Below are 115343 nucleotides of genomic sequence, written 5' to 3'. Positions count from 1 at the left end.
AGAGAGATACATGGACATACAGCAAAAGTGTTATAATGGCTATCCCTATGGCGCCACCAACTATGTTGCCGAAACTCCATACCAGGGCATTTGATCGTGTTGAGAATTTCTGTGGAATTGTCTGTGCAACATAGCCAAGAAGCACAGGAAAGCTTGTAAATGCAAATACTGCATATAGCAAGTATATAACTGTCACCAGATATACATTATCGGTTATTAGCATCAAACCAAAAAATACCGTGGATGCAACGGTTGTGACTGCAATGGTAAATTTGCCACCGTATCTTCTCACAACCCTTCCGAAATATGGCTGCCCGAATACGGCTCCAAGGAAACTGATTGTAACTATATCTCCCATGATTATCTTTGAGTGGAATACGTTATCAAAATAATCCGGGGTAAATGTCACAGTTCCTGTAAGGAAAAATGCCCTTATGAAAACTATTGCAGTAAGTATGTAGAGAAATCTGCTATATTTCGCATACTCAGCCCGGGATGCCTTATCCTCAACCGTATTTCTGCGGTGTTTTTCCCTGTCTACCTTTATATATTTGCTTCTTTTAAAGAAACTCAGGCCTCCGAAAATAATAAATGCAGCTATGAAGGTATAAATGGCGATGATAGCAAGGCCCCGGAAATCACCGAAAAACAGCATGGAATAAACAAGAACAGATGGGATAAGTGCCCTGCCCAGGCTCCCGAAGGACCCGTTAATACCCATTGCAGTGGATGACTCTTTTTTTCCGTATGTAAACGCCAGTATTGATGCTCCAATGGGATGATAGAATGCCTGGCCTGCCCCCAGAACAACAGAAGCAACAAGTATTATGTAATTTGCATCGGCCCTATACAGGAATACCGTTCCAAATAATATTGCTGAAACAGCCTCCATAAATATACCGGCGAAAATAAGCAGCCCGTCACGGTCTATCCTGTCAGCCAGCTTCCCTATGGATGGTCCAAGCAGTCCCGAAAGCAGATTGTAAATTATGGCCATGACCCCAAGAAACGCTATGCTTACATGTGGTATAACCTTGTAATACGCTATCAGGGTTGGAAAAAGTAAAAAGTTGCCATCATTTGCAAAATGACCTAATGATGTATATACTAAAGATTTTCTGGTATCCTTCATTTTAAGTTAAGTGGAAAAACGTATATATATTTTTACTAAATCATTTACTGCTTAATTATTTAAAAGAAATCCTCTATATTCTTTCTTGCCGGTTTCTCCTGAAAAGAGTCGGTAATTTTACTCTGCGGGTTTTTGAATACCGTTACCTCCTTGTCCAGGCTTTCCAGCACCCTGTTGAGGGTCTCCTGAAGCCGTTTAGAATAATATGCATAGTCCGGGGTATACTGAAATTCCTGTCCATCTATGAATGGCTCCACACCCTGTGGTGTTTTGCCAGCATCCGTCACTATCCACGAAACCTTCATGCCTGGAATGAACGTTTCTCCCCTGTCAATAAGCTTCTTTGCAGCATTTACGTTGGCCATTGAATCTGCATTCTTATACTGCGAAAAATTCTTTACACTTCTTGATATTACCAGCTTGCTGGTATCAATCTTCCCATCTTTAACCTCCTGTATAAGATCCTCGGCATATTTTTTGGCCCCTTCCACGTCCCTTGACAGTATTAGATCAAATACCTTTGAGAGGGCCTCGCTCTGAAGGTCAAAGGAATCTGTCCTCCTTGTTTCGTATCCCCTTACAAGGATTTCACCTGATGATGAAGGTGGATAAACAATCTTTCCAGCATATCTTTTCTTGGCACCATGGGAGAATAACGGATCCATTATTTTTTCAAATTCAAGGACAAGCTTTTCCCTATCTGATATTTCCTGGCTCAGTTTGTTTCCATACTCTATGGCTTCTTCCAGGGTTTTCTTTCCAGATTCTATGAATATTGAATCTGTATCCCCGTAAATCACTTTATTCCCAGTTTTTTCGAGATCGTCTATAATTGATGTGATTGTATTTCTGGCGAAAGCAGTAATGGCGCTGCTTATTTCCCTGTTTGTGAACCTGTAGAAGGATGTTCCCAGCACTCCGTAAAAGGTATTCATCAGAACCTTTATTGCGGCCTGAAGCCCGTCAAGATATTCATAGTTGGCCTTATCCGTTTTCATCTGCCTCTTGACCTCGTCACGCTTCTTCATTAGCTGCTCCAGAAGGTCTGGTATCAGCCCCTTCTTTACATCGGCCGAGAGGAACCTGGCACCATTTGGGGCAACAATGGTTCCATCACTGCTGAGGGTTGTGAAGCAAATGTTGTACTTTATAATCATGGAAGGATACATGCTTTTAAAATCCAGCACAACAATCATATCGAATAGCCCAGGATCCATGGTATGGACGTAGCCCCCAGCGTATGTATCATTGGAGAATTTTGATGAGCTCATTGGGACCCCTATATTTTCACGGTCCGCCCGCCTTATTAGGAGAGAATCCACATATGTGCTTGTTCCACCGTTTGTAACATCATCCAGGGGAAGCATGGAAACTGTTGACAGGTATAAATTCCTGTCAAGTATCCTTATTTGCCTGTATATCAGGAGGGCAAGCCTTGCATCCTTGATGCAGTATTTAATTACATCATCAGGCCTCTGTGCCCATTCATTTTCTATATCGAGCCTGTTTACATTTTCCTTTCCCTCATTTAGAAGCAGATGTGAAACATAATTGAGAGTCTCATGCTTGGGGTGCAGAACCTTTCTCACCTCCCACCATGTGTCATCTATTACCCTTCCATGAAGCCTCCAGTACTGGTCCATTATCCTTCTTGGGGGAATAAAATCCCTTCCAATTCTGAACTGGATTCTATTAAACTTCATCCTCTCCTCCAGAAGTGGCATATCATAGCCGTCTATATTGTACCCGGTAATCAAATCAGGGTCCTCCTGCTGTACAAGTTTATTGAATTTTTCAAGGATTTCAGGCTCCTTCCCGGTAAGTGCACCTTCTGTTATATTTCCTTTGAAATATATGGAATATCCTATTACAAAAATTTCTCTGGTTGATATGGAATTCTCAATATCAAAGGAGAATATCTTCAGCTGAGGGTTGAAATCATCTGTTTTTTTAACTTCCTTGATTTTAACAACCAGGTCTGTTGTGTAATTGCCCTTTTCTGAATCTGCAGATTCCCCCTCTATTTCTACTGTGGAGCCGAGATCAAAATCGTATATGAATCTGTGGTGAAACGGTATATCAGCTGCAAGTGCCTGGCAAGAGCATATTTTTCTTAGTTCTGGAACCTTCCACGGGGATTTAATGTATATGCGCTTCACCCTGACGTTTTTACCATCAAGAAATAGATTTTTATCTTCCATTCTTATAAACTCAGGGTTATGCTCTATAGTTTTAATGCAATCATCGTCAGGTTCAACATAATCGAAATATGGTTTGAACCCATAATAAAGGGCAGTTATTGATTCACCTTCCTCTGTGCGCCCATAAAGTTCCACTGTTACATCACTCTGCCTGTACGAGGCTGCAACAATTCTCATTTTAATTTTCATTTATGTATAGTATTTTAAATCAATATATATTTTTGTCCTATTTTTAACATAATCAGGACAACGATAATGGCATAATATAATGTCCTAATAAACGTATTTAAAAACAGTAATACAGACTATATAGGGTCTTCATCCGTCCTGGACAAATCCTTTATGCGGTTGATACCGTCCAGATCATTCATTATATTGTACACTGTTTCAGGGACGTCTGGCTTCCAGTCCCCCCCATTAAGTATTTTTTGCCTGATTTTTGTGCCCGACCATGATGCCCTATTCATCATGGGCATGGAAAGGACTTCGTAATTCTTTTCATAGAAGAGGCGGCGTACCAGGGGATTATTGGTATAAACCCTGTGAAATGGAGGTGTCAGTGATTCGACATGTGCAACCCACATGGGATTTGAGTTAACATCCTCTATTGGAACAATATAATAATTTGATATGCCGCTATTCTCAAGGGTATTGAGTATCATGAGATAACGCTCACCGGCGGTAAATGGATTCATTATTGTGTGCGAGAGCTGTGCACTGCCTATGCCTATAACCACATAATCATTATGCTCCAGTATATGTTTTATTATGGCCAGATGCCCGTTATGAAACGGCTGGAATCTACCTATGATAAAAGCCTTCATTTAACCTGAATCGGGATTCTATAAATAAATCTTTATGATTATACTGATATTGCATATGGCCATTCCATTACCCTCGATTAATGCCCCGGCTTCCCTGGAAATTCCCGGATCTGGAGGCATAATTTTTTTCCGGCATTTTTATTTCGTGGAAGACTATCTGTACAAACTTCATGCCGGCCCGAATTTCAATTGGCTCGCCGAAATTGTAGAAGGCCATTGTAAGATTTCCGGAGAATCCAGCATCCACAAAGCCAAAAGAGGAGAATATGCCGTGTCTGGAGTATCTGGATTTTATATAAAGGGAGGCCACTATGTTATCTGGCATATTCAAAAGTTCCATGCTGGAAATAAAGAATAACTTATTTTTCTCTACGGTTTCATTTGTATGATCACCAACGCGCAGATCGTAACCATTAGGTGTGAGGCAATCAGGTTCATAATTTTCTGAGATCAGTTTTCCCTGCATAATTAGGGATGATATTTCCACGTCATTCAGCATGTATGTGTATATTGAATCTATTAATTATTTTTCTCATAAGTGGATACAGTAAAAGTGCCAGAATAAAGGATATATAATAGCTTATATCAACACCGCCCAGGTATAATTTTGATATAACGCCCTCATAAATTATTCCCGGGTCCATGAATGGTATGGAAATTGCCAGGGCCATAAAGTATGAAAATATTCCTGAAACATTGAATCCCGGTATGGATTTGAAATTGAATGCATTATTTTTATTCACTATGAAAAAATCGGCAATCATTATTCCGAGCCACGGAGTTATCCAGTAGTCAAGCAGGAACAGGAAATCCTCATAAAATGAATAAAATCTGGTATAGAGTATTATGGATAGCACTGTTGCTATAATAATCCCTGTGGCAACAGTGTATATCCTTCTTAGATTCAGGCCTGTGCTTTTCAGTGATATTGAATTTGAGTAGAGGTTTATGGCATCCGCAGCTATTCCTCCCAGGAAGATCGCAGATAGCCCTATAACCCCGTAAGACCCAAGGACAGAGCTGAGATCGCCTGCCGGGTTTCCAGATGGATTCAGGGACATTATTGCCACTAAAAGTCCCGCAATTTCAGCCCATACAGTAGCCAGAAGCCCACCACTGAAGGTATATATAAACGAGTTCCTGGTTTTGTTGTAACGGGAATAATCAGCAGCATAGGGGCCCCATGACATAAGATACGAAAATGACGTTGCAAGTGTTATTCCAAATGCTACACCGAAACCATAATACATGGGTTTATATGCATAAAGTTCGCCTGCATGGAAAGTGGCATTGGCTACTATAAAGATAAACAGAATTCCCAGCACAAGTGACATTGTTTTTTCAAAATACGAAATGGCCTTTCTTCCCGAATTAGATATCAGGAATATTACAACCGCCATGGCAAGTATTGAAATTTCATAATAGGGTATATGGAAAGCCAGTGAAAAGGCAAATGATGCAAGTATAAGATTAACTGTAAGCCAGCCCAGTGTATTTAGCCACTGAAGTCCTGTCATGAATATGCCAAAATGCTTCCCGAAGGCACGCCTCCCCAGTATCATCTGGGGAAGCCCTGTAAGCGTGCCTGTTTTTGACATAAACCCTACCAGGAGAGACCCCATTATACTGCCGAGGATCATTGAAAATAGGGCCATCTGGATGCTAAGGCCAAGCAGTACCGGTATAAACCCGATGGCAAAATCCCCTACAGTCAGGTTGGAGGCAAACCATATGGTAAAAAGTTCTGAAGAATTATTTTTCCGCATGTCATATGGGACAGGATCGAATTCCCCGTATGCATATTGAGGATTTACACCGTCCTTCTTCTCAAAATGCATAGCGAGATATGCAAAATTATATAATTAGTTTTTCTAATGTCCAGTAATCTAAAATCAAGATGGAAATTTAATTCAATACATTTAAATTCTATTTTTTATAATGATTTACAATGAACGACATCTCCAAAAAAATTGAGGCTATACTTTATTCATCACGGGAGCCATTGAAGGCATCAGAAATTTCAGAGTATCTTGGCATCAGTACTGCAGAGTTCAGCAGGGCAATAAAGGAGATATCAAGAAACTATGAGGACATAAATAGCTCCCTGAAGGTTGGGCAGTTCGGAAACAGTTATAAGATTAAATTGAGTGAGAATATGGTTCCAGTTGTGGAACCTTTTATAGAGAAGGAATTCTCAGAGAAACAGCTTGCTATGCTTTCCTATATTTTCAAGATGAATGGTGAGGCAATATCAGGAGACCTCAGGGAAAATTTCGGATATGACTATAAGGAGGACCTTGAAAAATTGAAGAAGGGTGGTATGGTATCATCAAGGAAATACAGGAATACACATAAATATAAGGTTACAACAGAGTTTCACCGTAAATTTAATATTAACAAGAGGACATTACGTGCAGAGGAACAATGAACGTTTTACTTGTAGGCAGTGGAGGCAGGGAAGATGCGATTGCAAGGAAAATCAGGGAAACTGATACGCTATATTCTGTAGTTACCAATGACAATCCATCAATATTGAGGCTATCGAAAGATGTTATGGAATACAGTGCAGATTCATATAAGATAGTTGATTTTGCCAAAAAAAATAAAATTGACATTGCATTTATTGGACCTGACGGGGTCCTGGAAACGGACCTTGTTGACAGGCTTCTGGAGAATCATATACCGGTGGCATCTCCGACACAGAAGGCCGCAATGATTGAAACTTCCAAGGAGTACATGCGTGGCCTTATGAAAAAATACAGGATAAAAGGGGATATTGAAAACACACTGATAAAGAGCAGGGAAGATCTTGAAAAATTCTTCAAGGAAAATGATGGTGAATATGCAATTAAACCAATAGGGCTCACAGGTGGAAAGGGTGTAAAGGTCATGGGGCTCCAGATAAATGGAGCTGCTGAGGCAATAGCATACGGATCAGAAATCCTTGAAAGGGATGGAAAGGTGTTGCTGGAAAAGAGGGAGATCGGTGAGGAGTTCTCAATTCAGGCATTCACAGATGGGACACATATTGCTTTTATGCCGGTTGTACAGGATTATAAAAGGCTTTATGAGGATGATCTTGGCCCTAATACAGGAGGCATGGGATCTATCTCAGATAAGAATTTCATCCTTCCATTCATTACCATAGATACCGTTAACGAGGCTAGGGAAATTCTGAAAAAAATTGTGAATTCAATGAAGGAGGATGGCAATCCATTTAAGGGCGTTATATACGGTCAGTTCATGGATACGGATCACGGGGTAAAGGTTATTGAGGTCAATTCAAGGTTTGCAGATCCGGAGGGCATAAATGTCCTTACGATCCTGAAATCAAATCTTGTAGATATTTTTCTGGATATTTACAGCGAAACCCTCAAGGACAATATTAAGTTTATGAGTAAAGCCACCGTTCTGAAATATATTGTGCCTCCTGGATATGGAATAAAACCTGCCGAGTCGGAAATTACAATTAAGGACAATATAGAATCTGATAATTTCAGGCTGTACTATTCTTCTGTTTCCGGAACAATGAACAGGGTAAAAACTTCTAAATCCCGGGCTCTGGCCCTTATAGGAATTGGTGATAGCATTTATGAAGCTTCTGATATAGTGGAGGAAAAATTGCAGTATATATCCGGTGATTATTATATCCGGCACGACATAGGGACTGAACAGATGCTGAAGAGAAAAATTAAAGGTTAATGGTTCCAAATACCCTTGGAACTATATTATTGCTGGCAACAACAACCCTGTTTTTTACCACAGGGATTTTTTTATCAAGGAGAATATGATCATTTTCAAACTTCCCCCTCTGGAATCTCATTATATCCGATACGAAAACCTCGAAGTTATCTCCCAGATTCAGTTTTAGGCTTTTCTGGGGAAGTACATTCCCCTTTATTTCCCCTGCATATTTGAAAGATTTATCAGACAGAAACATGCCGCGCTCCATGTCTGTGGGCTCTATATTTTTAAGGGCGAGCCCAACTCTGGACCCTGCAGGCGCAGTCTCAACGTCCTCGTCATTCATCTGTATTGACCTTACCTCAACCTCCCTATCCAGATCTGATAGTATGAGCTTCTGATGCCTTGACACGCTGCCAGAAAGAACAAAACCCAGTGCCACTGTGCCTACTCCCTTTACCTTGAAGAAATGATCTATAACAGTAAGATTATCCTTATCACTGCGGCTTATTTTCACCTTTTTTATTTCGTCTATAAGCTCCATTGGTTTTCCCTGGAAAAATTTGAACCCTTTCAGGGATGTGTTTTCCAGGATTTTCCTCACTGCTGGCTGCTGTTCTTCTGTAGCTATTATAAATCCTGTAGTTTTCCCCATTAGGTCAAGTGCAACTATAACTTCGCCGAGATCACGGTTTATTGCAGTTACCTTTATTATTGCCATATCGGAAGGGTATATAGAGTCCGTTAGGGATGAGATTTTCTCTGGGTACTTAACCGGCTCGATAAATGTCATTATGGTATCACCGTCCTTTCTATGGTATAACTGTATATCGCTATTGGTTCCAACCTTGGCAATCTCCTTTATGTAATCGGAGGCATTGTAGCAAAAGATGCTGTATGATTCCATAGCATAGTTATGCATTAAAGCTTAAAAAGATTTAACTCTTAAGCGAGAAGCCACTTCCATTATCTATGGGAGAATGTCACCAGCTTAAAAACAAATTTATAAAAATATTTATATAGAATTCATGAATTTCAATCCCTGAGACCAGCGCTATCAAGTATTATATTCTTGATCAGCACTGCCATTTCATCAGAATCCGATGGTGTTTTTGCACGGGCGTATTTTATTCCATGATCTGATAAAAAGTCCCTGTATTTTACGTCCAGGTCGTAGAGGATTTCCAGGTGCTCATAAAGGAATCCAACAGGCGATACCAGGATGCTGTCCACATTATCCTTCCTGAACTGATCCAGCAGGTCATAAATTGATGGCTGGATCCATTTCCCATAGGGGCCCTGGCTATAGAACGCAGTGTAGTACTTATTTATACCAAGTATTCTGGAAATGTCCTTTGCATTTCTTTCAAGAGAACTGACATAATCACTTTCATCATCAATCAAAGGGAGGCTGTGGGCTGTAAACAGGAAGTTGTCATATTCATACATATACCTGCTTATTTCAGATGCCCACATACAGGCGAGTATGTTTCTATCCAGTCCATTAATGAATTTTAATTTTACATTTTTCCCGTTCAATCCTTTTTGCAGCGGAATTTCATAAGATTTTTTAATGTTGTTTGACTTAAATGCAAAAAGTGGAAGTGCTATAATTTCCTCGTAATCCGGATCAAGGGATGAGACAACCTCTTCTATACCGGGATGCCAGTGCTTGTATGCGTCCACAATATCAAAATCTCCGTATTTGGCCAGGAGCCTCCCTACCTTCTTCATCAGATTTTTTATAATCTGATTTGAGGGGGATTGACCATTTACCATCTCATATTTTTTTATGTTCTCATCCATAATTTTTTCCGGTACGGGCTTTCCCTCAAAAATTCCGGACAGGTATGCCGGCACATCTTCTATCCTCTCAGGGCTGCCATAACTGAGCAGTATTACCTTTTTCATTACTGCATATTTTTTCCACAGATTTATTATTTTCTTAAAAATAATTATAAAGGTTAATGAAAATTGTGATCATGTACTGTTTCAACGATTTCCTTAAGCGTGTTTGGTGATGTTTCAGGAAGCACACCATGCCCCAGGTTGAACACATAGTTGTTTATTCCTGCGGCCTGTTTCAGAATTGATTTTGTTTCCTCTATAGCTGGTCCTTTACCGTACTGAGCAACATAGGGGTCAAGGTTACCCTGGATTCCAATCTCCGGCCTGAGTATTTTTCCTGCACGGTCTATGCTGATTCTCCAGTCAAGACTTATAACATCTGGTTTAATGCCATTGAACTGTTCAATCATGCCTGAATTTCCTGTTGAGAAGTATATAAGGGGTATTTTGCCCTTTATTTCACCCACGATTTCCATTATGTCCTTTTTCAGATATTTCTCAAACATATAGGGAGAAAGCGATCCCAGCCATGAATCGAAAATTTGTACTGCATCCACACCGGCACTGATCTGCATTTTCAAATAGGTTATGATCATATTTTTAATCATATTCTTGATGACTGTAAAAGCACTGTCGTTGAGCATAATTTTTTTGGTATATATGAGGTTATTATCCGACGTGCCGGACAGAAGATAGGACAGCACTGTTATGATCCCCCCGGAAAACCCTATTATAGGTGTCTCAGGGTGTTTTTGCTTGAACAGCCTTATGGCGTCCATTGTCCTGTATTGAAGTGCATTGCTATCAAATTCATGGATACCGTTCATCTCGGGATTATTTCTGTAACCATTCTGGATCACCGGACCATTTGCATTGAAATCTATGCTGTATCCCATTGCCTCCAGTGGAAGTATTATATCTGCAAATATAATTGCCGCATCAACATTCAGTGCGTTTACCGGGAGATAGGTTATTTTTTCCGTAATAGCAGGGTCCATGCACATCTGCCTTATATTATAGTTTTTTCTGATTTCCTGATATTCAGGCATGTACCGCCCTGCCTGGCGCATAAACCACACAGGTATCCTCTCATGCTGGTCTCCGCGCAGCGCCGCAATAAAATTATTCATGGCTTTACCCGCCTTATTGTCCTTGGATACGGGATTGTTTCCCTTATATTGGAAAGCCCGCATATCCACATAACAAGCCTGTCAAGACCCAGACCAAAGCCGCTATGGGGTATGCTTCCATATCTTCTTAGGTCAACGTACCAGTAATAATCTTCCGGGCTGAGCCCATTTTTCTTGATCCTGTCAAGGAGCTCTTCCAGGTCATAAATTCTTTCACCGCCACCAAGTACCTCACCGTAGCCCTCAGGGGCGAGCAGATCATGGCAGAGTATCTCCCCGGGGCTTTCTGGATCAGGCCTGTGGTAAAAAGTCTTTAATGATTCCGGGTAGTCTGTAACAAATATTGGATTGTCGAAATGTACCATTATTCCATATTCTTCATCTGCACCCAGATCATCGCCATATTTCAGGTTCATGCCAAATTCTCTGGCCTTTTCTATCAGGTCCCTGTACCTTATTCTCTGAAAAGGCACTTTTATGTTTTCCAGTTTGGCCGGGTCCCTGTTGATTATTTTAAGATCATCCATGTTATTTTTCAGCACCGCATCAATGATGAATTTGATCATCTTTTCCTCATCCTCCATCATATCCTCATTGTTATACCACGCGGCCTCGCCCTCTGCGTGCCAGTATTCTGTGAGGTGCCTTCTTGTCCTGGATTTTTCCGCCCTGAAACTGGGGGCTATTGTAAAAACCTTTTCCAGGCTGAATATCATGGTTTCAAGATAAAACTGTGAGCTCTGTGTCAGGTTAACCTTCTCACCGAAGTAATCCACATTGAAAAGCGATGCACCGCCCTCGGTCGCTGTGGAAACAAACATGGGGGCCTGGACCTGATAGTACCCATTCCCGTAAAAGTAATCTGTAAAAGCCTTGAACACCGTTGACCTTATTTTCAACACAGCGGTAAATTCCCGGCTCCTTAGCCATAGATGCCTGTTGTCCAGTAGAAATTCCTCGCCCAGATCCCTGGCTATGGGAAAATTTTCATTCCTTTCGTAAATTTTGTATGTATTTATTGAAAGCTCATAACCTGTAACTGCCCTGGGATCCTTTCTTAATGTCCCAGATAGCTCCAGGCTACTTTCTACCGTAAGAGATGACAGGTCTTTCATGGCCTCCGGGCTCAGATCATCTGAGGATGCCACACACTGTACAATATCTGTTGAATCCCGCAGGACGATAAAGGTGATCCTGCCAGAGCTCCTAATTCTGTATACCCAGCCCCTTATGGAGACTTCCTTGCCAGTAAAATTATCTGATAATATGTCCCTGATTTTTTCCATTAGGGGTGAATAGGAATTATGCATATATTTTTTAGGTTTCTAAAATACATAAATATTTATAATATTATTAAATTCTTTATCAGTATTTTAGAGGAGAATTAATATGTACATATTGCTTGAAGATGAATACGTAATCAGGGTTCCGCCTGAACTGTTAAATGATGATTATTCCGAGGCCGTTATTGAGGCATCAAAATCAATTCTGGAGGGGAAACTGGTAGACATACTGGAAGGTGAAAAGAGCCTGGGGAAAGCATATATAGTTTCAGTAAGCAACATTGAAATGAAGGGGGAAGGCACTATAGTTCATGGAGATGGTGGGGTCTACCAGCCAATTCATTATACTGCCCTTGCATATTTTCCCAGGATGCAGGAGGTTGTTGATGGAATCGTAGAGGGAATTCAGAAATTTGGCGCATTTATAAGATTCGGGCCATTTGAGGGCTTGCTGCACATCAGCCAGATCATGGATGATTCCATAAATGTTGATATGGATAATCAAAGAATAGTAGGAAAGGATACAAAGATGGAACTTAAAGTCGGAGATAAGATCAGGGTTAGAATAGTTGCATTGAACCTTGCATCTGCATCACTCTCTGATAGCAAAATAGGATTTACGGCTAAGCAGCCGGGTCTTGGAAAGCCTGAGTGGGCACAAAAACAGGACATAAATAATTGAGGGATAAGATGGCGAAAGTATATAAGGCCTGCAGGATATGCAAAAGATTGACAACAGAGGATGTCTGCCCCGTCCATGGTGAGGAAAGAACAAAACCTGACTGGTTCGGATTTTTGATAATAAATGACGTAAACTCACAGATAGCCCAGAAGGCAGATATAAGGGAACCAGGTATATATGCCATTAAAGTTAGATCGTGACATTACAGTAGGGGATAATGCACGGAATACCATAAAGAGTTTCAAATATTCTTTATGTAATTTAGACGATATAAGGCTTCTTGCAATGCATAATAAAATTGTATCTGTGGGTGATGTTACAACAGAAAATCTTCTAAAGGCAGGAATAGGGATTAAGCTTCAGGTTGTTGACCTTGTAACAAAGAGGGATGAGAGGCATTTTGAGCATGTAAAGGGTTCCTGTGAGGTGGTGAATCCACCCGGAACAATATCACTCCAGTTGATGAATGCCATAGCAAGTTTTATGGAAGGAGATGGAAGTGGGAGAATCGAGGTTAGGGGAGAGGAAGACCTGGCGGTAATACCAATAATCTTTTATGCAGATAATAATACAGTAATAGTTTATGGTGTACCTGATACAGGTATGGCATTCATAAAAGTTAATGAGGATATAAAAAAGGAAATTGAAAATATGATAATGGAGATGTATAGAAATGAGCAATGAAAAAATGATAAAAAATTTCAGCGTCGATTCCGAAAGGGATAACAAGCTGCTGTTCAGGAAGGAGATAAAATATACTCTGGATTTCAAATCTGGAAAAACTGTAAGCAGAAAGGAAATAAAGGATCTTTTTGTGGATTATTATAAGGCCAAGGAAGATGTAATAATAGTGGACAGGAATATACAGGAGACGGGAAAGGATTCACTTAAGGGCTATGTTAAAATATATGATACCAAGGAGCATGCTATGTTATATGAGCCAGATTATGAACTCATAAGGAATGGATTAAAGGAAAAGGAGAGTAAATAATGGAAAAGAGAGAATTGTACGCAGTTGAAGAAGGAAAGATAGTAAGAAAAAGAAGAACATGCCCCAGATGCGGTGCAGGTGTTTATCTTGCAGAGCACTCAGACCGCTATACATGTGGAAAGTGTGGCTATACTGAATTCAAAAAGAAAAAATAATTTTTATAAATTATAAATAAGCCCGGTTGTTTCCCCGGCCTGTTTTTCTATTGCATTTATTCTACGCCTTATCAATTCAGATGTTTCTTTATCTTCTGATTTCAGGCTTAGAAGGCTTACAAGCATGGTTAATTCATAATCAAGTATCATGCTAAGGTTTCTGAGATATTCAGCCTTTCCCTCTGGCACCTTCTTTCTCTCTGCAGCCACAAAGCAATCCATATGTACCGGCCCTTCCTTGGTGAAGGTAAATTTCTCACCTGTCTTTATTATTTTGTTGCATACATAACATCCGTATTCCATGATACCCTATGAATTTGCAGATGTTAAATTTATCGCTGCTCGTAAATTTACATACCATTTATTTATTGATCTTCCTTACCATTAATTTCAGGCCACTGCGCCCTGTTACCACAACCCTGTCAAATTTTTCGATATCTTCCTCCCCTATATTTACAACCTCCCATGAAACACCGTCGATGGTAATGAACCCGCTGCCGTTTTTACTGATTTTATTGCTGGCAACTCCTATGGAATTTGTCATTGATTCTGAACCGGTATAATGCCTCCCACGCTGAGATGAAATAATTTTATAAAGATAATAAACGGTAAATGTGATTATTACGATAAATGCCACAATGGCCAAAATTACCGCGAATATAAGGCTGCCAGGTACTGCACTGGCATAGTCCACTGGAGCATAAGTTATAATGCTGTATATCATAGATTAATATACCATACTTTATTAAAAGAATTTCTATTAGTTATTTAAAGATGCAACCAACTATTTAATAAATATTATAATGGGAATTACTGGTACATGTTTTTCGGTGCGGCACCTGCATCCAGAACTTCTGATATAAGTTTCTCGGCATCCTCGCTACCCAGGCCTAATGAAGACATCAAATAATTCTTTATATCCTCCCTGGATTTTCCAGCTTTTGCCATTTCCTTTATCATCATGCCTGTTCTTTCTATTATGCCTGCGTTGAATTCGTCCTCAAGATTTAATGCCCTTACCATGAGGTAAAAAGCTGCAAGAATGGTGTTAAGGCCGGTATTAAGAACATCCCTGGTAAATGTAGCTGCATCAAAATCTTCCCTTGCCACAACCTCCTCATTTATTCCATCAAGCATGAATTTTACAAGTTCCACCCTTGCGTTAAGCAGGAGCAGTGTTCTATAGATCTTCAATCTGGGTTCATTTTCAATTGTTGCTGTTTCCATGCCGGTTCTCACTATGAGGTTTATTGCACCCTTGTCACTGTCAACATAGAGAAATATATCAAAGGGAATTTTTTCATTCTGGAGCACCGTATAATCCCCGGCCTTGGATATAGTCCATTTTAGGTCTATAAGCGTTTTTGCATTATCGTTTCCTGAACTAAGCCATTTAACAATTTCGTCTGAAGTAACCATAAACTTATAACGCGGGAAAGTATTTTAAATGTTTCATTATAAGGTAAATATTCAGAATGCATATTATTTTCTTTTTTTTATAATACCATCATAGTGCCTTGTACCTTTTTAAAGAAACCTCATATATCTCTCCCATGGAACCAAGAGAGTTCAGTATTTCATCCACCCTCTCCCGGGGAATTCCTGCATTGGAGCATGAAATTACAATATCATCGTATTTGCATCCCGGTCCGCTATCATTATTTTTTATATAATCAAGAATGAATGCCTCAACGTTTACTGTTTCACCGGATGTGGGTTTTTCATCTTCCAGTGTGGCCTGTCCGGCCTCTCCACTGTAACCTGTCTGGGTTTCTATAGGTATCGGTGAGTCAAAGTTTATTGATGACAGGGCATTCATATAGGAGGTGAAATCATAGTCGTGGTAATTTTCCCTTGCCCGTATAGCGTCATCTGCCTCATCCCTGGAGTATCCCAGGCCCACAAGTGTATCGGCAGTAGCGTTCTCGTCCTTCAATGCCTCTGTGATGCCCAGAAGTTTTCTCCTGGTAACATATGACGTTCTTATCCCCCAGAAATACCTTTCCGTGTCTGATATCTTTTTTATCAGCTCAGGATTGATTGAAAAGTAGAATATGCCATCGTCTGTTTTAAATGAACTTACCTTTCCCATTACAACAACGGTATCGTTTACATTATATTTATCAAGCTCCTCTGCCATTTCACTGCTGAAACCTGTCTTGAACCCGGTTAGATAGAAAGATCCCAGATAATCCGCAACGGTTACCTTTACCATCCGGTCATCTGAGCTTTTATATGTTATGATTCCTGCAAGCAGGATTCTCTTCAGCTTTGTGCCCAGTGGAGTTATTACATATGGCCTCTTTTCCTCACCCTCAAGCCTGCTAGAATCTTTAAGTTCACGTGAAAATACCCAGTATGAAGTTTCTCTTTTTGTATACGCCATTTAAATCACCTATTGACTGACCTTTATATCTTTTTCTATGTCTTCCCTGGTTATAGCATTTATGGCATTAACCCTCAGTGACAGGTCATCATCATTTTTAATAAAATCTGCATTGACACGGACTGCATGCCCGTATAGCCTGTCCTCAAGCATCCTGTAGATATCTCCAGCAACTCTGGGAAGATCCTCCTCCTTTATTCCGAGAAATGGCATTACTGCCTTTTTCCCGGCTATGCACTGTATATACCTTGTTCCGTCATCTAGGGTGAAATATGAAAATATGTCCAGTTTTGTTGGCTTATCTGGATGATCAGGGCAGACCCCGGTACTTAATGGCTTATTGCACTCACTGCAGCGTTTTATTATTCCGCTTTTTGTGCCCAGTGTTATTATGAATCCCAGTATTGTTATGCCCCCTGCAGGATTGTCAACCTCAAATAATTTATAATATCTTTCAAAATCCATGTCCTCATTTTCAGGATAAACCTCCGTCTTGTCCCCTATTGAGACTTCGAGCTGTTTGTTGAATTCAGAGACACGTGCACCTACGATCCTGTAAATTTTGCCGTTTTCCAGCGGCTGCCCGAAGGATGAAATTCTGACACGGGAGGTATCATCCTCTATAAATCCATTATATATTGTAAATGTATTTCCAGCCTTGCTGTATTCCTTGCCCGTCATGTTACTTATCTTTCCTGTTACGGTAACAAAGGGATTTTTCAGGGAAAGATCCATTAATTTTGTCTCTTTGTATGTCCTTTTTACCTCAATATCCTCCCCGGGCTTAAGCAGTATCTCTGTCTTAGAATCAAAATATAACCTTATCCTCTCATTGTAAACCCTGGATCTTGCATATCTTATCTGTACAACATCTCCGGCCTTAATAGGTGCCGGGAACTCCCATGCAGTATACGGAAGCACCCCCGTCTCGTCCCCCACAAGGCCATAATAATAAACGGTTTCACCACGGGATGTTGTTGTTTCCCTTTTAGACAGTGAAAGTATTTTAACTCTGAGTTCTAAATTGGGGGTTTCTCCATGTATTTCATCTAATTTCATTATTTCGCATCTCTTGAGTTTATTTAAGAGTTTTCAAATGGGTCGGGCCATTTTAGTATGAGGTTTCTTGCGGCAGCAATTTCGTCTATCCGCCCCACAGATGTATTTACAGGAGATGACTTCAGCGTGTCCTCAGGTACCTCCAGAGCTTTCTCCATTACGTCTATATAGTAATCCATATCCTTCTTGGTTACGGATTCTGTGGGCTCAATCATCATGGCCTCCTTCACTATAAGTGGAAAGTACGTTGTTGGAGAATGTATACCGTAATCCAGTATAAACTTGGATATGTCAAGGGCCCTCCTGCCGGTTCTGGCTGTGGATAATACGAACTCGTGTTTTTTCAGTGTTTTATATGGGATCTCGAAAGATGCTGACAGTTTCCTTGCCATATAATTTGAATTCATTACCGCCCTTCTTGCATTTAGGCTGAGATTATTCCCATTTTTCAGGGCGTATGCATATGCCCTCAAGACCACCCCATATGATCCATTGTACGATGATACCTTCCCAATGCTGTTTTTTAGGCCATAATAAAGTGAATATTTGCCGTTTTCCATTACAACAACGGGAACCGGGAGATATTCCTTCAGATAGGCTTTCACTGCCACTGGACCGGCACCCGGACCGCCGCCTCCATGTGGGGTTGCAAAGGTTTTGTGCAAATTGAAGTGCACAATGTCGAAACCCATTATACCCGGTGTTGTTATACCAAGAATGGCATTGAAATTTGCCCCGTCATAGTAGAGCAGGGAACCATTTTTATGTATTATGTCTGCGATTTCAACTATCTGATCATCAAAAATTCCCAGGGTGTTGGGATTGGTTATCATAAAAGCTGCAGTTCTGGGTGTCACAGCGGCCTTAAGGGCATCAATATCCACAAGGCCCTTTGAATTGGAGGGGACCTCAACCACCTTGAAGCCTGCCATTGCCGCTGAGGCAGGATTTGTGCCATGTGCAGAGTCGGGTATTATAATTTCATCTCTCTTATCAAGCTCACCCTTAACCTCAAAAAATTTTCTGACTATTAATATGCCTGTAAATTCCCCATGTGCTCCGGCCGAAGGCTGAAGGGATGCGAAATCCATTCCAGAAATTTTAACAAGCAGCTGCTGTAGCCTGTACATAACCTCGAGGGTTCCCTGAATCCTCGATTCAGATTCCAGTGGATGCACATTCTGAAATTGCGGAAAGGAAGCAACATAATCTGCATATTTCGGATTGAATTTCATTGTGCAGGAACCAAGTGGGTACATACCAAGGTCTACAGAGTAGTTCATTTCAGATAGCCTGGTAAAATGCCTTGATACGTCAACACTTCTTACATTGGGCAGTTCAAGCTTTTTTCTCTTTATTGAAACAGGGTATGTGTCTTCCACATCCTCCATATAAAAATCGTTTCCTGTGTTGAACGAATTCAAAAAATCCTCATCATAATGTGCCTGTTTATACATCTTATTCACCTATTATCCCGGCAAGCCTTTCTATGCTCTCATCCGCCGTTTTCTCCGTAACCGAAAAGAATGCTGAGTTTTTATAACCCTGGTAATCTGAAAGGTCAGAGAGCCTTATGCCTCCAGATATATTATTGGCAGCCAGTTTTTCCTGCCTGTCGAAATAGAACAGATTATCAGAAAAATTGATCCCGTTAAATACAGGTGCCACTCCGGCATGGCTCAGGGCGCTTTTCATCCTTTTGCTCTTATTCATGGTAATAAGGGCTATCTTTTTCAGTCCATCAGATCCCATTATGGAAAGGTATGCAAGTGATGCCACTGCCAGAAGTGCCTGATTGGAGCATATGTTACTCATTGCCTTTGAACGCCTTATATGCTGTTCCCTTGCCTGGAGTGTCATAACAAATGCCTTTCTTCCGGCATTATCGTTTGAAAGGCCTATGAGCCTTCCGGGCGACCGGTGAACATATTCCTTCTTGAACGAGAATAGCCCCAGAAGAGGGCCGCCGTAATTCATATGAATCCCGAGCTGCTGCCCCTCGGCAACTGCAATATCGGTTCCATACCCACCAGGTGGTATGATAAGTCCCAGGGAAACGGGGTCATAATATGTTATCAACAGCGCATCTTTCTTGATTTCACTGACATGAAATGAATTTTCGTCTATGAGCCCAAAAAAATTCGGATTTGCAACCACTATGGATGAGGTACGGTCTGATATTTTTGATTTTAGGTCTTCCATGTCTATTAACCCATCATTTCCGAATTTATATTTGATTATTCTCAAATTCAGGCCAATAACATAATTCTCTATAATGCTTAACTGGCTCCTGTAGATGTTCTCCGGAACAAGCACCTCGTTTCTGCCATTTATCCTGTATGCCATTCTGACTGCCTCAGCAAGGGATGTGAATCCATCATACATGGAAGAGTTCGTAACATCCATTTCCGTGAGGTCAGAAATAATGCTCTGGTATTCAAATAGGGAATGCAGTATACCCTGAGAAATTTCTGGCTGATATGGGGTGTAAGATGTAAGAAATTCATTTCTGCCTATTATTTCATCAACCAGGGGTGGAATGAATCTATCATATATTCCATTTCCCAGGAAATTCATTTCTGGGGGTATGTTTTTTCCTGCAGTTTTTGAGATTGAATTAATTAAAGAAAGTTCATCCATTGGAGATCCAAGGTCCATTGACACCCTTAACCTGCCTGGTATATCGGCAAAAAGATCTTCATCGCTACTGATATTAAGATATTGAAGTATTTCATCAGTTTCAGTCATGTTGACTACCATTATTAAAGAATATTTAACATTTTAGTGCTTCTGGATTGGCTGTTGCTTATTCAGTGCAAATAACATGGCATCCTGAAATAGAAACTTTATCCAAATTTCAAGAGGTTATTATAAACAAGCATGGATGTTGAATAACCTATTTCTGTCAATCTACCGGCATAATTATACTTTCTAGTCTTATTTAAGACAAAAATACTCAGGGTATCTGTAGAGGTTCCAGGAGACAGCATCCCGGTCCTGATATCTCTTATTTCCATATCGTTCAATGCCTGTGCCTTTGACTCTATGCATGTCTGATACAGATTCATTGCGCCGGAATCGGTAAGTGGATAATCAGTGACAATGCATATATTTATTGTACCGGGTTTGCCTGATTTATTGCCTATGGAAAGTGCATTATCAAATCCTGCCGTTATAAAAGCATCAACGGAATAACTGTCAACATATATATCACTTCTTCTGAGATTATGTATATCTGCTGAGGTCATGTTCACGGTTAATTCAGTGCTTAAATTGTTTTTTATAAGAAATGACTTTATGTATTCATTTACATCAGAATTATAGTTATTTTCCACATGCATGTTTACATAGCCGTAAGATATTCCAGTACCTCCCTGGTAAGGGGCAGAACTGTATTTTCTGGCCCTTTGAGGAAATTCTATGCAGTAATATCTGTCATAAATGCTGAATTTTGCCCTCATTGCATATTCCTTATTATATCTGGAATATTTTATTTCTTGTAAAGTATACTTTAGTATAATTAAATAAACTTTATAAATAGTAATTAAATCTACCTGCACGGATAAACATATCAAATTACTTGGAATTGTAATCGTTGCGATCATAGTGGTCGCATCAGGCATTTATGTTGCAGATGTTTACGGGTACCATCCTGCAGTAAAAAAAGGCGTGGAACTGACGGTAAATTCAAATGTAAGTGGCCTGCATTTCAATAAAATTGTGTCGCTTGACCCCAGTGTAACAGCAACCCTCTACGCAATAGGCGCGATTAAAGATGTTAAAGGAGTATATGCATACCCTGGATTGTGGCCTGGCTCCAATATCACAGAGAATATAACGGCAGTGTCAGCGTATCCCAGCATGGATGTAGAGGAGATACTCAATTTAAGTCCACAGGCTGTAATATCATTTTCGGATTACAAACAATCGCAGATCAATGAATTACTGAATGCAGGAATAGATTACATATTTCTGTCATCAGGTGCAAATACAACATTTAACGTTATTGAAAAGCAGGATACATTTCTGGGAGAAATAACCGGGAACTTACATAATGCAACACTTCTGAATAACTGGATCGCCACTTCTCTGACAGACTTTAAAAATGTAAATGTTAAAAATGAAACGGCAATGTATGCTATGTGCATTTACGATGGTAAAACCTATACAGCAGGGAACAACACATTTATATCCTCCATGATGAAGTATTCACACCTTATAAATATTGCAAATGGATCCAGTTTTTACCAGATATCAAATGAAATCATTGCAAGTAAAAATATTTCCACACTGATACTGGGCCCATCATTTAATAAGACAGATCTAAAGTATACACCTTATAATAAAACCTATGCAGTTGCCCATAATAAGTACTATAAAGCTTTCAGCTATAACATATTTGCAGAGCCGAACTTCAGGGATATTTATGCAATCCAGTGGATGATTTCAAGTGCATTTAACAAGAATGTAACAATACCACAATTTCCATTTAACCTGAAGGCGAGTCCAGAGCCTGGGGCGGTGGTTAACATTGAAAATAATTCAGGGTAAAATTTACTTTTATTTCATGGTATCGATACTTGCACTTTTAGCATCTTTTATTATCTCACTTGATATCGGCCCAGTAAAAATACCTATTATGGATGTAATTAAATCTGTGCTTGCCCAGTTTGGCATCTATGGACATGTTAAATTATCGGATTATATCATTGTTACCCAGCTACGGGAGCCTGAAACTATAGGTGCCGCTGCTGTTGGAGCATCGCTGGGGGTAGGAGGTGCAGTGATACAGAGCATATTCAGGAACCCCATTTCTGAGCCATACATTACAGGGGTATCCAGCGGTGCAACCCTTGGAGCGGTGCTTGCTATTGTTTTCGGGCTGACTATTTTCGGGATACTTACACTTCCCCTGCTTGCTTTTATATTTGCCATTATTGTGGTTGGGCTTGTTTATGCCATTTCAATCAGAAATGGCAGGGCACCTCCACTGGTACTGCTACTTTCAGGCATAGCAATATCCTTATTTGTTTCATCATTTGTTGCGCTTCTTCTTTATTCGAGGCCAAAATACATAAATTCACTGTTTTTCTGGTTACTGGGTTCCCTGTCAGGTATATCATGGGCTGATGATTATATTGTGGCTCCCCTGGTAATTTTTACCTCAGTAGCCCTATTTTTTATGTACAGGCAGTTAAACGCATTGCAGCTGGGAGATGTATATGCCAGATCGGCCGGAATTAATGTGGAGAAATCGAAACTTGTCTCCATGGGATTAACCACTGTTTCTGTTGCAGCCTGTGTATCAATATCTGGACTCATAGGCTTTGTAGGGCTTATATTTCCGCATGTTTCAAGGATGATCTATGGAGGTTCAAATAAATATGTAATACCATCCTCAGCGATCCTTGGTGCGACGTTTTTAATCATTGCCAATGATATAGCACATATGATAATAATCGGTGAGGTAATCCCCGTTGGAATAATAACTGGAATAATTGGAGTTCCGTTTTTTATGCTTTTAATGACAAGAATTTCTAAGAGGGGGTACTACAATGCTTGAACTCAGGAACATATCGTTCAAGAGAGGAAATTTGAATATAGGACCCATAAATTTTTCCCTACATCCAGGTGAGATCCTGACAATATGCGGCAAGAATGGTTCTGGAAAAACGTCAACGCTGCTGGCCCTTAACAGGGAGATAAAACCAGAGTCTGGAGAAATAGCAATAAATGGCAGGTGCCTGAAACGTCTCAAATCCCTGGAAATTTCAAGGTATACAGGTTACGTACAGCAGGAACTTCCAGAGCCATTGGGATTAAATGTTAGGGACATCATGGAAATAAACGGTTTCACAAGAAAATATGATTATCATGATCTGTATAATTCTATGGAAATGTGTGGTGTTGAAACCTTCATAGACCGTGATTATTCTACCCTGAGCGGCGGAGAAAAAAGGATGGTTATGATTTCTGCAGTCATATATCAGAATCCAGAATATATCATGCTGGATGAACCATCGTCTTTTCTTGATATTGATAAAATTAATCTGCTAATAAAGATACTTAAAGATTTAAGAAGCGAAGGGAAGGGCATACTGCTGGTCCTACATGACATAAACCTCGCATATAACATTTCTGATTCTATTATCCTTATGAAAGATGGCAAAATTATATCTTCCGGAACAAGGGATGCTGCAGTAACTATAAAAAATCTGGAAGCAGCATATGACGCGAAATTTGATAGTTATATGTCTCCAGAAGGTATCAGATTTTACCCCCTTGAGTTCAGGGAAACAGTTAAGGATATTGGAAATCTCTAAGTTTAATATAATTTACCAGTTTTCCGCCATCTGTAGTTTCTCATTCCAGGATATGAGATAACTGGCATTTTTTCCAGCCATTTTTATTTATAATAGTTTTCCATGTTAAAGTCATGATACCTAAGACTATGTCCACACAGCATCCCGACAATGCAAAGATGCCTTCATGGGCCAGTGGCAGGAGTATAATTTCAAACGAGGATGAAATAGAAGAGGCGTATATTGCATACAAGTACCTAGGAATACAGGAGGTTATGTGGGATGCTGAGGGCAAGGATGTTGACACGCATGTTATAAGAAAATTATTTTCGAAAGACAGAGAATTCTTTGATAAAAATGTTCTCGGGAGGGATATTTTCCTGACATACAGGGTTCCGAATCCACTCATTGAGGGGGCGGAAAGAAAAATACTGAACGAAACCCTCAGCAGCATACCTCTGAATTATGATGTGGCCAGGAGGGTGTACGAACGGGATATTGCACCTGTATTCGAGGTTATACTCCCATTCACCACAGATTACAGGAGTATGCTAAATGTGGTGAAATTCTATGAAAAAGGTATTGTGGATTCCGAGAATATTAAACTTTACGATGATGTGCGTGTTCAGGACATTACCGGAAAAGTAATGCCTGAGAAAATAAATCTGATACCCCTCATAGAAGACAGGGATTCTATATTTAACATTGAGTCTATAATTGGAAAATACAGTGAAATCATAAAACCCCATTATATGAGGGTCTTTATAGCAAGGTCAGATCCTGCCATGAACTATGGGATGATACCTGCAACATTGCTTTCAAAATATGCTGTATCTGGAATGTACAGAATTTCTGAGAAAACAGGAATGGAACTTTATCCAATTATCGGGGCAGGTTCCTCACCATTCAGAGGCAACCTGGGCCCTGACAACATTAAGAGGGCCCTGTCTGAATATGATTCATATTATACATTCTCTGTGCAGTCGGCCTTCAGGTATGACTATAGCGAAGTATCAGTTAAGGAGGCTGTTTCCATGATCAATGCCCATAAGCCTGTTATTCCTAATTTATTTGATAGGGATCAGGAAATAATTATAAAACATATAATAGACCTGTATTCTTCAAGATTTCAGAAAATAATAGAGGGAATATCAAAACCAATTAATGATATTACAACCTACCTCCCGAAAAGGAGAACAAGGAAATTACATACAGGGCTTTTCGGGTATTCACGAAGCACAGGAAGTGCCAGGCTCCCAAGGGCCATTGCATTTGTCGGCGCACTTTATTCATTGGGAATACCGCCGGAGATACTGGGAGCATCAGTGCTCGCGGGGTTGCCTGAGGAATACCACGCATTGCTGGACCAGAACTACAAAAATATGTATTTTGACCTACGCTCGAGCTCCAGATATTTCAATTATGAATCACTGAAATACCTAACAGATATCTGGGGCATTGACTCTGATATAATAAAAATGATAAGGGAGGACATCAGGTATATAGAAAGCAATGTAGGAGTATCCACAGACAGTTCATACAGTGTGGAAAAACATAACATATTTTCCACGTTGTTGCTTCTTGCATTCAAAAACAAAAAATTCGATGAGGTCGGGAGATATGCTTATGAAATGGCACTTCTTAGAAAATTTGTGGGATGAGGGATAAGCAGGATAATGGTGCCATACACCAGCATATGTCTCCTTTCACTATTAAGGAAATATATACTTTAACGGAATTATTTCTTATTCCGCCAATGATAGAGTTTTCATGTAGATGGGCTATCCAGATATGCTAATATTAAGTGGTGATTATAGGCACACATACACTGAAAACCCCGGGGAATATATAAATAAATTAAGCGGATATATAACAATGGTAAGGTATCCTAGAGTCGCGGTTGGTGGGATTATCCTGAAGGATAATAAAATTCTTTTGACACTAAGGCGTGATGAACCTGACAGATATAAGTGGGCAATACCTGGTGGGAAACTTGAATTAAACGAAACGCTTGAAGATGGATTGAAACGGGAGATAAATGAGGAACTTTCACTGGATGTTGAGGTAAGGGATCTGGCCGGGATATCAGAGATTATTACAGAATATTTTCATTACATAATACTTGACTATATTTGCATCCCGGTGAATGGGGATATCAAACCTGGATCAGATGCACTTAAAGCTGCCTATTTTGATATGCAGGACCTGGGAGATTCTGTCAATAAAAGTACAAGGGAATTCATTTCCAAAATGATTAATTCTGTAAAACCCATACATATAATAGAAAAAAGATGTTGAATAATATGTATAAAAATATTTTGGATTGTTTTTAGAAAGCTTTTTTGGCACTGTTAAGAGTTTCAGCTATGCCCTTCTCCTGCTCGGAAAATGCACATAACATTGCTTCTATGTCATCGTGGCCCTCTGCCTTTGCAGCATTGGCTACGTTTGTGTACTCAGAAACGTGCTGTTCTGTTTCTTCCTTTGCCATATCCGAGATCATTCTCTGCATACCGACCCTGTTAAGAGTTTCAGCTATGCCCTTCTCCTGCTCGGAAAATGCACATAACATTGCTTCTATGTCATCGTGGCCCTCTGCCTTTGCAGCATTGGCTACGTTTGTGTACTCAGAAACGTGCTGTTCTGTTTCTTCCTTTGCCATGCCATTTACCAGACCGTTTATGCCTTCGTATTTTACAAGGGTTGCGAAAATTGCATTGAAATGCCCAAGCTCAACATTTGCCTTGTCCTTTAATTCCTTTGCTGTTTTGTAGTCCCCCATCTTCTCGAAATAACTGGCTGCTGCATTCAGTCTCATATGGTCTTCTGCATTGGCTGTCAAGAGATCTTTAAGACCAGCTTCTGTCTTTTCACCTAACACTGACATTTTAATCAATTTAACAATGATTAAATGTATAAATAGTTATCTTTCATACCTATGAGTTAATTATAACTGTTTACGGGAATAGCCATACTGGAGATGCGAAATTAGTTTTAAATGCTAGCATAGCATAACATGTTATGAATATAATTTCAACCATAGGCAAACTGCATGGAAAAACTGCTGGGTATTCCTATGAGGACTTTATCAGGTACATTATGAAGAATAATCCCAAAAACCTGATAGTTACATATACCTCGGAGAAAAATTTTGTTAATAACAGAGAAGATTATATTGAAATACAGATGCTACAGGAGAAATTCAACGTGCATTTCCCAAAAATAGATTATCAGAAATATTATGGACTCTCTGAGAAATATGCTTTAAAGTCACAGAACGCCGAGGATATTACCAAAAAGAACATTACTGACATAATTGAGACGGTTATAGATTCATATTTAACAGGATACTGGAAGAACCCCGAAACTGTAAATTCTGAAATCACCGATAGCATCTTCAAGGTTAAGAATAAATTTATAGAATCCGTCAACCATAACTACATTGAAAAATACTGGAATCCCTTGCATATGGAAATATACCGGTACATTGAAAAAGAAAAAAATAGTTTTGATACCGTTATTACTGATGTTGAAAGTGCATTTTTCTACAGGGAAAAGAATTTATAGTCCATTACTGGACAATTCTGTCTATAAAGCTTCCCTTTAAAAGCACCCTTGCCTTGCTCACAGATTTTGGTATATTTACGGTCTTTACCATTATTATAGCGTTAACATATCTGTCAAACATATCATTGTCAATGTTTTTGAATGTCAGGGTATCTATATTTTTGAAGATTATCTTTCTTCCAATTTCCTGCAGGTCATCTCCGGTTATCTCAAGTTCTTTAATATTTTCTATATACTGGGATGAGCCTTCTTTCATGCCCTTTACAAATCCATCAGACAGGCGCTTTGCGTTCTCTACAGTGCCCATAAATGACCTGTATGCTTCATCTGTAACCTGGCCTATGGTTTTTCCAGTTTCAGTTGATACCTTCTGTATCCTTTTATACAGGTCAGCGCTCACGCCCTTTATTGATATTGTCTTTCTTACTATCTTTTCGTCTTCTGGTGTGGTTTCATTTTCATTATTCTCGTTTGCCATAAAGATATATTATAAACCAGTATATAAGATTACTGGTTTACCATATTTCTAAAGTTTACCTATAATATCCATTATTTTATCTCCTGGCTTGATCCCGAGCCTGGCGGCGTTATCCGTACAGGAATTTACCTGGCTATTCAGAACATCGTTGATATCATTTACCCCGGTTACGCGTACTGCTGTATCCCCAAGCGAGTTGGCGGCATCTATATTCAGATATCCACACATAATATAACCGACCTCTCCCTTGATAACTATCATGGGTGCCTTCCTGCCGAGCTTTTCATTTATATACTGGTATTTCTTATTCCCAATTTCTACTTCCTGGTTTATCATAACAATACATAACGAAAGAATATAATTAATTTATCAAAAATAATATATTATCAATAAATACAGATATATGGCATCCAATATAAGAATTACCTTTCTTGGGACTGGAGGATCAATGCCAAAGCCCGGAAGGGCCCTGCCTGCGGTGGCAGTTCAGGTGGATGATATGCTGAATCTCTTCGACTGCGGGGAGGGTACACAGAAACAGTTTATGAAAAGTGGTATATCATTTATGTCATTAAAAAATATATTTATATCCCATTTCCATGCAGATCACTTTCTTGGATTGCCGGGGCTGCTTAATTCCCTTGCGTTTTTAGGGCGTACGGAAGACCTTAATATATTTGGCCCTCCTGGTGCTCCCACATTTATCAGAAATGCTATGAACCTGGGTTATAGCAGAATAACCTATAACATAAATGTATACACAGTCACTCCTGGAATGGTGTATGACTTCGGAAAATTTACCATAAAAAGCATGACCAATGACCACACTGTGCCATCAGTAACATACTCACTTCAGGAAAAAGATCTGGTAAAGATAGACAGGCAGAAGGTGGACGAGGCCGGGTTCCCGGTTTACCGGCTTGAGGAGCTGCGCAATGAGGGAAGTGTAACAATAGCCGGCAAAAAATATGAATTAAGGGATATGGCAGAGGGCATAAAGCGCGGAAGAAAGATTGTATATACCGGTGACACAAGACCGGTGAGGGACATGCCGGAATTTGCCAGATATGCAGATGTGCTCATACATGACACAACAATGGATTCGTCCATGGAGCCAACAGTGAACGAATATGGCCATACCTCTTCAAAGCAGGCTGCGGAAATAGCACTTAAGGCATCAGTAAAAAAATTATTTTTATTCCATTATAGCTCAAGGTATAACGACCTGAACGTTCTCCTGGAAGATGCGAGGTCGGTTTTTCCTGAATCATTCCTGAGCCACGAGCTTCTCGCCTATGACGTTAACAAGCCAGAAGAAATAATTAAAATGGAATAATTATGCACCGTATTTTTCGGCCCTGTCAGAGTAGGACATGATAATGGGCATAATGTCGTTGCTGCTGATTTTATAGTAACCTGTGGAGACACTGAGCTCATCAAAACACCTGACATTATCATTTAGAATTCCATGTGTTGAAAACATTATAGGGACTGGGTCACCTGTATGGTCTCCATAGGAGCAGGGCGTGCTGTGGTCTCCTGTAACCACTACCAGTGTATCATTGAGCCTGCCCAGCAGTGGGTCTATGACAGAATCTACCTGTTCTATCACGTATTTTTTTAACTCAGGCTTTTTGTCATGGCCTGCAATATCGGTGCCTTTTATATTTACCAGCACAAAATCATATTCACCAAGGGCATCAACTGCAGCAGAAATTATGTTTTTGTAGTTTGTATCTATTCTTCCGTTCATACCATCAACTTTTATGTTGGTAAATCCTGCCAGCCCTGCTATACCCCTTATCAGGGGTGTACCTGATATGCACGCCGCCTTCATCCCGTATTTTTCTTTAAATGGAGGAATTTCCGGTATTCTGCCAGCGCCCCTGAGCATGATTTCATTAGCCGGCATCTTACCCTGTGAGACAAGTTTTCTGTTGAATTCATGTTCCTCCAGTATTTTTCTTGATCTTGACAGAAATTTATTGATTACATCTGCCGTGAACTGTGCATCCGGTTCAAGGGCCCTGGCAAATTCTGGTGGAGAATTTATAGAGTGCGGATCGGTTTCTGACACCTTATCCGACAGGTTTTTTCCCCTCATGACCACTGCTGCTCTATGTTCCACTCCTGATTTTACTATGAATTTCACACCATCTATCTCGGTTTCAAGGTCTGAGGAGAGAGTGTCTGTATCGTGAACCCGCCCTGCACGGCGATCCACAACTTTCCCATCACTGACTGTTGCATAGTTCGCCCTGAATGCAATATCTCCCGGCCTCAGTTCAATTCCCAGGCCCAGTGCCTCAAACGGGCCCCTTCCCGTATAATATTTTAACGGATCGTATCCCAGTATGGAAAGGTGGGACGTATCAGACCCGGCCCTAATTCCTGTTGATACCGGCGACATCAGTCCCGTGGCCCCACAGGATGCAAGCTTATTCAAATTTGGCCTTACAGCAGCCTGGAGCGCTGTTTTGTCTCCAAGTTCCACATTTGGCCTATCCCCAAGGCCGTCCATTATCAAAAGAATGACATTTTTCATATATTGTTATTATGAAATGCTTTTAAATTTTGCTGAAATCAAAATGCTCGAAATGCCAGTGGGTGTTCTGTTTTTTTCTTTTACCCATTATTAGATATTCTGAATAAAAATGGCCACCGACATTTAAATTTTTCACATATTCCATTATCCCATTTAGCCTTGTACCGTCAACATTTTTCCTTATAAGGGTAATATGGGGAACGAATATCCCCCTATCCATGGCATTCAGATCCAGCGATCTAACAAGCATGGAATGGAATGCCACCATTTCCGGGGATGGTATAACGCTGAGATATACAATATAGGATTTTTTACCATTTTTTTCCTTCTGGAAATAACCGGCACCGCCTATGTCAAAGTAGAAAGGAGAAGTACTTTTACATATCATTTCCACGGCATTGATATCCAGGGATTCTGGATTTCTGAGATATGCCATGGTTATGTGCACCCCCTTGCAGCTCAGTGACCCTGTATACCCATAAAGGGCCTCCAGATTCTTTTTTATCCTCGTTATCCTGTTGCGGATGTTTATTGGTGGCTTTAATATAAGGGTGTACTGCATTTCACTTAAAACTTGCGGATAATGTCCCCAGGGAATCTATGCTAACATCCACCCTGTCGCCATTTCCCAGCCATCTTTGCTTTTCCTCTGGCATTCCCATTATAACCCCTGCTGGGGTGCCTGTTGAAATGCAGTCCCCCGGCCTCAATGTAATATATTTTGATATGTAGCTGATAAGAGTATTCACCGGGAATATCATTAGTTCTGTGTTAGAATTCTGCCTAAGATCCCCGTTGACCCTTGTCTGTATATTAAGTTTCTGCGGGTCATTGATCTCATCTATGGATATATATGGTCCGTTTGGGTAAAAGTTATCGAAGCTTTTCCCAAGATAAAACTGTGTGGTCTTATACTGCATAAGCCTTGAACTTACATCGTTTCCAGCAAAGTATCCAAGTACATAATCCAGGGCCTCCCTTTCCGGGACATTTCTTGCCTTCTTTCCAATCATTACACAGAGCTCGCCCTCATAATCAACCTTCAATCCACTTCCGGTCTCTACTGTAGCCCCGCTACCGGCAAAAGTATTATTAGATTTGGTAAAAACTACCGGTGTTTCTGGTACTTTCCCGCCCTCATGCTCTGAAACATGGCTTTTATAATTAAGACCTATGCACATAAGTGTTGATTCCCTATCTATTATTGATTCAAATGAAAAGTCATAATCCTTAAAATCATCTATACCATTAATTTTTTTGAAGTCCTCACCGGAGAGAGAGGAAATCCTGGTTGTTTTTATGCCATAGTCATCAAGAAGAGCCAGCATTCCATTTTTATACAGTGCCAGATGCCTCTGCCCGTTTATATTAACTGCAGTTAGTTTCATGTTGATTAATATGAAAATTATATAAAAATCTATGTCCCTTCCTCATAGCTGTTTAGGTATTTCAACTGATCCTCTGTATAGCTGTCTATTTTGAAATTCATTGATTCAAGTGCAATTCTCGCCACTTCATTATCAATTTCATCAGGGACCGGGTATACCTTGTTTGATAGATTTTGCCTGTGCTTTACTATGTATTCTGCTGTAAGAGCCTGAAGTGCAAAGCTCAGATCCATAATTTCAACCGGATGGCCCTGGCCTGCGGCGAGGTTTAAAAGCCTTCCATCAGAGATAAGATCCACTGTATTTCCATTTTCAAGCCTGTACTCTGTTACAAGGTTCCTTACCTGGACCTTACCTGTATTCCTCTTCTCCAGTGAGGTGTAGTCAATCTCATTATTGAAATGCCCAACATTTCCCATTATTATTCCCTTTTTGGCAACAAGCATATCATCATAGCTAACTACATTCTTCATACCTGTGGCTGTAAATAGAAGATCAGCATCCCGGATAGCGTTATTCATGCGGTCAACGTTGAAACCATCCATGACTGCCTCTATTGCCTTTACAGGGTCAACCTCGGTGACTGTTACCCTTGCACCCATTCCCTTCAGCCGCATTGCAACTCCCTTTCCTACATAGCCATAGCCTGCTACAAGGGCATTTTTTCCTGCTATCAGTATGTTTGTTGCATTCATAAATCCGTCCAGGGCACTCTGTCCAGAACCGTATCTATTGTCAAAGAAATGTTTCATCTGTGCATCATTTACATCGAACATTGGAAATTTCAGGGCTCCTGCCTTTTCCATTGCCTTGAGCCTAACAACTCCGGTTGTGGTCTCCTCATTGCCACCCATTACTTTCCTTACAAGATCAGGGTCAGATGCGACCAGATTTGTTAGGTCTCCTCCATCATCTATTATGATATCCGGCGCAACCTCAACAGTTTTCTTAATATTGTCATAATACTCTGTTTCTGTTTCACCCTTTCTTGCGTATACCATATAGTCATAATCCTTTCTGAGTGATTCAACAACACTGTCATCGGAGCTCAGGGGGTTGCATGAGGCAAGCCTTACCTCCGCACCTCCCTCTGAGAGTAGAAGTGCAAATATGCCTGTTTTAGCCTCAACGTGCAATGCCATGGCTATTCTTATACCCTTAAATGGCTTTTCCCTCAAAAAACGTTCCCTTATATTTGCAGACACTGGCATATGGTCCCTTGCCCATTTTAATCTTAAAAACCCATTGCTTTCCATCATAATCATATGTATATACTTTTGATGCTTAAAAGAATTCCCCTGCCACATTCCTCCACAGTATATTCCAGTTTTTTGTCCACGGCTGGAAAGAGCGATTTGCCTGACAGGATAAGCCCTGGATTGACATATACAAAAAACTGGTCGAATAAATTAGAATCCAGGAATTCGTTTATAACCTGCATACCGCCCTCCACAAGTACAGATTTTATTCCGAATGAGTATAATTTTTCCATTATGCCTTTTATCCCTGTATCATTTACAGTAACGGTCTGGGCATTCTTTATGTGTTTATTTTTCCTGGAAACTATATAGGTTTTCACACCCCCATCAAATATTTTATACTTATCAGATAACTTGAATTCCCCGTCAAGGATTATTCTGCATCTGGAATAACGGAGAACAGGGTCATCCACAATAACAGTATTGGCACCAATGAGCACGGCGTCCACAGATTTCCGCAGCAAAAATACCCTTTCCATATCATCTGGGTCAGAGATGGTATAGCGCCCACTTTCTGATGATATTTTCCCGTTCAAAGACATGGCAACGTTTATTGTTATCCTTGGAAGCATATAGGTTAATAATGTTCTAATATAACAATTTTGAGATACTACTAAAAAATAAGTATTTATAACTGCTGGCAATATAGAAAAAAAGTAACAGTACCAGAATAATCCAATGGAGGTGAGTTTATGAGGGTCAGCGGTCATGTATATTTCAATGGAAGGTTAAGGCAAGGGACTATTGATCTCTCCGGAGATCCGGAGTTCAAAGAAGGTATTGCAAATGATGGGCTTTATGGAACCATTATGCCAATGCCTGTGAATGCCCATACACATATAGGCGATTCATTCATTTGTGATGAGCCTTCAGGCTCGCTGCCTGATATAGTGGGCCCCGGGGGGCTAAAACATAGAATGCTCGAGCATGCTAGTGAGGATTCTATTATCAGGGGAATCAGGAGTTCAAACAGTTTTATGCGGGAAAATGGCACGGTTTCATATATTGATTTCAGGGAGGGCGGACTGAAGGGGGTTAAACTTATCAGGAAGTCTAAACCGTGGCATATACGCCCCGTCATTCTTGGCAGGCCATTCGGCAACGATTCCCTTGAGTGGATACTGGATTCTTCTGATGGAATTGCACTGAGCTCTATTTCAGATATAGATTATGAGGAGGCAATGAAGGCATCTGTAGAAACCAGAAAAAAGGGAAAGATATTCGCTCTTCATTTCAGCGAGAATAGGAGAGAGGATATTGAAAGAATTCTGGATCTTAAGCCATCTTTCCTGGTACACGGTATAGCGGCAGATGATAGAGACCTTACTTTGCTTGGGAAATTAGGGATTCCTGTAGCAATAACCCCAAGATCTAATATTTTTTATGGAAAACGGCCAGACTATGGAAGATATATGAAATATGGCATTGAAATGATGATAGGCACAGATAATGTGTTTATAACGGAGCCGGATATCTTCAGCGAGATGGATTTTCTTTACAGGTATCAGCGCTTCAGCACGTACATTAACCCATCTGACATACTTAAGTTTGCAATAGACAACCCCAGAAAATTCCTGCAAAAAAATGGGGTGGATACAGGTGGGGCATATCTATTCTTTAAAAATCAGCTGCTCAATGAATACCAGATCGTAACAAAAAAACATTATTTTAGATCCTCTATTATACGTATTTCTGAGTAGATACTAAAATATTAAATATATTGGGACAATTCCCATCTATGTACTCAGATGCAATAACAGCATTCAGGAACAGAAATCCTGTGCTAATATTCGATGCAGATACCCGTGAGGGTGAGACAGATATAGTAATACCATCGCAGTTCATTACTCCAGATATTATACGTATAATGAGGAAAGATGCAGGTGGCCTCATATGCACAACTGTAAAGCAGGCAGATGCAGAAAAAATAGGACTTCCCTATATTGAGGACCTTTTCAGGAAATGCCTGGATATGGACAAATCCATACTGAATGCAGAGGATATGAAATATGATAAGGACAGCACATTTTCAATTACAATAAATTCAAGGGATACATTCACAGGGATATCAGACAATGATAGGTCTCTAACAGTACAGCATTTTGCCGGTTTCCTTAAAGACTTGAAAGTGGAGAAGATATCTCCGGATAGTTTTGGGTCAGTTTTCAGAACTCCGGGGCACATACATCTTTTAATAGCAAGGGATGGGTATTTCTCAAGAAGGCGTGGGCATACAGAATTGAGTACATACCTTGTCGAACAGGCAGGCCTGATCCCCTCAGCCACAATAGTAGAAATGCTGGATGATAATGGGAAATCAATGACAAGGGATAAGACAGAAAATTATGCCAGAAAACATGGATACGGTTTTGCCACAGGTGAGGAAATAATCAGTGAATGGAGTGAGAACCATTGAAGAAAATAGGAATAGTGGATACGACCTTTGCCAGATACGATATGGCAGGTTCTGCAATAGACGAGCTGTACGCCTATGGTACAGGCTTCGTTGTGGAAAGGTACACTGTTCCCGGTATAAAAGATATTCCTGTAGCCTGTAAAATTCTGTTTGAAGATTACCAGTGCGACCTGGTAATGGCATTTGGAATGCCTGGTCCTATGCCTGTTGACAAAATGTCTGCCCAGATTGCATCCACAGGCATCATGGAGGTACAGCTGCAGGAGAAGATGCATATAATAGAGGTTTTCGTCCATGAGGATGAGGCAAAGAATGATGCAGAGCTTGCATGGCTCTGCGACAGGAGGGCAAGGGAACATGCATTGAACGCATATAACCTGCTATTTGACAGGGATAGGCTCACAAGGAATGCCGGTATGGGTTTGAGACAGGGTTTTGAGGATAAGGGACCTGCCACGGAGGGTGGATCTGGTTCACATAAACATTAGGTGATAATATGGAAAAGATAAGAGTTGGAATAGTTGTTGCGGAATTTAACTTTGATATAACAGAGATGATGATGGAAAGGGCAGTAGATCATGCGAAATTCCTCGGAGTCGAGGTATCCAAGATTTTCAGGGTGCCTGGCACATTTGATATGCCACTGGCCATAAAAAAGCTGCTCAAGATGGACAGTATAGATGGTGTTGTTACCCTTGGAGCAGTGATCAGGGGAGAAACTGACCACCACAGGGTTATTATGGATAACGCTGCCAGGAAGATAACTGATCTGTCACTGGAATATGAAAAACCTGTTGCACTGGGCATTTCCGGGTCCGGGGAATCCAGGCTGCAGGCTGAGGCCAGAATCGATATGGCAAAGGATGCCATGGAGAGCTGTGTCAAAATGATAAGGGAAATTAATTCCCTGTAAATTTGACCACAATAAATATATTTTTGGCATACAATTAAAAAAAATTAAATGCTTTTGTTTAATTACCTATGAAATGGGCACGTGGCCTAGCATGGATAGGGCAACAGCCTCCTAAGCTGTAAATCAGGGGTCCAAATCCCCTCGTGCCCGCTTATGATTCCATTCTTGGTGCCAGAAGAAACCTTCCTTTTATTCTTTCAGGTGAATCAGTACCAAGATTAAACTCAATTGTAAGGGGATAATCGCTCTTAAATGAAAGCTTTATCTCTTCACTGGGCGATATTGATCTCATGAATTTCAGAAGGTATTCCAGTGGATAGGATGATTTTATGGTCTCATGGCACTGGATTTCTTTCAGCATATCCTTCTGTAATATCATTTCACTTTCATCTGCATCTGACATTGACCTGGCAGAAAAGTTATCAGGGGTCATTGTGAGCCTTATTGCGTCAGAAACGTCCTCTGCTGCCCTGAGCCCCTTTTCGAATTCCCCCTTGATCATTACCACATAATCCTCTGCGACAATCTGGGGGACTCTTGGGGTTGTAATCTGGTTGTTGTCCAGCAGTGATATACTCTTTATTATATTCCCTATTTCAAATTTCAATTTTTCCCTGTCCTTAACAATTACCATGGAATCGTTGCTTGAGGCAAGCTTTAAAATGCTTTTTACCTTCTCAAGGTCAAGTGATATTTCCTCCTCAGCTTCCACATCATATTCCGCAAAAACGTTTTTTGGTATTTCAAGAGAAACCATGGCAACATGTGCGGGATCAACAGCATTGACAGTTATGCCAGAGGGGGTTATCTTGAACTTTGACTCAGTAACCACAGTGTTTAGCATTTCTACTACGTCTTTTAGATTTTTCACAGAAATATTCATTCTTGTCATATAGTCATGACATAGATAGGTATATTATAAACATTCTTTTCAAAAAAATAAATACAAAAAATTAATTTAAGAGTCCTCTTGCCTTCATGGCGTCTACGACTCTCTGTATGGCTATTATGTATGCTGCTGTCCTTGGGTCGGTCTTGTATTTTTCATGTACATCCAGTACATCCTTGGTTGCGGCAGTCATTTTCTGGTCAAGCCTGCTGTATACATCGTCCTCTGTCCAGTAATCACCGGTTATGTTCTGTACCCATTCAAAGTATGATACTGTAACTCCCCCTGCATTTGACAGGAAATCTGGCAGTAGGAGAATATCTTTCTTGAAGAATATCTCATCAGCCTCAGGAGTTGATGGCCCGTTTGCAAGCTCCAGCACTATTTTTGCCTTTACCTTTGATGCATTTTCACCTGTAAGCTGATCCTCTATTGCGGAAGGAATAAGTACGTCAACATCAGATTCCAGAAGCTCCTCGTTTGTTATATTCTTAGACCCGGGGAAGTTTTCCACCGTTCCTGTCTTTTCCTTGTGCTCAAGAAGTTCCTTGTAATCTATTCCGCTTTCCTTGTATATTCCTCCACTGGAATCTGAAACTGCAACAACCTTTCCGTGGAACATCTCATTCACGAACTTAACAGCGAACTGCCCGGCGTTTCCGAATCCCTGTATGGCATACTTTGCCTTTGACAGATCGATTCCCTTGTATTTTGCCCCCTCTCTCAGAACGTACATTCCGCCTTTTGCTGTGGCATCCCCTCTTCCAAGGGATCCGCCAACTGTAAGTGGCTTTCCTGTTATGACGCCTGGAGCAGAATGCCTGACTATCTTCTCATATTCATCCATCATCCATCCCATTATCTGGGGGGTTGTGTAGACATCAGGAGCAGGAACATCAATCTCTGGACCTATAAAGTCAGCAATTGCGTCTATGTATCCCCTGCTCAATTTTTCAAGTTCATTCTTGCTCATTTTCTTCGGATCGCATATAATTCCACCCTTAGCACCGCCGAATGGAAGTCCCAGAAGTGCTGTTTTCCATGTCATCCAAGCAGAAAGAGCCTTTACCTCTGACAGGTTTTCTTTTATATAATATCTTATTCCGCCCTTCATTGGCCCCCTTGCATTATTATAGTGTACCCTGAATCCGGTGAATACCTTTGTTTCGCCGTTATCCATCTTTACAGGTATACTTACCTGGAGAATCTCCTTGGGAGAACTCAGCACATCTACAGTTGCACTGTCTAGCTTCATTACCTTCGCAGCCTTGTTTAGCTGGGCCAGCGCTATATCAAACGGATCTAAATCTTCCATATAAACACCGGGTTGAAATCACGAAGGAGTAGTTTAAGGTTTGCTTTGACACCTATTGTATGACAATTGATAACGCGTATCCAGCAATAACTTAGATTTTTATAGAGTGTTAACATTATAAATAATATATGGAGGATGAAGAAATAAAAAAAATGCTTGTTATGGATCATGAAATGCTTATGGTACTGAAACACTTTGAACTTGCCAAGCTTGATTATGCCAAAAATATAAAAATTTATACCAGCATACCGCAGGATAAGGTTCAGATATACATAGAGAGGCTCTATGCAATGGGGCTCATAGAAAAGTATTCAGGTTCATCTGTAAAAAGGACAGAGGCAAAATTGAAAAAGACAAATGAGGTTCATAAACACCATACATATTACCATATTGCAAATAAGGGACATTATATACTGCGGGATATGACAGAGAGGGAGTACATAAAATATGTTGATATCCCATGCCTCAGGCTTATCCTCCTGAAAAGGGAAAGGAAGGATAATGCAGAAAAATGCCAGAAGCTCTATGAGATGGGTATTATGGATAAAAATTATGAGCCAACGGAAATGGGATTGAAAGTACTTGACCTAGCCAGAAGAAGACAGATAAAGATATAAATAACCATATTCCTGTGAGAAATACCGGATATTGTAATTTACATTGCCATAGGAACGTTTATAAATATTTTTAACATAACCGTTTTGATTTGGAAAGGTTTACCATATAAAGCCTGCAGTTCAGCATTGCTGGCTGATTATGGAATTACTTAAAATATGGCTTAGAAAACACTCCCAGAAGAAATTAAAAAAGCGAGCGTAGTGTAGCCTGGTATCACAGTGGCTTCCCAAGCCACTAACCCGGGTCCAAATCCCGGCACTCGCATATCTTTATTATTGACATTTAATAGAATTGTTTCCATAAATATCCTTTTATATTTCATAATATTTTGAAGATGTGATAACAGACGGCTCCAGATCAGTGTATTTTGACAGGCGTTTTGATATAAAAAATTCCATGTCTAGGGGGCTACCAATGCTCCTTATACCCCCAATCCTGCTTGCAGTGGTACTGTATCTGCATAACTTCTACTTTCTTGAATATGTGCATGTGGTGTCTGGATCTATGTGGACTGGAATGGACCTTGTCATGGGCCTCTTTTTTTCATATGTAATGAAAGGCCTGAACAATGCTGAAAAAACAAATATTTCCATGAGGCTTACCCCTACAATGCTTTTCTTCATGCCTTCAATTTCCTCTGTAACCATAACTGCGGTAATATATCTCGCCATATCCATGCACATACCATTTTCATCCCCATATATAATTGCCGCACTGGTTATAGCCTTCGCACTTCTGATCCAAGGGATAGGAATATTTCTGCCCAATGAGCTGAGAGTTTATAATGAAATACTCCATGGAGCCAGAGATAAGGACAAAATTGTGAGACTTACAATGTTTAATCTCAGATTATCCCTAAGCCAGGTCATTCTGCAGATAGCCATAATAGCGCTGATGGCGCATTTCGCAACGGGGGCACCGCTATGAATTCTCTGCAGCGGGAGTCAACTACAGGTTTGATATCAGTTATAGTTCTGGCAATAGTGTTCTCTATAGGAATAATTACACCAGGAATTCTTGTACTGGATTATGTGCATGTATTATATGGCGCATTATGGACTGGCACAGACGTTTTTCTGGGCGCAATATTCTTCATAGTGATCAACAGTTTAGATAACAATATTAAGGCAGATATAGCCAGGAGGCTGATACCTATGACCCTCTATTTTATTCCGGCACTATCTATATTTACTGTTTCATCAGGAATTACACTGGCAATACGTGAAAAAATAATTTCATTTGATCCGCTATTTATTGGCATTTTTTCCATAGCTGCATTATTGCTCATACTCACAATTTTCTTCATTTTACCCATGTCTTTAAAAATTTACCGGGAACAGTTTTCAGAAAACTTAAACAGGGAGACTGTATCAAAAAACCTGATGAATATTTCAAGGGTTGCCACAGTTCAACTGATATTACAGGTTGCGATAATAAGCCTGATGGCATATATAGTAGTTTATGCTTAGATTTCTATACATATAATTTTATGCCTGTATTAAGATGCATAAATACTAAAACATGGTTTGGCTAGATTATGATTATACATTAAATTGTTAGGATTTGTATTTAAGTATAATGCCGGGGTCGGGGATTGAACCCGAGGCCTTCGGATATCTCAGCTGTTGGCTTATGAGTCCGACGCTCTTCCAACTGAGCCACCCCGGCATGTAAAATATTAGTTTGGAACTGCCTCAACAGGCTCCTGTGTGTTTGCTTCTGGTGCCTCGCGCTGTCCAATTTCAGTCTTCCTGATTTCAATCTTTCTTATGGGATAGACATCCTTAAGGGCATTCACAAGGTCTCCATATACATCGTCACCGATTATATAATTTGCAAAAGGTCCCAGTTCCATTTCTGAGGCTTTTTCATTAACGAAATTAACTACAGAGGATCTGATCTCAGATCTTTTGGTCCCGGTAAGTTTCTGATCAGCAACAAGGACAAGCTTGACTGCAATGTTGAAGAAATCCTTGGTTTTTACATCGGTAACAATATCCATCCTTTCCCTTCTTCTTCTTACCATTCTCCTAATTGTATCATCACTGACCTCATGACCGATGAACCTGGTTGTGCACCTCTTGCCCTCGCAGTTATCCACTTTAAAGAGAACCATCGAACTTGCCTTTTTGAAATTCCCTGTAAATGTTGAAACTGGAACTGCAATGGTCCTGCCAATCATGTACTTTGGGTCAGAGCTAGGACTAAGACCGATTTCCTTTTCCCCGAAATAGGATGGTGCAACTATTGTGTACCAAGATTTCTCCTTCCATTTATCCTTTGTAGTTGATCTTCTTCTATCTGCCATTAAATCCCTCTTATTAATTGAGCTTAACTTATTAGTGAAATACATTATTGCTTATAAATTTATAAGGTTATTGTTTCCAGCACCTTTTAAGTGTTATTTCATTGCATGAATGGCTTAAGGAATGCCTGATATAAAAATCAACTAAGATTTAAATTGTGTGCAGGTTAATGTGGTAGTTTAGAAAATATTTCAGAGATAGGAGATCAGTTCCTTTATCTCTTTATGTTATGCCCTATCAACTGCAGATGTCATACAGTGGGCACCGCCATATCCCCCAGTTATTTCACTGAGATCTATTTTTATTACATCCACACCACTTTCACGGATCTCCTTACTATCCGGAAACATTTTACCTTTTCTCATCTGTATGTCCTTAATTATTCTATCCCTGGTTGAACTATCAAAGACATTCTCAGCAAGAAGCTTGTCTATGACTCTTGAGGAATCTATGGCAATTATCTTTCCATCCGAAACAGTAAGGAAATTGGATGAATATGAAAGCTGCTCGCTTATGCCCAGATCTATGAAATTATATCCCTCATCTTTCATGAATTGATACAGGGTTGTTTTAGAGTCCTCTGAGTATGTATTCCCAGAATTACGAACGTATACTGTTGCCTCGGCAGATTTCGCCAGCTCAACAGATGTAATCACAGTTCCTGCAGCAGGTATATTGAAATATGTATCCAGATGCATATTTACCATGATGTCATGGCCATCCATAAAATTATATATCGGGTTTGAAATAATTACTATCCTGTCAAAGTTAAAGATTCCCGAATTCATTGCCTCTTCTGCTCCTGCCTCGTCCGTTCTATTCCCCTTTCCTATGAGGCAGAAATCTCCTGCAGGGATAAAATCACCACCCTCAAAGAAGCCATTCTTTATGCTTTTGATCTTTGCACCCAGGATTTCCCGGAATACAAATGAGGTTATATCAGTTTCCTTTCTCCTCTGCTGCATTTTCATATTACCTATGAGAACACCGGAGGATACTGCCTGTTGATCTCTCATAAAGTAAAGGTTGGCAAGCGGCAAATTTGAATATACCCTTGGATACTGAATTCCTGAAACATACTCTTTTAAATCAATGGATGGCTCCATTATCAGGGCCTGAAATAGGGACAGTGAATCAACGTACCCTATGTTTTTTTCCATATCCTTCCTGGCATTTTCCATGGATTCGCTGGTTCCGTAAAAATTCACAAGTGAAAGAATCTTTTCCTCCAGTTTCCTCCTGAACGAGGAATTCCTTTCTGCCTCATTAACAATTAAATCCTCCAGTATGTCCACATGCACACCGTTTTCCTCCAGCACCTGCTGAAGATTTTCATGCTCTCGTTTGGCAATGGAGTAATTGAACGGCCTTTCAAACAGAAATGGCTTTGGGGCCAGCATGGCATATGTGATTTCCGTTCCCGGCCTGTGCATAATAACCCTGTTCAATCTACCCCACTCAGACTTTATTTCCATGCCTGAGTATTGCAATGGATTTAAAATGCTTTTCACAGAGGGTAAAATTTATCCTCATACCTGTAGAGATCAATTTCCTTCCCGCTGAATTCTTTTCTAAAGGTCATAATATCAAAGGTTCTGGAATTCATTAGCTGTGATTCCCCATCATGGCTGGACAGTACAATGAATTTTTCCCTGTCTGGTTCCTTAGAAATTACACGGTAAGACCCCCTAAAAAACTCCTTGGAACTTATAGTTAGTGTGTTGCCATTTCCGGTATCTATAACATCCATAGTATTGGACCTGATAGTTTTAACCATGAGATATGCCCCCCCGTAAATAACTGACCCCGGCACAAGGTCAAGTATTCTTATTAAATGCGTGTACCTGAAAAGATCCTTGCTATCCTTTCTCCCGGCAAGGGATTTGGTAATTTTCATGTTGCAGAAGTAATCAAGCTCCATCAATTTGTCTATTTTAATGGCATCCTCCTTTTTCCCAAGATAGATATCCAGCCCTTCTTTCAGTGTGTCGATCCTTGATATAAAAGAATTTGGGTCATTTTTATTGAGTCCCTTCATGAATTTCACTATTGCATCTCTGGCATCCTCCAGAATTTTCCCGTATTCCGTTGTATATGTCCTCAGCTGTATTACTGATTCGTAATATGATCCCGTTACCTTATTACATACAGGGCAGCTTTCCTTTGAAATTTTTAAAGGCACATATACTTCCTTTTCTACCTCGCCGAGATTTTTATCATTAATTATAAGATCCAGTGAAACCCCATTTTCATCTATATTATAACTTTCAACCCTGGCAATCTTATCGTTTTTATCAAATTTGATATGAGATTCTGCAGCCCTTATCACATAACGGTCTGCATCATCGTAATGCCATGATTTATTCACCCTGACCGCACCGCATTTCGGGCATACGGTCATGTCCATATTTTCGGCTTTGAGCTGGATTTTATCTGAAAGGCAGCTTCGGCAGATGCCTGATTTATACGCCTCATTTTTGCCGCAAATAATACATTTCATAACTCTAAGCATTGCAAAAGGCTATTTAACATTTGATTAAACCCTTTAGATCAGAGAGGCTCTTTACTATAAAGCATTTATTTGTGTCGCATACAGATATTTCATTGCTATTTGACCCGATGAAATAATAATTATATGGATAGTGGCTTCCCAGGTACTCCAGAACCTCACCTGATCCAGTTTCAACCTTATAAAATTCAATCATATTGAAGAGATTTGAGATGGTATAGGAAAAGAACATGGGCTGTCTTTCCATATCAGGGGCTATTGATCCTATGGACTTATCCAGCACCTCCTCTAAATTACCGTCCAGATAGTTCAGTACTGCAAGGTTTCCGATTTCAAATGAAAATCCTGAGGGTATGGCGTTATCGTATGTTTCCTTCAGTCTTACAAGTAGGTCACTGCCTGCAGAGTAAAAACCACCATTTGCACTGTCATAAAAGCTCCTGATCAGTTTTTCGTGAAGCTCCCTGGCATAATTCAGGTATATATCATTCTGTGATGCTTCGTAAAGTGAAAGCAGGCCTGATACCATATAGGAATAGTCATCAAACATGCCCTCAACTGCTGCTGACCCGTTCCTGAAGGAGTGCATTAGTTTTCCATTACAGTACATGTCATTCATTATAAAATCCGCTGAATCCTCTGCGGTGGCAAGCATATCCTTATCCTGGAAAACCATGGATGCCAGCGATAGTGCCTTTATCACGAGTCCATTGATATCTGCAAGAATTTTATCATCAACTAGGGGTTTTTTCCTCAAATTCCGTATTTGCTTCAGTTTATCAAGTTCGCTCCTGTATAATCTGGCCGGATTGCCCTTTACATCACGGTTCATGAATAGAATGTTCCTGCCTGACTGCCTTGAATTGTTATCATAAAAATTTCCCTCCGGAAGTATGTTGAAATCGTAAAGAAAGTCCTTACTGGTGTTATACTTTAATTCAGAATAAGTCCATGTATAAAATTTCCCTTCCTGGTTTTCTGAATCAGCATCCACCGCGGTATAAAATCCCCTAGAGAACATATTGTCTTTCAGAAATTTGTATATTTCATAAACTGCATCCCTGTAGAAGTCGTTATGTGTTATATCGTAAGCATAGGAATACGCCATGATAGCCATGGCCTGATCATAGGTCATCTTCTCAAAATGGGGTATCCTGAAAAACGGATCAGTTGAGTATCTGTGGAATCCACCGCCTATATGGTCATACATACCACCTAAATACATATTTTTCAGGGTGGTTTCCACCATTTCCATGGCGGTTCCGTCACCTGTCTTCTTATGGTAATTCATGAGGAAGATGAGATGCTGGAATGATGGAAATTTTGGGGCACTGCCGAATCCGCCGTATTCCCTATCATAATTCCTCTTAAGGGATTCATAGGCAGAATCTATGTATTTGCTATAATCAATTTTTTGTGTCCCACTGTTACTGTTTTCTATGTTTTTCAGCCTGGATATGGCTTCATCCCCATTCTTAACAAGTTCATCCCGTTTATTCTTCCACAGGTAGGATATATTATCGCACAGGTCCATCATACCTATCATATTATTTCTGGAAATCTTAGGTATGTATGTAAATGCAAAAACTGGCTTTCTATCAGGAGTCAGAACAAGATTCAGAGGCCAGCCTCCGGTCCCTGTCATGACCTGGCTGAATGTCATATAGAGGTTATCTATATCAGGCCTTTCCTCCCTGTCAACCTTTATGCACACAAAGGTATCGTTCATTTTTTCTGCCACACTTTTATCCATAAAGCTTTCCTGCTCCATAACATGGCACCAGTGGCAGCTGGAATAACCTATGCTGAGGAATACTGGTTTATCCTGATCCCTGGCAATATTGAATGCCTCATCTGACCATGGATACCAGTTTACAGGGTTATTTGAATGTTCCAGTAAATACGGACTGTTTTCATTTGCAAGTTTGTTCATAATATGCTATGGCATTTTTATATACAAATATATTGTAATAGCCAGATTCAAATTCAATAAAATTATAAACCACAAAATAATATAATCTCAATGAAGTATGTCGTACTTATAAGGCACGGGGAAAGCTACACAAACAGAAATGGTATACTTTCCAGTGAACTTAACAGGTACAGACTTACTGAAGAGGGGATAGAGCAGGCGAGGTTTACAGGTGAGCAGCTTAAGGGATTAAAATTTGATGGAATTATAACCAGCCCCGTGCTTAGGGCAGTTGAAACTGCAAACATTATAAATCAATACCTGAATTTAGAAATAAAAACTGATGAAAGGGCAATAGAATCTGATTTTGGAGAATACAATGGAAAGAGGATAGTTGACATACCGGATAAGTCACGGGATGAACTTGGCATGGAATCATTTGAATCACAGCAGAAAAGAATGGTGGACCTTATAAATTCATTTAAAGGGAATTATATAGTAGTAAGCCATGCCTTCCCAATAAAATGCGCCATTTCATACTATCTTGACCTCTGTGAGGAGGAGAGCTTCGGAATAGACATAAGGCATGCGTCCATGTCTATTATCAATTCTGAAACTGGAAAAATATTATCAGTTGGGTCCTTGCTTCTATCCAGAAGAATAAAAAGCTTATTCAGTGATTAACTTAATTTAACTGGTTTCCCGTGAGGGCATGTCTGTGGCTGTCCCAGGCTTTTAAATAATTTCTGCACTGATGAGTCATCCATTAAATAGTCAATTTTTTCTATTTGCTCACATGCCTTATCTGAATTTACCCCACTTCTGGTCAGTATGAGTTCAAGGGTCCTGTGTGCCATAATAATTTCACTGTAAATAGAATTGCCGTAGGGTGTCAGGGAAATCACACCGTTGGTTTTGCTTATTATATTTTTGGACTCGAGCCTCTTTACAAGCTCAAATGCTGTGGGAGCTTTGATTTTTAATATATCTGCTATATTGAATAGCCTTATAGGAAAACCAGAATTTTCATGCAGTGCCACAATGCAGTCCCGCTCTTTCCTGGTAATATTATATTCCATGATATTAGTATAATACTAAAATATTTAAACTTAATTGATGCCATTGACCATCTAGTGATGTCATTCTCCGGCCAGGAAGGCGGGCTTCACGCTTCCCTGATAAATAATAGGGTTCCTATAGATAATTAAGAAAGTGGCCCTGTGTTTCTATAACCACATATTGTTATCATCTAAATTGTCTATGAATTCCCTGCTTATTCCTTTCTGGACAAGATAGTACTTATTCGGTATTATTTCCATCTCAACTGCATTGTCTATTATTGTTTTTAGGGGTACATATCTCATGCCCTTGTATGAGAAGTTTCCAAATATCCACGGAGGTATGTCAAAGTAGTTTGGGATATTATGCGGTACGGCCTTTCCCAGAACTTTATCCAGTATGGATGCTATCTTTTCATTGTAGTACCACTTTTTGAAAAATAAATTATTGCTCGCACGGGGTTCATAGATATTCCATGTGATTCCGTATCTTGTTTCCCTTCCCGTAAATACAGCATTTCCGCCAAAATCATCTATAACAGTCTTGGGCGGGTCTTCCTCTATGCCAGTAACAGCATTTATTACCTTAATGTGTGGATTTGCCTTTATTTTGATATAATTGCTTATTAATGATTCCAGCTCATTGACCTGCGTGGATGAGAGATCGTAATCATTTTCCAGCTGGATGGATAGATCTACGTAATATTCAACAACCGATTCCTCTGGAGGGTTATTTATCAGTTTCAGATAGTAAAAATAACGTTCACCATTCATACTGCACCACGATATAATAAATCAATGACAATATTTAACACTATCGTTCAATATGCGCTAAAACAACATTTTTAAACCTGATAGGTAGGTATGTATTGCTGGAATACTATAACCTTCGAATGGTTCCATATTAGAATCCTAATATTTCTTTCAATTTAAATACAGGTAAGTTATTATCAAGAAATGAAAATAGGCGTTATTGATAATGGCGGCCAGTGGACACACAGAGAATGGCGTGTAATCAGGTCTCTGGATGTGGATTCAGAGATATACCCGAATACCGTTGATAATCATGAGCTCGATAACCTGGATGGCCTGGTGCTTTCCGGTGGACCTGCCAGCATAGAATCGGAGATTGGAAAACTTGGTTATATTAAAGAGTACATAGAATCACATAATTACCCTATTTTAGGCATATGTGCAGGTGCACAGTTTATAGCACTAGATTCTGGGGGCAGGGTGGAAAAGGCCGTGCATCCTGAGTATGGAAAAAAGAAAGTGACGTTTACCAGGAGTGAGTCAATTTTCGAGAAAATACCTGAGCATATTAACGTCTGGGAAAGCCATAATGATGAGATAAAGGTCCTGCCAGAAGAATATATACTGTGTGCATCTTCAGATACATGCAGGGTCCAGGCATTCTATCATAAAAGCAAGGATATATTTGCAGTGCAATTTCATCCAGAGGTAAACAATACAGAATACGGAACAGAAATTTTCAGAAACTTCATAAGTGTCTGTAAAAAATAATAAGGTGGAAGTCTATGCTTATTTTGAAGTCAGATACATTAACAGGGATACTGGACGATAAAAATCTAATAGCATATTTTGGGAATGATAAGATACATCTGCCCAGAAATGCCTGTATAGAGCCCGGAGATACTGTTAAAATAAAAAACAGGGAGTTTATAGCAGTAAATCCAGACCCTGCATTTTTCAGTGAGATATCTGGCCGAAACACCCAGGTTATACTTCCATTTGATGCGTCTTACATCATTTATGCTGCCGGGATATCTCCGGGGAAGAGGGTCCTGGAGGCAGGGGTAGGAACCGGATCACTCAGTTATGGAATTCTTAAGGCAGTGGGAATAGAAGGAAGTCTCACAAGCATGGATATCAGTGAAAGTAACATAGCGCTGGCCAGGGAGAAAGTGGCAGGCTTTATTCCTGTTGAAAACTGGGAAACGCATGCAGGAGATATCAGAACAGCTGCCCTGGATGGAAAATTTGATGTGGCCATACTGGACATTCCAGATCCGTGGAATGCCGTAGAAAATGTGAGGAAGTATATGAAGCCAGGATCTTTTCTTGTAACATATTCTCCCAACTTCAACCAGGCGGAGAAAAATGTAGTTGCAATGAAAAATTACAGATTTCAGGTACTGGAAACGGTAGAACTCATAAAGAGGAATATCATAGTCAGGGAAAATGCAACAAGGCCGGATAATAATATAATTGACCACACTGCATTTATAACATTTGCAATAAGAAAATCAGGAATTTAACAACAGGGTAGGTAGTCATTCTGGTTCTTCTATTCCCAGTGTCTTGCTTATTTCCTTATAACGGTTCCTTATAGTTACCTCTGTTACCCCTGATACCCTGGCAACATCCTTCTGTGTTCTTGCCTTCCCATTTTTCATAGCTGCTATATATATTGCTGCTGCAGCAATTCCAGTGGGGCCCTTCCCTGTAGATATACCATTTTCTCCTGCAAGCCTTATAATATGTTCGCTGTCCATTATTACCTGTTTATCCAGTTCCAGTTTATTGCAGAACTGCGATATATATGAATAGGGGGTTGTGGGTTTTATATTAAGGGCCAGTTCTTTTGCCAGATGCCTGTATGCCTTTCCTATCTTTTTTTTATTGACGTCAGAAACACGGGCAATTTCATCCAGGGTTCTGGGAATATTAATCATTCTACATGATGCGTAAATTGCCGCGCATACAATGCTTTCTATGCTTCTTCCCCTTATAAGATTCTTTTCTACCGCCTTTCTGTAAATAAGGGCAGCATTTTCCTTTATGTCCTTCGGAATTCCCAGCTTTGCACCATCTTCATTCAAAACCTGCAATGCCAGTGCCAGGTTTCTCTCGACCGCATTGCTTACCCGGATTCTCTGGTGCCATTTTCTGACCCTATAAATCTGAGACCTGTTTTTATGGGGTATGCGTTTTCCATAATAATCTTTATTCGACCAGGATATTTCTGTTACCAGCCCCTTATCATGGCTCAAAAAACTCATGGGTGATCCAGTCCTGGCCCTTTTTTCATCCTGCTCAGAATCAAAAGAACGCCATTCGGGGCCCTGGTCTATTAGGGAATCTTCAATAACTATGCCACAGTCAAAACATGTTAATTCTCCTCTGTCATAATCCTTAACCAGATGAGTGGAGTTACATTCTGGACATTTTTTTATTTCATCTGTTTCCATAAGCACACCCAAATATTAAATAGATATTACCATAAGTATTAAAGCTTTATTATATTTGGGAGCTAAAAACAGGGCTAAAATTTTATCAGTAAACTGTATAACAGTTAAGCAAAACAAGCAATATACATGTTTATGCACGAATATTTTAATATGATAACAGGTAGTTTTAATAATATTACGGTAAGTTTATATACTCTTATTGCATTTACTAATAGATATGAAAAGTGAGTGCACCATAATACATACTTTCAATAATGAGATATTATTGAAGGCTGATAATTGCATCGGACTTCATAATAAACTGGTTAATGAACATGACGCAGTTATCGGAAAAATTACAAAAGTACTGGGACCTACCAGGGATCCGTATGCACTTGCATACATATCCGGGAAAGATAGCAATATCCAGAAAATATATATAAAATGCTAAGGTGATAAAAATGGCAAATGAAAAGAAAAAAAATATTTACGAAATAGATAAATGCCCGGAATGTGGTTCTTCACAGCTTGTTAGAGATTATGAGCGTGGAGAGCTTGTATGCTCAAACTGCGGTTTGGTCATTGATGACAGTTACATTGATGAGGGACCTGAATGGAGAGCCTTTGACTCAGAACAGAGTGAAAGCAGGGCAAGGACAGGTTCACCGATGACATATACAATACACGATAAGGGTTTGTCTACAGATATATCATGGAAAAATAAGGATTCATATGGAAAATCTATACCCACCAGGAACAGGGCCCAGCTGTACAGGCTAAGGAAGTGGCAGAAAAGAATTAAGGTTTCAAATGCCGCAGAACGTAACCTTTCACAGGCATTGCAGGAATTAGAAAGAATGGCATCCAATCTGAGCATACCAAACGATGTGAGGGAAACATCTGCAGTCATATATAGAAAGGCAGTAAAGCAGAACATGATCCGTGGAAGATCCATAGAAGGAGTTGTTGCAGGATCAATATATGCTGCATGCAGAATAACTAATGTGCCCAGGACCCTTGATGAAATCGCATCTGTAACTAGAGTGAAAAAGAAAGAAATCGGCAGAACTTACAGAATAATGGCAAGGTATCTGAAATTGAATATACTTCCATCAAAACCTGATGACTATGTCAACAGGTTCTGTTCAAAACTGAGGCTTTCAATGGAGGCCAGAAAGAGAGCAGAGGAAATCCTGAAAATGGCAATAGATAACGACCTTACATCTGGAAAGGGACCAACAGGGGTAGCTGCTGCAGCAATTTACATAGCCTCATTGATTACAGGAGAGAGGAGAACACAGAGGGCAATTGCAGAGGTAGCCGGGGTAACAGAGGTAACCATAAGGAACAGATACAAGGAATTGACTGAAAAACTCAACCTCACAATTGAGGAATAAATTTATAATTCCTCTATTTTTTTAAAGGTTTCATAATCTCTTACTATATCATCAATGAGATTGTATATAGATGAAATTTTTGCATTTTTGATTTCAATAATTATTTTATTGTCGTTGCATTCCATAGAGATGTCCTGATTATTGTCCTGTATTAGTGAATTATATAATTCATTGCAGTGTTCTTCGTCTATTGTTATGCATATTTCCATAAAATGGTATGATATGATATATTATGATATTTCTGTTTCATGCTGATACTGAGGGGAATGCCCTGTTATAAAAATTACAATGCTAAAATTTTTATGCAGTCCTGTGATACTGAATTTATAAGCTCTAAAATCAATAACAATTGAGCTTTGTATGACATTATACATGCTATACATAAAAAAGCGGAGGTTACCGAGTCAGGCTAAAGGTGACAGACTCAAAATCTGTTCCCAAAGGGGTTCGCCGGTTCAAATCCGACCCTCCGCATTTGATAATACAAACATTTTATGGTTTTCTATAGAGAAATCAAAATCTAATATTCTTGATAGTGTACCAGTAGATTTGAAATTTATCCAATTTTGTTAGAATTATTAATACCGGATTGGCATAAAAATTAATAGTATCCCGAACCCTTAAAATAATAGTTTTTAAGGTGGGTATTATGAAGAATATCCACCTTTACTTCCTTAACGTTTCAATTATCTTCTGATACTGTTCCTCAGTTATTTCTCCTTTTGCCAGTCTTTCTTTTGCAATGTTTTCTGCATTATTGGACCACATACCATGTCTTTCCATGTAAGTGCCCCTTACATTCGCCAGTAAGAAACGCACAAATATTATAACGAATATAATGGTTATTATTGCCATTACAGGCATCATAATAGCTATGCCTATGCGTGCATACATATTAGCTGGCATATTGAACGGGGGGTAAGGACCATTATAGTAATTCCTGCCGAAAAGCACAGCCATCACGACTGAAATAGTTGCCATAACAGCAACAAGCGCCACCAGTATCCAGACCATATTCCAAATTTTCTTTTCCATACTCTATATATTCGGGAATAGCTTTTAAACTCTATCTGAAACCAGTTTCATGGAACTATTTGAAATAGGTTTCAGGAAGAATTATTTCATTTGTTACACCTTTTCTTTGTTTTAATATTACTCCTTTGTTTTCCAGGGATGTAATGGCTCTTGAGGCTGATGCCTTGGATATTCCTGAAGAGGAAACAATCGTGCTCTGAAGCATTACATTACCGTGCTTCATGAGGAGATCAATAATGCCAAGTTCTGTCTGGGAAAAAAATTCTGTTGTTAGTATCTCTTTTCCAGGGGGGTTATCGTCAATTTTCTTGGGGCCAGGTGATGGTACCATTATGATTTTTCCATTATTATGATCTGCAAACAACGGATATGTATGGATAATACCGCGGAGGGAAACTCCAAGAATGCCGATATTGATTGATACAACAATGAAAATTAGGTAATAATAATATAAATTCAAACGGTATCCAAGAAGAACAACGGTTGTCATTATGGTAATTGAAATCATTATTATAATAACTGAAAGGAAAATTGAGATAACATAAAAAACTACCGATTTCACAATTGAGTTTTCGTTTGCCTTTTTTGAGTTTTCTCCATTAGTATGCTCCTTACTTTTCATGCAATATAAACCTCTACCTTTAAATAAGCTTTTAATACCATACCACACATGCCAAAGCTACCTGTTTCAGGCACTATGTATCAACCCTGTTTATGATTTGCCAGATTTGCGCCTGAAATACATTATTTTAAACTTAATCAATTTAGGTTATATAATTTTACATATAAATAGTATAGGATAAAATTTTTGATTTAGGGCCAGGGAATTTCTTGGATGAATCATACAGTATAGTTCATTTAATCAAAATATATTTATCATAAATTAACCTCCATTATCATGTCTGATCTATCAGAACTTCAGCGAATAGCCAAAGAGTTTATTGATAAAAGGGACTGGCGACAGTTTCATACTATAAAGGATCTTGCAATGAACTGTTCAATAGAGTCAAATGAACTAATGGAGATACTACTGTGGAGGGACCAAAATTTTGAGAAATCTATCCTGGAGGGTAATGATAAAAAGTCGCTTACAATGATAAAAAATGAGGTTTCTGATATTTTATTCTCCTGCCTTGCAATAGCAGATCATTTAAATTTTAACCTTGAAGACGCCTATATGGAGAAAATGAAGGAACTTGATGTGAGATACAATCCAGATAAGGTTAGAGGAAAACTTACAAAGATACCATCGCCGGATAATTCTAATAAACAGTAGCTTATTATATTAACAGTTTATTTTTTAGATATAAATCATAGAATCTTGTACCACGGTTCATCAAATCCTCTGGGGTGCCTTCCTCCAGTATGCTTCCATGATCTATGTAATAAATATAGTCCGAATTTACAATAGTTTCCAGATGGTGTGCTATGATTATTATTGTTTTACCATCCATAAACCGGAAGATTGCATTCTGAATGATGCCCTCATTTTTCAGATCGAGCTGTGAGGTGGCCTCATCCATTATTATGATCTGTGGATTATTTACAGCTGCCCGAAGTATTGATACTGCCTGCCTCTGGCCCTCTGATAGATTTGTACCCCTTTCACCGACCTCATAATCCAATCCCAGCGGCCCAAGAATTGCTGCGAGTCCCAGTTCTTCCATCTTCGCATTTATTGTGTGTTCAGGGATGTCAGGGCTAGCAAACCTCACATTTTCCAGTATGCTGCCCTCAAATAGAAACGGGTCCTGCAGTATGACCCCGAAGAGCTTCCTGTATTCCAGCGTATTGAAGTTATTTATATCAACACCGTCCATGGTTATGCAGCCGGAAGTGGGCTTATAAAAGTTCAGAATAAGGCCTGACAGGGTCGTTTTTCCAGCCCCAGTTTTTCCGATTATGGCTATTTTCTCCCCCTTTCTGATATCCATGGAGATATTGTTGATTATTCTCTCCCTATCATATGCGAACGAGACATTTTCAAAAGAAATTTTGTTTTTGAACACAGGGAGTTTATTTCCTCCGGTATTGTAATCAACATCCTCGTCTATTATTTTGTATATTCTTTCAATAGCAATTGATGAGGACTGATAGGAATTATAAAACTGGGATAACTGGACTATGGGGTTGAAGAAACTCTGGACATAAACTATAAATGAAACCAGTATTCCTATACTGATTACCCTTCCGAAAACCTCCGATCCACCCTCGTAAAGGACTATCATTATTCCCAGTCCCTCTATAACCTGGACAATACTGGAAAATATGGATGTCAACCTTACAGCCCTGACATTTGCATCGTAATTCCTGGAATTTACCGATTCGAAATTGTTATTAAACACATCCTCTGTACCAGAACTTTTTATGGCCTTGATTCCGTTTATTGATTCGCCCACATTTCCCGTAAGTTCTGCTATACGCCTTCTTACATTTATATAGTTAAATTTTATTTTCTTATTCATCAGCAGTATCGTTGCCAGTAGCATGGGAATTATGATAACTGCATAAAGTGTTAGAACCGGATCAAGGTAGACCATTATTATAATGGATGCTATAATTCCGGCTATTCCAGCAACAACCTGTGGAAGCTGGAATGTAAGGAAGTCAGAGAGGGTTTCCGCATCATTTGTGATCCTGCTTATTATCTGTCCAGCATTTTTGCCTGAGTAATATTTAAGTGGCACATACTGGAGTTTTTTGAAAGCCCGGTTTCTCAGATTTTTAATAACCTCCTGGGAGGTGTTCATCATATACTTTGTCCTCCTGTTTTCTGCAGCATAATTTGCCAGGTATATGGCAAGGTATCCCGCTGCCAGGAATATGAGTATTCTGAATTTCAGTGCTATGATTGAGTCTGTTGCTATTCCTATAAGGTACGGGCCGATCATGGCTATAAGGGATGAAGCAAGTATTGATCCAACAATTATGCTGGAATTCCGCCGGTATGAGAGCACCTCCCTGATCAGCCTTATAAAATATTTATTCAATGTTATCACCCCGGAATCTTCCGGAAAACAGGTCAGAGAAGTAACCGTTTTTATGGATTAAATCAGAAATCTCTCCCTCCTCCCTCAGCCTTCCATTTTCAAGGACAAATGCACGGTCAGCAAGCATCACAGATGAGAGCTTGTGGCTGATTACTATGGTGGTTTTTCCTGTTATAAATTCCCTTATTGTACTGAGGAAATGTGTTTCGGTATCCGCATCAAGATTGGACGTTGAATCATCGAATATTATTATTTCCGGATTTCTTACAATAATTCTGGCTATAGCAATTCTCTGCTTCTGCCCCCCTGAAAGGGTGATTCCCCTTTCTCCCACAGCAGTTTCATATCCCAATGGAAGGCTTTCAATGAAGTCATCCAGCATGGAAAGCCTTGCCGCCCTTTTTACCTCACTGTCAGGGTACTCATTTCCCATGGTTATGTTATATCTGATTGTCCCGGAGAACAGTATGGCATCCTGGGAAACTATGCCTATCTTCTCCCTGATAATTTTATCGTCAACCTCCTTTAACTCGTTTCCATCCAGGTAGGCATGGCCCGTATAATTCTTGTAAAGCCCGGAAATTATATTTACCAGTGTGGTTTTGCCTGCGCCGGTTTCCCCAACTATGGCGACGCGGTCTCCCCTTTTTATTTCCATATTTATGTCTGAAAGTATGGTTGTTTTGCCCGAACTGTATGATAGATTCTCCAGCTTTATATTTCCCTTGATTTCAGGGACAAGATTTCCGTGCGTCTCAAAACCATCACTGTTTATGGAATTTATTCTATCCAGGCTTGCCATACCATTTTCATAGAATGATATATATCTTCCATAAAATCTTACAGGCCTGAGCACAAGTGTAAATATATTTACCGCAGCTATGACGCTTCCAACAGAGATTACGGAGTCTATGCTTTCAATGCCGCCGTATATGAGGACAAAGCCAATTGCCAGGCTCAAAAGCAGTGTCAGGAGTGGATTGTATAGTGACCTGACACCTGCTATTCCACGGTAATCCTGAAAATATGAATCAGTAGAATCGTTGAATTTGTCTATTTCCTCCTGCTCTGCAGTAAAACTCCTTACTACCCTGTTTCCTATAATATTCTGATTTATTATGCTATTCATTTTTCCATATTTATTTCTGAGAGACCTCCAGAATGTTCTCTGTTTTCTCTGCATTACCACAGTAAAGTAAATTATGGGTGCTATCACTATAAAGAATATTATCGTAAATCCGTAATAAAGCCGTGTTAACTCTATTCCAGCTATGACTATAAGGAATGTCACGCTGAACAGGTTTGAAAGAGACATATTTACAAGCCTCCTCAGGGTTTCTATATCCATTGTAAATTTAGATAGTATATTGCCGGTGGAATTGCTATTGAAATACTCATAATTTTTTGACAGTAGTTTATGGAATTCATTCTTTCTAAGGTTGTACACAAATTTCTGACTGGCCTTGTTGGACAGGTAATCAATCAGAAAGTCGAACACGGAGGATGCCACTGTTACAGAAAATATAAGAAGGGCAAAGTGGAGTATTATTGCATAATTCCTTGATACAAGCTCGTTAACTGAATCTCCTATATATAAAGGAACAAGAAGCCTCAGATAGGCATAGGCAAGCGATGAGGCTATTACCACCACTATGAGATGCCACACACCCCTTATATTTCTGAATATTATTGAATATCTGTTCACAGTAAGTAAACATTGTTTATGTTTATTTTTATTTTTTGTATTTTTCACCGGGAATAAAAGATCCTGGGCTTAATGAATTTGCCACATCAGAATAACCCTCAGGAGCCGCAGATTTTTAATAAATAAACTTATATAATTACATTAAATTAAGGTATTATATGACAATTTATCAGGGTAAAAGCACAAAGAAGTTTACTGGTGGGAAATTAAGGAGAAACCACTCAAAAAGAAGATACGAGCTTGGAAGGGAACCATCATTCACAAAGATCGGGGAAACAGAACGCAGGGCGCTAAGAACCATGGGAGGCAACAGAAAGCTGCTTTTGCTAAAGGAACAGTATGCAAATATATACAATCCAGAGGACAAAACAACCAAGAAGCTTAAAATCCTTACAGTGAAGGAAAATAATGCTGATCCTCATTATGTGCAGAGAAATATAATGAACCGTGGCACCATAATATCAACAGATGAAGGCAATGCAAGAATTACATCAAGGCCAGGCCAGGATGGAATTATTAATGCAGTACTGTTGAAATGATAGTTTTATACTCACAGTATTTCAATTCTGGAATTTCCAGAAGACTCGGCAGAAAAATAAGCAGGGAAAGGGCTAAAAACTATTCTGATGGAAAACTTGAGCAGATATTGAAATCCATGAATGTAAAATATGAGGTAAGGGATGCCCATTATTCCAGAATACCCTATGAAGATTCCAAAATGTTTATTGTGGATGGAGATATAAAAAAATCTACACTCATAAAAATTGTAGAAGAAAAATTGCAGTAGCTCCAGGTTATTTTATTTACTCCCATTTCAGGAGAAGTGGGTTGCACAACTCATTCTCGTACAAATTTTGATTCAATGTGAACGTTGAAATATATTTCTCTGGAATAGAAAGACTGCCCAGCGGATAAATGGTGCGGTAAAGCAAGAGAATAGTCTACAGGGAATGGCTTTAAGGCTTTGGTTTACAATGGGTATAATGGACATGTTAACTATGCGACCTATGTTTGCCCGAGTATTTCTTTTTATATTCATAGTATTGCATTGGGTGTTTAATTTTCGGGCATAGTGGGTCGTTACCCATGAAACATAAATGGTTTGATTTCAATGTGGCGCACTTCGGTGGAGAATACTCCGTACCAGAAATTATTCCGGTAATATGGTTTACCTGATAAGTGGTCAAATCTTCTTTGAAGTCCGGAACAGTTCTAAAAAGGGATATCATATCCTCATTCGTCATGCCTGCATTGTGAAGGAAGCTAACAAGTGTAAATCTGGCTAGATGTGCGAGATTTTCTCCGTCTCTCATCTGTGTAATATATGTTTTAATACAGGGAGGAAACATTGTAAAATCCACATCCCCCAGTGATATTGTGCTTTTTGCCTTGATTTCTAGGAATTCGTTTTTTATTTGATCCAGCTGGTCTATGTATTTCCTGAATATATTCTGTGAATCACCTGCGGACATTGCACCGTATATGCCCATTATTTTTACCACAAAGTCCTCCCTAAGGAGATGTATAAACTGTTCCTTTGTAACATTTATGGTACCATTTTTCAATTTCTGGTAGATGAGCCTGTATTTATAACCGGATAATTTTCTATTATTCTTGATAAAGAAATCAAATGGTATTATGAAGCTGTTGCCTTCTACAACTGCATCTATGCCGGCACTATCACAGTAGAAAATAATGTTTTCATTATCTTCCCTTGAAATCCTGTGCAGTTCTTTTTCGAAAACGTCCCTCTGTGTTATCACAAATCTGGATGTTAGCCCGTTTTCATTTATGTAGCGAAGCATCCACATAACTATGGCAAATGCCTTCTTGCCAAGGGTAATGCTATATGCTTCTTCCTCACTGTATTTTCTTATGAGCCCATTCAAATAATCTAGAGCCTCCCTTACGGATCTCCTGTCATCCAGATCCAGTGAATTTACAGTATCGTCTATTTTACGGGAATTTTCTATAAATTTAAAATCAACAAAAAAATTAGAGGTTATCATTTCTACAGTTCCAGAAGGTCTCTGGTTGCAGTGGTTATTTCCTCATGGCCATTCTTTTTGATTATTATGTCGTCCTCTATCCTAACACCGCCAAATCCTGGGATATATATCCCTGGCTCATCTGTAACAACCATGTTTGGCTTCAGAATGAAATCTAAAGTAGGAGAGAGGGCGGGATGGTCATGAACGTCAAGGCCTACTCCGTGCCCCAGCCCATGTATGAACCGCCCCGGATACTTGCTGTCTATGATGTCACGGGCTATTTTATCTATATCCTTGCCGTTAGCCATGGCGGTAAGGGCTTTCTTGCTCTCTGCCTGTGCAAGCCTAACTGTTTCATATATATCTCTCTGCTTTTCATCTGCCCTCCCAAACACCACGGTTCTTGTTGTATCGGAGCAGTAACGGTTGTACAGGGCTCCGTAATCCATTAATACAAAGTCATTTTTCTTGAGTTTTGCATTTCCAGGGGAGTAATGTGGTATGGCAGAATTTTTTCCGAAGGCAACAATTGTTTTGAATGATTCTCCTGATGCCCCATTTTTCATCATGGCATAAACTATATTGGCAGCAAGTTCCGATTCTGTCATGCCTTCACGGAGTGTTTTTGTAAAATCTTCAAATGAATCACTGGCAATTTTAGCAGCCTCCCTTATATCCTTTAATTCACTTTCTTCTTTTATTTTCCTGGCCTCATCTATAGACTGGGAGACATCAATGAATTCCTTGTCAGGTATCAGTTTCATCAGCTGTTTATAGAGGTCAAGTGTGAGTGCCGAATAATTAAGGCCAACATTTACATCGTTTTTGAAAGTATTTTTTACTATTTCATCCCTGTCCTTTGCATTTTTATAAACAATGACATCAAGGCCCGTCTCCCTGGCAGCTTCCTCCTCAAGGGCAGATGTGATAATAGTTACCTTTTCAGGCTTAACATGAAGAAGTGAACCCTCAAATATACCTGATTTTGCTCCTGTAAGATAAAAAAAGGTCTTGTCTATCTGGTTTTCCCCTCCATTCATAACCAGTATGGAATCAACATTTCTAACATAGTCAAATATTCTCCTTTCTTTCATTATTACTTATTTAGACTGTTAATATAACTATTTCGCTCTGAAGCGGAATATATTTTAATCCACCGGCAATAACCTTCCATGTATGACCAGGTATTTTCTGGAAGATTCCTTTACAGGGGTTCATTTCAGGAACTTGATATCGGCGTTAATAATGGGATTATTGCAGGAATTAAAAAACATATAGCAGGGGAAAGGAAAATCCTGAAACATGCAGTAATGCCTGCAGGCACCGATACACATGTACATTTCAGGGACCCGGGAGAAACAGACAAGGAGGATTTTGCAACAGGGACAATATCCGCAGTATATGGTGGAACCTCAACGATTTTCGACATGCCCAATAACAGGGTAAAGATAGATAATTATTCAGCATACAGTGATAAACTCGAAATTGTGAGGAGAAAGGCTTTCTGTGATTTCGGCCTATATTCAATGTTTACCGGAAACAATGCACAGATTATTTCAAAGGAGTCCTCCGGGATCAAAATTTACATGGGAGAAACAACCAATGCATCAGGCACGTCCAGTTTCAGTGAATCGGGCATTGAATCTGTAAATGCAATGAATATACCGGTAGTTTTTCATGCAGAGGATGGAAAATGCCTTGGAAGCCACAATGGAATGGCCAGGAACCTAAAAGAATACTCTGCTATAAGGCCTGAGGAATGTGAGAATGTGGCAGTAAAAAACGCTACAGCTATGGGCTTCAATAAGGGCGTAATTACACATATGACACATTTTATTGATACACCGTATACAAAGGAGGTTACCCCGCACCACCTTCTCCTGAATTATGATATGCCCCTGGGCTCATATGGAAAGGTAAACCCACCACTGAGATCCCCTGAAACACAGATGGACCTGTTGCATAATTATGCTGTCGGAAGTTTTGCCGTGGTTTCATCTGACCATGCACCACATGTTCAGGGTGACAAGGGCGAATTTGAATTTGCCAGATCTGGCATTATAGGAGTTGAAACCAGGGTTCCACTTATACTGGCACTGGTTCAGAAAAAAATTGTCCCATTTGAGATATTTTATAAAACCTGCATACTGAATCCCGCAAGGATGTTCAACCTGAAAAAGGGAGAAATAGATACAGGGAACTACGCTGACTTTATTTCCGTTGATTTCTCTTCCATGGAAAGAATAAATGATTACAGGCTGCACTCTAAAAATCCCGGTTCACCATTTAATGGATTTGATGCAATTTTTCCTGATAATGTGATAATCAGGGGCGAATCAGTTATAGAGAACAGGGAACTGGTAAATGATAGGACCGGAAAGTATGTAAATGACCTTTAAACTTCTAGGATAAACCGAATTGATTCATTACGTCCTTTATTTCATAGCCATATGATTTTTTTGAGACATAATCGCTCATGGACTTTATAGAATCGGTGGCGTTAAATGGACAGGCCTTGTGTACAGGCAGCTGGAACATTGCGTTATCGTTGTCTGAATCGCCAACAACAAGGATTTCATCCCATTCTATATTGAGCATTTTCCTTATCATTTCAACTGCATAGCCCTTGTTCTGATTTCTATTCATTATATGCCATGTAAATTTACTGTTAACTATTTCCAGATCCCATCTAGCAGCCTCACTGCTAACAAGAGATTCATCCTCCGGATTCATGGAAAATGCAGCTGAGGTCTCCCTCCACTGGTTTGTAAAATATGGCACAGCTGAGGATTTCTTTGAAATATATTCAAGAAATCTGAATGGCCTGGATTTATCGAAAAATTTCTCAATAGTGCTATTATAATACATAATGCCACCATTTTCCCCGAAGACAGGGCCGTTTATCCCGAGAAAGGTTCTCAACCCGTACATTACAGGGATTACATTACCGCTTATCAGGGAAAATTTGAGTCCTTTCTTAATTCCATTTGCGATACAGGAAACAGCCTCAGGGTTCAGTACCCTGTTCTGGTCAGTTATTGTTCCGTCCACGTCCAGGACCGTAATTTTAATCATAATTGGCAATATTTATAATGCTAATAAATATTTATAGGAAATGAAAGATAGAATGCTGATAAACATTTCACTGGAAAGAATCAACACCTTATTTTCAGAGGCAATGAAAACTGATAATATTGAACTCTCCAGGCGCTATATAAAAATTATGGAAAAAATAGGAATGAGAATGAACATAACAGTTGATAAAAATATAAAAAGAATGTACTGCAAGATTTGCAAAACCCCGTATAGAAATATATCTGTAAAGGTGAAAAATAAAATGGTCTTGATCCACTGCCCCTACTGCGGCAATATAAGGAGGATACCTTTAGATAAAGAGGAGAAATAAATTAATCCATTGTTTCAAGTTCAAAATAAACGTTAAAACCCTGAAGCGTTGCCTGAATTTTATCTGCGAACCATATGGCATCGTCTGCTGTTGCTGAATCAGGCCAGTTATATACCATATCCTGTTCTCCTTTTATTAGGGAAAATCCCAGCGACCTTAATCTACCTACTACTTCACTGGGTTTTGTACCCTCGCTATTAAATATCACCTTAAGGAATGTTTTCATATTACCGTAATCCCGCAACCTATAATTATTTTTCCTTGGAAGTTACCTCATTTCCAATCTTTGATGGCCACCAGTTATACTTATTCATTACAGCCATAATTACAGGAACGAAGAACATCCAGCTCACGAATGTATCTATTAAGACGCCAAGTGCAAGGCCAACCCCTATCTCCTCTATAATGCCCAGTCCACTGAAGTAGAGGGCACCAAATGTTGCAAAGAGCAGTGAACCAAGGGTGATTATTACCCCACCATTTTCTATTATAGAATTTTTTATGGCATCATCGTTCTTCATCCCCTTCATGATGTTTTCCTGGACCTTTGTAATCATGAATATATCATAATCCAGGCCAACAGCCAGCAGTGTAATGAAGACAAACAGTGGCAGGAATATTATTACAGGCAGATGCAGAATATAGTAGAATATTATATATGTGATTGAGAGGGCCATCATGACAGCGGCCATAACCATGAGTATCAGCCTTACAGGGGTAAGTGCCGATGCGAGCTGTATGAGCAGTATTATGAAAATTGTTATTCCAAGAAGTGGAACCATGTTATCAAAGGAATGTGATGTAAAGGAATATGCATTGTTAAGGTATTCTGTTGTGCCGCCCACGTATGCCTTGTAATCTGAAGGCCCGGCCACATTAGACACAATGGATGGCATCTTATTAACAAAATTTGCTGATGGGTTGCTCCATGCCACATTGGAAAGATAAACCACTATTTCCACAGATCTATTATTATTATGTCCTATATATGTGGCAGTCTGGCTTTTGTATTCATTGCCATAAAGCGGTGATTGCAGGTCTGTGTAATTTACCCTTTTTTCATATGGATAGCCAGGGCCAGAAATACTGTGAACGTATGGAGAATCAACAAGATTGTCCTCCATGGCAAGTGTCTGATTATATTCTGTACTGTTAAACTGCAGGGCACCGGTACTGTTTGTATACATGATAGGGGATGTGAAATTAACCATAACATATGCTGGATCGAATAAATCATAATGCAGTGAGCTGTTTATTACAGTTGTTGCCTGGACACCACTGCTTGCAGGTATAAGCTCGAAAACATCCATGTTTGTTGGCGTTGTTGAATATATGAAGAGTGCACCAAGGGCCACTATAAGAAGGATAACTATTATTTTCTTCTTGTTGTTAAGGGCAGCATGTGCCACCTTCTCCATGGATTTTTCAAATGGAAGTTTCCTGTTCTCCTCAAGCTTATGGGGCCAGTAGGCCTTCTTTCCCCACTGTGCCAGTATGGCGATCAAAAATGTATTGCCAAGTATGATCGTTACCACAGCTGCTATTGCATTGGTAAGGCCTGCGTCACTGAATATTGGTATATTTGATATCCACAGTATAATATATGAAATAGCCACTGTGGTTCCAGATGTAAATACCGCATGCCCGGCCCATTTAGAGGATTCTGGAATCGCGTCCGGATTTTTTGCCCTTACCTCGCTGCGGTATCTGGCCAGTATGTAAACAGAATAATCTGAGGCTATACCAAGAATTAATATGAGTAAAAGCGTGGGCGTTATAAACGAAATCGTTGTATGGAACACATATTTATAAAGAAGCCCGTTTATTCCTGCTGCTATAACGGATGAAAACACGAATATCAGGAATGGTAGGAAGGCGGCAACCGGTGACCTGAAAAATATGCCGACTATGAATATGGATATTATTATACCGATTATCAGTGCAACTATAAGGCCATGTATGGACTCACTAGCAAGCTGGTTATTTGCAACTGTTGATCCCGCAAGATAATAAGAACTGTTAGAAATCTTTGAACTGTATGTTTTTTCCATGGATTCTATATGTGACTGCTGTGCAGCTGTAATGTTTGTTTTATAATCAAATATCATTATAAGTGTTGAATTTCCTGGATTTATAAGGGATGAGGATGCGTATGAGGATGGCAGAATAGGATACTGGTTATACGCTGTATTATTCATTATTGAACTCACAAACTCATGGTAATTTTTCCCACTGTTATTGTAAAGAGAAAAGAGGTAATTTGAGAAATATGGTACATTGATCCTTATGAGGGGATTTGCCAGAGGTTTGGCATTATTGATTAAATATACCTGGCTCGAGTTGACAAGGCTTACAGTGTAGTTTTCTACAGCGCTATTAAAACTTATTTTATTGTTTAAAACTGGAACTATTGTAGAATTTATAGTCGCTACGAATTTATATACGTTTTGTTCAAAAAGTGTTTGGTTGGAAACAGATTTAGGGAAAAGTTCACCAAGTATGGATATAAACGAGGATTTGTACGGTGAGGTTTGTGTTATATTAGCGATAGCATCCGGTATACTTTGCGTCTTGCTAAGATTAGAAGCAGTATACTGAATTAAGAACTTAGTTGCATTTTCCAGTTTATAAGTGCTATTTGAATAGCCCATTAAAGTTTTATTTTCAACTGTGAAAATGCTGGTGGTTCCATTATACCCAACATTTATGCTTTTAAGGTAAGCTGCCATGGAATGCTGGAATTCCATCATATCCCTGCTAATTGTCAGGTTATCAATTGAGGTGCCGTTGGATACAATGATTATGGAAGGATCTGAAGAACTGTTGAACTGTGATGTAAGTATGTCATTGGCCTTGGAAGACTGAGAATTTTTTGTAACAAGTGAATTGGTAAGATTATAGGATGTATCGGTAAATATAAGGGTTGCCGGATATGCCATGAGTAAAAAGGCTATAATCCAGAATACAAGTACCTTTTTCTTGTTCCTTTTAACATACTTTCCAACCCTATAGAAGAAAGATTCAAACATTGATAAGGTAATGGATGCTTAAAATATAAAGTTTATGAGTAAATAATTCTTTACATGAATTATTATATTTCAATAAGAATTTATAGCCGTGATACATGAAAAACCATGCAATTAAAATATACACATATAAATCTCTATGAATATTTTTACAGTCTGGTGAAACAGATACCGGATGGATATATTACAACTTATGGGGAACTTGCAAGGGCTCTTGGCGATATCAGGGCAGCAAGGGCAGTGGGATATATGCTTTCTATCAATTCAGACCCGGAAGGAGTTCCATGCTACAGGGTTGTTCATACTGACAGGAGAGTTGGAAAGTATGCACTGGGAGTTGAAGAAAAGGAAAGAAGATTGAAGAAGGATGGAATTGTAATATCCAACGGAATAGTAGAAAATTTTAATGATCGTTTCTTTTCTGATTTCAAGACAGATTATCCTCTTATAAAGCTCCAGAAAGAACAGGAAAGAATAGGGCAGTTTGCTTCCTTCGAAGACGTACAGGTGGCCGATAGTTATGCGGCCATTGACGTATCCTACGATGGCAGGAACGGTTACGGGGCGATGGCAGTTTATCAGGATGGCGGGTATGCCATAAAAACGCTTTACCAGCAGGTGGATTTCCCATATATACCCGGATATCTGGCGTACAGAGAAACACCGTTCATAGAGCAGCTTTCAGAAGGATTTAATGGCATGTTGATCATAGATGCCAATGGGATCCTTCATCCCAGAAAATGCGGGCTGGCAACCTTTGCAGGTACCATAATGGGAAGACCCACAATAGGCGTTGCCAAATCACTTTTGCTGGGAAAACCGGATTTGAATGGGTACATAGTATACAACGGGGAGAAATTGGGGTACATGATTAACAGGCACTGCATCGTCAGCCCCGGGAATATGATTGAAATGGAGTCAAGTATAAGAAAGATAAAGTTATTAGGAAAAGATAAATATCCTGATATACTGAAAAGAGTTCACAATGCAACTGTGGACTTTAGAAAGCGGAGATTGCCGAGCTAGGACAAAGGCGATGGATTCAGGGTCCATTTCCGCAGGGATTCGTGGGTTCAAATCCCACTCTCCGCATCTTATCATCCCGTTATATTGTTTTTTTATTGGTATTCACGTTGATCTTTTAGAGGTTATTTTCATTTTATTGGATATAATAAACAGCACTATGCCAACTACCATTACAGTAACTCCCATAATCATCCACATCAAATTATATGAATGGAAATGGTCTATTATCATCCCTGAAATAGGTGTTCCCAGTATCGTTCCAGAGCTAATCAGCAGTATTCCCATCCCACTGTACATTCCAACCTTTCCTGTGGGTGCAATTTCTGAGGTCATTGAAACAAATACACCATTCCAGGAAATTGCAGTGATACCTACAAAAATAGAGAATATGTAAGCAGTGAAAATATCAGATGAGAATCTGGGAAGCAGAATAATTACTGCGGCAGCGAAAACCATAATAAGTGAGAATGTTTTTATGTGGTTCTGACCAAACAACCTATTTCCCAGCCTCGTCCACAGGATTCTACCGAATATGGCACTGATGAGAACGGAGTAAAGAAATGATTCTGCAATGAGGGTTCCAAATTTGATATTTCTAAAGTAAAGTACATAGTACGTCATGACAGATTGCTGTGACCACGACATGAAAAGCGCTGAAAAACCTATCAAAAGTAGATATTTGTCCTTTACAGTTTCAAACATTTCTTTTATATATTTTCCAAGCTGGAATCTGTCTTTATTCACTGGATTTCTCAGGGGGAGTATGATAAGCAAGATTGCTGCCATGGTTATGATTAGGAGATAAACATGTGGTATTCCTACCTTAATAACCACAGGAGGGAGCATTATTGCTGCCAGTGCGGCACCCATTGGAACACCTGCCTGTTTCACCCCCATTCTGGTAAGATGCTCTGGATAATATTCTTCCATTATCTGGCTATTGGTTGCAGGAGTGAGCATGCCATAGCCGAAGCCTATGAAATAAAACCCGGCCAGGAGAGTAGCATAATCCCTTGAGCCGAAAAGGACAGTTGACCCTATAGCCATTATCCCAAAGGATAATTTCATGGCATTATGATGGCCTATCCTGTCCACCAGAAATCCTGTAAATACAGCAACACTGGAGGAGCCTATGAAAAGTATGCTTGTTATAAGGCCTACCTGTGTTGCCGTCAGAATATAATAATTCTTGATAAACGGTGCAAGTGGTGCGTATGACGAATCTATAAAATTCCCCAGTGCAATGATAAACATGCTCTGGATAACTGCAGGTAGATGCCTGCTTGCAGTTTTGCCAATAGATCCAACCATTTTAGCCTTATTCGTTTTAAATATTAAAGATATTTTTAAATCCTGTATTTAATGAAGAAATATTGATCAATCTACTTCCTGCATAAAATATCCAGGGCAAACATATAGTATATAAAAGCCAGGTATGGAGATCTATATGGATTAAAATACTCATGTACACTGAAATCCTCAGGATTCCCCATGGACATATAGTATATTAGGTCAGATGTTTGAAGATACCTCCATATTTTCATTTTACCAGGATTTTTGCAGGACTTCAATCTGTTGAAGGCATCATTCTGCATTGAATTTCCCAGCCATGCAGACAAATCCCTACCTGTATCTGCCCATGAGATGGTTTTTTCAATGCTTACATCTCCCATGGGCCTGTGGTATTTTGAAATATCCCTGATATTCATGGTTTTCAGCCCATATTCTTCCATGTATCCCGGAAGATATTTAACAAATTCAAATATCCCACTCTCCTTTTTCTGATGCTCGCCAAAGGTTTCATAGTCCATAAAAAGATTCATAATTTCTCCAGGGCTTTCAGCAACCCATTTTATGAATTTATCTGCAGTAAGTGGGTATCCAGGCCACCTGTCATTAGAAAATCTGAAGGATATATTGTCACTCATGGGGTAATTCCTTAAGTATAGATTTATTCCTGATGGAGTAAGATACCGGTAATTGGGATTATGATTTTTTATGATGTCATCTGTTCCCTCGGCAATTATGTTTTTAAAGCCCATATTTCTGGCAATTTTAGCTATTCTGTTATTATATATGAGCTCGGTATTCCTGAAGGATTCAGGAATATAGTTAAATGTGCCCTTTATAAGCTTCATCTGGTCATTTACCTGTAACGCAAATTCATCCTCGTTCCATATTGATGAAAGTGAGTGAAAGTATGTTTCCCCCATTAATTCGCACAGGCCAGACTTCACATAATCATCAATTACATCAATGGTTTTCGGGCTATATTTCAGTGCCTGTTCTATGAATGTGCCGGATAATGAAAATGTGGAATGTATGCCATTTTCCATGAAGGTCCTTGTTGCAGGTATATAGGCATTATCAGATATACGTTTGAACAGTTCCATGTCTTTCTCTTCCCAGAAAATATCCCTTGAATCTAGTTTATCCTGCATTCTTAATGGCCTGAGCCTGAATGGTTGGTGCAATTCAAAATAAAAAATTATATCTTCCATACTGATCTGTAAACCTCCAGTGTTTTCATGGCGGATTTTTCCCAGGTAAATGACATGCCTTCGTACTTACCGTAAAGTGAAAGTGTTTCCATAAGGCTTTTATGATTCAGTACGGAAACTACGTATGATGACATTACATCTGTATCCCAGAAATCCACTTTCAATGCATTGTTCAGGGCTTCCCCGACACCCGTTGTTCTGCTCATGACTACAGGTGTCCCGGATACCATGGATTCCAGGACAGTTATCCCGAAGGGTTCTGAAACAGATGGTATAACGAATACTGAGGATTTTTTATAGTACTCAATAGCCTTCTGGAATTCCACAAACCCAGGAAAATAAAATTTATCCTGAATGCCATGGTCATAGGCATATGCCTTCATCTCATCAAGCATGTCCCCTGTTCCGGCCATTATAAACCTTATGTTGTTTTCATATTCAAGTGCCTTTTTGCCCATCTCCATGAAAAATTTTGGGCCTTTCTGGCTTGTTATCCTTCCAAAGTACAGCACCTGCCTTTCCCTTTTGAATTTCAGGCCTGATGTGTATGCTGATGCCTTTACCCCATTGTATACTGTTGTTATCTTATCAGGGTTTATGTGATAATTATGTGCCACAATATCCCTTGTAAGATTTGATACTGTAATTACTGCATCGGCCTCACTGGCCCCTTCAGCCTCGATCCTCATTATTGATTCCTGCGGGTTGAAATACGCTGACCTATCAAACTCCGTGCTGTGGAATGTTACCACCAGTGGAATCTTGTATCTTTTTTTAATTTCTATTCCTGCCCTGAAGGTTATCCAGTCATGGCAGTGCACAAGTGCAACCCCCTCAGGCTGGAAGTTTTCTACGACACGTTCATTATAGTCATTGACCGCCTCAATAAAGTTTGTTACATGTGAATAAACACTGCCGGCTATTCCTGATTTAATTTTGACTGTTCTGACATTGAATGGATACTCTGGAAATGAATATCCCATATAAGGTATATATATGTCAACAGGAATAATTTTCCCAACTATGGAAAACACGTTGTATGTATGTATTCCCAGCCCACCCGAGAATGCCGGAGGAAGCTCCCATCCTATCACTGCAACTTTCAACTTTTATCACCCCCAGTAATTTTTGGCCGTCTGGAAATTTTTAGATCTTCATAATAGGATCTAATTAGTTCGCCATAGCTCCATGCCTGCATCATGCATCCCCTTGGTATCCCGGGATTCAACCCATCGAAAATTTCTGGCACGTTCTTCATGGAAAAAAGTGGAGAAAAGTATCTTAAAAGCTCACCTGGGTCATGGCCGTTATTAACCATAGCAGATATATAGGGTCCGGCTAACCATGGCCATACAGTACCGTTATGGTAGGCGCTATCACGCTCATACTGGTCCCCCGAATAAATCCCTTTAAATTTAGGGTCCTCTGGAGAAAGTGTTCTGATCCCGTACGGGGTTGCAAGTTCATTCACCGCTTTTTCGAGGAAATCTGGCCTGTCCATCAATTTATATGGCAGCGAATATGCGAACAGAAAGTTTGGGCGGAATGATACATCGACGGGGTCTATGACGTCCGCAATTTGCCCGTTTACTGTGAATCTTTTGATGAATTCATTCCGGAATGAGGATAAAACGTCCTCAACTCGATCCCCAACTTTGCTGCCGGTTATTCTGGAAAAATATGAATATGAGTTCAACGCGTTGTACCAAAGTGCATTTATTTCCACAGGTTTTCCCAGTCTCGGCGTGAATGAAACATCGCCAGTTTTTCCATCCATCCATGTCATCTGCGCCGATTTGATGTGGATAAACCTTCCATCCAGATAGAAATCATCATTTCCATTGAAATATGCATCTACAATGCTTTTAACCCTACCGTACATCTGTGAAATAAAGCTTTTATCATGGGAATAGTGATAATATTTATGCAGGGCATATATGTACCACAGGGACGCATCGGCCGATCTGTAAAATTCACTGGAATAGGCATTGTTTGGTACAATCCCATTAACCATCCGGCCAGCATAGTTGCTGAATATGCTTCTCGCAAATTCATAATTTCCAGGTATTATTACAAGTCCTGGCATTGAGATGAATGTGTCCCTTGTCCATGGCCCAAACCAGTGGTAACCTGCAATTAAATCATCCTTCAGCCGGAACTTTGAGGAAGAAAATCTGAGAGCGTTGATATCTGGATTTTTCTCTTTGCTGGATCCAAGTTTATTGATAATACCCACGATTTCATCAAAATTATGGGTTTGTGCATCTTCCATGGTGATTTTTATATCCAGGGGATTTTTAACCGGATTTATTATGATTTTGCCGGGATTGTAAAGATCCTCCGTGCTGTTTGTTCCCCTTTCTTTCTCTACAGGATATATAAAATTATAATACCAGTATCCCTCATTTATAAAAGATCCTACCCTGGAAATATGCAGGGTGAAACTGGAATCACTGAAATTATAGAAATTTTCTGACTCAGAGAATCTGAATTCCCTTTCCCCCGCCCTTACAACATCATGGAAATTTCTGAATGCCAGTAATGGGTATAATGTAACTTTTTCCGGTATTTTTTTAAAAAATTCATACCTGATTACTACCATATCTGATTCAGGATCCATCACCAGGGATTTTTTTATGCGGTTTCCATCCACAGTATAATTTATTACTGGAAACGGGAATATGGAAAAATCGTCAATATATTTGCATCCTGTGGGGTACACAGTGTCTGGATAGTAATTTGTATCAAGGCTGAACTGTTTCACAGAAAATTCCAGTTCTTCAAATAGCTTTGAGAGTATAACATACCGTTGATAGTCAGCCGGGTTTGATACAACTAATATCCCGTGGTAAGTCCTCGTGCCAGCAAATGATATGGTGGAAGAAGAGTAAGACCCCCGGGAATTGGCAAGCAGCCATTCCTGGTTATAATCCATGAAATGATAACCTTAATTTACTAATAAACATTGCGAGAATTTCACAGCCTGAAAAGGATGAAGTCAAAAATAAGGTATAAAATATCAATTAGGAAAGGTTTTAAACCACATGTATTATAAGGTAGCATGGTTAGATACCTTCCACTGGGAAACGGCAGAATGTTATTAACATTTGATGAGGATTACCATATAACAGATTTTTATTATTCAAAATATGCATCTGAAAATCATTCAGGAGGCCATCCCTTTATGTATGGCCTTTCTATTGACGGAAATTTTTTGTGGGTCGATAGAAACCATTTAAAATTTATGGATTATTTTGATCATACAATGGTGGGCACTGTTTTTTATCCCATGGCTGGAATAGATTTTGAAAGCCTGGATATGGTAGATATGTACACTAATGTTTATTTGAGGCACATAAATATTACAAACACCTCAAATGCCAGGAAGAATATCAAATTATTTTTCCACCAGAATTTTTACATTTATGGAAATGACATAGGCGATACTGCCGCGTTTTATCCAGATCTTGGCGGTGTTGTGCATTACAAGGAGAACAGGTATTTTCTTGCATCAACACTTGATGATGATAATAAAGGAATGGATCAGTATGCCACCGGCATAAAGGATACTGGAACGCTCAAGGGAACCTGGAAGGATGCAGAGGATAATGAACTTTCCATGAACCCTGTATCTATAGGTTCAGTGGATTCTGTTTTGAGGCATTCCGTCGATATTGACCCGGGAAAGAAATTCTCAGTTTATTATTATATTGTAGCCGGGGAGGGATATAAAGAAATACAGAAAATCAAAAACAACATAAATTTGGATTATCTGAGAAAACTGGAACGAAGAACAACCAACTACTGGGAGCTATGGTCATCAAAGATTTCCCCGAATCTTGACCCAGATACAAACGCCCTCTTCAGGAGGTCACTTTTCATTATTAAAAGCCATTCCAATGTGCTTGGGTCAATAGCCGCCTCCTCTGACAGCGATATACTGAAAATGAGCCATGATGGTTATTATTACATGTGGCCCAGGGATGCAGCAGTGGCCGCATATGCACTTAGTATTGCAGGACATTCCCAGACAGCACGGCAATTTTTTGGGCTTTCCACATCCCTGATTACCGAACAGGGATTTATGCAGCATAAATATAATATGGATGGGCATCTGGCCAGCAGCTGGCTTCCGCATATTATCAATGGCATGGAAATATACCCCATCCAGGAGGATGAAACGGCATTACTTGTATGGGTACTCTGGGAATATTTCCGAAGGTATAATGACATCGGCTTCACAGCTCCCTTCTATGAAGGCCTTGTTATAAAGGCAGCCGAATTCATGACATCTTTTGTAAATGAGGACGGGCTTCCCAGGGAGTCATTTGACCTCTGGGAGGAAAGATACGGGATACATGCATACACTGTATCAACCACCTTTGCTGCCCTCAAAGCAGCCTCAAATTTCGCCAGCGTATTTGGTGATCAGGATCTGTCAAAAAAATACGCTGCAGCAGCAACCAGAATGTATGAGGCATTCGAGCAAAAGTTTTATTCTGAAGAATACGGGAGATATGCCAGGGCAATAATTGACGGCAAACCTGATTTTACGGTGGACAGTGCCCTGTCATCCATAGTTATCTTCGGAATGAAGGAGCCACAGGATTCAAGGGTTGTTAGCACCATGGAGGCAATCATGGAGAAACTCTGGGTCAATGGTGTCGGCGGAATAGCAAGATATGAGAATGATAATTATATGCGGATTAAGGAGGACAGCAATGTGCCGGGAAATCCATGGATTATCACAACACTGTGGATGGCCAGGTATTTCATGAAAACCGGGGACCTGGAAAGGGGATGGTCACTGATAGAATGGGTAAAATCGCACAGGCAGAAATCAGGGATTTTCTCAGAACAGATAAATCCTTATACAGGCCAGCCCCACTCAGTGTCACCTCTGGTCTGGAGCCATGCAGAGATGGTAATAACACTGATGGAATATTCTTCGTATTCACATAACCAGAATCCATAAATACTTATAATAAGGCCTGCGACGCAATAAAAATTGCATTAAAATAAAATTACATGGGGGCCTTCACGGAATTTACGATCCTGCAGGGGAGGCCAATGCAATGATCTGTTTACATAGAAACCCCGGTAAGCGTTGCATTAGCACGAAGAGAAACTCATTTTTTAAATATTGGGTTGAAATTACATATTATGGTTTTGAACATAATTCCTGATGAGGTTTCAGATATGGTTGCCAGGGATGAGTGTGTCATCATTGATGTCAGGGAACCGTTCGAATACGAAACAGGGCATATAGAAGGGTCAATTCTTGCACCTATGTACGATATTTTTAATGATATTTCCCTTGTAAAGAAGTATGAGGGCAAAAAAATAGTTCTTGTATGCAGTTCGGGCCACAGAAGCTATTATACCGGGAAATTCCTGGAGGAGAATGGAATAGAAAATGTATATAATCTTTACAATGGATTATATGGCTGGGAGATAGAGGAAAAACCACTGGTATAACAGGGTTATACCATCTTTCAGCAATGCTGATGGGACTACATCAGCTTTTTGCTGGATGGCAAACCATGCCTTTTATCAACGGGCTATAATAATATAATACGTGCCTACATTATAAGTTTTTGCTTTTATTTACACGGTTTCTGTTCACTGTTCTGTTTTTAGCAGTAAGCCTAAAGCCCAGTAAGATACCGCATGGATAATTCACTGTTCACCTCCAATGTTTATAGAAATGTCCCTGCCCTTCCTGTTGCTGTAGGATATAAGGATGAAAACCAGAACTATGGCAATAGCAATGTAAAGAAATTCGAACCTAACAGATATAAAATAGCGGAGGAAAACAAAGAAAATAAATCCAATTATAAGACCCGGGACTATGGAGAATGATCCTGCTGTATTGTCGCTGCTTTTGCTATCTTTTACATAAAGCCAGAAAATAGACCCTATCACTGAAATGGCAAACCCGGCTGATAGTTGCAGTGATAGCGGAAGGCTCAACCTGTAAAGCGGAAGGTATGTCTGATAACCATGCTCCAGAAGTGAGATAATAGACCTGTATTCAAGCACCCATATATAGTTGTAGCTGGAAAGATAGGAAACCGTACTTATTCCGGTATTTGCGGCCCTCATATATGCCAAAGTTGCCATCTGCATCAGCAGCATTCCGGTTGCGGCAAAATAATAGGAAAGCACATGCCAGAATGTTGTAGAAAATAAACCCTGTATTACAAAAAATACTATTATGAGGGTGATAACAGTGAGGATCAGCTTATATGATACCGGCATGTCAGGGAGGTAGAAAAAATATTTGGAAATCGTGGCAGTATATGCATAGAGTGTTTTAAGGTAAAGAAGAAGAACTGATAGTATCAGCAATAAAAAAAACACAACACCGTATACTTTTAGAAGTTTTATCAGTACAAATGCAGCAGTAAAAATCAAAACAAAATACACAATTGTCTGGGTGTAGATTAAGTCCCCCATTGCAAATATCATAATAAAGTCAGGAACGAAGATTATTGCTGCTGCCACCATAACTGATAATCTATCCATTTTAAGATGCACCCTTATTCATGCTTCTGCCGTAGTTGTATTCTAGAAGTATTCTCTGCATCATGTTGCCCCGGCTGACATATGTACACCTTACGCCCCTGTTTCTGATCCTGCCTGCTGTTCTTGCCAGGCTGTTGAGTTCCCTGAACCTGGCATCATGTATTAGAAGGCCATCAAATTCTCCATTAGGGGAGTAGTCATAATATGATTCGTGGTTTACAATAAAGATCGTAAGGTTTCTCCGGTAACCTAAGCTTTCTGCGGCACTTGGTGAGGCTGTTATCAGGAATAATAGGGCATTCTTTTTCTGCTTTTTTTCAAGATATTTCAGGGCACTCACAGGATTGAAATTTCCTGATGGGATAAGGTTAGAGACTTCTTTTTCAAGGTTTTCTATGCTTTTGCCACCCTTATCAGGAGGTATGTAAATATTTATTGAGTCTGAATATAGCAGGAAACCAACATTGTCCCTGTTTTTAATCATGAAGTATGATGAATTGATAATGTCAAGCACTGCCCTGTCATATATTCTGTCACTGGACCCATAATTCATGGATGTGCTGTAGTCCACAATAAAAATTGTGGTAATTTCCCGCTCCTCCTCCATCTGTTTTACGAGAAGATTGTTATTTATCTCATCGTATCTTGACCAGACAATATATCTGGGGTCATCGTCGAATGTGTACGGCCTCACCCCATAGAGGTTATATCCCTGACCCACTTTATGTGAATAATGATTTCCAAATGTGTATAAAAAACTGCTCAGCATTTCGCTCCTGCTGGATTTTATATCTGACATGGATGGCGAAATATGGATTTCAGACCTGCTAAGGAAGTTCTTTTGAATGGATGCAATATGGAATAGATCAGATACGGTTATTCTTATATCCCCGAACTGGTATTTCCCTATATACCGGGGCACTATCCAGTATTCTATATTTTTGTATCCATTTGCAGGAATCTTTATATTTCCACCTGTATTGCCCGAGATTTCCAGTATATCTATGCCCTCATCAAAAAAATGCACTGTTACAGGATATTTATTTTCATTCGTAAAATGCAGGGTTATCTTAAATTTCCTATTCTTTCTGAATTTTACAGTGTCTGACTCCCTTTTCACATATATTCTGGAAACTGCCCTTGATCCATATATATTGAAATATATAACCTCAAAGGCAACGGTAAAAAAAAGTAAAATAGTCAGTATAATGTAATATTTATAGCCAAGTAGCAATGATTCTATAATCCCGTAGGAAAGTAGTGCAAGTATTGCATAGCCAGACCTTCTTATCATTGCGGTGCCTCTACCGAGTTTATTATTGAATTTATGGCATTGTATACAATTTTTTTATAGTCAGAGTCTGAGTCCATTAGAGCCTCGGGGCGGAGTATCAAACGGTGGTTGAGTAATTCTTTTGCCATGAAAATTATGTCCTCAGGTATTACATAGTTCCTTCCACTCAGAAGGGCATTTGCCCTGGCTGCTTGAAGGTATTTCACTGCTGTACGGGTGCTTGCGCCAACGAATACCATGTCCGATTCTCTGGTTTTCCTTATGACATTTATAATGTATTCAATTATATCTTCATTGACATATACATTTTCAACCATTTTCCTGAAATTCATAATTGTTTCCGCATCCAGTTTACTATAGGCCTGAATACTATTTTTGTATGCAGATTCCAGTATTCTCACCTCATCATCCCGATCAGGGTAATCTAGGTAATACCTGAACAGAAAACGATCCATCAGTGCCTCTGCAAGCGGGAATGTCCCCTCCTGCTCTATGGGATTCTGTGTAGCTATTACAAGGAAGGGCGATGGCAGCCTGGTGGTTATACCATAAACAGAAACCTGCTTTTCCTCCATGGCCTCCAGCAGGGCAGACTGAACCTTTGGCGGTGTCCTGTTTATTTCATCGGCCAGGACTATGTTTGAAAAAACAGGCCCTTCCCTGAATTCCATTTTCCGGGTTTCTGGGTTAAAAACCATATTTCCGGTTACATCTGAGGGAAGCATATCAGGTGTGAACTGGATCCTCTTAAATTGCAGTCCCAGGTGCTTTGAAAACTCTGATGCCAGCATTGTTTTGGCCAGGCCAGGGACACCCTCCATCAGAATATGATTATTTGTGAAAAGTGAGATCAGCATGAACCGAACTATTCTTCTGGAACCTATGACCTTTTCATCTATTGATGTTTCCATATCCATTGCTATATCCCTTACTGTTTTTGTTTCTTCTTCCATTCCTCATACACCTCCTCGTTGATTATGGACATCCTCAGATTTCTCATGCTTTCAAGATCTTGCAGTAAACCCATAAGACATTCGTCCTTCAATCTAATTGCACGCTTTCTCATGATATTGCTGGATGACGAAGCTATCTGAGAATTATACTTATTGTATTTTTTAACCATGGTGCGGTATTCCCTCATTAATGTGGATATTTTATTAATATCACTATCTATCATAGAGATATAGCTGGAAAAATCCCCGGATTTTATTAATTCAAGCTTCTTAAGGAAATCAGTTTCAGGTATTTTCAGGTCTATTTTATGGATAACCTCCTCATCATCATATTTCCGGAATTTACGTGAATGCACTGTAACAAGGATAGTTAGCACTACCAGAATCATTACCGGATAAAGGAACTTAACCCCGGTGCTATAATCTGTAACCATGTGTAATAAGTCAATTCCCACCGGAATCACCGTTATAGAATAATTTCATCAAATCCATATAATTGTAGATATCCTTTACAGGGTCTATTATTTCCTTTTCCTCCAGTTTTTCCCAGTTATAGTTTCCGAATCTTGCGATTTCATAATAATTGAAGTAGAAAAGCGCTATCTTCTTCATGGCAAGAAATTTTGTATGCTGCCGATCATTTGTCTTCACGTCATTATCCCTGCTCCCTTCTTTTTCAGGATATTTGGAGTCTGCAATTACTGCCTTTATTGCAGGATTATCTGTCAGTGACTCCTCAGTTTTCGGTTTAACCCCGAAATTCGCCATTTCCGCCAGTATGAACTCCCGGTTTGACCCATATGTTTGTGACCCAAAATATCTCGCATAGTCATTTTTCAGGTTTACATACCCATATAGCACAGCTTCCCTTCTTTCATTATTGCCTATTTTTTTGCGCATCTCCTTTATTACAGGTATATCGTCAACAGTTTTAATCTTTAAAACGGTTTTTTCCTGTGGCGCCTCTTCTATAATTTTGTTTGAACTTTTCTTAAATAGCAATTAAATCACTCCGAACCATAAGTCCCGATTCCAGTTACCGTATAGGCCAGAACATAAAGCTGCATTACCCCTGATTCACCTGCATCCGTATTATTAATATTAAATTCAACTGTAATTGACCCTGATGATGCGACAAATGGAGCCTTCAGGTTAAATTCGTAGTTTTTCATCGAACCATAAACAGTTGTCACATTAGAGCCCTGGATAACTTTGGCATATGAGGTGTTGCCATTGAAGTCTATATTTTTCAGCTCCATTCCTGATATCAGGCTATTATTAGTGGCAATGCCGGTATAGTTCAAATAAAGTGTTTTTCCACTGTTATAATTTTCAGTTCCACTCAGGGTAAAATTATTGTTGTTTATGGTTAGGTTAATGCCGTAATAAGGGGTACCCGGGGCTAAATAGATATATTTTGTATCAATAATTCTTCCTGAGATATTTATATTTAAGGTGTTAGACCCTGCGTAAGCCCTGTGGGCGCCATTGCTGTATTGAATCCCTGACAGTGTATAAGAATATGAAAACCCTGTATTATCGGTAATGTTTACGGATATTATATAGGCCTTCACGGTTTCTCTTGAATAACCACTATGGGTAACATTCAGGGTAAATGATTTTCCAACAAAGTATGGATTTGTGTAGGAAAATCTATACATACCTGAAGGAATTGAATAGTTATAATAGGTTCCTGATGAATTTGAGGTAATGTTTGTATGCTGCAGGGAAAAAACGCCACCATAAGCATTCAGTGTTGAGCTATTGACAGCCGCACTTCCATTTAATAAATAATCGCTGCTTAACTCTACAGTTTCATTATATGTTTGCCTTTTTACCATATGGAAATTTATGACCCCTGACCCACCTGCCGTATTGTATCTAATGGCACTGGAATTATAGTAAAGGGTATATGCTGCTATGGTGTAATTCCCTGAATAGCCAAGCGTTATATTATCCTCACCACTACTATTGGTAAACCCTGAATACTGGTAAACAGCAGCATTCTGCTCGATTAATGCCACAAATTGCTTGGAGGCCAAGCCCTTACCAAGATTAAGTGTTATATTCGTTTTATATTTTGAATTTATGCTATTATTACCGGTACTGGACGGAATGCTTTTATTGCTCAAATAAGGTACTGTATTCGAAATATTAACGCTGTTAGAGGCTATAGAGCCCAGGCTACCGATATTATAAACACCAGTACCAATACTGGGGGCCGGTGTGATAGCCTGATTTTCTGTAGTATTTTTATTCAGATAGAGAGATGTGGTGTAGTTGCTGAAACCTGGAGAAGAATAAGTTATTGAGTAACTTCCACCGGGCAGGACTGTGCTGAATGTGCCGTTCTTACTATAATTCAGCTCTCTGGACATCGTAGAATTTTTTATTATAAGAGTTCCATGAACTGGAAGCCCGTTGTAAAGATTTGATATATTCCCACTCAGGGTATAATTCCTGTTTGAAAAGGGTACAGGATGGGTTCCATGAGATGTTGTATTATTTCCCTGATTTCCCTGCCCATTTATAAGGCGATCCACTGGGTGATATTCTGGATATGCTATATTAGCACCTGCAAATACCATAATTATCATAATTGCACTAATTCCCATTGCCAGCAAAACCCTATGATTCAATGATAGAATTAATACTACATATACTTATAAATGTTTCGTATGAACTTATATATTACCTGGAAAAATATTTTTCACCTTTTTGCATAAAAATTACCTCATCTTTAACCGGGTTCTATGAATTATTATATACAATCATATAATTACAGGTTAATGAAATTTTTAGCCTATTTCGGTCATCTCAATATTGACGTAAATATAGGTGTAAGTTCTCTACCAAAACCTGGAGAGGCCAGGGGCGTTACAGGATTGAAAGAGCAATTTGCAGGCACAGCAGGCAACTTTGCCTATGTGGCCCATTCGCTTGGCCTTGAATTCGATCTGTACTCTTCAGTGGGTGGATCCACACATTTCCAATACATCGAAAAATTTAAGGAACTTGGCATCAGTACTGACCACGTGGACATAGTACCAGATGCAATGGGTCCTGTATGCTATATCCCCTCAGATGGGAGAGAGCAGATAGCTTATATGTTCCAGGGACCAATGAATGACTGGAAACCATCCTCGAATTTTCAATATGGAAATTATAAGCATATCAACATAGGTACCGGTCCTGTTAAAGAGTATATGAAAATAATAGAGAGGGAAAAATCAGCAGATATTATATTTGATCCTGGTCAGGAAATCTGGTATACATATTCGGCTGAAACAGCAAGATATATGGTTGAGCACAGCCGCATGCTGATCATGAACCGGAAGGAATTTGAACATCTCAAAGAAATGACTGGTATGGATGAATACGATATCAATAGAACTGTAGATGATGTAATTGTTACGGAGGGTTCAGAGGGTGCTGTACTGATCCAGAATGGCAAGAGTCTGAGAATACCTGCATACAGGCCTGAAACCATTAATGACACAATTGGGGCTGGGGATTCCTTTAGAGCGGGACTTTATGCTGCCCTGTACAGGGGAATAGAACTGGAAAAGGCCATAAAGTTTGGGAATATTACAGCAGCCAAGGCCATAGAAAATCCGATCAGCCAGTTTCATCTTCCTTACGGCGCAATTTATGATATTCTCTCAGCTGTTAAAGTGTAAAATCCACTCTTGCCATCTCTGAAAATACCTGAAAATCATGTCCGGTTACATCAAATGGCAGGAATCTATCTGTTGTGGTTATGTAACCCATGCCTGTTATTGTATCTAAGTCTTCGGGGTTTGAATATACCGCAATTCCCCGCTTAGTTTTTTCATTTATCCCGCATTTTTTTATTGCCACATTTATCTGGTTTGTACCTGCAATGTACATCAGCAGAACTGTCCCAGGAAACCTTATCTTTTCATTATATGATATATACCTTTCAGTTTTTCTTATAGCTTCTATTATTTGAACCTCAGAAATAATAGTGCTGGCATCGATCAGTTGAAAAAGTCCATGATTATTCTTAAAGAAATCAAAAAAATGTTCATCAAATTTATTTAAGGAAAAATAGGAAATTTTATGCAACATTTGTGCCCCTTCTCTGAACGGGCTTTTTGATATCGCTAGCGGGGTTTACCAGATCCTTTATTTTTTGAAGGAACTTATCTTTTTCAGGACCGGTAATAAGAGCGTTTTCAAGAACGTCTTCTATTCTTGTAGCCGGAATAATCTGGATCTTGTCCTTGTGTGCCTCGTCCAGTATTATATCGTTGAAATTGGATGCAGGAACTATGACCTTTGAAAGACCTGTGTCAATTGCAGCCTCAACCTTTGCGGTAACTCCGCCTACGGGCAGGACATCACCACGAACGCTGAGTGAACCTGTCATTGCAACTGTCTGATCAACGGGAATGGATTCAAGGGATGATATAACGGCTGTAGCTATGGAGACGCTTGCCGAATCCCCCTCTACACCTTCGTATGTTCCTATAAACTGTATATGAATATCCACGTCTGCAACATTTTTGCCACTGATCTTTTTGATGACAGCAGAAACATTCTGCACTGCTTCCTTGGCTATTTCACCAAGTTTGCCTGTTGCGTATACCATACCGTTATGCGGATGCTGTGCCTGTGTTATCTCAGCGACTATGGGCATAACAACCCCGGTGAAATCTGACATGTCAGAGGAACCCATAACAGCCAGCCCGTTAACTTTTCCTATTGCACTTCCGCTTCCGGTGAACATTTTATACAGTTTCTTGACCTCTATGGCCCTGTCTGCTATTTGCTGTTCAACTGGCTTGCTCAGTGACCTTGCCTGGTTTACATCATCTGCTGTAACTATAACCTGCTTGTTTGTTACTGCTATATCCCCAGCAACCCTGACAAGTCCACCAAGTTCCCTGAGCCTCAATGTTAATCTACCCTTCCTGCCAGCACGTTTCTGTGCCTCTTTCAGTATCTCAGTGATTGCACCGGAATCAAATGGAGGTATTTTTTTATCCTTGGCTATTTCCTGGGCTATAAACTGGACAACCTTCTTTCTGTTGTCATCACTATCCTCCATGGTGTCATTCATGTAGACTTCATAACCGTATCCCCTTATCCTTGATCTTAGAGCCGGATGCATGTTTCTTATTGCATCAAGATTTCCAGCTGCCACAAGCACGAAATCACATGGAACAGGCTCCGTCTGTACCATTGCACCTGCGCTCCTCTCGCTCTGTCCTGATATTGCGAAACGTTTTTCCTGCATGGCACTTAATAAAGCCTGCTGATCCTCTGGCCTCAGAAGATTGATTTCATCAATGAACAGAACACCCTTGTCAGCCTTTTGCATATTTCCAGCTTCTACCCTTTCATGGGCAGGTGTTTCCAGCCCACCAGACTGGAATGGGTCATGCCTAACATCCCCTAAAAGGGCACCTGAATGTGCACCTGTAGAATCTATAAAGGGTGGTTTATCATTGGGATTATGCCCTACAAGCAACTTTGGAACCATGGCCCTTTCCATACGGGCTGCTGGATTCATTGCCATGATTATATAAAGGAATGCTGCGCCTATAATGGCAAGGAATAAAATCTCTATTGCGGTTCCCTGTAAACCACTTATCCATAGATATATTGCAAGTATTGCACCCAGTAAAATTATGGACAAAACGATAAACAACAGGCTTTTGGATCTATCCTTCTTTTCACGTTCAGCCTTTATCTGATACTGCCTTAATATTTCCTTGCCTTTGCCTGCAGGGAAGGTCTTGATTTTTGGTTTATTTGAATCTTCTGGATTCGGGAAACATAGTATATCTTCGAGATCCTCTTTAGGTAAGAAATCAACCATAGATTGGGCAAGCATGGACTTACCAGTACCAGGTTCGCCAATTAACAGCACGTGTCTTTTCTGCATTGCTGCCTTTTTTATAACCTCACCGGCATGCTCCTGCCCGATGACCTGGTTAAAAAGAAGTTTGGGAACCTCAATCTCCTTGGTGCTTTTTATGCCTAAATTAGACACCCATTCTTCAACATCATCATCTTTAGCGTCCACGTTATCATTATCTAATCCTAATAATTAAGCTTTCCTATACCCATTTAACTAGTTAATGTTTATAATAGGACGCATTTCAATGGCTCTGTGTAATTCTCTATTATTTTCATGTGTTAACATGCGACCAATCAATAAATATATATTTTCTGTAACGTTATCAACACATGGAAGATATAGAAATAGTCGATTCGAAAATTACAAAGATATTTGATTCCCGGGGAAATCCCACAATTGAGGCAACAATTTTTTTGAATTATGCATCTGGAACGGCCTCTGCCCCGGCAGGTGCCAGTACCGGAAAAACAGAGGTTAAGGCGTATCCTGAGAACGACATTGATAAAAGTGTGGATTTTTACAACAAACATATAAAAAATTCCCTGAATGGTTTTAATGCTATAAATCAGGAAGGATTTGACACGCTGCTACATGAACTTGATGGAACAGATGATTTCTCAGCTATGGGTGGAAACCTTGCCACAGCACTTTCCATGGCAAATGCCAAGGCAGTGGCCAACTATCTGGAGATACCATTATACAGGTATGTTGGTGGCCTGAATCCTGCAATACCACGCCCCATGGGCAATATAATAGGAGGTGGAAAACACTCAAAGAATGGTACCACCATTCAGGAATTTCTGGTATCCTCGCAGGGAAAGACATTCTATGATTCTGTTTTTTACAACATAATGGTCCATAGACGGGTAGGGGAAAAATTATCTGAAAAGCTCAAGGGGCAGAGCGTGGGCCTGGGAGATGAAAAGGCATGGACTGCAGATGTTTCAGATGAGGAAGCAATAGAAATAATGAAGGCGGCAGCTGGAGAGATATCCTCTGAAAATAAGGTTAAAATATATCTCGGAGTTGATTTCGCAGCTGATTCATTCCATGAAAATGGTAAGTACCATTACAAAAAGTCTATAAAAACAAGGGATGAACAGATTGATTATGCGATCTCATTGAACAGGGACCACGGCTTTTATTACATAGAGGACCCACTGTATGATAGCGATTTTGAAGGTTTTGCAGAGATAACTAAAAGTATAGGTAAGAACGCCCTGATAGTAGGCGATGACCTGTATACCACCAACGCATCAAGGATCCAGAAGGGCATAGAAATGAAATCCACTAACGCAGTGCTGATCAAGGTAAACCAGATAGGCACCCTTTCAGACACAGTTACATCAGTAAAACTGGCTACAAAGAATGCCATGGACACCGTGGTTTCACATAGAAGTGGAGAGACTACAGATGATTTCATTGCGTCTCTGGCAGTAGCGTTCAATTCCAGATTCATAAAAACTGGAACAATAGGGGGAGAAAGGCTGGCGAAACTTAATGAAGTCATAAGGCTTGAAGAAGATCTGGTATAAAAATGCTGAATATAATGGGTTTAGGACTAAGGGGGATTAAAAGCCTAACAGTTGAGGAGTTAGAAATTCTCCAGAAATCTGATATAGTTTATTTTGAAACCTATACATCTGTTTCTCCGGAAGCTACATTCGACTCTTTAAAGATTGTATGCAAAGGCACACTGGCTGAGGCAAACAGAGAATTTATTGAAACCGGCACAGAAATATTAAGAGAGGCCAAAAATAAAAATGTAACTCTCCTGGTTACCGGAGATGCACTTTCAGCTACAACACATAATGAAATCAGGCTCGAAGCAGAAAAACTTGGAATTAAAGTTAATGTATTTGAAAATGCCTCAATTATCACAGCCTTCACCTCTAAGACAGGATTGTTTAACTACAGATTCGGCAACATAGTTTCCATGCCATTTGTATATGAAAATTTCTTTCCTGTAAGTGTCTACGATAAAATCTATTTAAATTATTCAAATAATATGCACACACTGCTTCTGCTGGACCTGGCAAATGGAAAGACCATGCCCGTGTATCAGGCCCTGCTGACACTGGAAGGAATGGAAGAAAAGAGAAAAAGGGGAATGATAAGCGATAATACTAAAGTAATTGTGGGGATAGGCATAGCATCTGAAAATGAAAAAATAATAAATTCCTGCATAGGCAACATTATCAAAACCAAACCTGAGGGATCACCTGCATCAATAATCATACCCGCCAGTTTGAATGACAAGGAAATGGAATTCCTTAATGTTTTCTCCAGCGTGGAATTATAAAAATATATATCATAAAAAACATATAGTATTCTTATATTAATATCAAAGGTTGAGATAATGATAGATATAAAACTTCTTAGGTCCAACAGTAAAATATTCTACGATTCATGCAGAGCCAGGGGCTTTGATACGAATGTCCTTGATGAATTTTTCACTCTTGATTCAAAATGGAAGGAGAACCTTAAGGTTATAAATGACTACAAACATGAAAAAAATACCATAAGTCTTCATATTTCAGAAATGGTAAAGTCAGGTAATGATGAAACTGAGAAGTTGAAAAATAATGTAAGGGAAATTAACGAGAAAATCAGCAGTATTGAGCAGGAACAGAAAATCATAGAAAACCGCAGGAATGAACTGGTGCGCCTCATACCTAACCTTCTGGCAGATGATGTGCCGGTTTGTTCCGGTGATGATAATAGTAAAATTGTAAAATATTACGGGCATGCAATGGTATTCAGCGAGGATGAGGATTATTTTAAAAAGAACAGTATGGGTGCCACAGATTACGAGATACTGAAAAACAGGCCCGTTGACCATCAAACGATCATGGAAAGATACGATCTCGCCGATCTTCAGAGAGCCGGTAAAATAGCAGGCTCCAGATTTTATTTCCTGAAAAACCGCCTATTTAAGCTTGAACTGGCCCTTATTAATTATGCAGTTGATTTTCTTTCCCAGAGAAATTTTACGGTTATGGAGCCGCCTTTTATGATTAATTATGCCTCCATGTCCGGTGCTACAGATATAGAGACATTCAAGGATGCGCTGTACAAAATAGAAGGGGATGACCTTTATCTTATTGCAACTGCTGAGCACCCACTTGCATCAATGCTTGCCGGTGAAACCCTGGAGGAAAGTGAGCTGCCATTGAGGCTTAGCGGCGTTTCACCATGCTTCAGAAGGGAAGCGGGTGCACATGGAAAGGATACCAAGGGCATATTCAGGGTTCACCAGTTTAACAAGATAGAGCAGTTTGTTTACTGCAGGCCTGAAGAATCCTGGGATTACTTCAATGAGCTTGTATCCAATGCAGAGGATATCTATAAAAGCCTCAGGCTGCCATATAGAATTGTAAATATATGTTCAGGGGATCTGGGAAGCCTTGCAGCGAAAAAATACGATATTGAGGTCTGGTATCCCTCCCAGGGGAAATTCAGAGAGGTAGTTTCAGCATCTAATGATACGGATTACCAGGCAAGGTCGCTTAATATAAAATACAGGACCCCGGATGGAAATAAATTTGTACATACACTGAACAGTACTGCAATTGCAACGGAAAGGGTACTTGTTGCAATAATGGAAAATTTCCAGGAGGAGGATAGTATAAAGGTTCCTGATGTTCTAGTACCATACACAGGTTTCAGCGAAATATCTATGGAGGTAAAATAATGTCAAAAACTAAATCAAATCTTGCCGCCAGAAGGGATCAGATATTAAAAATAGTATCAGAGGTCATAATAGGAGTAGTATTGGCAATACTTTCCGGTTTTCTTGCGAACCTATTCATAAACATGTTTCTACCACAGTATAAATCCTACGAAGTATTCGTAGTAGAGACCGTACATGCAGTAATTATACTGATAATTGGATTGCTGGTAGTGGGGTCTTTTATCAAATACCTCAGGGAGGTGCTGATAAAAACCAACCGTGGGCTCTATGGGATATCACTGATTGTTAGAATTATTTTTTATATAATAATACTTGCTCTGGTGATGAGCGCGTTCCATGTGAGCGTTACAGGAATACTGGCAGGGAGTGCAATAGGCGGTGTGGTATTGGGCCTTGCCGTGCAGACGGTCGCCTCCAATGTTCTTTCCAGTGTATTTGCAACATCTTCCAACACCATAAAATTCGGGGAGGTTATATCAGTCAATTCATGGGTATGGAGCATAGAGACAACAGGAAAAGTTGTAGATGTTAAAACTCTGTTTTCAAAGATACTGACAAAGGACAACAATGTAATATACCTGCCAAATTCTGAAATACTTGGAAACAGTGTTATAACTGAGTTCAGAAATAACGGCAGCAATTATGTTTATCCACTGAACATAACTGCACAGGCCGATGTTCCGGCTGACAAAATACTGGAAGAGGTAAATGCAAGAGATGACCTTAAGGATATGAAATTCTTCCTTTCCAGCAAAAACGGTGTCAGCAATACATTCGAGGCTTTGATATCATTTAATGAGGTTACGGAAATAAATGAGAAAACTGCCAGGGCGAATATGGCAATCGATGGGGCATACTGGGATATAAAATCAAAATTCAATGTTCTGGGGCCAAATTCAATGTATGAAGGATCAGAGATAGTTTATCCGGTTACAGTAACACTGAATTCTGATGTTCCGTCTGAAAAATTAATTGAAGAAACTGGAAAATTGCTACCTGATACAGAGATAATACTTCTGACAAGGGGGGCAGGAACAAATGTCTTTCTTGCAAAGGTTAAACTATCCGGAAGAACCATGGAGAAAACCATAAACGAAACGAATCTAGCCTTCGAGCAGGCATACAGTGAATTGAAAAAAGAAAGCGAGCCGAAGACAGAGGACAAAAAGCCAGATGGCGGTAAACCAAGTAATGAAAAACAGTAAATTGTTTACCTGGCAAAACTTTATAAAACATTGTTTTAATTTGTTATAAGAATGAAAAGCATCAACAAAATTTTTGAGGTACAGAACTATCTTACAAATATGTTTGTGGGCAGGGAAGATGTAATAAACGGTGTACTTGCTGGATTGATATCTGGAGAACCAACCCTCCTGGTTGGCCCACCAGGCACGGCAAAAACGTCCATAATAGACACAATGAGCAAGCTTATGAACGCCCGTTATTTTTACTATCTGCTAACAAAGTTTACTGAGCCGGAAGAATTGCTTGGGCCCATAGACATAAATGCTCTCAAAAACGGTGAGTACAGAAATATAATAACAGGAAAGCTGCCCGATGCAAATATAGTATTTCTGGATGAGATATTCAAGGCCAGTTCAGCCATAAGAAATACACTGCTTGATATAATGCTGAACCGCAGGCTTCCCAACGGGGGTGTAATGATGGATCTTGATCTTCTGGGCATTTACTCTGCAAGCAATGAAATTTCTGATGATGAAGAGGATATGGCACTCTATGATAGATACCCCATAAAGGTATTTCATGGTTATGTAGAGAGAACTATTCTCAGGGACCTGCTTGATAGGGGCATAAACATGGAAGCCAGGAAAGGTGAAGAAAAACCATTTATAAGCATAGAGGAGGTGAGGGACCTTCAGACTGAGGCAGTGGAAAGGCTAAATCATCTCAGGAGCATGAGCACTGACGTTATAGATAGATACATGGAAGCTCTGTTCCAGCTGGAGGAAAATGATGTAATACTCAGCGATAGAAGGAAAATAAAACTCTTGAAGATTGCATCTGCTTTCAGCATATTGATGAACTCTAAAGTAATTACAGGGAATGATATAGCAATGGCACTTCGGTACAGTGCAGATAGCGAGGATTACAAACCTAAAATAGAGGCAGCCATAATTGATTCGAAACTTGAGAACAAATCAGAGATCGTACAGAAGGCTGAGACCACCATGGAAGAAACAAAATCCCTGATACAGGCCACAGAAGATGCTATAAACAGGAACTCACCATACAACGTTGTCCTAGATCAGCTGAGCCTTCTTGAGATTTATATAAAGAAGCTTGAAAAGATGAAGTTCGATCTTGGGAGTGACAAATCACCATACCATAAGGATATTGTAAACAGGATAAACTCATCTCTCAACTTTGCTGGGGAACGATATGAAAAACTTAAGGGAAGATGATTTTAATGGGTGATTCCACTAAAAGCAATATAACAGGCATACCGGAAAACAGCACGGTCTACAGAATTACCATGGAGAGGCTTGTAAGGCGCGTAAATATAGATCTTGACCGGAATACGGCAGAGGAGATAAAGACAGCAGCAGCAGACCTCTACTTTTTGTTCTATTCAGGTATTACGGGAGTTAGCAGAACCAGGAATAAAAATGAATTTATGGAAAGTGTCAGGCTCAAAATGGAATATATGACAAAAACCAAGGACTTTAATCAGGCGAAAACATATTCCATGCTCAATGACAGGCTATCAATGCTTTACAGCATAAATTTTATGAAAGAGCTTAATAGCAATGCAAAAAAGAATATGAACAGGAATGGGAATTCAAATCCGTCACTTAACTCGAAAACAGTTGAAAAATCCATGGAAGACGCCTCGAGGAAGATGGAAACCGCGCATGAAATTGAAAAAATAGTAAAGGACAGAACGCCTGGAGGATCCACAGGGCAGAAGGAGGGATTATCTGTAGAAAGCCTAATTGACCTGACCGACAGGGCAATGAATGTGGAAAATGCAGATAAGATACTTACAATGGCAAATAAACTCGTTGACATAATGCCCAGGTATACAAAAAAAATGCGGGCATATTCAAATACAGGTGAACTTGCCGGGTATTACAAGACCAGGCACATATCAAATGTCCTTTCCAGGGAACTGGCAATGCCTGATGAAATATTTTACTCCAAAATAATCAACGGTTTTACCGGGAAAGAGAAACGGCTTTTGAGCCCCGGTGCATACTATGTACTTCTTGATAAAAGTGGAAGTATGTATGAAGGCGATAAAACACTGTGGTCCAGATCTGTTGCCCTTGCACTGTTCAGGATAGCCAGGAGCAAGAGAAGGAAGTACTTCTTCAGGTTTTTTGATAACAAGCCCCATGACCTCCTTTACAGTCCGCTGGACATAGTTGACAATATACTTACTGTTGAGGCAAACAAGGGGACCTGCATAGAGTGTGCTTTGAAAACGGCATTAATGGATCTTGAGAAGGGGCATATAGCAGATGAAACAAACACCATCATAATTATCACTGATGGGGAGGACCGCGTAAATACAGATGATATTTTCAGGAAGGATTCAACAACAAAACTCATAACGGTAATGATAAATGGATATAATGAAGGGTTGAAAAAGATAAGCACCTCGTACATGGACGCAAAATTAAACCAGTCCGGAGCCCTTGAGCTCCTGGAGCTTGCAAGGTCAGTCTAACTTTTTAAGCACATTTCCAAAGGCTTTCAGTCCGGAAATCATTGCATTTAACCCCGCTGCAACCTCCGGATCCTTGAGCATTCCCATTATTTTAAGCACAGAAAGTGGGTGAGACCCAGATGCTCCTTCACGAACTGCCTCAGCAATGCCCTGGCTATTGAACGAGATAGCCTTTATCATATCTGACATTTCCCTGTTGGACAGCAGGAATAGGGCTGAAATCAGTGTATTTCCAGATTTTGATATGGTTTCGAGCATATCCTTTGATGTAAATGCCCTTGCGAAAAATGCCAGGTTGTCCGGAATCACATCACTGCTTATATAATCCAGCGCCTCCACAAGCCCGGCTGCCTTCAACCTTTCCATTAACCTGAGAAATGCAAGAACAACATCCATATTGTTCTCAAGTGCAGACTCTAACTCATTATCCTTTAATAAATCATCATTTCCGTTCATAACAACCACCTAAAGTATACCCCTTATTATTGAGGAGAAATATGTATCTCCAGAAATGTACTTAAGAAAATAATCTGTTTTTGATGCAAAATTTACAAATGGCTTGGAGTAGTAATCAAAGGAGAGGGTAAACCCTGTCTGGCCGGGATACACGCTGGAACATCCCATAAATCCGTCAAATTTATCCTCATTGTAAGTTCCATCAGTGTCTGATGCAATTCTCCCTGCAACATAGGCGGCCTCTGAATGCCCCAGAGCACCGACCTTCATGGGAAAATTAGCCGCATCGCCCACCACGTAAATGTTGTCATAATCCCTGTACCGCATTGTAAATTTATCCACATCAATGTATCCGTTACCGGTGCCCATGCCGGATTCCACTACAACCTTCTGCCCCATATGTGGGGGTATCAGGATAAGTGTATCATAATCAATAGATTCCCCACTTTCCGATATTACGGCATGCTTATCTGAATCAACATTTTGCGTTTTGAACTTCGGAACAAAATTTATTCCAAGGTCCGAAAATCCCTTTTTTTCAAGGTCTGAAACGTTTTTAAATGGAAGGACATCGTCCATGGGAACTATAAGAGTTATCTCGCTTTTGTCCCTTATGCCCTTCTTTCTCAGTAGAGCATCAAGCCCGAAAACAAACTCTTCAGGTGCAACAGGGCACTGGAAAGGAAGACTTGCAGGGCCAACCACTATTTTCCCCCCTTTTATGGATTTAAGTTTTTCTCTCAGCTTTATAACGTGTTCCATATCATAAAAATGGTATACATCACTGTTATATCCGGGAATATTTTCTGGAACAAGCCTATCTCCTGTTGCAATAACCAGGTAATCGTATTCCACTATGGCCCCATTCTCAAGAATAACCTGCCTATTATCCGGATTAATCTTTTTGGCCTTGGACTTTATTCTCCTGATACCGTAATTTATAAGCGAATCTGTGGGTTTCACAGTATCCCTGTAATCAATACCATAAAATGGTATAAGAACACCTTCTGGCTTGAAATATGTTTTTTCAGAATCTCCTACAATCGTTATTTCAACATCATTGCCTGTACGCATTCTCAATTTATTTGCGGTTATTATTCCAGTATTGGCATCTCCCAGTATAATAACATTGATTTTATTCATACATGATAAGTTTCTATGGTTATTTAAATTATTTCCCAATGGAAAGATTTATGTATCTCTGTATTGGATTCTTCCCATAGAATATTGTCGCTTCAAATAGAGAATTCGTAATATTATATATTAGATTAAAATAACCTTTTCATGGGAAAGGCGTACATAGTTGGCTGTGGGCCGGGAAATAAAAACATGCTTACTCTGGCCGGTGCAAGAATAATAGCCATGGCTGATGTTTTAATTTACGACCACCTGATCAATCCCGAGATACTTGATATGGCTAAACCCGGATGCAATAAAATTTACGTTGGGAAAAAACCTTATGTTAAAAGAATATCGCAGGAAGAAATTAATAGATTGATTGTGAACGAAACCCTGAAAACTAATATAGTGGTAAGGCTCAAGGGTGGAGACCCCTTTCTATTCGGCCGCGGTGGGGAGGAGATTGAGGAATTAATAAAAAATCATATAGAATATGAGATTGTTCCAGGCGTGTCGGCGCTGATTTCTGTACCCGAATCTGCCGGAATACCACTGACACACAGAAACGTTAACCATGGTGTGATAGTCACTACAGGAAACAGTGTTGAGAATTTTAGCATACCTGACTGCCATAATTTCAATTGCAGTATGTATACACTTGTTATTTTCATGGGGGCGTATAATTTGAAAGGAATAATTGAAAAGCTCCTGTTATCAGGGTATAGCAGTGATACGCCTCTGGCAATTGTTGAGAATGGAACATATAATCACCAGAAAACCTTCACGGGAACACTGGGGAATATTAGCTATACATACAGCGGGTCCCCCTCTATAATAGTTGTTGGAAACGTTGTGGATTACCATAAAGATTTTCAGGTTATTGAGAACAGGAAGTATTCAGGCAGGATCATAACAGTATTTTATGATTTTTTCCCGCCACCTACGGAATACCTTGAAAGTGCGGGGTTCACAGTATATAAAATCCGGGAATCCCAGATATTCCCTGAAAAAATGGACGTTGCATATCTATCAGGCAAAAATATAGCCATTGAGGGCAGATATGTGGAAACAGTCTTTTCTGAAATGAGAACTTCCATGATAGACATCAGGAAAATAGGTAAAATTGCAACTGACAGTACGGGAAAAGAATTGCTTAAAGCGTATGGGATTTTTGATGTCTGGGATATCTCAGAAATTGATGATACATATATTAAACTGGCAGATGGCGCGGGAGGAAGTATGCCTGTGGCGAGACTTGAAAAGGTTAGCTTCAATGGGTACATTCAGGATTATGTTGAAAAATCCGATATGATAGTTATGGCAGGTGCATCCGATTCCATTCCGGAGGGGATAAAAATCTCAAGGGAAATTCCCTTAATAAGGGTAGAATATCCCTATGATGGTTTCCAGGAGAAAACCCTGTCATTTTTTGAGGGAGATTATGAAGAGGATTAACATTGTTGGTGTTTTCCCCGGAAGGGATCTGAGACATGAAGCCCTAGAGTGCATAAGTAGCAGCGATATTATATTCTCAGGAGAGCGCAATATGGATCTTTTTGATAAATCCGGTAAGCAGGTTATTAAAATTGGAGAATTAAAAAAATTCCGCGAGGATATGGCCTCTGCATACAGGACAGGCAAAGTTATAACTGTGATGGCCACAGGAGACCCACTATTTTATGGTATTGGGAAGTATATTACTGAAAACTATAAACCGGATGAAATTATGATTATCCCTGAGGTAAGCTCTATTCAGATTGCGCTTTCCAGAATTGCACTTAACTCAATGGGCCTGTACACAATAAGCCTCCATGGAAGACCCATTAAGGGGCTGGCACAGAAAATAAGGAATAAAACCAAGATAGGCATATTTACAGATAATCTGAACACGCCTGCTGCCATAGCAAGATACATGATAAGATTCGGGCTCTCATCATATATGGCATATATATTCGAAAACCTTGGATATGAAAATGAAAAAATATCAAAGCTACCGGTGAGGGAATTGGCCGATAAGGAGTTTAGTTACCTTAATGTTATGATACTCATATCAGAAAACAGTACTAAAATCTCTTTGCCCGATGACGATATGTTTGCCAGGCATAATGGAAATATTACTAAAAGAGAAGTAAGGAATATTTCATTATATGATCTGGATATAAATGATGGTGAGACCTTATGGGACGTGGGTTCGGGATCTGGGTCTGTGGCAATAGGTGCCTCTTTCCAGAACTGGAACGGAAATATTTACGCAATAGAAAAAAAGGCGGAACTCTGCATGAATATAGAATCCAACATGGAAATGTGTGCATCCGATATAAATATTATAAATGGGATGGCACCTGAGGCACTTCACGACCTGCCAGATCCTGATTGCGTTTTTATAGGGGGTTCTTCAGGAAAAATTAAGGAAATTATGGATTATTCTTTCAGAAGAATGAAAATAAATGGGAGAATGGTTATAAACATAACAACCATAGAAAATTTAGAGGATGCCATGGATTATATAAAATCCAGAAATCTGAATTCTGAAATAAGACAGGTAAATATATCCCGGCTTATGCCTGTATCAAAATACAGAAGATTTGTACCTATGGATCAGATTTACATTATAAAGGTGATCAAGAATGAGTAAATTCACAGTAGTTGGTCTCGGTCCGGGAGACCCGGAACTGGTAACAATGAAGGGATACAGGGCACTGAATAATGCGCAGATCATATTTTATCCAAAAACATCCCTGAATTCCGCGGAAAACATACTGTTATCCCTGGGAATTGATAGGGAAAAACTCAGGCCAATGGAATTTCCTATAGGCAGCGAAAAGTTACAGGATCTCTGTGCTGGATATGGAAAGATGATAATGGAGACATATTACAGGAATGTAGAATCGGTGTATGCTGTAGAAGGAGAGCCAATGTTATACAGTACATTTCTTGATATAAATCCATTTCTGGATATTGAATACACAATAATTCCTGGAATCAGCTCTATGAACGGGATTTCAGCTGCCATGAAAATTATTCTGGCAACAAAGGATGAACCCCTACAGATAATTCCGGCAATAAAGGATTACAGGTATATGGAGAGCAGGATAATGTCCATGCAGAATACGGTTATATTCAAGGCCATAAGGGCTAAGGATATTATTAAGGATATTATAATCAAACATGAAATAAAGGATTATTTTATTATGAGTTACGTATCTACAGATCAGGAAAGAATTTATAATAATATTGAAGATATAAGGGATTATATGACTATAGTGGTGATAAAACGATACATATAATAGGTGCTGGACCGGGGGACCCGGAACTTCTTACAGTAAAGGCAAAGAGGATCATAGATCTGTCAGATGTTATTATTTATGCTGATTCACTTGTGAACCCTGAAGTGTTCCAAGATAGCAGGGCGGATAAAATAATAAAAACCTCAACAATGAACATAGATGAAATTAATGAAACCGTTAAAAAATATTATGATGATGGAAAGGAAATCGCAAGGCTACACAGTGGTGACCCTTCCGTATATGGCGCAATTAACGATGAAATGCAATTTTTCAGGGAAAATGGCATGGAATTTGAAATAATTCCTGGGATTAGTTCAGTATTCGCCGCGGCTGCAAGCCTGGGACTCGAACTTACAGCCCCGGGTACAACACAATCTGTCATACTTACCAGGGTTCCAAGAAGAACGGAGCATTTTGAAAAAGAAGACCTGGAATTGCTGGCTGAACATAAAACATCACTGGCAATATTTCTCAGTGCTTCCAACGCCAGAAAGGTTAGTGAAAAGCTGATCAATGCAGGATATTCTCCGGAGGACCGTGCAATAATAGCATACAGGGTTTCATGGCCGGATGAGAAAATGATAATGTCTACTATAGGAAATCTGGAACATGCAATGTTCGAAAATCGGATAAACAGGCAGGCCCTAATAATGGTAGGCGGCAATATTTCATACTATTCAAATAAAAAATCATATCTTTATAATCCAGATTTCACGCATTTATTCAGGAAATCATCCAAAAAGGATTGAAATAATATGATCCTGATCCCTGCCAATTGTGTGTATTCTCTGGGTAATAAATTCCTTAGAGAGCTCATCCTGGTCTGAGGATTTTTCCGGGAGAGAGTTTACAAGGGACTTGATGTAGCTTGATTCTATTATCCTGTAAAATATCCTGCCAAAATCCATGGTGTCCAGTAGTTCAACATCGTCCATTTTCAGAGAAGCCAGTTTCTTCTTTTTCCCTTCAAGATCAGTAATTTCGTTGAAGAGTTTTCCCAGAGCGTCTGTAAGAATTTTTAAATCTAGGTGCTTCAATAGATCCTGGCTGTCCATTATTTTAAGGATCTTCCCGGCATTATTGAACTGTATGTCAATAACAGGAGAGCCCTTTTCAAATTTGAAGTTAAATGTCTTCTGTTCCCGTGACCTGACAAAGCTGCATTCAAGCCTGCTCCCGTTTATTTGGCCGGATGTCAGGTGATATCCATCAAGGCTCTCATAGATCACATCCTCTCCATTTACTGCCACAGGAACCCTTATTCCATTATAAAGAGATGCAAAAAATGGATTTTTCATAAACTGGCTTTCCTCTGGATTTAAAAGGAAGGTATATGCAATCCCGTAACTGGAATTTATGGATTCCAGGATTTCAGTCCTGTTATCTTCCACAGTAATTTTGATATCGGAATTTAATACGGTAAATGGATTTAGGGAGAGGAATGCCTCCATTACCCTGGTGCCATTTTCCACATCCTTCTCCATGCCTGATTTCAGGTCAGCGATCTCTGACAGTGCCTCATGGGAGTTCCTTGTAAAGAACTGTTCTGCATATGTGTTTATAGATTCCATTATAGTATCTTCATACAGGCCAAAATCTTTATAACTCAGAACAAATTGATCTATATCCTCCTTTATCCTGCTTTTCATTTCCTCTATGGATTTTTTATCTTTTTCTAATTTTTTGGTAATTTCTTGTATGTGATCTGCCTTTATGTCCCTTTCCACTTCATATGAAAACGAGTCTAAAAGGTAAGAAAAAATGTTTTTTAACTCATTCAAATCGTTTTCATCCATTATAACTTATTATTTCATTGTATTTAATCAATAACATTAAGGCACCGAAATTACGGCCTTTGGGTAATTTTCATATGCCACCCTTTTCTGCGTGGACCCTAGGAAAATTAATAAAAGGATATAATATCACCACTGGAAAAAATGGCGGGGAGGATAGTTATTCTTGGAGGTGGTATTGCCGGCGTCTCTGCAAAATTGAGAAACAGGCATTCAGTACTGATTGATGAAAATCCTTATCTTACAATGGCGCCTAGGATTATGGATATCATATCCGGCAGGAGCCCTGATTATCCCCTTATACCGAGGAAACTTGATCACACAGGCAGGGTGCAAAGCATAGACTTCGAAAACAGGAGAGTACACCTTCATAATAAGGATATTACATATGATAGGCTAATAATTGCACTGGGGCATTCACAGAATTACAGTTTTATAAAAGGATCTAAATATATACACGGATTTTCAGGATATGGCGATGCCATGTCATTAAGAAATGAAATAATGCATAAAAAACATATAATAATCATAGGAGGCGGCTACCTTGGAGTAGAACTGGCAGGCGCCATAGGTGGAAACCGGGTTACAGTGATGGAGGGTGGAAAACAGATTCTGGCAGGATTGCCCTCCAGGTTTGCAAAAACTGCCTCTGACCTTCTATCCAGTTCTGGTGTGAACATAGCACTGGAAAGCCCGGTTGAGGAAGTGAAGAGAGACGCTGTAATCGCCTCAGGAAAAAGATATGAATCTGATCTTACACTGTTTGCCGGCGGTTTTACCGGCAATATACCAGAGACTGCCCAGGATATAACTACTAAAAATTCCAGAATTGCCGTAAACTCATATCTGCAGTCCCTGGATTACCCGGATGTTTATGCTGCAGGTGACACAATGTTCGTTGAAAACGGAGGATTCATTCCAATGTCTGCCATAATTGCAAGGTCAGCCGGAATAACCGCAATGGAAAATGCCATGGGTTTCAGAAAAAAATTCAAACCCAATAATTTTGCCAATATAATTCGTGTGGGCAAACATTATTTCGGAACTGTTGGGAATACCTTTGTACAGGGGATACCAGCCAGATTAATAAAAGAAGCCGCAGTGGCACTCACAATCAACCATGCAAAAGAGATATGATATATAAACATTTGTTTTTTTAATTTCGTTTATCTGGATATATTTTTATATTATGCAAAAAATATGCATATCATTGTATCTATCAACATATTACCATTCATTATAACATAAAATTTAATAGTTATAAAGGATATAGATAAATTATGAAAACAACAATTTCACACATCAAGGCAGATATAGGTAGCCTGCCTGGGCATACAGTTGTATATCAACCGGTGGTAGACGCAGTAGAAAGTTATGTAAAAAATCATTCTGAGGGTTTGATATCAGATTTCCACATATCCCATATAGGGGATGACATACAGATTACTATGGTTCACACAAGAGGCGCGGACAACGAGGAAATCCACGGCCTTGCATGGAATGCTTTCAAGGCAGGAACCGAGGTTGCAAAAAAGGTTGGCCTCTATGGTGCAGGCCAGGATTTATTGAAGGATGCATTTTCAGGCAATATCAAAGGAATGGGGCCAGGAGTCGCTGAGCTTGAAATAACACCCAGAAAGGCAGAGCCATTCATAATTTATATGATGGATAAAACAGAGCCCGGAGCATTTAACTACCCAATATACAAAATGTTCGGCGACCCTTTCAACACACCGGGTTTGGTGATAGACCCGAATATGCATATGGGATTCAAATTTGAGGTATGGGATATATATAATGGAAAGAAAATATACCTTTCACTTCCTGAGGATACATATGATCTTCTGGCATTTATAGGGTCAAAGGGCAAGTATGTTATAAAAAGAGTATTTACAAAGGATACTCACACAAGGCTTCCCGATGAGAATGTCGCAGTCATAACAACTGACAAACTCTCATTTATTGCAGGGGAGTATGTTGGCAAGGATGACCCTGCAGGCATAGTAAGGATACAGTCCGGGCTTCCGGCATCAGGAGAGGCACTGGAGCCTTTTGCCAATTCATACCTCGTATCTGGGTGGATGAGGGGATCATTCAATGGGCCCATGATGCCTGTTGGGCTCAACAATGCACAGATGACTAGATTTGACGGCCCTCCGAGAGTTGTTGCACTTGGTTTCACCATGAAAGATGGGAAACTTGCAGGACCGGTTGATATGTTCAACGATGTGGCCTTTGACTATGCAAGAACAGAGGCACTGAATATGGCCAACTATATGAGGAGAATGGGTGTGTTCGAGCCACATAGATTGCCTGATGAGGACATGGAATATACAGCTCTTCCAAAGATACTTGAAAAACTTGCCCCAAAGTTCCAGACCATAGAGGACAAAGGTGCAAAATCCGAAATGAAGATTGAGAGATAAATTTTTTAATATTTGGATATATTTTTTATCCTAATTTTATTTATGTGATGCTTTTATTTTCATCTGTTTGATATAAGCAATGATTAGGGGATACAGGCAAATCATGTAATAGGTGATAACAGGCTCACACAACAAAGTTAAAATATGCTTTAAAGATAAGGATTAAGTGATTTTATGCCGTTCGCAGAAGCAATAGAAAGAAGACTAACACGAAAAATATGTATGAGATGTTATGCCAGAAATTCAATTAACGCTACAAAATGCAGGAAATGTGGGTATACTGGATTAAGAGTGAAATCAAAGGAGAGAAAGAGTGCCAAATAATGAGTTAAAGGCAGGCATCCTCAGAATGGAGGGTACCAACAATGAGGAAGAGGCATTCTACTCCCTGAAAAGGTCCGGCTTCGATTCAGAATATTTGCACATCTCCGAGATAGGGAAAAAGAGGTTTGAGGATTATGACCTTTTATTTATACCTGGCGGATTCTCAGCAGGAGATTATATCAGGGCAGGATCCATATTTGCAGCAAGGGTTTTACCCCACATGCACGATCTGGAAAAGTTTATAGATTCTGGTAAAATTTTAATAGGCGTATGTAACGGGTTCCAGGTTTTAAGCGAACTGGGCCTGTTACCAGATGTTGATGGAAGAAAAAACAGGAATATGGTTCTTGCCGTGAATGACTCAAACAGATTTGAATGCAGGTATACGTATATCCGCTACACATCCAGAAACAAAATTTTCAGGGAATATTTTTCAGAAAAGATATTTCAGGTTCCGGTAGCGCACATGGAGGGAAAGGTTTTATTTAATAGTGATAAAACACTGGATAGTGTTCTGGACAATGACCAGATGCTATTCCAGTATACAAATGAAAATGGTACGGATTCTTCATATCCGTGGAATCCAAATGGATCAATAATGGATATAGCTGCCCTATCCAACAGATCTGGAAATGTAATAGGGCTGATGCCACATCCTGAAAGGGTATATTATAACTATCAATTAATGAATGATGGAAACATCTATAAGGAGGGTACTGGAAAACTTTTCTTTGATTCTCTTTACCAGTATACCAGAAAATTACCTGCCTGAATTTTCTGGATTTATTTCCGGATGTCTTTCTATTATGTGGGAAAGCAGCAACCTTACATTTTTATGGTATTCTTCAAGGGTGGAATCGTTTACAATCATGAAATCCGCCAGAGATATTACCTTTCCAATTCCCCATGAGAGTTCCCGTGTATCACGCTGGTGCATGCCAGAATAATCATGCCCGTCATCTTCCCTTTCCCTGTTGAGTATTCTCTGGAGCCTGTCAGATTCATTTGCAAAAACAGCAATCACAAATATATTCTGGAAGTTATTTCTGAAATAATCCAGTTCCTCTTCATTTCTCAGACCATCAACAACGGTTATATCTGGATTTGATATGGACTCTGCAGTTCTTTTTGCCCATATATCCATTCCATATTTTTTTCTCTCCTCTGTGGCATATGTGCCTATGCTTTTGTCATCCATATTTATATTATGCTTCAATGCGTTCTGCTTAACGGTATTTCCCATATGTGCATCTATGAAACCCATTTCCCTTGCAACCTTAACGAATTCATCCTTACCAGATCCAGGCATTCCCGTTATTATTAACATATTTATCCAAATATAAAACCCAGACCGTCCCGGGAACTGTTCTCCTCATCCTTGATCTTCCTGTAGGTATCTTCCTCCTTCGTTTTTGGAAGCTCTTCCAGGGCTCCTTTAGCAATAGAGTCCACGTTCTTGAATATATCCTCAGATCCCTCAATCAGGACTATATATGAGGAGTCGTAACCATAACTGGCACCGTCCTTATACGTTACAGTCTGGCGGCCTACCACATCATCTGCAAGCAAATTATCAAGTGTTTCCCTCTGTGCCTTTGCCAGCTTATATACCTTAAACATAATACCGTATTATAAATGCGTTATTAAATATTTTTAACAATTATTTGCTGTCAAAATCTCCATTTTTATAGGTTTCCACATATGCATCAAAATTTGTTCTAAGCTTTGACTGCCGTACAATCTTTGAACCCTGAAAGCTTGAAAACGCAGGGTCTTCAAGTATATAACCCTGTATGGCCTGTATGGAACCCATAACACGGATGAATTTCATTCTTCCATACCTCCCAAGAGATCTGGTATTTGTTGTTAGCAGTCCTGTATCCTCAAGATCAGAGAGCAGATCTGAAATCCTCCTCATGGTAAGTGGCTGGAATCCAATTTCTGAGCATATATTTCTGTAATTTTCATAGATTTCACCGGTAACTGAAAGGTCCGCATCGGTCTCCTGGGTGAGACATGCACTCAGCAACACCATTTTTGAGTGGATAGGCTGTGTTTTTATGGATTCCTTGAGAACGTTCATTTCAAATCTATCCCTTGCCATATATACGTCTTCAATGGAAATAGAGGATTTTCCATCCTTCAGTGCATAATCTATTGCGATTCTCAATAGGTCAATGGACTTCCTTGCATCCCCGTGCTCCTGTGCACCAAGGGCAGCACACAGATTTATGGCTGCATCTGTTATAAAACCATCCTTAATCACACCAGATACCCTGAACTTTAATATATCCCGTAACTCCATGGCATTGTATGGTGGGAATATGATACTCTCCTGGTTTAACCTGCTCTGTACCCGGGCATCAAGGGTGGAGACAAAGGACGCATCGTTTGTAATGCCTATCATAGAGGCATTGCTTTCTGTTAAAATTTTCAATAAAACATAGAGCGCATCGCTGCCACTTTTCTGGATTAATTTATCTATCTCATCCAGTATTATAACTGTATACCTGCCAGATTTATTTAACCTCCTAACAAGTTCAGAGTATATCCTATCCTGTGGAAGCCCCAGTATTGGTATAGGCGAGTCTCCTGTGTCTATGGCATTGGTTAAATATACCAGGATTGAATACTGTGAATCGTAAATCTCACAGTTGATATAGAGAATATTGATATTTCCGTTAAGGGTCTCTTTGAGCATGTTGGTAACATAAAGAACAGAGGAAGTTTTGCCGGATCCGGATTTACCGTAAAGAAGTAGGTTTGAGGATATACCTCCTGTAACTATGGAACTCATAACCCTAGCTATCCCGTCTATCTGCTTTTCCCTGTGTGGAAAGTTGTCAGGAATATATGAACTGCTCAGCTTCTTAAGGTCGCCGGTTACGTAATCGTTAGATTTGCTGTATTTTATAAAAGGATTGTCCATGGTTATCAGTAATTAGGACATATATACTCTATATACAAATATGTTTTTTAACCTGGTTTATTACTGACTATTTTACCGATAGATTAATCCATGTTAAATGGTCTGACTGACGAATTCAGGTATTTTTTTAACAGACCAACCAGATACATTGAACCTGTGACAAGGATACAGTCTGAATTTGACTTTGCATAGTTATAGGCCTCTATGGGGTCCCTGATAATTTTCATATGTGGAAACATATGCCCAATGTTTTTCCCCAGTATTTGGGGATCTATTGATCGCTCAGGTTCATCAGGTGTGGTCAATATAACGGTGTCAGAAATTTTCCTGAGTATTGACATGTATGCAAAGTAATCCTTGTCATCAAGCATTCCTATTACAAGCGTTGGTTTCCTGTCAACAAACTTCTGGAAGGTTTCTACCACTGCGCTAGCAGCTGGTGGATTATGTGATGAATCCATTATAACAAGTGGTTCCCTGCTTATGACCTCAAACCTCGATGGCCATCTGCTGTTCATTATTCCACTTTCTATTACTGATTTCCCGGGCCTTCCTTCAGGAAGTACCTCCATTGCTGACACTGCAGCACAGACATTTTTTATCTGGAACATTCCAAGATTGGAGGTTTTAATTTGGTATTCATCCTGGGGTGTTTCGAGCAGGAATGACATGCCATCCAGGCTGTATTTCAGGTCTGACACTGAACAGTAATTATTTACCATCACGAGGCGTGAATTCCTGACATCTGAGATTTTTTTAATTTCTGCTACTACCTCTGGCTTATCATCCAGCAACACCACAGGCCTGCCGTTTTTTATTATTCCTCCTTTTTCATGTGCTATTGAGGTCAGGGAACAGCCCAGGCGCTGGTAGTGCTCATACCCTATCTGGGCAATTATACTTACCTCTGGCACAACAATGTTTGTGGAATCCAGCCTTCCACCAAGACCGACCTCTATGGCTGCATAATCTGCATTTCTATCCGCAAAATATTTGAAAGCCATGACAGTTGTTGTTTCAAAGAATGTGGGGTTTCTGTAGTTCATGGCCAGATTGTCTATGTATGCCCTGTTGGAATTCATAAAGTCTATTATATATTGATCTGGTATGGGTTCTGTTCCCATTATTATTCTTTCATTAAAATCTAGAAGATGTGGAGATGTATACATCCCGGTTCTGTATTCCTGCCGTAGGATATTGTAAACATAGGAGGCTATCGAACCTTTTCCGTTGGTGCCGGCTATATGAATGCTCTTGAATTTATCCTGTGGATTACCCAGATGTTCCGCAAATTCCCTGGTTGCCCGGAGGTCCATCTTTATACCCTCCCTCTTTAGACCATAAAGATAATCCAGTGTCTGTTCGATCATTGTAAGGCAATGTTTATCCTGTATTTATTGCTTGCCAGATTATTATGTACAGAGATAAATAAGGCAAAAAATTCACTGTGTAATTTAACTATAACATGAAATCCAGTAATTAAGCTCATATTCAAGGCCGAATTTTATTATCTGTTCCTGGTATTCATCAAGATCCTGATCTCCAAGTATGCTCAGGTACCTATCTGTTATAGACCTGTACGGCGTGGAGCGGTAAAAGTCAAACCAGAATTTGAATTTTTCTGCCGGGCCCGCAACTGCCTCTGCTATATAACCATATGACCACTGGCATGGAAACATTGACAGCATACCATTAATATCTGAATCTCCTGACCATCTAATAAGATGGTTTATATATGAATATGTGGTATAATTCATATCCGTATCCTTTATGCTATCGCCATCCACATTGAATTTCAGAAGCATATCCCGGTGGAATTGGGGTTCATCGCTACCTATGTCACTGTAAAGCTTCTTAATATCCCCGTTGGCTGAGATATTTTTTATTCTTGATCCCGCCTCCTTATAATATTTCAAATACACATGATCCTGGACAAGGTAATATCGAAATTTATCATCCTCCAGCGTCCCATCCCTCATAGATTCTACAAAACTGGAATGAACAATGTCATTTATTATATTCATGACAGTCTGTGAATTCAGATAGCTTCTTAGGTACATAGTGATATATGGTGGTTTATTATATATTTTTAACCTTGCTGTTGGCTGCCCAGCAGATAATGATAGAGATGCCGCTCTTCACATAAAATTATCATGCAATTGCAAAATACTTCCTGTAATGCCTAATAGTCCCTATATTCTTCATCGAACACACCGCTTTCGTGGCATATTTTACTGTAATATTCTGAGGATTCAGTGGGCTTATAATCCCCCCTACTTCCAGTATATAGCCCAAATTTATCCCTGAACCCCCTGGCCCACTCATAATTGTCCATGAGGGACCAGTGGAAGTAGCCCTTTACAGGGACAAAATCTTCCTTAATTGCCTTATGGATCTGTATTAAATGTTTTTCTATAAATTCTCTTCTTAAATTCCCTGTTGCATCTGCAACTCCGTTTTCCAGTATTATAATGGGTTTTCTGTACCGGTTGAACAGAGATACAGCAACAGCTCTTATTCCCTCCGGAAATATATCCAAGTAATTATCTGAGCATTTTTTGCATGGGAGGAAGGCGAATCTATAACGAATATCAACACTGTCATTATCCACATATCTCACAATGATTCTGCTGTAATAGTCTATACCTATAAAGTCGGTGCCTGCGAATTCTTCAGGCCTTGACTCACTGTAAATGCCTGAAAGCGATGGGTCAAAACTCCCGTAGAGTGCTGAATCCAGATATAGCTTATAAAATACATAAGAAACATATTCATTGATAAATTTATTTTTTGGTGTGTCAAATTCTGGCTGGAAGTACGGTACAGCAACATTTATTCCCACAGTGGCAGCGGGGTTTTGCCTTTTGATAATTTTATATGCTATATTATGCGCATAGGCCAAATTTCTTAGAACTCCCACGGTTATTTTGAAATCAGATATGCCTGGAGGGAACCCCTCAAGATTACCGTAAAGATAACCATTAATAGCCAAAATATTCGGCTCATTTATTGTGTGCCAGATATCCACGTATTTATTGAATTTCTTATAAATGTAATAAATATACTTTCCGAATTCCACTACAGTTTTCTTATCCGCCCATCCCCTCCTTTGTGATTCTGTAAATTTTTCGTTGCATTCTACCGGATCGTGGAGCCATATGGGAAGTGACCAGTGATACGCAGTCAGTACGAGTTTTAGCCCCCTGGATTTAATATAATCCATTATTTCTTTATAATGTTGAACTGAGGGTACATCAGCTAAATTTTCCATCTGGCCCATAAATTCTTCAGGAAATTCAATCTCATAAACATCCCCATTTTTGTTTGCAACAGTAGTAACCTTTATGTTTTCTGTGGTTTCCCTGAATATCCTTGCCCAGTCAATACCTATCCTAATTGAGTTATTTCCCATTGAAACGGCATAATCAATATATTTTTTATAATCGTTCCAGAGGTCAGGGCCATCATCCGGGAAATCTCCGCTTACATATGTTTTTTTTATTATAGATTCAGAGTGAACCCATTTATACCAGTCACTTTCAGGTGATATAGAGCCATCTGATCTGCCCATCTCAACCTGAAATGGGCTGGTGGCAGTTCCGAACATAAAATTGTCAGGGAACCTTCTGATCATTAGCCTTCGCCTCTATTTTTCACCAAGTATGGAAATATATGCAGATTCAAGGTCAGATCCATATGAGGAATAGGAAATAACAGGAGCCAGCTTTATCACGTCCTGAAGTATTTCTGCCCTGTCTGATTCCTTTCCTGAAAATTTGATTACAGCTGTCCTCCCATCAGTTTTCAGTAGTCCAGAACCTATTGTTTCCAGCTGTTTTACCAGTGACTCATTGACAGGCCTGAGAAACTCAACAGAGACCGCACTTGTATTGAATTCCTGTGATATTTCTTCTATTTTTCCCTGCTTGAGTATTTTTCCATGGTTTATAAATACAACATCATCACAGGTTTCTGAAACCTCTGAAAGGATGTGTGATGAGAAAAACACAAGTTTTGTTTTTTTGAGTTTAATTATAAAATCCCTGAATATTTTCCTTTCGAATGGGTCAAGACCACTTGTGGGCTCATCCAGTATGACTATATCTGGATCCGATATAAGCACAGATGCAAAAACGGCCCGCTGCCTCTGTCCCTTGGAAAGCTGGCCCATCCTTGATTTCAATGGAGGAAGCTTTAATGCGTCATAAAATTCTTCTATCCTGGATTCCATAGTTTTTTTATCTATCCCCCTGAGCTCTGCAACGAACTGCAGGGACTCTTTTACTGTAAGAAATGGATATGGAGTGGGCGTCTCTATCATTGACCCTACATTCAGCATTGCTTTCTTTGGATGCCTATTTACGTCGATGCCATTCAATTCCGCTGTCCCTGATGTCGGATGTAAAAGGTTAGTCATGACCTTCAATGTGGTTGTCTTTCCTGCCCCGTTCGGACCAAGGTAACCTATGGCACCGTGTCCACTAAAATGGAACGACACATCATCAAGGGCCTTGAATTTACTGTAATTTTTAGATACATTTTTGAAACTTATTTCCATATTTATCCCTCTATCTGCCTCCTAGTATACAGAAGTATTGCTATTACACCACATATTACTATATATGCAATTAACACACCGATACCCTGCATTACAGTGGGGCTAAATGTATAAAATGATGATGCCTTTGCTACGGCCACAGCTGCACCAGGCCCACCAAATCCAGATGAGCTAACAACCTTCGCAGCAGGATATGGCTTCTCGAATATCAGGTACATCACCTCTCCGGCAAAATCCAGAGAAAATAGTGGGTCCACTCCACCTATGGTACCTACAAATGTATCTATTATAGGGAACCCAATGAATAGAAGCAGTACAGAAACTATAATTCCACTTGATTGCCCCTTGAATATTCCTGAAAACAGTGAGGCAAATGATATTGCTGCTGCAAGGAATAAAACCAGTATGCCAAGCCCCTCAAACACAACCGGTGTTACAGTGCCGTAAAGGTAAAATGAGCTTATAATGCCCACAAGAAAGTAAACAAACACTATAATGAAAGATGATATCAGCGCTGCTGTATATCTACCGAGAAATAGCACTGACCTTCTTACAGGCTGAACCAGTGTGTAGTAGGCCGCATTTGTCCCTGTATCAGTAGAAATTATATCGCCGCCAAAGAAGGCCCCTATAATTACAACAAGGTCTGTGGAGAAACTGTCAAGATAATTATAGAAGTAAAATAAGGGGGTGCCGGCCTTCAACATGCTGTATTCATCATGGAGGATTAAGGCTGTTATGCCGATCGAGATTATAAGGGTGAAGAGAAACAGCCCCAGGAACCTTTTCGTACGCAGGTATGATTTAAATTGGTACTTGAATGATATCATATACTGATTGAAGTCGCTGTCATTTTCCATGCCGTATAATCGTTAAGGTATATTTAACCATTATCTAATAATAAATAGATAGTATTTTTATTCTATTAATGGATTCTTCTCCCTGACAAAGTTGTCGTTGTTAAGATCCATAATTGCCTCCCGTATCTGATCATCAGTATTCATAACTATTGGGCCATACCATTTTACAGGCTCATGTAATGGCTTTCCTGATAAGAGGATAAACCTATAACCAGATCTGCCGGTCCTGACATTCACGTATTCACCATCCATTGATAGTATTGCTGCCGTATCTGGCTCAAGTTTCTGATCCCGGTATAACCCCTCTCCAGTTATAGAAAAAATGATAGATGTGTATCCATCCTTGATACGGTAAACGAACTCTGAGTTCTCATCCATGGAAACATCAAGGTAGAGCGGGTCTATTCCATACTGTGATTTGTACATGCCATAGGTTTTATTATATTCCCCTGCAATAATCTTAACCCTTGCACCGTCAATAGAGATTACAGGAACCTCACTTCCCTTAATGCTCCTGTATGCCGGAACTGTCATTTTATATTTAGCAGGAAGGTTTAACCATAACTGGAAACCTGATACAAGGGTAGGCATCCCATTTGCCCTCAGGAGCTCTTCAGGGTTTTTCTCGTCCAGTGGCTTCGGCATCTCTTCATGGAATATACCGCTTCCGGCAGTCATCCACTGCAGTTCGTCCGGATATATCGTCCCACGGTGGTCGGTGCTGTCCCGGTGCTCGACCTTCCCGGACAGCAAATATGTTATAGTTTCTATACCCCTGTGTGGATGCCATGGGAACCCTGAGATATAGTCATCTATTCGATCAGAACCGAAATGATCCAGCAGGAGGAATGGGTCCGTTATATTTACGGTATTGGGCCCACCGAAAATCCTTTTCAGCCGAACTCCAGCACCATCTCTTGTTTCAACGCCCTTAATAATGTAGCTTATCTGTTTTATTCTTCCACTTTTGTTTTCCATAATTAAACAATGCCCTATAATTTAAATGTTTTTGCTATACAAATTTATACTGTATGTAATTAAGTTTGGGGAATAAGTTTGGGGAATTTTATATACCAAATTAAAATATTAACTATGGCTGGAGATGTAATAAAATGGAACAGGATTTCAATAAATGCAGTATGATATACGACCTTGGAATCGTTGATTATTTAAAGGCACTTGATCTCCAGAAAAAAATTCATGATAAAGTAAATAAAGAGGAATCAGGAGATGCGTTCATTTTTCTTCAGCATCCAGATGTTTACACAGCAGGGTCCCATTTCAGGGGTGATACTGGAGGTGCAATAAAAATTAACCGTGGAGGTTATTTGACGTATCACGGGCCAGGTCAGCTTGTGGTGTATTACATTATAAATTTAAAGAGATCAAATCTCGATGCCCTGAAGCTGATAAGATTAATTCAGGACTCGGTCATTGAACTGCTGGGATATTACGGCATCAGCGGAAGGGCGGAGCTTAAAGAAAAAACCGGTGTATGGGTTGGGGATAAAAAGATTTGCTCTATAGGGCTGGGCATTGATAAATTCTCAACAATGCACGGCATGGGGCTCAATATATCCACAGACCTTAAAAAATTCAATATAATAAATCCATGCAATTTTTCGCCTGAAATAATGACATCCATGGATGCACTCCAGAATAAATCATATAGTTTTAATGATGTAAAGGAGAAATTTATTGAAATAACCCTGAGGAAATTCAAAATCACAGATTATAAAACATACCGTAATATTACGTAAGTTTATTGTTCCCATTTAAAAAAATATTTATTTAATGATACACTTTTTAATTATGACAGAATTTCCAAAATTCCATTGCTGTGTAGATCAGAAGGAAGAGGATTATGATTCAGGAATACAGCTCTACTTTATGAAAGAATATGAACTGGCGGAACTAATCGGTAGACTCATTGAAATGGATGAAAAACACTCAGAAGAGTACAGAAAGATGTTTGAATTCATAAAGTCGCTGGAAAACTACATAATCACCGGTGCCAAAGCAAATGACTTCAATTTTCTTGAAGGCATAGAAGGTGAAAAGGGCTGGGCCATGGATTATTCCATATTATTGAATGAGAGCAGGGTAGCCAGGATAGCTTTCAGGGCATGCAGGAAAACCATAGAAGTTATGTATTATTACAGGGTTATGTCAAGAAAGGAGGGTTTTTCGGAACGTTTTAATCCGGAAAATTTCAGGGCTTTCTTACTTTTAAGGGATATATTATATAAAAGGTCATGTGACTTGATGAAAAAATAATTTTTATAAATTTTATAGTTTAATTTAATTTTTGGATGGGGCGCCTGTTAACAGTTTTAGGGTATATAGATAGTAAAACTCTGAGATTATAATAATTATAAATGATACTGCCATAATAAGGGAATATACATTATATTCATTGAAAAGAAACAGGAATCCGGAAATACCGGCAACTATAACAAAAACAAAGGATATACCGGATGATATAACCATTTTTGAATTCTGTATTTTTATGCTGAGCAGGAGCATTATAAATGAAACTATAAGGATAAGAAATCCCAGCATCATATGAAGCATTACGATAATATAATTTGATGGAAATGCAGCTGGTGCTATGTGTGATATGCTATTCAGTGGTGGAAATGATACATAGAGGTTTATAAATATGCCTATAATAAACTGTATGAAAAGGAGTGCAATCATAACGGCAAGGCCAAGATAGGCATAACTATATTTATTATCCATATTTCTGTATCTCACGTTATTATTTAAAATATTCAACTGCGCAAAAATTTATTAAACGTGTGTATATAGGCTGATATGGAAGTTATAAATTACAGGATAAGCCTTGATATAGATTTCAGGGGGAAGAAATATAAAGGAGAGGAAACTGTAAAAATTAATGATGCAGAAAAAAAGGTAACCTTTGACCTGAACAATATAGATATACAGGATGTAAAAATCAATGGATCGCCGGTAAAATATGAGACAGATAATAATAGCCTAACGTTCTCCACTGTTGGGGGCAATATTTCTGTTGACGTTAAATTCTCTTCCGATGTTGACCGTGGCCTTAAGGGCTTCTATCTCGCAGGCACAGAGGACAAGTATATACTTTCAACACAGTTCGAGGAATCAGATGCCAGGAGGGCATTTCCATGCATTGATAACCCGAATTACAAAGCTACGTTTGACATTTCTATGAAGATCGACAGCGACCTTAAAGCTATTTCAAATATGCCAGCAAAACAGGAAAAACTGGAAAATGGAAAAAAGCTTGTAGAATTTGAGCAAACTCCCAGAATGGCAACATACCTTGTATACCTTGGAGTTGGGCAGTTTGATGAGGCTGAGGACTTATATAAAGGCAAAAAACTCTATCTCACAGCCATGAAGGGCCATTTAACATCTTCAAGGTATCCCCTTGAAGTGGCAAAAAAATCCCTGAATTATCTTGAAACATACACAGGAATAGAATATATGCTTCCAAAATTAAACCTTATTTCCGTTCCCGAATTTGCATCCGGTGCCATGGAAAACTGGGGAGCAATAACATTCAGGGAAATACTTTTGAATATTGATGATTCCACAACCAGCAGAAGCTATAAGAGGACATCAGAGGTAATAACCCATGAGCTCGTTCATATGTGGTTCGGTGACCTCGTCACCATGAAATGGTGGAACGATTTGTGGTTAAATGAGAGCTTTGCCACATTTTTTGCATTCAAGACTGTTGACAGTACAGATCCGGAATGGAAATTTTTCGGTGATTTCCTGCTGGACCAGACTGACGGTGCCTACACCATGGATGCACTGAAAAATTCACATCCCATCAATGCCGATGTTTCCGATCCAAGAAGTGTATCACAGCTATCCTATGAAATAAGATATGGCAAGGGATCAAATGTTTTGAGGATGATTGAAGCCTATGTTGGCAAGGATGTTTTTATGAAGGCTATGAGAAACTATCTAAAGGAATTTTCATATAAGAATGCCTCAGGGTCTGATTTATGGAATGCCATAGAAAAAGAATCAGGAAAGGGAGTCTCCTCTATTATGGAGCAGTGGATATCACAGAAAGGTTACCCATATATTATAACTGAAAGGAATGGGGACAGGCTAAAAATAACCCAGAAACAGTTCTATTTCCTGGACGGTGAAAGAAACTCGCAGTGGAAAATACCACTATTTATAAACAGGTTTTCCAGGGAGGAAAACACACTTATGGACGGCAGGGAAATGGAAATAGAAGGGGATGTTCTTTCACTGAATTATGGCCATAGTGGATTTTACAGGGTGCTCTATGATGATGTAATGTACGAAACCATCACAAGGAACCTTTCACAGATATCTGCCGATGAGAAATGGGGCATTGCGAATGATCTTTACGCATTTCTTCTTTCGGGCAAGATAAACATGACTCAGTATGTAAGAAGGCTAGAGAAACTTTATGGAATAAATGATAATATAGTAATTGATGAGATATCAAAACAGCTGTATTCCCTGTATAATATAACAGGGAACGGTTATTTTAGAGACCTTGCAAACTTCTACATAAAGGACAAGATGGAATATATAGAGACAAATAAGAAGGATGAGTTCAACTACAAAATATCATTATCAGGGCTCTATACAAAACTTGCATATATTAATAATGATTTCTGCAAAACGCTTCTCAGCAAATATAAGGAATACAGCCAGGTAGAACCGGATTTCAGGCTTGCCTATCTTGTTGCCCAGGCGAGGGTAAACAATGATTTCAGGTACTTCGCAAACATAATAGAGACAACGTCAAATGATGAAGATAAAACAAAGGCCATAACCGCATCAGGCGTGCTTGAAGGTGACAGTAATCATAAAAGCATCATGGAATTCGTTAAATCAGGAAAAGCTAAGAAGCAGGATATGGACTCATTCTTTGTTGCAATGTCATCAAGCGACGGATCAAGGCAGTATATAATAGATAACCTGAAGAATATAGTTGATACCATGTATAAATTCCAGCTAAGCCCCCTGAGAATAAACAGGTGCGTTCAATCAATGATAGGAAATGCAGGAATTAAAGATCCAGAAAAAATGAAAAAGGCTGCCGAATCCGTTAGAAACGAGGAAATTTTCGGTGGAATAAATAAGGGTCTTGAATTCCTGGAAATCTATGAAAATCTGGTAAAAAACACGAAATAATTTTTAGTATTTTTTAATATCTTTTAAATTGATGGACGCAAATGGTATTATCATTTCTTCCCGGCTTAGGCCGCCATGCATGCCCCGGTCTTTTATAATGTCATCATCATAATATTTATACCATACAGTATTTCCGGAATGAGGCAGAACCAGAATATTTCCCATTCTTGAGATGTATTTTTCTGATACAGTGCTGTTTCCCATAATCCCCATTTTGAGGATTTCATCTTCGGTGATAATTTCAGCACTGCCATGTAGCTGCCTCTCCAGCCTATTTTTCATATCTTCCGGGCTATCAGAATATATCATCATATCCCGGGGGCTCCAGGTTTCCGGTATTGTCCTTCCCTTGTTGGATTTCATTAGTTCCCTGATGCCTGAAACATATATCTTTTTATTAACAGGGGTAAAGCCATGGTCGGAGGATATTATGATTGAAATATCCTCACCTGCAAGATCCGTAAACAGATCGTTGAACATGGATGCTATATAACGGAGTGATTCTACATGTTCCGCACTTCCCGGGCCATATCTGTGCTCCATTTTATCCGGATCCTCTATATAAAAAAATATGTATGAATTTTCACGCACCTTTTTCAGAAGCTTTCTTAGTATGAGAAAACCCTCAAAGAGAAAATCATATCTCTTCTTTTCTTTTGCACCTGAATACATTATCCTGCTGTAGCTGCTCTTCAAAAGATCTGCAAATGATATTATATAAGATCTTACTCCATGCTCATTCAGCGTTTCATAGAAGGTTTTTCCATGAAACAGAATTGATGGGTCTGGATTTAAATCTGCAAACTGATCCCTGTCCTGCCTGTACACAGGGATAAATGGCAGGCTTTTCACAACCATGTTATAATTTTCCAGATAAAGCCTCCATTCGAATAATCCGTGTTCCGCCGGAGTTAAACCGGTATTTATTGTGTTGCTTGCGGCTGCAGTGGTAGATGGGAATACAGATGTTATGGGAGATACTATTCCAGAGTCGTTTATTTCCTGAAATGGCCTGTAATTTGCCAGAAAATTCTTCCAGCTATCATAACCAAGTCCATCTATATAAAAGAATACAACTTTTTTTGATCCATAAAGATTGCTGTAAAGTTCTTTTTTGAGAGGGATTCCATTATTATTTATACCGAATAATGATAGGATTGTGCTGTTTATGTTGGAAAAATTATAGCCATTGTAATCAGGATAAACAAAATTTCCGTCATCTCTGTATCTGAACTGCATATC

122 protein-coding genes and 5 tRNA genes (2 of these 127 only partly in view) are annotated in these 115343 nt (G+C 39.5%); 56 read left to right on the top strand and 71 right to left on the bottom strand.

Features of this window, described 5'->3' with window-relative positions:
- The 5 genes from RE471_RS03885 to RE471_RS03865 form a co-directional block, all read right to left on the bottom strand.
- A protein-coding gene (locus RE471_RS03885; RefSeq protein WP_309215476.1) for an MFS transporter crosses the window boundary here: on the bottom strand, positions 1 to 1132 show its 5' portion. 101 nt of this gene lie to the left of the window's left edge; the window shows 1132 of its 1233 coding nt (coding positions 1–1132); it begins with the start codon at positions 1130 to 1132; the stop codon falls past the left edge of the window.
- A gap of 59 nt (positions 1133 to 1191) precedes the next feature.
- Entirely contained in the window at positions 1192 to 3522 is a 2331-nt protein-coding gene (locus RE471_RS03880; RefSeq protein ID WP_309215475.1) for a DNA polymerase domain-containing protein, read from the bottom strand.
- A gap of 116 nt (positions 3523 to 3638) precedes the next feature.
- Positions 3639 to 4157, bottom strand: coding sequence for a nicotinamide-nucleotide adenylyltransferase (locus RE471_RS03875; RefSeq protein WP_309215474.1), 519 nt, complete (start codon positions 4155 to 4157; stop codon positions 3639 to 3641).
- Between the two features lie 67 nt (positions 4158 to 4224).
- Entirely contained in the window at positions 4225 to 4656 is a 432-nt protein-coding gene (locus RE471_RS03870; protein ID WP_309215473.1) for a dCTP deaminase, read from the bottom strand.
- Positions 4646 to 5995 (bottom strand): cytosine permease, encoded by a 1350-nt coding sequence (locus RE471_RS03865; RefSeq protein WP_309215472.1) that lies wholly within the window; start codon positions 5993 to 5995, stop codon positions 4646 to 4648. Before RE471_RS03865 ends, RE471_RS03870 begins: the two co-directional genes overlap by 11 nt.
- Positions 5996 to 6105: 110 nt before the next feature.
- Between RE471_RS03865 and RE471_RS03860 the strand changes: the two genes are divergently transcribed.
- Together RE471_RS03860 and purD are read left to right on the top strand one after the other, a co-directional pair.
- Positions 6106 to 6585, top strand: coding sequence for an SMC-Scp complex subunit ScpB (locus RE471_RS03860; protein ID WP_309215471.1), 480 nt, complete (start codon positions 6106 to 6108; stop codon positions 6583 to 6585).
- Entirely contained in the window at positions 6582 to 7859 is a 1278-nt protein-coding gene (gene purD, locus RE471_RS03855) for a phosphoribosylamine--glycine ligase (RefSeq protein WP_309215470.1), read from the top strand. Before RE471_RS03860 ends, purD begins: the two co-directional genes overlap by 4 nt.
- On the opposite strand, the gene RE471_RS03850 is transcribed toward purD, so the two are convergent.
- The 4 genes from RE471_RS03850 to asnS form a co-directional block, all read right to left on the bottom strand.
- Positions 7849 to 8748, bottom strand: a complete 900-nt coding sequence (locus tag RE471_RS03850) for an EF-Tu/IF-2/RF-3 family GTPase (RefSeq protein WP_309215469.1) — start codon at positions 8746 to 8748, stop codon at positions 7849 to 7851. The genes purD and RE471_RS03850 overlap by 11 nt on opposite strands.
- Before the next feature lie 128 nt (positions 8749 to 8876).
- On the bottom strand, positions 8877 to 9752 hold the full coding sequence (locus RE471_RS03845; protein ID WP_309215468.1) for a ferrochelatase: 876 nt from the start codon (positions 9750 to 9752) through the stop codon (positions 8877 to 8879).
- A 53-nt stretch (positions 9753 to 9805) separates the two neighbouring features.
- Complete coding sequence (gene hemE, locus RE471_RS03840; RefSeq protein WP_309215467.1) at positions 9806 to 10819, bottom strand: uroporphyrinogen decarboxylase; 1014 nt, start codon at positions 10817 to 10819, stop codon at positions 9806 to 9808.
- Positions 10816 to 12105, bottom strand: coding sequence for an asparagine--tRNA ligase (gene asnS / locus RE471_RS03835; RefSeq protein WP_309215466.1), 1290 nt, complete (start codon positions 12103 to 12105; stop codon positions 10816 to 10818). Before asnS ends, hemE begins: the two co-directional genes overlap by 4 nt.
- A gap of 103 nt (positions 12106 to 12208) precedes the next feature.
- On the opposite strand from asnS, the gene RE471_RS03830 reads away from it, so the two are divergent.
- Genes RE471_RS03830 through RE471_RS03810 form a run of 5 tightly spaced genes read left to right on the top strand, consistent with a single transcriptional unit; the run spans position 12209 to position 13930 of the window.
- Positions 12209 to 12784, top strand: a complete 576-nt coding sequence (locus RE471_RS03830; RefSeq protein WP_309215465.1) for a DNA-directed RNA polymerase — start codon at positions 12209 to 12211, stop codon at positions 12782 to 12784.
- 8 nt (positions 12785 to 12792) lie between these two features.
- The gene (spt4, locus tag RE471_RS03825; RefSeq protein WP_309215464.1) at positions 12793 to 12984 is read left to right on the top strand and encodes a transcription elongation factor subunit Spt4; all 192 of its coding nucleotides are present in this window, start codon (positions 12793 to 12795) and stop codon (positions 12982 to 12984) included.
- Positions 12962 to 13468 carry a DUF359 domain-containing protein gene (locus tag RE471_RS03820; RefSeq protein WP_309215463.1) on the top strand — a complete coding sequence of 169 codons (507 nt, stop codon included), beginning with the start codon at positions 12962 to 12964 and terminating at the stop codon, positions 13466 to 13468. Before spt4 ends, RE471_RS03820 begins: the two co-directional genes overlap by 23 nt.
- Positions 13458 to 13775 carry a 30S ribosomal protein S24e gene (locus tag RE471_RS03815; protein ID WP_298277392.1) on the top strand — a complete coding sequence of 106 codons (318 nt, stop codon included), beginning with the start codon at positions 13458 to 13460 and terminating at the stop codon, positions 13773 to 13775. The genes RE471_RS03820 and RE471_RS03815 overlap by 11 nt, the downstream gene beginning before the upstream one ends.
- Positions 13775 to 13930: a 30S ribosomal protein S27ae gene (locus tag RE471_RS03810; protein ID WP_309215462.1), complete on the top strand. Its 156-nt coding sequence runs from the start codon at positions 13775 to 13777 to the stop codon at positions 13928 to 13930. The genes RE471_RS03815 and RE471_RS03810 overlap by 1 nt, the downstream gene beginning before the upstream one ends.
- A gap of 3 nt (positions 13931 to 13933) precedes the next feature.
- Here the strand turns inward: RE471_RS03810 and RE471_RS03805 are convergent, their stop codons facing one another.
- The 8 genes from RE471_RS03805 to RE471_RS03770 form a co-directional block, all read right to left on the bottom strand.
- Positions 13934 to 14233 (bottom strand): DUF2175 family protein, encoded by a 300-nt coding sequence (locus RE471_RS03805; RefSeq protein ID WP_309215461.1) that lies wholly within the window; start codon positions 14231 to 14233, stop codon positions 13934 to 13936.
- 58 nt (positions 14234 to 14291) lie between these two features.
- Entirely contained in the window at positions 14292 to 14654 is a 363-nt protein-coding gene (locus RE471_RS03800) for an NfeD family protein (protein WP_309215460.1), read from the bottom strand.
- A gap of 86 nt (positions 14655 to 14740) precedes the next feature.
- Positions 14741 to 15349: a hypothetical protein gene (locus RE471_RS03795; protein WP_309215459.1), complete on the bottom strand. Its 609-nt coding sequence runs from the start codon at positions 15347 to 15349 to the stop codon at positions 14741 to 14743.
- A gap of 88 nt (positions 15350 to 15437) precedes the next feature.
- Positions 15438 to 16316 carry a hypothetical protein gene (locus tag RE471_RS03790; protein ID WP_309215458.1) on the bottom strand — a complete coding sequence of 293 codons (879 nt, stop codon included), beginning with the start codon at positions 16314 to 16316 and terminating at the stop codon, positions 15438 to 15440.
- A gap of 9 nt (positions 16317 to 16325) precedes the next feature.
- Positions 16326 to 17375, bottom strand: a complete 1050-nt coding sequence (locus RE471_RS03785) for a replication protein A (RefSeq protein WP_309215457.1) — start codon at positions 17373 to 17375, stop codon at positions 16326 to 16328.
- A gap of 23 nt (positions 17376 to 17398) precedes the next feature.
- Entirely contained in the window at positions 17399 to 18832 is a 1434-nt protein-coding gene (gene gcvPB / locus RE471_RS03780; protein WP_309215456.1) for an aminomethyl-transferring glycine dehydrogenase subunit GcvPB, read from the bottom strand.
- Position 18833: 1 nt separating this feature from the next.
- Positions 18834 to 20123: an aminomethyl-transferring glycine dehydrogenase subunit GcvPA gene (gcvPA, locus tag RE471_RS03775; RefSeq protein WP_309215455.1), complete on the bottom strand. Its 1290-nt coding sequence runs from the start codon at positions 20121 to 20123 to the stop codon at positions 18834 to 18836.
- 98 nt (positions 20124 to 20221) lie between these two features.
- The gene (locus RE471_RS03770) at positions 20222 to 20836 is read right to left on the bottom strand and encodes an adenosylcobinamide amidohydrolase (protein WP_309215454.1); all 615 of its coding nucleotides are present in this window, start codon (positions 20834 to 20836) and stop codon (positions 20222 to 20224) included.
- Positions 20837 to 20981: 145 nt separating this feature from the next.
- On the opposite strand from RE471_RS03770, the gene RE471_RS03765 reads away from it, so the two are divergent.
- The 5 genes from RE471_RS03765 to RE471_RS03745 all read left to right on the top strand — a co-directional run bounded on the left by RE471_RS03765 (position 20982) and on the right by RE471_RS03745 (position 25975).
- Positions 20982 to 21926 carry an ABC transporter substrate-binding protein gene (locus RE471_RS03765; RefSeq protein ID WP_309215453.1) on the top strand — a complete coding sequence of 315 codons (945 nt, stop codon included), beginning with the start codon at positions 20982 to 20984 and terminating at the stop codon, positions 21924 to 21926.
- Positions 21907 to 22938 (top strand): iron ABC transporter permease, encoded by a 1032-nt coding sequence (locus tag RE471_RS03760; RefSeq protein WP_309215452.1) that lies wholly within the window; start codon positions 21907 to 21909, stop codon positions 22936 to 22938. The genes RE471_RS03765 and RE471_RS03760 overlap by 20 nt, the downstream gene beginning before the upstream one ends.
- Positions 22931 to 23698, top strand: coding sequence for an ABC transporter ATP-binding protein (locus RE471_RS03755; RefSeq protein ID WP_309215451.1), 768 nt, complete (start codon positions 22931 to 22933; stop codon positions 23696 to 23698). The genes RE471_RS03760 and RE471_RS03755 overlap by 8 nt, the downstream gene beginning before the upstream one ends.
- 113 nt (positions 23699 to 23811) lie before the next feature.
- On the top strand, positions 23812 to 25338 hold the full coding sequence (gene ppcA / locus RE471_RS03750; protein WP_309215450.1) for a phosphoenolpyruvate carboxylase: 1527 nt from the start codon (positions 23812 to 23814) through the stop codon (positions 25336 to 25338).
- Between the two features lie 214 nt (positions 25339 to 25552).
- Positions 25553 to 25975: an NUDIX hydrolase gene (locus RE471_RS03745; RefSeq protein ID WP_309215449.1), complete on the top strand. Its 423-nt coding sequence runs from the start codon at positions 25553 to 25555 to the stop codon at positions 25973 to 25975.
- Positions 25976 to 26006: 31 nt separating this feature from the next.
- Here the strand turns inward: RE471_RS03745 and RE471_RS03740 are convergent, their stop codons facing one another.
- Positions 26007 to 26564, bottom strand: a complete 558-nt coding sequence (locus RE471_RS03740; protein WP_309215448.1) for a rubrerythrin — start codon at positions 26562 to 26564, stop codon at positions 26007 to 26009.
- 134 nt (positions 26565 to 26698) lie between these two features.
- Between RE471_RS03740 and RE471_RS03735 the strand changes: the two genes are divergently transcribed.
- A complete protein-coding gene (locus RE471_RS03735) occupies positions 26699 to 27244 on the top strand; it encodes a hypothetical protein (protein WP_309215447.1) in 546 nt (181 codons plus the stop codon).
- A 4-nt stretch (positions 27245 to 27248) separates the two neighbouring features.
- Here the strand turns inward: RE471_RS03735 and RE471_RS03730 are convergent, their stop codons facing one another.
- Both RE471_RS03730 and RE471_RS03725 read right to left on the bottom strand, forming a co-directional pair.
- The gene (locus tag RE471_RS03730; RefSeq protein WP_309215446.1) at positions 27249 to 27722 is read right to left on the bottom strand and encodes a hypothetical protein; all 474 of its coding nucleotides are present in this window, start codon (positions 27720 to 27722) and stop codon (positions 27249 to 27251) included.
- 48 nt (positions 27723 to 27770) lie between these two features.
- Entirely contained in the window at positions 27771 to 28058 is a 288-nt protein-coding gene (locus RE471_RS03725; RefSeq protein ID WP_309215445.1) for a DUF1805 domain-containing protein, read from the bottom strand.
- 67 nt (positions 28059 to 28125) lie between these two features.
- Here RE471_RS03725 and rnz point away from each other — a divergent pair, with 67 nt between their 5' ends.
- Complete coding sequence (gene rnz, locus RE471_RS03720; protein ID WP_309215444.1) at positions 28126 to 29058, top strand: ribonuclease Z; 933 nt, start codon at positions 28126 to 28128, stop codon at positions 29056 to 29058.
- Here the strand turns inward: rnz and RE471_RS03715 are convergent, their stop codons facing one another.
- Genes RE471_RS03715 through RE471_RS03695 form a run of 5 tightly spaced genes read right to left on the bottom strand, consistent with a single transcriptional unit; the run spans position 29059 to position 33486 of the window.
- A complete protein-coding gene (locus tag RE471_RS03715) occupies positions 29059 to 30267 on the bottom strand; it encodes a 2,3-bisphosphoglycerate-independent phosphoglycerate mutase (protein WP_309215443.1) in 1209 nt (402 codons plus the stop codon).
- A gap of 22 nt (positions 30268 to 30289) precedes the next feature.
- Complete coding sequence (locus tag RE471_RS03710) at positions 30290 to 30829, bottom strand: 2'-5' RNA ligase family protein (RefSeq protein ID WP_309215442.1); 540 nt, start codon at positions 30827 to 30829, stop codon at positions 30290 to 30292.
- 1 nt (position 30830) lies between these two features.
- On the bottom strand, positions 30831 to 31655 hold the full coding sequence (locus RE471_RS03705) for a fumarylacetoacetate hydrolase family protein (protein WP_309215440.1): 825 nt from the start codon (positions 31653 to 31655) through the stop codon (positions 30831 to 30833).
- A 29-nt stretch (positions 31656 to 31684) separates the two neighbouring features.
- Positions 31685 to 32914, bottom strand: a complete 1230-nt coding sequence (locus RE471_RS03700; RefSeq protein WP_375379268.1) for an adenosylhomocysteinase — start codon at positions 32912 to 32914, stop codon at positions 31685 to 31687.
- A 2-nt stretch (positions 32915 to 32916) separates the two neighbouring features.
- Positions 32917 to 33486, bottom strand: a complete 570-nt coding sequence (locus RE471_RS03695) for a dihydrofolate reductase family protein (RefSeq protein WP_309215438.1) — start codon at positions 33484 to 33486, stop codon at positions 32917 to 32919.
- 120 nt (positions 33487 to 33606) lie between these two features.
- On the opposite strand from RE471_RS03695, the gene RE471_RS03690 reads away from it, so the two are divergent.
- The 5 genes from RE471_RS03690 to RE471_RS03670 all read left to right on the top strand — a co-directional run bounded on the left by RE471_RS03690 (position 33607) and on the right by RE471_RS03670 (position 36393).
- On the top strand, positions 33607 to 34614 hold the full coding sequence (locus RE471_RS03690) for an amidohydrolase family protein (RefSeq protein ID WP_309215437.1): 1008 nt from the start codon (positions 33607 to 33609) through the stop codon (positions 34612 to 34614).
- A gap of 38 nt (positions 34615 to 34652) precedes the next feature.
- The gene (gene ribB, locus RE471_RS03685; RefSeq protein ID WP_309215436.1) at positions 34653 to 35330 is read left to right on the top strand and encodes a 3,4-dihydroxy-2-butanone-4-phosphate synthase; all 678 of its coding nucleotides are present in this window, start codon (positions 34653 to 34655) and stop codon (positions 35328 to 35330) included.
- Positions 35327 to 35818: a riboflavin synthase gene (ribC, locus tag RE471_RS03680; protein WP_309215434.1), complete on the top strand. Its 492-nt coding sequence runs from the start codon at positions 35327 to 35329 to the stop codon at positions 35816 to 35818. Before ribB ends, ribC begins: the two co-directional genes overlap by 4 nt.
- A gap of 8 nt (positions 35819 to 35826) precedes the next feature.
- Positions 35827 to 36243 (top strand): 6,7-dimethyl-8-ribityllumazine synthase, encoded by a 417-nt coding sequence (gene ribH, locus RE471_RS03675; RefSeq protein WP_309215433.1) that lies wholly within the window; start codon positions 35827 to 35829, stop codon positions 36241 to 36243.
- Between the two features lie 75 nt (positions 36244 to 36318).
- Positions 36319 to 36393 (top strand) — tRNA-Arg (locus tag RE471_RS03670).
- A 1-nt stretch (position 36394) separates the two neighbouring features.
- Here RE471_RS03670 and RE471_RS03665 read toward each other — a convergent pair.
- On the bottom strand, positions 36395 to 37135 hold the full coding sequence (locus RE471_RS03665; RefSeq protein ID WP_309215432.1) for a DNA polymerase sliding clamp: 741 nt from the start codon (positions 37133 to 37135) through the stop codon (positions 36395 to 36397).
- A 61-nt stretch (positions 37136 to 37196) separates the two neighbouring features.
- Positions 37197 to 38447: a Glu/Leu/Phe/Val dehydrogenase gene (locus RE471_RS03660; RefSeq protein ID WP_309215431.1), complete on the bottom strand. Its 1251-nt coding sequence runs from the start codon at positions 38445 to 38447 to the stop codon at positions 37197 to 37199.
- Between the two features lie 128 nt (positions 38448 to 38575).
- Here RE471_RS03660 and RE471_RS03655 point away from each other — a divergent pair, with 128 nt between their 5' ends.
- The 4 genes from RE471_RS03655 to RE471_RS03640 all read left to right on the top strand — a co-directional run bounded on the left by RE471_RS03655 (position 38576) and on the right by RE471_RS03640 (position 40534).
- Positions 38576 to 39064, top strand: coding sequence for a DUF2250 domain-containing protein (locus RE471_RS03655; protein WP_298277295.1), 489 nt, complete (start codon positions 38576 to 38578; stop codon positions 39062 to 39064).
- Between the two features lie 192 nt (positions 39065 to 39256).
- Positions 39257 to 39329, top strand: a tRNA-Gly gene (locus RE471_RS03650).
- Between the two features lie 72 nt (positions 39330 to 39401).
- Positions 39402 to 39992: a hypothetical protein gene (locus RE471_RS03645; RefSeq protein WP_309215430.1), complete on the top strand. Its 591-nt coding sequence runs from the start codon at positions 39402 to 39404 to the stop codon at positions 39990 to 39992.
- Positions 39989 to 40534: a hypothetical protein gene (locus RE471_RS03640; protein ID WP_309215429.1), complete on the top strand. Its 546-nt coding sequence runs from the start codon at positions 39989 to 39991 to the stop codon at positions 40532 to 40534. The genes RE471_RS03645 and RE471_RS03640 overlap by 4 nt, the downstream gene beginning before the upstream one ends.
- A gap of 110 nt (positions 40535 to 40644) precedes the next feature.
- Here the strand turns inward: RE471_RS03640 and RE471_RS03635 are convergent.
- From RE471_RS03635 to RE471_RS03615, 5 genes are all read right to left on the bottom strand, one after another.
- Positions 40645 to 40733 (bottom strand) — tRNA-Met (locus RE471_RS03635).
- Positions 40734 to 40743: 10 nt separating this feature from the next.
- Positions 40744 to 41373, bottom strand: coding sequence for a 30S ribosomal protein S3ae (locus tag RE471_RS03630; protein WP_309215428.1), 630 nt, complete (start codon positions 41371 to 41373; stop codon positions 40744 to 40746).
- Positions 41374 to 41598: 225 nt separating this feature from the next.
- Complete coding sequence (locus tag RE471_RS03625) at positions 41599 to 42846, bottom strand: arginine deiminase family protein (RefSeq protein ID WP_309215427.1); 1248 nt, start codon at positions 42844 to 42846, stop codon at positions 41599 to 41601.
- 32 nt (positions 42847 to 42878) lie between these two features.
- A complete protein-coding gene (locus RE471_RS03620) occupies positions 42879 to 43871 on the bottom strand; it encodes an NMD3-related protein (RefSeq protein WP_309215426.1) in 993 nt (330 codons plus the stop codon).
- 25 nt (positions 43872 to 43896) lie between these two features.
- On the bottom strand, positions 43897 to 45813 hold the full coding sequence (locus RE471_RS03615; RefSeq protein ID WP_309215424.1) for a thioredoxin domain-containing protein: 1917 nt from the start codon (positions 45811 to 45813) through the stop codon (positions 43897 to 43899).
- A gap of 90 nt (positions 45814 to 45903) precedes the next feature.
- Between RE471_RS03615 and RE471_RS03610 the strand changes: the two genes are divergently transcribed.
- Positions 45904 to 46476 carry a 2,3-diphosphoglycerate-dependent phosphoglycerate mutase gene (locus tag RE471_RS03610; protein ID WP_309215422.1) on the top strand — a complete coding sequence of 191 codons (573 nt, stop codon included), beginning with the start codon at positions 45904 to 45906 and terminating at the stop codon, positions 46474 to 46476.
- Here RE471_RS03610 and RE471_RS03605 read toward each other — a convergent pair.
- Together RE471_RS03605 and RE471_RS03600 are read right to left on the bottom strand one after the other, a co-directional pair.
- Positions 46473 to 46871, bottom strand: a complete 399-nt coding sequence (locus RE471_RS03605) for a metal-dependent transcriptional regulator (protein ID WP_309215421.1) — start codon at positions 46869 to 46871, stop codon at positions 46473 to 46475. The genes RE471_RS03610 and RE471_RS03605 overlap by 4 nt on opposite strands.
- Before the next feature lie 147 nt (positions 46872 to 47018).
- Complete coding sequence (locus RE471_RS03600; RefSeq protein ID WP_309215420.1) at positions 47019 to 47624, bottom strand: hypothetical protein; 606 nt, start codon at positions 47622 to 47624, stop codon at positions 47019 to 47021.
- A gap of 183 nt (positions 47625 to 47807) precedes the next feature.
- Here RE471_RS03600 and RE471_RS03595 point away from each other — a divergent pair, with 183 nt between their 5' ends.
- A complete protein-coding gene (locus tag RE471_RS03595) occupies positions 47808 to 48374 on the top strand; it encodes a GMP synthase subunit A (RefSeq protein ID WP_309215419.1) in 567 nt (188 codons plus the stop codon).
- Positions 48375 to 48388: 14 nt separating this feature from the next.
- On the top strand, positions 48389 to 49129 hold the full coding sequence (locus RE471_RS03590; RefSeq protein ID WP_309215418.1) for a methyltransferase domain-containing protein: 741 nt from the start codon (positions 48389 to 48391) through the stop codon (positions 49127 to 49129).
- 15 nt (positions 49130 to 49144) lie between these two features.
- Here the strand turns inward: RE471_RS03590 and RE471_RS03585 are convergent, their stop codons facing one another.
- Entirely contained in the window at positions 49145 to 50062 is a 918-nt protein-coding gene (locus RE471_RS03585; RefSeq protein ID WP_309215417.1) for a transcription initiation factor IIB, read from the bottom strand.
- 217 nt (positions 50063 to 50279) lie between these two features.
- Here RE471_RS03585 and RE471_RS03580 point away from each other — a divergent pair, with 217 nt between their 5' ends.
- On the top strand, positions 50280 to 50492 hold the full coding sequence (locus RE471_RS03580; RefSeq protein WP_309215416.1) for a hypothetical protein: 213 nt from the start codon (positions 50280 to 50282) through the stop codon (positions 50490 to 50492).
- Positions 50493 to 50502: 10 nt separating this feature from the next.
- Complete coding sequence (locus RE471_RS03575; RefSeq protein ID WP_298275827.1) at positions 50503 to 51438, top strand: transcription initiation factor IIB; 936 nt, start codon at positions 50503 to 50505, stop codon at positions 51436 to 51438.
- 2 nt (positions 51439 to 51440) lie between these two features.
- On the opposite strand, the gene RE471_RS03570 is transcribed toward RE471_RS03575, so the two are convergent.
- Positions 51441 to 51647 carry a KEOPS complex subunit Pcc1 gene (locus RE471_RS03570; RefSeq protein WP_309215414.1) on the bottom strand — a complete coding sequence of 69 codons (207 nt, stop codon included), beginning with the start codon at positions 51645 to 51647 and terminating at the stop codon, positions 51441 to 51443.
- Positions 51648 to 51827: 180 nt separating this feature from the next.
- Between RE471_RS03570 and RE471_RS03565 the strand changes: the two genes are divergently transcribed.
- Positions 51828 to 51912 (top strand) — tRNA-Leu (locus RE471_RS03565).
- Between the two features lie 192 nt (positions 51913 to 52104).
- Here the strand turns inward: RE471_RS03565 and RE471_RS03560 are convergent.
- Positions 52105 to 52473: a hypothetical protein gene (locus tag RE471_RS03560; RefSeq protein ID WP_309215412.1), complete on the bottom strand. Its 369-nt coding sequence runs from the start codon at positions 52471 to 52473 to the stop codon at positions 52105 to 52107.
- 55 nt (positions 52474 to 52528) lie between these two features.
- Positions 52529 to 53095 (bottom strand): MarR family transcriptional regulator, encoded by a 567-nt coding sequence (locus RE471_RS03555; RefSeq protein WP_309215411.1) that lies wholly within the window; start codon positions 53093 to 53095, stop codon positions 52529 to 52531.
- A 276-nt stretch (positions 53096 to 53371) separates the two neighbouring features.
- Between RE471_RS03555 and RE471_RS03550 the strand changes: the two genes are divergently transcribed.
- Positions 53372 to 53749 carry a MazG-like family protein gene (locus RE471_RS03550; protein WP_309215410.1) on the top strand — a complete coding sequence of 126 codons (378 nt, stop codon included), beginning with the start codon at positions 53372 to 53374 and terminating at the stop codon, positions 53747 to 53749.
- Positions 53750 to 53753: 4 nt separating this feature from the next.
- Here the strand turns inward: RE471_RS03550 and RE471_RS03545 are convergent, their stop codons facing one another.
- Both RE471_RS03545 and RE471_RS03540 read right to left on the bottom strand, forming a co-directional pair.
- On the bottom strand, positions 53754 to 55472 hold the full coding sequence (locus RE471_RS03545; RefSeq protein WP_309215409.1) for an ABC transporter ATP-binding protein: 1719 nt from the start codon (positions 55470 to 55472) through the stop codon (positions 53754 to 53756).
- Entirely contained in the window at positions 55456 to 57168 is a 1713-nt protein-coding gene (locus tag RE471_RS03540) for an ABC transporter ATP-binding protein (RefSeq protein ID WP_309215408.1), read from the bottom strand. The genes RE471_RS03545 and RE471_RS03540 overlap by 17 nt, the downstream gene beginning before the upstream one ends.
- A 158-nt stretch (positions 57169 to 57326) precedes the next feature.
- Here RE471_RS03540 and RE471_RS03535 point away from each other — a divergent pair, with 158 nt between their 5' ends.
- Complete coding sequence (locus RE471_RS03535; protein ID WP_309215407.1) at positions 57327 to 57707, top strand: 30S ribosomal protein S8e; 381 nt, start codon at positions 57327 to 57329, stop codon at positions 57705 to 57707.
- Entirely contained in the window at positions 57704 to 57955 is a 252-nt protein-coding gene (locus tag RE471_RS03530) for a signal recognition particle subunit SRP19/SEC65 family protein (RefSeq protein ID WP_309215406.1), read from the top strand. The genes RE471_RS03535 and RE471_RS03530 overlap by 4 nt, the downstream gene beginning before the upstream one ends.
- Positions 57956 to 58160: 205 nt before the next feature.
- Here the strand turns inward: RE471_RS03530 and RE471_RS03525 are convergent, their stop codons facing one another.
- A complete protein-coding gene (locus tag RE471_RS03525; protein WP_309215405.1) occupies positions 58161 to 59177 on the bottom strand; it encodes a DNA primase large subunit PriL in 1017 nt (338 codons plus the stop codon).
- 2 nt (positions 59178 to 59179) lie between these two features.
- A complete protein-coding gene (locus tag RE471_RS03520) occupies positions 59180 to 60253 on the bottom strand; it encodes an aminopeptidase P family protein (protein ID WP_309215404.1) in 1074 nt (357 codons plus the stop codon).
- 78 nt (positions 60254 to 60331) lie between these two features.
- On the opposite strand from RE471_RS03520, the gene RE471_RS03515 reads away from it, so the two are divergent.
- Complete coding sequence (locus RE471_RS03515; RefSeq protein ID WP_309215402.1) at positions 60332 to 61558, top strand: dihydroorotase; 1227 nt, start codon at positions 60332 to 60334, stop codon at positions 61556 to 61558.
- Positions 61559 to 61562: 4 nt separating this feature from the next.
- On the opposite strand, the gene RE471_RS03510 is transcribed toward RE471_RS03515, so the two are convergent.
- Positions 61563 to 62234 carry a phosphoglycolate phosphatase gene (locus RE471_RS03510; RefSeq protein WP_309215401.1) on the bottom strand — a complete coding sequence of 224 codons (672 nt, stop codon included), beginning with the start codon at positions 62232 to 62234 and terminating at the stop codon, positions 61563 to 61565.
- Positions 62235 to 62274: 40 nt separating this feature from the next.
- On the opposite strand from RE471_RS03510, the gene RE471_RS03505 reads away from it, so the two are divergent.
- Complete coding sequence (locus RE471_RS03505) at positions 62275 to 62565, top strand: ribonuclease P (RefSeq protein ID WP_309215400.1); 291 nt, start codon at positions 62275 to 62277, stop codon at positions 62563 to 62565.
- Position 62566: 1 nt separating this feature from the next.
- On the opposite strand, the gene RE471_RS03500 is transcribed toward RE471_RS03505, so the two are convergent.
- Entirely contained in the window at positions 62567 to 62791 is a 225-nt protein-coding gene (locus RE471_RS03500; RefSeq protein WP_298275172.1) for a hypothetical protein, read from the bottom strand.
- Between the two features lie 25 nt (positions 62792 to 62816).
- Complete coding sequence (locus RE471_RS03495) at positions 62817 to 65594, bottom strand: MMPL family transporter (RefSeq protein ID WP_309215399.1); 2778 nt, start codon at positions 65592 to 65594, stop codon at positions 62817 to 62819.
- A 105-nt stretch (positions 65595 to 65699) separates the two neighbouring features.
- On the opposite strand from RE471_RS03495, the gene RE471_RS03490 reads away from it, so the two are divergent.
- Positions 65700 to 66617 carry an endonuclease V gene (locus RE471_RS03490; RefSeq protein WP_309215398.1) on the top strand — a complete coding sequence of 306 codons (918 nt, stop codon included), beginning with the start codon at positions 65700 to 65702 and terminating at the stop codon, positions 66615 to 66617.
- A tRNA-Leu gene (locus RE471_RS03485) sits at positions 66599 to 66683 on the top strand. Before RE471_RS03490 ends, RE471_RS03485 begins: the two co-directional genes overlap by 19 nt.
- Positions 66684 to 66719: 36 nt before the next feature.
- Here RE471_RS03485 and RE471_RS03480 read toward each other — a convergent pair.
- The 4 genes from RE471_RS03480 to RE471_RS03465 form a co-directional block, all read right to left on the bottom strand.
- Positions 66720 to 67928 carry an MFS transporter gene (locus RE471_RS03480; protein ID WP_309215397.1) on the bottom strand — a complete coding sequence of 403 codons (1209 nt, stop codon included), beginning with the start codon at positions 67926 to 67928 and terminating at the stop codon, positions 66720 to 66722.
- A gap of 71 nt (positions 67929 to 67999) precedes the next feature.
- Positions 68000 to 69118: a glycoside hydrolase family 57 protein gene (locus RE471_RS03475; protein ID WP_309215396.1), complete on the bottom strand. Its 1119-nt coding sequence runs from the start codon at positions 69116 to 69118 to the stop codon at positions 68000 to 68002.
- Positions 69106 to 70224, bottom strand: coding sequence for a glycosyltransferase family 4 protein (locus RE471_RS03470; RefSeq protein ID WP_309215395.1), 1119 nt, complete (start codon positions 70222 to 70224; stop codon positions 69106 to 69108). The genes RE471_RS03475 and RE471_RS03470 overlap by 13 nt, the downstream gene beginning before the upstream one ends.
- Positions 70221 to 72053, bottom strand: coding sequence for an amylo-alpha-1,6-glucosidase (locus RE471_RS03465; RefSeq protein WP_309215393.1), 1833 nt, complete (start codon positions 72051 to 72053; stop codon positions 70221 to 70223). The genes RE471_RS03470 and RE471_RS03465 overlap by 4 nt, the downstream gene beginning before the upstream one ends.
- A gap of 126 nt (positions 72054 to 72179) precedes the next feature.
- On the opposite strand from RE471_RS03465, the gene RE471_RS03460 reads away from it, so the two are divergent.
- Together RE471_RS03460 and RE471_RS03455 are read left to right on the top strand one after the other, a co-directional pair.
- Positions 72180 to 74093: a glycoside hydrolase family 15 protein gene (locus tag RE471_RS03460; protein WP_309215392.1), complete on the top strand. Its 1914-nt coding sequence runs from the start codon at positions 72180 to 72182 to the stop codon at positions 74091 to 74093.
- 188 nt (positions 74094 to 74281) lie between these two features.
- Positions 74282 to 74596, top strand: a complete 315-nt coding sequence (locus RE471_RS03455; RefSeq protein WP_309215391.1) for a rhodanese-like domain-containing protein — start codon at positions 74282 to 74284, stop codon at positions 74594 to 74596.
- Between the two features lie 201 nt (positions 74597 to 74797).
- Here the strand turns inward: RE471_RS03455 and RE471_RS03450 are convergent, their stop codons facing one another.
- Genes RE471_RS03450 through RE471_RS03425 form a run of 6 tightly spaced genes read right to left on the bottom strand, consistent with a single transcriptional unit; the run spans position 74798 to position 80490 of the window.
- Entirely contained in the window at positions 74798 to 75646 is an 849-nt protein-coding gene (locus tag RE471_RS03450; protein ID WP_309215390.1) for a hypothetical protein, read from the bottom strand.
- Position 75647: 1 nt separating this feature from the next.
- Positions 75648 to 76940 carry a DUF58 domain-containing protein gene (locus RE471_RS03445; RefSeq protein WP_309215389.1) on the bottom strand — a complete coding sequence of 431 codons (1293 nt, stop codon included), beginning with the start codon at positions 76938 to 76940 and terminating at the stop codon, positions 75648 to 75650.
- Positions 76937 to 77893, bottom strand: a complete 957-nt coding sequence (locus tag RE471_RS03440) for a MoxR family ATPase (protein WP_309215388.1) — start codon at positions 77891 to 77893, stop codon at positions 76937 to 76939. The genes RE471_RS03445 and RE471_RS03440 overlap by 4 nt, the downstream gene beginning before the upstream one ends.
- Positions 77869 to 78348 carry a hypothetical protein gene (locus tag RE471_RS03435; RefSeq protein WP_309215387.1) on the bottom strand — a complete coding sequence of 160 codons (480 nt, stop codon included), beginning with the start codon at positions 78346 to 78348 and terminating at the stop codon, positions 77869 to 77871. Before RE471_RS03435 ends, RE471_RS03440 begins: the two co-directional genes overlap by 25 nt.
- Positions 78338 to 78895 carry a hypothetical protein gene (locus RE471_RS03430; protein ID WP_309215386.1) on the bottom strand — a complete coding sequence of 186 codons (558 nt, stop codon included), beginning with the start codon at positions 78893 to 78895 and terminating at the stop codon, positions 78338 to 78340. Before RE471_RS03430 ends, RE471_RS03435 begins: the two co-directional genes overlap by 11 nt.
- Positions 78896 to 78900: 5 nt before the next feature.
- On the bottom strand, positions 78901 to 80490 hold the full coding sequence (locus tag RE471_RS03425; RefSeq protein WP_309215385.1) for a hypothetical protein: 1590 nt from the start codon (positions 80488 to 80490) through the stop codon (positions 78901 to 78903).
- 192 nt (positions 80491 to 80682) lie between these two features.
- Between RE471_RS03425 and RE471_RS03420 the strand changes: the two genes are divergently transcribed.
- The gene (locus tag RE471_RS03420) at positions 80683 to 81573 is read left to right on the top strand and encodes a carbohydrate kinase family protein (protein WP_309215384.1); all 891 of its coding nucleotides are present in this window, start codon (positions 80683 to 80685) and stop codon (positions 81571 to 81573) included.
- Here RE471_RS03420 and cgi121 read toward each other — a convergent pair.
- Both cgi121 and lonB read right to left on the bottom strand, forming a co-directional pair.
- Positions 81563 to 81985 carry a KEOPS complex subunit Cgi121 gene (gene cgi121, locus RE471_RS03415; protein ID WP_309215383.1) on the bottom strand — a complete coding sequence of 141 codons (423 nt, stop codon included), beginning with the start codon at positions 81983 to 81985 and terminating at the stop codon, positions 81563 to 81565. The genes RE471_RS03420 and cgi121 overlap by 11 nt on opposite strands.
- Positions 81975 to 83948, bottom strand: coding sequence for an ATP-dependent protease LonB (gene lonB / locus RE471_RS03410; RefSeq protein WP_309215382.1), 1974 nt, complete (start codon positions 83946 to 83948; stop codon positions 81975 to 81977). The genes cgi121 and lonB overlap by 11 nt, the downstream gene beginning before the upstream one ends.
- Positions 83949 to 84112: 164 nt before the next feature.
- Here lonB and RE471_RS03405 point away from each other — a divergent pair, with 164 nt between their 5' ends.
- Genes RE471_RS03405 through RE471_RS03380 form a run of 6 tightly spaced genes read left to right on the top strand, consistent with a single transcriptional unit; the run spans position 84113 to position 91168 of the window.
- Entirely contained in the window at positions 84113 to 85318 is a 1206-nt protein-coding gene (locus RE471_RS03405; protein ID WP_309215381.1) for an enolase, read from the top strand.
- 2 nt (positions 85319 to 85320) lie between these two features.
- Positions 85321 to 86085 (top strand): diphthine synthase, encoded by a 765-nt coding sequence (dph5, locus tag RE471_RS03400; RefSeq protein WP_309215380.1) that lies wholly within the window; start codon positions 85321 to 85323, stop codon positions 86083 to 86085.
- 57 nt (positions 86086 to 86142) lie between these two features.
- A complete protein-coding gene (gene serS / locus RE471_RS03395; protein ID WP_309215379.1) occupies positions 86143 to 87477 on the top strand; it encodes a serine--tRNA ligase in 1335 nt (444 codons plus the stop codon).
- Complete coding sequence (locus RE471_RS03390) at positions 87477 to 88682, top strand: mechanosensitive ion channel family protein (RefSeq protein ID WP_309215378.1); 1206 nt, start codon at positions 87477 to 87479, stop codon at positions 88680 to 88682. Before serS ends, RE471_RS03390 begins: the two co-directional genes overlap by 1 nt.
- A 51-nt stretch (positions 88683 to 88733) precedes the next feature.
- Positions 88734 to 89900: an AAA family ATPase gene (locus RE471_RS03385; protein ID WP_309215377.1), complete on the top strand. Its 1167-nt coding sequence runs from the start codon at positions 88734 to 88736 to the stop codon at positions 89898 to 89900.
- A 5-nt stretch (positions 89901 to 89905) separates the two neighbouring features.
- Entirely contained in the window at positions 89906 to 91168 is a 1263-nt protein-coding gene (locus tag RE471_RS03380) for a hypothetical protein (RefSeq protein ID WP_309215376.1), read from the top strand.
- Here RE471_RS03380 and RE471_RS03375 read toward each other — a convergent pair.
- On the bottom strand, positions 91160 to 91624 hold the full coding sequence (locus tag RE471_RS03375) for a DUF1641 domain-containing protein (RefSeq protein ID WP_309215375.1): 465 nt from the start codon (positions 91622 to 91624) through the stop codon (positions 91160 to 91162). The two genes, RE471_RS03380 and RE471_RS03375, sit on opposite strands and share 9 nt — an antisense overlap.
- 9 nt (positions 91625 to 91633) lie before the next feature.
- Complete coding sequence (locus tag RE471_RS03370; protein ID WP_309215374.1) at positions 91634 to 92767, bottom strand: FAD/NAD(P)-binding oxidoreductase; 1134 nt, start codon at positions 92765 to 92767, stop codon at positions 91634 to 91636.
- A 141-nt stretch (positions 92768 to 92908) separates the two neighbouring features.
- On the opposite strand from RE471_RS03370, the gene cobA reads away from it, so the two are divergent.
- From cobA to cobM, 4 genes are read left to right on the top strand one after another with little or no spacing between them, the layout of a single operon-like run.
- On the top strand, positions 92909 to 94198 hold the full coding sequence (cobA, locus tag RE471_RS03365; protein ID WP_309215373.1) for a uroporphyrinogen-III C-methyltransferase: 1290 nt from the start codon (positions 92909 to 92911) through the stop codon (positions 94196 to 94198).
- On the top strand, positions 94185 to 95378 hold the full coding sequence (gene cbiE, locus RE471_RS03360) for a precorrin-6y C5,15-methyltransferase (decarboxylating) subunit CbiE (RefSeq protein WP_309215372.1): 1194 nt from the start codon (positions 94185 to 94187) through the stop codon (positions 95376 to 95378). Before cobA ends, cbiE begins: the two co-directional genes overlap by 14 nt.
- Positions 95371 to 96030, top strand: coding sequence for a precorrin-2 C(20)-methyltransferase (locus RE471_RS03355; protein ID WP_309215371.1), 660 nt, complete (start codon positions 95371 to 95373; stop codon positions 96028 to 96030). The genes cbiE and RE471_RS03355 overlap by 8 nt, the downstream gene beginning before the upstream one ends.
- Positions 96021 to 96779 (top strand): precorrin-4 C(11)-methyltransferase, encoded by a 759-nt coding sequence (cobM, locus tag RE471_RS03350; protein ID WP_309215736.1) that lies wholly within the window; start codon positions 96021 to 96023, stop codon positions 96777 to 96779. Before RE471_RS03355 ends, cobM begins: the two co-directional genes overlap by 10 nt.
- On the opposite strand, the gene RE471_RS03345 is transcribed toward cobM, so the two are convergent.
- The gene (locus RE471_RS03345) at positions 96762 to 97826 is read right to left on the bottom strand and encodes a hypothetical protein (protein ID WP_309215370.1); all 1065 of its coding nucleotides are present in this window, start codon (positions 97824 to 97826) and stop codon (positions 96762 to 96764) included. The genes cobM and RE471_RS03345 overlap by 18 nt on opposite strands.
- A 141-nt stretch (positions 97827 to 97967) precedes the next feature.
- Between RE471_RS03345 and RE471_RS03340 the strand changes: the two genes are divergently transcribed.
- The 4 genes from RE471_RS03340 to purQ all read left to right on the top strand — a co-directional run bounded on the left by RE471_RS03340 (position 97968) and on the right by purQ (position 101345).
- On the top strand, positions 97968 to 98960 hold the full coding sequence (locus tag RE471_RS03340) for an FAD-dependent oxidoreductase (protein ID WP_309215369.1): 993 nt from the start codon (positions 97968 to 97970) through the stop codon (positions 98958 to 98960).
- 143 nt (positions 98961 to 99103) lie between these two features.
- Complete coding sequence (gene fbp / locus RE471_RS03335) at positions 99104 to 100249, top strand: fructose-1,6-bisphosphate aldolase/phosphatase (protein ID WP_309215368.1); 1146 nt, start codon at positions 99104 to 99106, stop codon at positions 100247 to 100249.
- Between the two features lie 174 nt (positions 100250 to 100423).
- Positions 100424 to 100573 (top strand): 50S ribosomal protein L40e, encoded by a 150-nt coding sequence (locus RE471_RS03330; protein WP_298275086.1) that lies wholly within the window; start codon positions 100424 to 100426, stop codon positions 100571 to 100573.
- Positions 100563 to 101345: a phosphoribosylformylglycinamidine synthase subunit PurQ gene (gene purQ, locus RE471_RS03325; protein ID WP_309215367.1), complete on the top strand. Its 783-nt coding sequence runs from the start codon at positions 100563 to 100565 to the stop codon at positions 101343 to 101345. Before RE471_RS03330 ends, purQ begins: the two co-directional genes overlap by 11 nt.
- On the opposite strand, the gene RE471_RS03320 is transcribed toward purQ, so the two are convergent.
- The 9 genes from RE471_RS03320 to RE471_RS03280 all read right to left on the bottom strand — a co-directional run bounded on the left by RE471_RS03320 (position 101334) and on the right by RE471_RS03280 (position 109898).
- A complete protein-coding gene (locus RE471_RS03320) occupies positions 101334 to 101900 on the bottom strand; it encodes an AAA family ATPase (RefSeq protein WP_309215366.1) in 567 nt (188 codons plus the stop codon). The two genes, purQ and RE471_RS03320, sit on opposite strands and share 12 nt — an antisense overlap.
- Before the next feature lie 2 nt (positions 101901 to 101902).
- Entirely contained in the window at positions 101903 to 102193 is a 291-nt protein-coding gene (locus RE471_RS03315; RefSeq protein ID WP_309215365.1) for a hypothetical protein, read from the bottom strand.
- Positions 102194 to 102233: 40 nt separating this feature from the next.
- On the bottom strand, positions 102234 to 103502 hold the full coding sequence (locus tag RE471_RS03310; RefSeq protein ID WP_309215364.1) for an ORC1-type DNA replication protein: 1269 nt from the start codon (positions 103500 to 103502) through the stop codon (positions 102234 to 102236).
- An 83-nt stretch (positions 103503 to 103585) separates the two neighbouring features.
- A complete protein-coding gene (locus tag RE471_RS03305; protein WP_309215363.1) occupies positions 103586 to 104872 on the bottom strand; it encodes a folylpolyglutamate synthase/dihydrofolate synthase family protein in 1287 nt (428 codons plus the stop codon).
- 84 nt (positions 104873 to 104956) lie between these two features.
- Positions 104957 to 105562, bottom strand: coding sequence for a TenA family protein (locus RE471_RS03300; RefSeq protein WP_309215362.1), 606 nt, complete (start codon positions 105560 to 105562; stop codon positions 104957 to 104959).
- Between the two features lie 122 nt (positions 105563 to 105684).
- Positions 105685 to 107136, bottom strand: coding sequence for a family 1 glycosylhydrolase (locus RE471_RS03295; RefSeq protein ID WP_309215361.1), 1452 nt, complete (start codon positions 107134 to 107136; stop codon positions 105685 to 105687).
- Positions 107137 to 107148: 12 nt separating this feature from the next.
- On the bottom strand, positions 107149 to 108060 hold the full coding sequence (locus RE471_RS03290; RefSeq protein WP_309215360.1) for an ABC transporter ATP-binding protein: 912 nt from the start codon (positions 108058 to 108060) through the stop codon (positions 107149 to 107151).
- 2 nt (positions 108061 to 108062) lie between these two features.
- The gene (locus RE471_RS03285) at positions 108063 to 108920 is read right to left on the bottom strand and encodes an ABC transporter permease (RefSeq protein ID WP_309215359.1); all 858 of its coding nucleotides are present in this window, start codon (positions 108918 to 108920) and stop codon (positions 108063 to 108065) included.
- Positions 108921 to 108977: 57 nt separating this feature from the next.
- Positions 108978 to 109898, bottom strand: coding sequence for a pirin family protein (locus RE471_RS03280; protein ID WP_309215358.1), 921 nt, complete (start codon positions 109896 to 109898; stop codon positions 108978 to 108980).
- A 134-nt stretch (positions 109899 to 110032) separates the two neighbouring features.
- Here RE471_RS03280 and lipB point away from each other — a divergent pair, with 134 nt between their 5' ends.
- A complete protein-coding gene (lipB, locus tag RE471_RS03275; protein WP_309215357.1) occupies positions 110033 to 110680 on the top strand; it encodes a lipoyl(octanoyl) transferase LipB in 648 nt (215 codons plus the stop codon).
- 52 nt (positions 110681 to 110732) lie between these two features.
- On the top strand, positions 110733 to 111197 hold the full coding sequence (locus RE471_RS03270) for a hypothetical protein (RefSeq protein ID WP_309215356.1): 465 nt from the start codon (positions 110733 to 110735) through the stop codon (positions 111195 to 111197).
- 24 nt (positions 111198 to 111221) lie between these two features.
- Here the strand turns inward: RE471_RS03270 and RE471_RS03265 are convergent, their stop codons facing one another.
- Entirely contained in the window at positions 111222 to 111662 is a 441-nt protein-coding gene (locus tag RE471_RS03265) for a hypothetical protein (RefSeq protein WP_309215355.1), read from the bottom strand.
- 75 nt (positions 111663 to 111737) lie between these two features.
- Between RE471_RS03265 and RE471_RS03260 the strand changes: the two genes are divergently transcribed.
- Positions 111738 to 114101, top strand: a complete 2364-nt coding sequence (locus RE471_RS03260; RefSeq protein ID WP_309215354.1) for a M1 family metallopeptidase — start codon at positions 111738 to 111740, stop codon at positions 114099 to 114101.
- Between the two features lie 3 nt (positions 114102 to 114104).
- On the opposite strand, the gene RE471_RS03255 is transcribed toward RE471_RS03260, so the two are convergent.
- Positions 114105 to 115343 carry the 3' portion of an alkaline phosphatase family protein gene (locus RE471_RS03255; RefSeq protein ID WP_309215353.1) on the bottom strand. Its footprint extends 12 nt past the window's final position, so the window shows 1239 of its 1251 coding nt (coding positions 13–1251); its start codon lies beyond the right edge, outside the window; its stop codon occupies positions 114105 to 114107.

This window comes from Ferroplasma sp., from assembly GCF_031200575.1.
Lineage (GTDB): Archaea > Thermoplasmatota > Thermoplasmata > Thermoplasmatales > Thermoplasmataceae > Ferroplasma.
This window is presented reverse-complemented; position numbering and strand designations above follow the sequence as displayed.

Bases quoted from the DNA above. Each gene is read 5' to 3' on its own strand.
- RE471_RS03590 (WP_309215418.1), top strand. From the start codon at position 48,389: ATGCTTATTTTGAAGTCAGATACATTAACAGGGATACTGGACGATAAA.
- RE471_RS03500 (WP_298275172.1), bottom strand. From the start codon at position 62,791: ATGAAAACATTCCTTAAGGTGATATTTAATAGCGAGGGTACAAAACCC.
- ribH (WP_309215433.1), top strand. From the start codon at position 35,827: ATGGAAAAGATAAGAGTTGGAATAGTTGTTGCGGAATTTAACTTTGAT.
- asnS (WP_309215466.1), bottom strand. From the start codon at position 12,105: ATGGAAAAAATCAGGGACATATTATCAGATAATTTTACTGGCAAGGAA.
- RE471_RS03370 (WP_309215374.1), bottom strand. From the start codon at position 92,767: ATGAATAAAATCAATGTTATTATACTGGGAGATGCCAATACTGGAATA.
- RE471_RS03270 (WP_309215356.1), top strand. From the start codon at position 110,733: ATGACAGAATTTCCAAAATTCCATTGCTGTGTAGATCAGAAGGAAGAG.
- RE471_RS03550 (WP_309215410.1), top strand. From the start codon at position 53,372: ATGTCTGATCTATCAGAACTTCAGCGAATAGCCAAAGAGTTTATTGAT.
- RE471_RS03660 (WP_309215431.1), bottom strand. From the start codon at position 38,447: ATGGAAGATTTAGATCCGTTTGATATAGCGCTGGCCCAGCTAAACAAG.
- RE471_RS03730 (WP_309215446.1), bottom strand. From the start codon at position 27,722: ATGGCAAACGAGAATAATGAAAATGAAACCACACCAGAAGACGAAAAG.
- cgi121 (WP_309215383.1), bottom strand. From the start codon at position 81,985: ATGTTGCATAAAATTTCCTATTTTTCCTTAAATAAATTTGATGAACAT.
- RE471_RS03520 (WP_309215404.1), bottom strand. From the start codon at position 60,253: ATGAAAGAAAGGAGAATATTTGACTATGTTAGAAATGTTGATTCCATA.
- RE471_RS03355 (WP_309215371.1), top strand. From the start codon at position 95,371: ATGAGTAAATTCACAGTAGTTGGTCTCGGTCCGGGAGACCCGGAACTG.
- RE471_RS03620 (WP_309215426.1), bottom strand. From the start codon at position 43,871: ATGAAATGTATTATTTGCGGCAAAAATGAGGCGTATAAATCAGGCATC.
- RE471_RS03345 (WP_309215370.1), bottom strand. From the start codon at position 97,826: ATGGATGAAAACGATTTGAATGAGTTAAAAAACATTTTTTCTTACCTT.
- RE471_RS03640 (WP_309215429.1), top strand. From the start codon at position 39,989: ATGAATTCTCTGCAGCGGGAGTCAACTACAGGTTTGATATCAGTTATA.
- fbp (WP_309215368.1), top strand. From the start codon at position 99,104: ATGAAAACAACAATTTCACACATCAAGGCAGATATAGGTAGCCTGCCT.
- RE471_RS03445 (WP_309215389.1), bottom strand. From the start codon at position 76,940: ATGATAAGAAGGTCTGGCTATGCAATACTTGCACTACTTTCCTACGGG.
- rnz (WP_309215444.1), top strand. From the start codon at position 28,126: ATGGCATCCAATATAAGAATTACCTTTCTTGGGACTGGAGGATCAATG.
- RE471_RS03290 (WP_309215360.1), bottom strand. From the start codon at position 108,060: ATGGAAATAAGTTTCAAAAATGTATCTAAAAATTACAGTAAATTCAAG.
- RE471_RS03705 (WP_309215440.1), bottom strand. From the start codon at position 31,655: ATGAAACTAACTGCAGTTAATATAAACGGGCAGAGGCATCTGGCACTG.
- RE471_RS03785 (WP_309215457.1), bottom strand. From the start codon at position 17,375: ATGAAATTAGATGAAATACATGGAGAAACCCCCAATTTAGAACTCAGA.
- RE471_RS03805 (WP_309215461.1), bottom strand. From the start codon at position 14,233: ATGGAATACGGATGTTATGTATGCAACAAAATAATAAAGACAGGTGAG.
- RE471_RS03690 (WP_309215437.1), top strand. From the start codon at position 33,607: ATGAGGGTCAGCGGTCATGTATATTTCAATGGAAGGTTAAGGCAAGGG.
- RE471_RS03465 (WP_309215393.1), bottom strand. From the start codon at position 72,053: ATGGATTATAACCAGGAATGGCTGCTTGCCAATTCCCGGGGGTCTTAC.
- RE471_RS03405 (WP_309215381.1), top strand. From the start codon at position 84,113: ATGGAAGATATAGAAATAGTCGATTCGAAAATTACAAAGATATTTGAT.
- RE471_RS03715 (WP_309215443.1), bottom strand. From the start codon at position 30,267: ATGAAAAATGTCATTCTTTTGATAATGGACGGCCTTGGGGATAGGCCA.
- RE471_RS03560 (WP_309215412.1), bottom strand. From the start codon at position 52,473: ATGGAAAAGAAAATTTGGAATATGGTCTGGATACTGGTGGCGCTTGTT.
- RE471_RS03460 (WP_309215392.1), top strand. From the start codon at position 72,180: ATGGTTAGATACCTTCCACTGGGAAACGGCAGAATGTTATTAACATTT.
- RE471_RS03870 (WP_309215473.1), bottom strand. From the start codon at position 4,656: ATGCTGAATGACGTGGAAATATCATCCCTAATTATGCAGGGAAAACTG.
- RE471_RS03575 (WP_298275827.1), top strand. From the start codon at position 50,503: ATGGCAAATGAAAAGAAAAAAAATATTTACGAAATAGATAAATGCCCG.
- RE471_RS03305 (WP_309215363.1), bottom strand. From the start codon at position 104,872: ATGATCGAACAGACACTGGATTATCTTTATGGTCTAAAGAGGGAGGGT.
- RE471_RS03440 (WP_309215388.1), bottom strand. From the start codon at position 77,893: ATGGAAGAAGAAACAAAAACAGTAAGGGATATAGCAATGGATATGGAA.
- RE471_RS03725 (WP_309215445.1), bottom strand. From the start codon at position 28,058: ATGATAAACCAGGAAGTAGAAATTGGGAATAAGAAATACCAGTATATA.
- RE471_RS03390 (WP_309215378.1), top strand. From the start codon at position 87,477: ATGTCAAAAACTAAATCAAATCTTGCCGCCAGAAGGGATCAGATATTA.
- cbiE (WP_309215372.1), top strand. From the start codon at position 94,185: ATGAAGAGGATTAACATTGTTGGTGTTTTCCCCGGAAGGGATCTGAGA.
- RE471_RS03695 (WP_309215438.1), bottom strand. From the start codon at position 33,486: ATGCTTCCAAGGATAACAATAAACGTTGCCATGTCTTTGAACGGGAAA.
- RE471_RS03600 (WP_309215420.1), bottom strand. From the start codon at position 47,624: ATGAATGGTGAACGTTATTTTTACTATCTGAAACTGATAAATAACCCT.
- RE471_RS03595 (WP_309215419.1), top strand. From the start codon at position 47,808: ATGAAAATAGGCGTTATTGATAATGGCGGCCAGTGGACACACAGAGAA.
- RE471_RS03700 (WP_375379268.1), bottom strand. From the start codon at position 32,914: ATGATGGAAAGCAATGGGTTTTTAAGATTAAAATGGGCAAGGGACCAT.
- RE471_RS03450 (WP_309215390.1), bottom strand. From the start codon at position 75,646: ATGGATAGATTATCAGTTATGGTGGCAGCAGCAATAATCTTCGTTCCT.
- RE471_RS03515 (WP_309215402.1), top strand. From the start codon at position 60,332: ATGTATGACCAGGTATTTTCTGGAAGATTCCTTTACAGGGGTTCATTT.
- RE471_RS03585 (WP_309215417.1), bottom strand. From the start codon at position 50,062: ATGGAAACAGATGAAATAAAAAAATGTCCAGAATGTAACTCCACTCAT.
- RE471_RS03845 (WP_309215468.1), bottom strand. From the start codon at position 9,752: ATGAAAAAGGTAATACTGCTCAGTTATGGCAGCCCTGAGAGGATAGAA.
- RE471_RS03525 (WP_309215405.1), bottom strand. From the start codon at position 59,177: ATGATAACCTCTAATTTTTTTGTTGATTTTAAATTTATAGAAAATTCC.
- RE471_RS03280 (WP_309215358.1), bottom strand. From the start codon at position 109,898: ATGGAAAACAAAAGTGGAAGAATAAAACAGATAAGCTACATTATTAAG.
- RE471_RS03790 (WP_309215458.1), bottom strand. From the start codon at position 16,316: ATGGCGTATACAAAAAGAGAAACTTCATACTGGGTATTTTCACGTGAA.
- RE471_RS03480 (WP_309215397.1), bottom strand. From the start codon at position 67,928: ATGGTTGGATCTATTGGCAAAACTGCAAGCAGGCATCTACCTGCAGTT.
- RE471_RS03830 (WP_309215465.1), top strand. From the start codon at position 12,209: ATGTACATATTGCTTGAAGATGAATACGTAATCAGGGTTCCGCCTGAA.
- RE471_RS03820 (WP_309215463.1), top strand. From the start codon at position 12,962: ATGCCATTAAAGTTAGATCGTGACATTACAGTAGGGGATAATGCACGG.
- RE471_RS03865 (WP_309215472.1), bottom strand. From the start codon at position 5,995: ATGCATTTTGAGAAGAAGGACGGTGTAAATCCTCAATATGCATACGGG.
- RE471_RS03420 (WP_309215384.1), top strand. From the start codon at position 80,683: ATGAAATTTTTAGCCTATTTCGGTCATCTCAATATTGACGTAAATATA.
- RE471_RS03380 (WP_309215376.1), top strand. From the start codon at position 89,906: ATGGGTGATTCCACTAAAAGCAATATAACAGGCATACCGGAAAACAGC.
- RE471_RS03605 (WP_309215421.1), bottom strand. From the start codon at position 46,871: ATGGAATATAATATTACCAGGAAAGAGCGGGACTGCATTGTGGCACTG.
- cobA (WP_309215373.1), top strand. From the start codon at position 92,909: ATGGGAAAGGCGTACATAGTTGGCTGTGGGCCGGGAAATAAAAACATG.
- gcvPB (WP_309215456.1), bottom strand. From the start codon at position 18,832: ATGTATAAACAGGCACATTATGATGAGGATTTTTTGAATTCGTTCAAC.
- RE471_RS03850 (WP_309215469.1), bottom strand. From the start codon at position 8,748: ATGGAATCATACAGCATCTTTTGCTACAATGCCTCCGATTACATAAAG.
- lipB (WP_309215357.1), top strand. From the start codon at position 110,033: ATGGAACAGGATTTCAATAAATGCAGTATGATATACGACCTTGGAATC.
- RE471_RS03610 (WP_309215422.1), top strand. From the start codon at position 45,904: ATGAAGTATGTCGTACTTATAAGGCACGGGGAAAGCTACACAAACAGA.
- RE471_RS03665 (WP_309215432.1), bottom strand. From the start codon at position 37,135: ATGACAAGAATGAATATTTCTGTGAAAAATCTAAAAGACGTAGTAGAA.
- RE471_RS03860 (WP_309215471.1), top strand. From the start codon at position 6,106: ATGAACGACATCTCCAAAAAAATTGAGGCTATACTTTATTCATCACGG.
- RE471_RS03455 (WP_309215391.1), top strand. From the start codon at position 74,282: ATGGTTTTGAACATAATTCCTGATGAGGTTTCAGATATGGTTGCCAGG.
- RE471_RS03570 (WP_309215414.1), bottom strand. From the start codon at position 51,647: ATGGAAATATGCATAACAATAGACGAAGAACACTGCAATGAATTATAT.
- RE471_RS03630 (WP_309215428.1), bottom strand. From the start codon at position 41,373: ATGGCAGATAGAAGAAGATCAACTACAAAGGATAAATGGAAGGAGAAA.
- hemE (WP_309215467.1), bottom strand. From the start codon at position 10,819: ATGAATAATTTTATTGCGGCGCTGCGCGGAGACCAGCATGAGAGGATA.
- RE471_RS03625 (WP_309215427.1), bottom strand. From the start codon at position 42,846: ATGGAAATAAAGTCTGAGTGGGGTAGATTGAACAGGGTTATTATGCAC.
- RE471_RS03285 (WP_309215359.1), bottom strand. From the start codon at position 108,920: ATGGAAAATGACAGCGACTTCAATCAGTATATGATATCATTCAAGTAC.
- RE471_RS03260 (WP_309215354.1), top strand. From the start codon at position 111,738: ATGGAAGTTATAAATTACAGGATAAGCCTTGATATAGATTTCAGGGGG.
- RE471_RS03615 (WP_309215424.1), bottom strand. From the start codon at position 45,813: ATGAACAAACTTGCAAATGAAAACAGTCCGTATTTACTGGAACATTCA.
- RE471_RS03655 (WP_298277295.1), top strand. From the start codon at position 38,576: ATGGAGGATGAAGAAATAAAAAAAATGCTTGTTATGGATCATGAAATG.
- RE471_RS03490 (WP_309215398.1), top strand. From the start codon at position 65,700: ATGCAATTAAAATATACACATATAAATCTCTATGAATATTTTTACAGT.
- RE471_RS03315 (WP_309215365.1), bottom strand. From the start codon at position 102,193: ATGTTTAAGGTATATAAGCTGGCAAAGGCACAGAGGGAAACACTTGAT.
- RE471_RS03530 (WP_309215406.1), top strand. From the start codon at position 57,704: ATGATAGTTTTATACTCACAGTATTTCAATTCTGGAATTTCCAGAAGA.
- RE471_RS03875 (WP_309215474.1), bottom strand. From the start codon at position 4,157: ATGAAGGCTTTTATCATAGGTAGATTCCAGCCGTTTCATAACGGGCAT.
- RE471_RS03375 (WP_309215375.1), bottom strand. From the start codon at position 91,624: ATGAACGGAAATGATGATTTATTAAAGGATAATGAGTTAGAGTCTGCA.
- RE471_RS03425 (WP_309215385.1), bottom strand. From the start codon at position 80,490: ATGATAATTATGGTATTTGCAGGTGCTAATATAGCATATCCAGAATAT.
- RE471_RS03475 (WP_309215396.1), bottom strand. From the start codon at position 69,118: ATGGAAGATATAATTTTTTATTTTGAATTGCACCAACCATTCAGGCTC.
- RE471_RS03555 (WP_309215411.1), bottom strand. From the start codon at position 53,095: ATGAAAAGTAAGGAGCATACTAATGGAGAAAACTCAAAAAAGGCAAAC.
- RE471_RS03265 (WP_309215355.1), bottom strand. From the start codon at position 111,662: ATGGATAATAAATATAGTTATGCCTATCTTGGCCTTGCCGTTATGATT.
- dph5 (WP_309215380.1), top strand. From the start codon at position 85,321: ATGCTGAATATAATGGGTTTAGGACTAAGGGGGATTAAAAGCCTAACA.
- RE471_RS03770 (WP_309215454.1), bottom strand. From the start codon at position 20,836: ATGAGGGCAAAATTCAGCATTTATGACAGATATTACTGCATAGAATTT.
- RE471_RS03755 (WP_309215451.1), top strand. From the start codon at position 22,931: ATGCTTGAACTCAGGAACATATCGTTCAAGAGAGGAAATTTGAATATA.
- purD (WP_309215470.1), top strand. From the start codon at position 6,582: ATGAACGTTTTACTTGTAGGCAGTGGAGGCAGGGAAGATGCGATTGCA.
- RE471_RS03495 (WP_309215399.1), bottom strand. From the start codon at position 65,594: ATGTTTGAATCTTTCTTCTATAGGGTTGGAAAGTATGTTAAAAGGAAC.
- RE471_RS03740 (WP_309215448.1), bottom strand. From the start codon at position 26,564: ATGTCAGTGTTAGGTGAAAAGACAGAAGCTGGTCTTAAAGATCTCTTG.
- ppcA (WP_309215450.1), top strand. From the start codon at position 23,812: ATGATACCTAAGACTATGTCCACACAGCATCCCGACAATGCAAAGATG.
- RE471_RS03340 (WP_309215369.1), top strand. From the start codon at position 97,968: ATGGCGGGGAGGATAGTTATTCTTGGAGGTGGTATTGCCGGCGTCTCT.
- RE471_RS03710 (WP_309215442.1), bottom strand. From the start codon at position 30,829: ATGCAGTACACCCTTATATTAAAGCCACCAATAAACATCCGCAACAGG.
- RE471_RS03735 (WP_309215447.1), top strand. From the start codon at position 26,699: ATGAATATAATTTCAACCATAGGCAAACTGCATGGAAAAACTGCTGGG.
- RE471_RS03800 (WP_309215460.1), bottom strand. From the start codon at position 14,654: ATGATATACAGCATTATAACTTATGCTCCAGTGGACTATGCCAGTGCA.
- RE471_RS03310 (WP_309215364.1), bottom strand. From the start codon at position 103,502: ATGGACAATCCTTTTATAAAATACAGCAAATCTAACGATTACGTAACC.
- RE471_RS03510 (WP_309215401.1), bottom strand. From the start codon at position 62,234: ATGATTAAAATTACGGTCCTGGACGTGGACGGAACAATAACTGACCAG.
- gcvPA (WP_309215455.1), bottom strand. From the start codon at position 20,123: ATGACTGAAACTGATGAAATACTTCAATATCTTAATATCAGTAGCGAT.
- RE471_RS03745 (WP_309215449.1), top strand. From the start codon at position 25,553: ATGGTAAGGTATCCTAGAGTCGCGGTTGGTGGGATTATCCTGAAGGAT.
- spt4 (WP_309215464.1), top strand. From the start codon at position 12,793: ATGGCGAAAGTATATAAGGCCTGCAGGATATGCAAAAGATTGACAACA.
- RE471_RS03505 (WP_309215400.1), top strand. From the start codon at position 62,275: ATGAAAGATAGAATGCTGATAAACATTTCACTGGAAAGAATCAACACC.
- RE471_RS03300 (WP_309215362.1), bottom strand. From the start codon at position 105,562: ATGTACCTAAGAAGCTATCTGAATTCACAGACTGTCATGAATATAATA.
- RE471_RS03795 (WP_309215459.1), bottom strand. From the start codon at position 15,349: ATGGTTACTTCAGACGAAATTGTTAAATGGCTTAGTTCAGGAAACGAT.
- RE471_RS03880 (WP_309215475.1), bottom strand. From the start codon at position 3,522: ATGAAAATTAAAATGAGAATTGTTGCAGCCTCGTACAGGCAGAGTGAT.
- RE471_RS03580 (WP_309215416.1), top strand. From the start codon at position 50,280: ATGAAAAGTGAGTGCACCATAATACATACTTTCAATAATGAGATATTA.
- RE471_RS03385 (WP_309215377.1), top strand. From the start codon at position 88,734: ATGAAAAGCATCAACAAAATTTTTGAGGTACAGAACTATCTTACAAAT.
- ribB (WP_309215436.1), top strand. From the start codon at position 34,653: ATGTACTCAGATGCAATAACAGCATTCAGGAACAGAAATCCTGTGCTA.
- RE471_RS03320 (WP_309215366.1), bottom strand. From the start codon at position 101,900: ATGTTAATAATAACGGGAATGCCTGGATCTGGTAAGGATGAATTCGTT.
- RE471_RS03810 (WP_309215462.1), top strand. From the start codon at position 13,775: ATGGAAAAGAGAGAATTGTACGCAGTTGAAGAAGGAAAGATAGTAAGA.
- RE471_RS03330 (WP_298275086.1), top strand. From the start codon at position 100,424: ATGCCGTTCGCAGAAGCAATAGAAAGAAGACTAACACGAAAAATATGT.
- RE471_RS03815 (WP_298277392.1), top strand. From the start codon at position 13,458: ATGAGCAATGAAAAAATGATAAAAAATTTCAGCGTCGATTCCGAAAGG.
- serS (WP_309215379.1), top strand. From the start codon at position 86,143: ATGATAGATATAAAACTTCTTAGGTCCAACAGTAAAATATTCTACGAT.
- RE471_RS03535 (WP_309215407.1), top strand. From the start codon at position 57,327: ATGACAATTTATCAGGGTAAAAGCACAAAGAAGTTTACTGGTGGGAAA.
- RE471_RS03295 (WP_309215361.1), bottom strand. From the start codon at position 107,136: ATGATCAGAAGGTTCCCTGACAATTTTATGTTCGGAACTGCCACCAGC.